The organism is Enterobacter sp. A8 (assembly GCF_004296595.1).
GTDB classification, from domain to species: domain Bacteria; phylum Pseudomonadota; class Gammaproteobacteria; order Enterobacterales; family Enterobacteriaceae; genus Enterobacter; species Enterobacter cloacae.
This window is the reverse complement of sequence record NZ_SCMF01000003.1, coordinates 630,902-745,370: the sequence shown is the minus strand read 5'-3', so window position 1 is coordinate 745,370 and position 114,469 is coordinate 630,902. Positions and strand designations below refer to the sequence as shown.

The following is a 114,469-nucleotide window of genomic DNA, read 5'->3' as shown; positions in this document are numbered from 1 at the left end:
TTTTCGCTGGAGTAGGACTCCCGCATCACACGACGCAAGACATCTTCAATCAAATCCGGCGAGACGCCCAGCGCCTGGGCCTCTTTACGACGGGAAGCCAGCATGGAGGCCTCGCGCTCCGGAACGTAAATCGGCAGGCCATATTTGCTTTTGACCTCACCCACCTCGGCAACCAGCGCCATACGGCGTGCTAACAGATCCAGCAGCGCCTTATCCACTTCATCAATTTGATCGCGTAATGCGGTCAATTCAGCAACCATACCTAACCTCTTAAGCCAGACGCGTCGCCAGCTGGCCGTTTATATCTTTGTGGATCTCACGCAGCAGCGCATCGGTGGTTTCCCAGCTGATGCAGGCATCCGTCACGGACACACCGTACTTCATTGCGCTGCGCGGTTGTTCAGATGATTGATTGCCTTCATGAATATTGCTCTCAATCATCAGACCGATAATAGAACGGTTGCCGTCTTTGATTTGTGCGACCACCGATTCCGCCACCGCAGGCTGACGACGGTAATCTTTGTTCGAATTACCATGACTGCAATCTACCATCAGTGCCGGGCGCAGTCCCGCCTGCTCCATCTCTTTTTCACACTGTGCCACATCTGCCGGGCTGTAGTTTGGCGCTTTACCGCCACGCAGGATCACATGACCGTCCGGATTACCCTGCGTCTGCAGGAGACAAACCTGGCCCGCCTGGTTAATACCCACAAAGCGATGCGGCATGGCCGCGGCGCGCATGGCGTTGATCGCCGTGGCAAGGCTACCGTCGGTCCCGTTTTTAAAACCAACCGGCATCGACAGACCAGACGCCATTTCACGGTGGGTTTGTGATTCCGTGGTACGCGCACCAATCGCAGACCAGCTAAACAGATCGCCCAGGTACTGCGGGCTGTTCGGATCCAGCGCTTCGGTTGCCAGTGGCAGCCCCATGCTGACCAGCTCAACCAGCAGGCGACGCGCAATCTTCAGACCGGCTTCCACATCAAACGAGCCATCCATGTGCGGATCGTTAATCAACCCTTTCCAGCCAACGGTGGTACGTGGCTTCTCAAAATAGACGCGCATCACCAGGTAGAGGCTATCGCTGACCTCCTCCGCTAATGCTTTAAATCGACGAGCGTACTCAATGGCGGTTTCAGGATCGTGAATGGAACAAGGACCACATACCACCAGCAGACGCGGATCGCGGCCAGCGATAATGTCAGAAATGGTCTGGCGCGAGTGCTCAATTTGAGCCTCCTGCGCGGCGCTCAGCGGGAACTCCGCTTTCAGTTGATCCGGTGTAATCAAAACCTGTTCGTCAGTGATATGTACGTTGTTCAGCGCGTCTTTTTGCATGATGGCGATCCTGTAAAGCTCGTTTGCGATAGGTGTTTTCCTCGAAGAGGTGAAACAACGATACCACAACAAGTAAAGATTTCAATCCAAAATACGTACACTTTACTTTACAAAGTCCATTTTACTGCAAAAATCAGCCGACAAAATCGTAAACATAAAATTACACCACCATTTTCTTTTGCCAGGCTATGCTGAAGAAAAAAGGAGAATGGCTATGCGTTCAATCGCTCTGATGCTGTTGTCGCTGTTTTTATCGGGCTGTCAGATCAATCCTTATACCTTCCAGCCCGACTGGACTAGTCCCAGCTGGTTTGATGCGGGTAAAGAAGACGCCATGAATGGTCTGCCGGTTAAAGATAATCAGACGCTGGCCGATAGTTTTAACGACCCGCAGGTTGATCGTAGTGAATATCTTCGTGGCTACGCCGACGGACAGAAAAAAGTGTGTGAGGAAGGTTTTATTCACGTCTGGGGAGTAGCAGGCAAATCTTTCCCGGCCAGTTGTGATACTGTTGAAAACGCAGCAAAACTGCATGAATCATGGCAACAAGGAATGGATGAAAGTATGCGTTCCAGCAGACTTAATTAAGCCGTTTTTTATACGCCGGAATATATACAACTGTAGGATTTAGCTTAGGTCGTACTCAGTACATTTCTGACATAATGACGGCTTTGATAAACAATGGTATTCTGCCGACAACTCGTAAGGACATCTATTTTCCAGAGCGGTATGGCGGATTCTGGTGAGAAATTCATTCTTGATCTCTTTGTTCCGACTCACTCTGGTGCTAATGCTGTTCTTTATGGTGGGCCCAGCACCGGCAGCCACGTTCACAGAAACCGATAAATCGGTACGTTCGATTGTATCGGGTATTGTGAGCTATACCCGATGGCCGTCACTTTCCGGGCAACCTAAACTCTGCGTTTATGCCTCGTCTCACTACACGCAAGCACTGAGCAGCGAAGAGGGGCAAAGCGAGTTACCTTATACTCCCGTCATTGTACGTAACGATCAGGAAGCCCTGTCCGCGACGTGTGATGCTATTTATTTCGGGGCTGAATCGCCTGCAAAACAACTTGAATTAATAAGTCAATATCAGGGCAGAGCATTGCTATTAATCTCAGAGCAGAATCCGGAATGTGTTATTGGCAGTGCATTCTGCCTGATAATCGATCATAACCAGGTCAGATTTTCCGTTAATCTGGATGCATTGACGCGCAGTGGCGTACGCGTCAATCCGGATGTATTAATGCTGGCACGGAATAAGCAGCATGGATAAAGAAATCACTTCAACGCCACGTCCAACGTTTAAAAGCACGTTGAGACGAATCAGCATGATAAGCGTCATCATCACCATGACGTTAATTTGGCTCCTGCTCTGTTTTGCTTCTGTGGTGACATTAAAGCAATACGCCCAAAAAAATCTCGAATTAACCGGCGCAACAATGAGCCACAGCCTTGAAGCCTCACTGGTCTTTAATGATTCGCTGGCGGCTAACGAAACGCTCGCCACCCTGGGTAAACAGGGCCAGTTTGCCGTGGCTGAGGTTCTTAACGCGCATAAAAAGCGGTTTGCTTACTGGTCCTGGAACCCGGAAGAGAATAACGACACGCTGGGTGCATTGGTTAGCCGCTGGCTGTTCCCCGACCCGGTCGCGCAGCCCATCATGCATAACGGTAATGCGATCGGCGAAATTCGCCTGACCGCACGCGATAATCTCATCAGCCATTTCATCTGGCTGTCGTTTGCCGTTCTTACCGGCTGTATTCTTTTTGCCACCGCCGTCGCGCTTACGATTACACAATCTCTGCATCATGGCATGGTCACGGCGCTGCAAAACATCACCGACGTCGTGCATGACGTACGCACCAACCGCAACTTTTCCCGGCGGGTGAAGGATGGCCGCATCGAAGAATTCCACCAGTTTGGCGAAGATTTCAACAGTCTGCTGGATGAAATGGAAGAGTGGCAGCTTAAGCTGCAGGCGAAAAACGCTCAGCTACTGCGTACCGCTATGCACGATCCTCTCACCGGCCTCGCCAATCGGGCGGCGTTTCGTAGCAGCATCGCGGCATTAATGCACGACGCCTCCGCAAAAACCAACACTGCCCTGCTCTTCCTCGACGGTGATAATTTCAAGTTTATTAACGATACCTGGGGACATGCTGCGGGCGATTGCGTCCTGATTGAAGTCGCCCGCCGGATGGTTGAGTTTGGCGATAAGCGTCATCAGTCATACCGCCTTGGCGGTGACGAGTTTGCGATGGTGCTGTACGGCGTGCAGTCTGCCGCAGAGGTTCAACAGAGTTGTGCTGCGCTGTCGCAGCAGTTTATGCGCCCGTTCGATCTGCATAACGGGCAGACAGCAACGATGTCACTTAGCATTGGCTTTGCTCTGGCGTGGGAAAGTGCCTCTGTGGAAGCATTACTGGAGCAAGCCGACCGCAACATGTACCAGGATAAAAACCAGCGTACAAAAGCAATAACTTAGAAAGGATACGATATGTTAAAGCGATACTTTGCGCCGTTATTTCTCGCTTCAATGGTACTGGCGGGTTGTCAGTCACCGCCTGAAGGTAAATTCACCCCTGAGCAAATTGCGGCGATGAAGTCATACGGTTTTAACGAACTGAATGGCGACTGGTCTTTGGGCCTGTCAGATACGATCCTGTTTGATAAAAATGACGCCAGACTGCGCCCGGAAAGTGAAGCGCAGATCCGCTCCATGGCCTCTCGCCTGGCGGCTACCGGCCTGAAACACGCGCGTATGGATGGCCACACCGATAATTACGGTGAAGAGAGCTACAATGAAGCGCTGTCGTTAAAACGTGCCAATGCGGTGGCTGACGTCTGGGCCAAAGGCGCCAATATCCCGCGCAGCAACCTCACCACGCAGGGATTAGGAAAAAAATATCCGGTTTCCAGCAACAGTACGGCGCAAGGGCGTGCTGAAAACCGTCGGGTCGCGGTGGTCATCAGCACGCCATAGCCTTATTTAACGGATGATTGTGCGAGCGACACGCCAGTTGCCGCTCGCCAGCGTAGCCAGTCAATCAGCATAAACAGCGCCAGGCTCACGCCTATCACCGGCAATGCCAGCCCCAGCAATACGCTGACCACCACCGTGACGGCTTTTCCCCATCCCGGGAGCGCCAGCCAGCACTGACAAAGCGTCTGAAGCGGATCCGCCGTCGATTGCGCCGGACGACGCATCCACCACATCCGATATCCCCAGACAATCAGCACACACAGCGCCAGGCCAAATGCGACGAGCAGTAACTGGTTAACCAGCCCGAATAAGATCCCCATATGGAAATCCACACCCCAGCGGGTCAGCTTTGCCATTAACGGGAAATCCTCAAAGCGGGTTCTGTCCAGAATTTGCATGGAATTTGGATCCACCGCAACGGCATCCACCTGGGTCGGCCAGCTGCGGTCAATTTCCGTCACGGTCCACGCCTGGTCAGCGCTTTTCGCCGGGCGGATTTCGAGTTTATTCGCATCAATCCCGGCCTGGCGGGCAGCGTGCAATACGCCATCGAACTGGGTCAGATCCATCGTCATGTCGGGCATCATCATACCAGCATGATGCCCATGGTGTTCAGCGTGCTCATCCATCGTGACGGGCGCACCCGAAAGCGTGGTGTTCACCTGCGGCGTGAGCCAGTTCATCTGCGCGCGCAGTTTATCCACGTTGCCGCCCGCCCATTGGGACCACGTCAGGCCGGTCGCAGAAAACAGCAACATTCCCCCCAGCAGCACCCAGCCCAGCGTGACATGCAGGCGACGCCGGTTCTGAAAACGATTGTTGAGCCGACGTTTTGGCCGGGTATAAAACCACAGCGCAATCCCGCCCAGCGCGGCGACCCACATCCACGAGGCGGCCAGCTCGCTGTAGAGCCGACCAACGTTACCCAGCATCAGGGACGTATGCAGATAATCAATGGTCTGGCGTAGCGGTAAAATCCCGCTGGTGCCATACACGGTCATATCGCCACGCACCGCAAGAGTAACGGGATCGATAAAAATAGCGCGGGTCTCCGATGGGCCAAGCGACGGGTCGGCAAACATCACCCGGGTGGTTTCACCCGCAGCGAGGCCAGGACGAACGGCGTATAAACGCAGATCGGTGCCGATGTTTTTTTCCGCCACGGCGATCTGTTCCGCCAGCGGTTGGAGTTCCCCCACGGAATCCGTATGGAGTGCGTGCCGGTACAGAATATTTTCCAGCTGCGGTGTCGCCACGTACAGCGTACCGGTCAGCGCGGCGAAGAAGATAAACGGGCCGACAAACAGCCCGACATAGAAATGGAGTCGACGCAGCAGGTTTCCCCATGCCGCGCGCGGAGTGCAGGTAGTCATACTTTTCCTTTTTAAGGCAAAAAGTTATCGATATTTTTTAAAGGGAAAAAGCAGACTGCCGCGGCGGCGCGCGGGTATCAGGATAAAGCCAGGGGAAAAAGTGCCAGTGGCTGACCGCCTGACGCGGCGTCCTAACACGCAGCATTTGCAGCACGATACTGAGCAGCACAATCAGCGCGAGTATCATGCCCGGCACGTGGGCTAATAGCACGCAGTAGCCACAGGCTTCCGCATGGTCAACCGGCATGCTGTGCTGCATATCGCCGTGGTGCTCATCCATCGACATCATGCTCATGTCATGGTGCATCCCCGGCATGGCACTCATGGGATCTTTTTGCAGCGAGACGGAGATCAGCGGTGCGATCACGATCAGCAGGATCGCAAACAGCGCGGTCAATGCCGCTGCGCGTTTCCAGTTATGCTGATGCAGTACGTTAATCACTTACCCTCCACGGAAGAGGCCAGCATTGTAAATGATTTATGACGAAAGGGTTAATACGAGAGATGCGATGGGATAAAAAAAGGGCCAGCCTTTCGGCCAGCCCTTTCTAACAGGATGTCGCTTAAGCGAATCTTAGTTCAGACGCTCTTTAATACGAGCAGACTTACCAGTACGCTCACGCAGGTAGTACAGTTTAGCTTTACGTACAGCACCACGACGTTTAACAGCAATGCTGTCAACTACCGGAGAGTGAGTCTGGAAGACACGCTCAACGCCTTCGCCGTTGGAAATTTTACGAACAGTGAATGCAGAGTGCAGACCGCGGTTACGAATAGCGATAACCACGCCCTCGAATGCCTGCAGACGTTTTTTGGAACCTTCAACAACCCATACTTTCACTTCCACGGTGTCACCTGGACGGAAGGAAGGTACGTCCTGCTTCATCTGCTCTTGTTCAAGTTGCTTAATAATGTTGCTCATAATTTAATCTCTTATCCTGGGTAAACTGATATTCGGGAGCGTATTACGCATTCCCATCATGTTCATGCTGCTGTTGCGCGTGTTCAGTTTTGAACTCGGCCAGCAACTTTGCTTGCTCTTCAGTCAGAGCCAGGTTTTCCAGAAGTTCAGGTCTTCTAAGCCAGGTTCGGCCCAGCGACTGCTTCAAACGCCAGCGACGTATCTCAGCATGGTTTCCTGACAGTAACACTGCCGGGACTTCCATCCTTTCTAACACTTCAGGACGGGTATAGTGTGGACAGTCCAGCAACCCATCGGCAAAGGAATCTTCCGTTGCCGAAGCTTCATGGCCCAGTACTCCCGGAATGAACCGGGCGACGGAGTCAATCAGCGTCATTGCGGGTAACTCACCACCGCTGAGAACGTAATCGCCGATAGACCATTCTTCGTCAATCTCGGTTTGAATTACGCGCTCATCTATCCCTTCGTAGCGACCACAGACCAGAATCAGTTTTTGATTCGTCGCCAGTTCGCTGACGCCCGCTTGATCAAGCTTGCGTCCCTGAGGTGACAGATAAATCACCTTTGCGCCTTCACCTGCCGCGGCTTTTGCTGTGTGAATGGCGTCCCGTAAGGGTTGCACCATCATTAACATCCCCGGTCCGCCGCCGTAAGGACGATCGTCCACGGTACGGTGCCGGTCATGCGTGAAGTCACGAGGACTCCAGCTCTGGATGCTCAGCAGGCCATTCTTTACTGCCCGGCCAGTTACCCCGTAATCGGTAATCGCGCGGAACATTTCAGGAAACAGGCTAATTATGCCAATCCACATAGCGCCGTCTTTTACCGTTTATCCGGAGAATTTAAAAACCAGGATCCCAATCTACTTCAATCGTTTGAGTAGCGAGATCGACTTTCTTGATAACCTGTCCATCGAGGAACGGAACCAACCGCTCCTTGATGCCAAATGCATCTTTCAGGTTTGCCTTAATGACGAGAACGTCATTAGACCCGGTTTCCATCATGTCGATGACTTTCCCCAGGCTGTAGCCTTCAGTAGTGACTACCTGGCAACCCATAAGGTCTTTCCAGTAATAGTCGCCTTCTTCGAGCTCCGGCAACTGCGACGAATCCACGACAATTTCACAATTAGTCAGTGCATTCGCGGCATCACGATCGTCAACGCCTTTCAGCTTGATGATGATGTCCTGATTGTGGTGACGCCAGCTTTCCAGCTCGACCTCTTCCCACTTACCGCCTTTCTGGATAAACCAGGGCTGGTAATTAAAAATGCTATCAGCGTCTTCAGTGGAGGAAAACACTCTGAGCCAACCACGGATACCGTAGCAAGAACCCATTTTGCCCAATACAATCGGTTCAACAGGTGCTTTATTGCTCATCATGACCACCGTGACAGATTAAGCTGCTTTGTTTGCTGCTTTGATCAGCGTAGCAACGCGATCGGAAACAGTCGCGCCCTGGCCAACCCAGTGAGCGATACGATCCAGATCCAGACGAGTTTCTTCTTCTGCGCCAGCGGCCAGTGGGTTGAAGAAACCAACGCGCTCAATGAAGCGACCGTTGCGTGCATTACGGCTGTCAGTCACAACAACCTGGTAGAACGGACGCTTTTTAGCGCCGTGACGTGCTAAACGAATAGTTACCATAACATCCTCTTGTGTGAATAAAACAACCGGGCCCCATCGAGGAACGGAGCCCGGGTGTCATATTAAAAGCCCGAAAATTTTACTCATTTTCGGGCAAAAAGCAATCTCAAAAGCGATTATCGCCCAGGAAAACCGGGTGGCATCATGCCTTTCATGCCACGCATCATTTTCGCCATGCCGCCTTTCTTCATTTTCTTCATCATGCGCTGCATGTCGTCGAACTGTTTCAGAAGGCGGTTAACGTCCTGCACCTGCATGCCGCAACCGGCTGCGATACGGCGCTTACGGGAACCTTTGATGATATCCGGGTTAGCGCGCTCTTTGAGGGTCATTGAGTTGATGATCGCCTCCATACGCACCAGCACCTTGTCATCCATCTGCGCTTTTACGTTGTCTGGGATCTGGCCCATGCCCGGCAGTTTGCCCATCAGGCTTGCCATGCCGCCCATGTTTTTCATCTGACGCAACTGCTCAAGGAAGTCGGTCAGATCGAAACCGTCGCCTTTTTTCAGCTTGCTGGCCAGCTTCTCGGCCTGCGCACGGTCAACTTTGCTCTCAATATCTTCAATCAGCGACAGCACGTCGCCCATGCCGAGGATACGGGAGGCAATACGGTCCGGGTGGAACGGCTCCAGCGCTTCGGTTTTTTCGCCCACGCCGAGGAATTTGATCGGCTTACCGGTGATATGACGAATAGAAAGCGCCGCACCACCGCGGGCGTCACCGTCCACTTTGGTCAGCACCACGCCGGTTAACGGCAGCGCTTCGTTGAACGCTTTCGCGGTGTTTGCCGCATCCTGACCGGTCATGGCGTCAACCACAAACAGGGTCTCTACCGGGTTGATAGAAGCATGCACCTGTTTGATTTCGTCCATCATCGCTTCATCAACGTGCAGACGACCGGCGGTATCCACCAGCAGCACGTCGTAGAACTTCAGCTTCGCCTCTTTCAGCGCCGCGTTCACGATGTCGACTGGCTTCTGGGCCACGTCAGACGGGAAGAAATCGACCCCAACCTGCTGCGCCAGGGTCTCCAGCTGTTTGATCGCCGCCGGGCGATAAACGTCCGCAGAAACCACCAGCACCTTTTTCTTGTGCTTCTCGCGCAGGAATTTACCCAGCTTACCGACGCTGGTGGTTTTACCCGCACCCTGCAGACCCGCCATCAACACGACGGCCGGAGGCTGAGCCGCCAGGTTTAGAACCTGGTTCTCTTCGCCCATCGCCGAAACCAGTTCGTTACGAACGATTTTGACGAACTCCTGACCCGGGGTCAGGCTCTTGTTAACTTCATGACCAACCGCCTTCTCTTTAACGCGGTTGATAAAATCACGAACAACCGGCAACGCGACGTCTGCTTCCAGCAGCGCCATGCGCACTTCGCGCAGCGTTTCCTTGATGTTGTCTTCGGTAAGGCGTCCGCGGCCGCTGATGTTGCGCAGCGTGCGCGACAAACGATCGGTTAAATTATCAAACATTGTCTCTCGCCTGAGTAGAAACGTTGGGCCGCCATGAGCGACACATACACAGAATTTTGCCGGAGTATAACATGAAGGCGCCTTTGTTGTTATGCAACGGTTGGAGCAGGCGTCACGTAACGTTATACTGCTTCTCTTTCTTATTAAGACAACTGTCGATGCCTATATGCCTGTTTTCGCACTGATCGCCCTTGTTGCCTACTCTGTCAGCCTTGCGCTGATCATTCCCGGACTGCTGCAAAAAAACAGCGGCTGGCGGCGCATGGCTATTCTGTCGGCGGTGATCGCACTGATTAGTCACGCTTTTGCGCTGGAATCGCGCATCATTCCCGGTGACGGCAGCGTGCAAAACCTGAGCGTGCTGAACGTCGGTTCGCTGGTCAGCCTGATGATCTGTACGGTGATGACCATTGTCGCCTCTAAGAATCGTGGCTGGCTGTTGCTGCCCATTGTTTATGCCTTCGCGCTGATCAATCTGGCCTTAGCTACCTTTATGCCCAATGAGTTCATTACGCATCTGGAAGCCACGCCGGGCATGCTGGTGCACATCGGCCTGTCGCTGTTCTCTTACGCAACGCTGATCATTGCCGCGCTCTATGCCATGCAGCTCGCCTGGATTGACTACCAGTTGAAAAACAAAAAGCTGGCGTTTAACCATGAGATGCCGCCGCTGATGGTCATTGAGCGTAAGATGTTCCACATCACCCAGGTCGGCGTAGTATTATTGACCTTAACGCTCTGCACTGGCCTGTTTTATATGAAAAACCTGTTCAGCGTGGAGAATATCGACAAAGCGGTGCTCTCCATCATCGCGTGGTTTGTCTATATTGTGCTGTTATGGGGCCATTATCATGAGGGCTGGCGCGGTCGTCGCGTGGTCTGGTTCAATGTCGCGGGTGCGGGCATACTCACCCTTGCCTATTTCGGAAGTCGCTTCATACAGCAATTTGCTGGCTAAGTAACAAAGGAGTTCCCCCTGGAACACATCTCTACCACCACGCTGATCGTTACGCTGATCGTCATGGTGGTCATCTCCGCCTATTTCTCTGGCTCGGAAACCGGCATGATGACCTTAAACCGCTACCGGTTACGTCATCGTGCTAAACAGGGTAACCGTGCCGCACGTCGCGTTGAAAAACTGCTCCGTAAACCGGATCGCCTGATAAGCCTGGTGCTTATCGGTAATAACCTCGTCAATATCCTCGCCTCTGCGCTGGGCACCATTGTCGGGATGCGCCTGTACGGCAACGCCGGGGTCGCGATTGCTACCGGCGTACTGACGTTTGTAGTGCTGGTGTTTGCGGAAGTGCTGCCCAAAACCATCGCTGCGCTTTACCCGGAAAAAGTGGCTTACCCGAGCAGCTTCCTGCTGGCACCGCTGCTGATCCTGATGATGCCGCTGGTCTGGCTGTTGAATATGGTCACCCGTATCCTGATGCGCATGGTCGGTATCAAAGCCGACGTCGCCATCAGCAGTGCACTCAGCAAAGACGAGCTGCGCACCATCGTGAACGAATCCCGCTCGCAGATTTCACGCCGCAATCAGGACATGCTACTGTCGGTGCTGGATCTGGAAAAGGTCAGCGTTAACGACATTATGGTGCCGCGTAACGAAATCGTCGGGATTGATATTAACGACGACTGGAAGGCCATCGTCCGCCAGCTGACCCACTCCCCGCACGGACGCATTGTGCTGTATCGCGACTCCCTGGACGATGCCATCAGTATGCTACGCGTGCGGGAAGCCTATCGCCTGATGACCGAGAAAAAAGAGTTCACTAAAGAGGTGATGCTGCGCGCCGCCGACGAGATTTACTACGTGCCGGAAGGAACGCCGCTCAGCACGCAGCTGGTGAAATTCCAGCGTAACAAAAAGAAAGTCGGTCTGGTGGTCGATGAGTATGGCGATATTCAGGGGCTGGTGACGGTCGAAGATATTCTGGAAGAGATTGTTGGAGACTTTACCACCTCCATGTCCCCTTCTCTTGCGGAAGAGGTCACGCCGCAAAACGACGGTTCGGTGCTGATTGACGGCAGCGCGAACATCCGCGAACTCAATAAAGCCTTTAACTGGCATCTGCCGGAAGATGAGGCTCGCACCATGAACGGGATGATTCTGGAAGCACTGGAAGAGATCCCGGCGGCGGGCACACGGGTGCGCATTGAACAGTATGATATTGATATCCTGGACGTGCAGGACAATATGATTAAGCAGGTGAAGGTCCTGCCTGTTAAACCACTGCGCGAAAGTATCGCGGAATAAAGTTGTAGGCCGGGCAAGGCGAAGCCGCCGCCCGGCACTACGGAGCGGCAAATTACGCTTTCGCTTTCGCCACGGTTACCATCGCAGCACGGATGGTACGGCCGTTCAGGGTATACCCTTTCTGCATCACGCCCAGCACTTTACCGGCTTCAACGTCTTCTGATTCCACCATCGCAATCGCCTGGTGCACGTTAGGATCCAGCGGGACGTCGGTATCGGCAATCACTTCCACGCCAAACTTACGCACCACGTCCAGCATGGATTTCAGCGTCAGTTCGATACCTTCGATCATTGCCGCGTTGTCCGGATTCGCTTTATCAGCCACTTCCAGCGCGCGATCGAGGCTGTCGATTACCGGCAGCAGTTCGTTGACGAATTTCTCCAGCGCAAACTTATGCGCCTTCTCAACGTCCTGTTCGGTACGACGACGCAGGTTTTCCATTTCCGCCTTGATGCGCAGAACACTGTCGCGTTCGCGATTCTGTGCTTCTACCAGTTGGGCTTCCAGATTCGCAATTTTTTCATCGCGCGGGTCCACCTGCTCAGCAGATGCGTCTGGCTCTACAGCCTCAACTTCATCGTGCTGTTCCGTGATAATTTCTTCAGGGGCTTGCCCCTCAGGCGTTTTCTGTTCTTTACTACTCATGAATTTCTCCGCGTTTTTCTGCATTCATCTCGCTAACTTCGCTTATTATGGGGATCAGTTTCCTGGATTCAAGGGAACAAGAGAGATTGTCATCATTCATCAGGCACAAGGACCTCCAGAAAATGAATAATCATTTCAGGTGTATTGGGATCGTCGGGCACCCGCGTCACCCTACGGCATTGACGACACATGAAATGTTGTATCGCTGGCTGTGTAGCAAAGGCTATGAAGTGATGGTTGAGCAGCAGATCGCTCAGGAGCTGCAGCTTAAGAGCGTCAAAACCGGCACGCTGGCAGAGATTGGACAGCAGGCGGATCTTGCCGTGGTGGTCGGCGGCGACGGCAACATGCTCGGCGCGGCTCGCACGCTGGCCCGCTACGACATAAAAGTCATCGGCATCAACCGTGGCAATCTCGGTTTTCTGACCGACCTCGACCCGGACAACGCGCAGCAGCAGCTGGCCGATGTGCTGGAAGGACATTACATCAGCGAAAAACGTTTTTTACTGGAAGCGCAGGTGTGTCAGCAGGACTGCCAGAAACGCATCAGCACCGCCATTAACGAGGTAGTACTTCACCCCGGAAAAGTGGCGCATATGATTGAGTTCGAAGTGTATATCGATGAAATCTTCGCGTTCTCCCAGCGCTCTGACGGGCTGATTATCTCCACGCCGACGGGCTCGACCGCCTATTCGCTTTCCGCGGGAGGACCAATCCTGACGCCTTCGCTGGATGCCATTACGCTGGTGCCGATGTTCCCGCACACCCTCTCTGCCCGCCCGCTGGTGATTAACGGCAGCAGCACCATCCGGCTACGTTTCTCGCACCGCCGTAATGACCTGGAGATTAGCTGCGACAGCCAGATCGCACTGCCTATTCAGGAAGGTGAAGATGTACTGATTCGTCGGTGTGATTATCACCTGAACCTTATTCATCCGAAAGATTACAGTTATTTCAACACATTAAGCTCGAAGCTTGGCTGGTCAAAAAAATTGTTCTGATTTTGCATCCAGTACTTTACTGTATAAAAAACCAGTTTATACTGTATGAAAACACAGTTATGGTTTTTCATACAGGAAAACAATTATGCTGGCACAATTGACCATCAGCAACTTTGCCATTGTTCGTGAGCTTGAGATCGATTTCCACAGCGGCATGACGGCGATCACCGGGGAAACCGGTGCGGGTAAATCCATTGCCATTGATGCCCTCGGCTTGTGCCTTGGCGGGCGTGCTGAGGGTGACATGGTGCGCATGGGCGCCAACCGTGCTGACCTCTGCGCTCGCTTCTCCCTGAAAGACACCCCTGCGGCTCTGCGCTGGCTCGAAGAAAACCAGCTTGAAGATGGACGTGAGTGTTTACTTCGCCGCGTTATCAGCAGCGACGGTCGTTCACGCGGTTTTATCAACGGCACGGCGGTACCGCTTTCTCAGCTTCGCGAGCTGGGTCAGTTGCTTATTCAGATCCATGGTCAGCACGCGCATCAGCAGCTGGTTAAGCCGGAGCAGCAAAAATCGCTGCTCGATGGCTATGCAGGTGAGTATGCACTTACTCAGTTGATGGCAGAACACTATCGCCAGTGGCACCAGAGCTGTCGCGAGCTGGCTCAGCACCAGCAGCAAAGCCAGGAGCGTGCCGCACGCGCCGAGCTGCTGGAGTATCAGCTCAAAGAGCTGAACGAGTTTAATCCGCAGGCGGGTGAGTTCGAACTCATTGACGAAGAGTACAAGCGTCTGGCCAACAGTGGCCACCTGCTCTCTACCAGCCAGAACGCCCTCACCTTACTGGCAGATGGCGAAGACGTTAATCTGCAAAGCCAGCTGTATAACGTGCGTCAGCTTGTTACCGAGCTGGCGGGCATGGACAGCAAACTGTCCGGCGTGCTGGATATGCTGGAAGAGGCGGCGATTCAAATCTCTGAAGCCGGTGATGAACTGCGCCACTACTGTGAACGTCTGGATCTCGACCCCAATCGCCTGTTTGAGCTGGAACAGCGCATTTCCCGTCAGATTTCGCTGGCGCGCAAGCACCACGTCACGCCGGAAGAGTTGCCTGCGTTCTATCAGTCTCTCCTTGATGAACAGCAGCAACTTGACGATCAGGCTGATTCACTGGAAACGCTGACTCTGGCGGTAAACCAGCACCATCAGCAGGCGCTGACCACGGCGAAAAAGCTGCATGAAGTTCGTCAGCATTATGCTCAGGAACTCAGCCAGCACATCACCGACAGCATGCATACGCTGGCGATGCCACACGGCATATTCACGATTGATGTCCGCTTCGAAGAGAACTCCCTGACGGCGGAAGGCGCGGATCGCATCGAATTCCGTGTCACCACCAACCCAGGCCAGCCGTTACAGCCTATTTCCAAAGTGGCATCCGGCGGTGAGCTCTCCCGTATTGCTCTGGCGATCCAGGTTATCACCGCCCGTAAAATGGAAACCCCGGCCCTGATTTTCGATGAAGTGGATGTGGGGATCAGCGGCCCGACGGCGGCGGTAGTGGGTAAACTGCTGCGCCAGCTCGGTGAATCGACTCAGGTGATGTGCGTCACCCATCTGCCGCAGGTGGCGGGCTGTGGTCATCATCACTTTATCGTCAGCAAAGAAACGGACGGTGAAATGACCGAAACGCACATGAAACCGCTGGATAAACGCTCACGCCTGCAGGAGCTGGCTCGTCTGCTGGGAGGCAGCGAAGTCACCCGCAATACGCTCGCGAATGCGAAAGAACTGCTGGCGGCATAAACTTTTTCGGGATCTCAGGGTCATACAGAACAACAAAAACGCCGCCAGACCGGTTTCAAAGTGGGGCAAGGTCTATTATCATCGGCATATTACATATGAGCCGCGTACTGCTCGGGCCCGAAAAGGAATCAAATCACTATGCGCTGTAAAACGCTGACCGCTGCCGCTGCGGTTCTTCTGATGTTGACCGCAGGCTGTTCCACTCTGGAGAAAGTGGTTTACCGTCCTGACATCAACCAGGGGAACTACCTTACCCCTAACGATGTGTCTAAAATCCGTGTAGGGATGACACAACAGCAGGTCGCTTATGCACTGGGAACCCCGATGATGTCCGATCCGTTCGGCACCAACACCTGGTTCTATGTATTCCGTCAGCAGCCAGGCCACGAAGATGTGACCCAGCAGACCCTGACGCTGACCTTCAGCAGCGCCGGTGTGTTGACCAACATCGACAACAAACCTGCCCTGACCAAATAATCCGGCGTCAGAAATGCAAAAAGGTGCTCAATGAGCACCTTTTTTGTATCGACATTTCGCACTGGATCGTAGCCCCGGTAAGCACAGCGCCACCGGGAGAAGAAAGCACTACTTAGCTGATTTCTCCGCACGCTGGCGACGCAGCTCTTTCGGGTCGGCAATCAACGGGCGATAAATCTCCACCCGGTCGCCCTCTTTCAGCACATCACCCAGCTTCACCGGACGGCTGTAAATGCCGACTTTATTTTTTGCCAGATCGATATCGCGACGAAGCTCCAGAATGCCAGAAGCTCGGATAGCCGCCTCAACGGTTGCGCCCTCTTCCAGCGTCACGCGCTGCAGATACTGCTTCTCCGGCAACGCGTAGACCACTTCCACAGCTATCTTATGCGACACTGTAGACCTCTTTGGCGCGGGTCGTGAACGCCTGAACCATATTGGACGCCAGCTCTTTGAAGATGCGGCCAAACGCCAGCTCAATCAGCTTATTGGTAAACTCAAAGTCCAGATGGAACTCGATGCGGCAGGCATCAGCGCTCAGCGGCGTAAACTTCCAGCCTCCCATCAGGGTCTTGAATGGACCATCCACCAGATGCATCAAAATACTCTGATTGTTCGTCAGCGTATTGCGGGTGGTGAACGTCTTGCTGATCCCCGCTTTGGAGACATCCACCGCCGCCGTCATCTGCGTCGGGCCAGACTCCAGAACGCGGCTCCCGGTACACCCAGGGATAAATTCTGGATAAGACTGAACATCGTTCACTAACTGATACATTTGTTCCGCGCTGTAAGGTACAAGCGCAGTACGGCTAATCTGAGGCATAGCATTTCCCATGGTCACACAACGGACAAATAATAACATTTATCACCTGTTAAAAAAACGCTAAGCCTCATCTCGTGCTAAGATAGCGCGTTAGACCTCACAGGACGCAATGAGGTGACTTTTTGAAATCAGATTACCGACGGCTTTACGACACTTATGACGAAGAAAAAAGCACATAAACCAGGCTCGGCGACCATTGCGCTCAACAAGCGTGCTCGCCATGAGTATTTCATTGAAGAAGAATTTGAAGCTGGCCTTGCCCTGCAGGGCTGGGAAGTAAAATCGCTGCGCGCCGGGAAAGCCAACATCGGCGATAGCTACGTCATCCTGAAAGATGGCGAAGCCTTCCTGTTCGGTGCCAACTTTACGCCGCTGACTGTCGCCTCTTCGCACTACGTGTGTGACCCAACGCGTACCCGTAAGCTACTGCTGAACAAGCGTGAACTGGAATCCCTCTACGGGCGCATTAACCGAGAGGGCTTTACCGTGGTCGCGCTGTCGCTGTACTGGAAAAACGCCTGGTGCAAAGTAAAAGTTGGCGTTGCCAAAGGTAAAAAACAGCACGACAAACGTACTGACCTGAAAGAGCGCGAATGGCAGCTCGACAAAGCGCGCATTATGAAAAACGCAGGACGTTGATTCTGCATACTTATTGTACTATTCAATAAGTTAGCGTTCCGGGCTGGTATCCAGGAAGTGAAATCTGGTATACTGAGTTCAACACTATTGGGGCTGATTCTGGATTCGACGGGATTTGCGAAACCCAAGGTGCATGCCGAGGGGCGGTTTGCCTCGTTAAAAGCCGCAAAAAAATAGTCGCAAACGACGAAAACTACGCTTTAGCAGCTTAATAACCTGCTCTGAGCCCTCTCTCCCTAGCTTCCGCTCTTAAGACGGGGATCAAAGAGAGGTCAAACCCAAAAGAGATCGCGTGGAAGCCCTGCCTGGGGTTGAAGCGTTAAAACTAATCAGGCTAGTTCGTTAGTGGCGTGTCTGTCCGCAGCTGGCGTGCGAATGTAAAGACAAACTAAGCATGTAGTACCGAGGATGTAGAAATTTCGGACGCGGGTTCAACTCCCGCCAGCTCCACCAATTTTTGATATATTGAAGTTCAGTGAAGTCTATCAAGCCCGCATGGAACCAGCCTTGCGGGCTTTTTTACGTCTATAGTAGTCTACCGAGAATTGCTAGAATCTACTCGTTATGGCACCCTTTTTGGGACCCAACACAAAGGGTCCAAAACATGAGGGTCCCAAACATGGCAAAAATCGCTAAGAAGCTCACTGACACTGAAATCAAAAGCACCAAACCTGCCGAGAAAGAGGTTAACCTTTTTGACGGCGATGGTTTGCTCCTGCGAATCGCCCCCTTAGCGAAGGGAGGAAAGAAAAATTGGTATTTCAGATATGCAGTGCCTGTGACCAAAAAGCGAACTAAGGTGAGCTTAGGAACCTATCCTCACCTTACACTTGCGAAGGCACGAGCTTTACGTGATGAGTACTTGTCGTTGCTTTCAAATGGTATAGACCCACAAGTTCATAACACCCACAAAGCCAATGCCCTTAAGGATGCAACGGAACATACATTTCAAGCAGTAGCCAAGAAGTGGCTTGATGAGAAAGTCAAAACGTCAGGCATCTCCCAGGATCATGCTAACGACATCTGGCGAAGCCTAGAGAGAAATATCTTTCCAACGTTGGGTGATACCCCCATTAAGGAGATTCGCCCTAAAATGCTTAAACAGCATTTAGACCCCATAGAAAAACGAGGTGTCCTTGAAATACTTCGCCGCATCATATCCCGCCTGAATGAAATTTTCCGCTATGCAGCAACAGAAGAACTCATAGAATTCAATCCGGCTGACAACCTGGGGCAACGGTTCAGCAAGCCAAAAAAACAGAATATGCCAGCATTACCCCCTTCCGAACTCCCCCGCTTCCTGGTTGCTCTAAACAATGCTTCTATCCGTTTAGAAACAAGGCTACTGATTGAGTGGCAACTTCTCACATGGGTTCGCCCTGGTGAAGCTGTTCGCACAAGATGGTCAGATATTGATATAGAAACCGGCATGTGGAACATCCCGGCGGAGTTTATGAAAATGAAGAAGCCTCACAAAGTCCCACTGAGCAAAGAAGCTTTGCGAGTCTTGGATTCAATGAAAGCCATCAGCGGGCATAGAGAGTGGGTTTTTCCCAGTATCAAAGCTCCACTCAATCACATGCATGAACAAACAGCTAATGCGGCTATAATCCGTATGGGCTTCGGAGGTGAGCTTGTAGCTCATGGTATGCGATCAATCGCTAGAACGGCTGCTGAGGAGTGTGGCAAGTTTAGAACTGATGTCTTAGAAGCCGCCCTTGCCCATTCGAAAAAAGATGAAATAATTGCAGCCTACAATCGTGCAGAGTATCTCACAGAACGTGTGGTTCTCATGCAATGGTGGAGTGACTATGTTTCGTCTCAAAAATACAAAGTTATTGCCGCATAACTCTTCCATGATGGGTTAACTATCTTGATTTATTTGAAGAATTAAGGATCACACCATTAACCTATGTGGACTAAGCATAGCCATTTACAAATGGGTACCTTGAGGCCACATAACGAAAGCTGTCGGTCATATCAGCTAAATAATTCACATCTCTTCTCGATTATCATACACCTCGAAGATCTACCAAATTCGCTCTAATCAATGATAAAACAGTTGAATTCGGTTAAAATTTGATCAATTTTATCCTCTACATTGTATTGAATCATCCATGAGGTTTTGTGCATGGCTAGCGGAAATGAAAAAAATCATAGAGTTAGGGTCGCACAGTACTTGAGAATGTCTACCGACCATCAGCAATATTCTTTACATAATCAGTCCGAATATATAAAAGATTATGCTGAAAAGAACAATATGGAAATCGCTTATACCTACAATGATGCAGGTAAGAGCGGAGTCAGTATCGTAGGCAGGCATTCATTGCAGCAGTTACTTAGCGATGTAGAACAAAAGAAAATAGATATACAGGCTGTATTATTTTATGATGTGAGCCGTTTTGGTCGTTTTCAAAATAGTGATGAAGCTGCATATTATTCCTTTCTATTTGAAAGAAATGGTGTAAATCTTATATATTGTTCCGAACCTATACCCACTAAAGATTTCCCTTTAGAGTCCTCTGTTATACTGAATATAAAAAGATCAAGTGCTGCATATCACAGCAGGAATTTATCTGAAAAGGTATTTATAGGGCAAGTAAATTTAATAAAGCTTGGTTATCATCAAGGCGGTATGGCTGGTTATGGGCTGAGACGTCTTTTAGTAGACGAAAATGGCATAGCTAAAGAAATATTGAATTTCCGCAAAAGAAAGAGTATTCAAACAGATAGGGTAATATTAATTCCGGGACCAAAAAATGAAATAAAAATTGTAAATAGAATCTATGATCTCTTTATAGATAGTAACGTCCCAGAATTCATTATTGCTGAGAGATTAAATGAACAGAGCATACCTGCAGAAAATGGAACATCATGGACTCGTGCAAAAATACATCAAATTTTGACAAATGAAAAATATATTGGAAACAACATATATAACAAAACCTCATCTAAACTAAAAAGTAGGCTTGTAAAAAACCCCAAACATGAATGGATTAGATGTGACAAGGCATATAAACCTATTATTTCAAAGAAAAAATATAATAAAGCTCAAGAAATAATTCAGCTCCGATCCATTCATTTGACTAATGAAGATCTATTAGAAAAGCTAAAAGAAAAATTAGAATCTAATGGAAAACTATCAGGCTTTATCATTGATGAAGATGATACAGGCCCTTCATCTTCTGTTTATAGAACCCGATTTGGTGGTCTTTTAAGAGCATATACTTTGATTGGTTATAAGCCAGAACATGATTACAGCTATCTCCAAATAAATGAAGCACTAAGATCATTTTACTCAGAAATAATTGAGGATTTTAAGGGCGAAATATTAAAAAGTAACTGTCATATAGACGAGTATAAATATTCCACAATGCTTTACATCAATGATGAGTTTTTAATTTCCGTCCTTGTTACTAAATGCATACATATGAAATCAGGTAAACTTAGATGGAAAGTCCGGTTTGATAACTCACAGAAAGCAGACATAACAATTGTTATACGAATGAATTCACAAAACATTTCACCTCTTGATTTTTATATCATACCAAAGTTTGAAAACGAATATAGTAAAATGTGTATGATGGAAACAAACAACATTCGGTTAGATCTCTATAGATTTGATAATCTTGATAAATTTCTACAAATTATTACTCGCATGAAAGTGAGGGAACTATATGCTGCCTGAAAAAAATGAATTCCCAATAATTCAAATTGAGATTGCAAAAATAAAATTTCTTAACCCACGAACAAGAAATAAGGTAGTGCATGAAGAAATAAAGGAAAGCATAAAAAAAAGAGGATTAAGCAAGCCTATAAGCGTAAGAGCTATTGATGAAGACGATTTCAAATATGCTTTAATTTGTGGTCAAGGGAGAATAGAGGCTCTTGTTGCATTAGGTGAAACTATTATTCCAGCAATTATAAGAGATGTATCAGAAGAAGATGCTTACGTTATGAGTTTAGTTGAAAACATTGCAAGGAGAAGACCACGTTCTAATGAGTTATTACAGGTGATTAAAGACATGAAAATCAGAGGACTTTCCGACTCCGAAATAAGTGAGATTACTGGATATTCATCGAACTGGGTGAGCAGTATTAATATGCTTCTTGATAAGGGAGAGCATAAACTTCTCTCAGCAGTCGAACGGGGTAATTTGCCTCTGTATCTCGCAGTGCAATTTGCAAGATGTGAAACTGAGGAAGCACAAGATATTCTTACCGAAGCATATGATAAAAAATTAATAAAAAGTCGGGACATTATAAAGATAAAATACATTCTAAATCAAAGAACAGTTGGGAATAAAGGTGCAAAAGCAGCCGGATTTTATTATCACAAACCATCAAAAAGGATGACTGCAGAGGAGTTGATTGAGCTTTATGAAAATAGTATCGCTGAACATAAATCTGTTTATAACAACTCGAAATTTATAAAAACCAATCTACTAATAGTAAATGAGATTTTTAACATCATAATGATGAATAAAAGCTTTCAAAATATACTTGAACAAGAGAATCTTTCAGAACTACCATCTCAGATATTAAACCCAGTAAACAAAGAGGTATCAAAATGATTCAGATACGTTTTGGCGAAAATTTTATTTACCTGGAAACTAATAAGTTAATTCCATCTAAGGAATTATTAGAAAACGTAAAGCGAAGCCATAAATATCATCAAATAGTTACCTCTATCGAAAGCTTGGGTATTATTGAACCAATAATAGTATTCTATGACAAAGATAAAGATGTCACTAAGATACTTGATGGCCATTTAAGGGTTGAGGCTTTAAAAGACTTAGGTATAGAAAAAGCTCCATGTATACTTTCGAGCATAGATGATGCTTTCACTCCTAACAAACAAGTGAATCATATAAATGTAGTTGAAGAACATAGAATGATAATTAAGTCTCTGGCAAAAGTATCAATTGAAAAACTTAGTGCTGCTTTGGGCATATCTGTTGATGCCATAAAAGATAAAGCTAATGTGATGAACGGCATAGATCCAAGTGTAATTGCGAAACTTTCTGATAAACCTATACCTAAGGCTACATTTGACGTTTTGAGGAAAATGAAGCCAATTCGTCAAATTGAAGCAGTCGGTACAATGATTAATTTTGATAATTATAGTAAAAAATTTGCAATGAGCATCTTGGATGCAACACCGTCATCGATGATAGTAAATAAAGGGAAAAACACTCCCTATAAAAAGGACATAAAAAAACCATACTTCGTCTGGAACAAGAAATGGCAACAACTTCGGAAGAAACAAAAAAACTTCAAACCGAGTATGGTTCAGATATGTTGAAATTCGTTATAATCCAGTCATATATTAATAAATTACTTGGCAACTCTAAAGTTCTTCATTGGTTCTTAGAAAACGAGGTTGATTATCTTAATGAGTTAAAAAGAATTTCTAGAATAAATTCTTTGGATGATAAGACTCTTACTGAAAACAGCCAGTCATAGTCATGGTTTTATATAGCCTAAATAAACCAAGAAGTATACTTACACAACGACCTTCACGCCGAAGAAGCTGTCAGATACGCCAGCAACCAAAGCATTACGTTTAAGAGTCAGTCATTGATGCGAAGGGATAACTGCGTATCAGCAGCCGGATATTGAGTCGAATAAAGGCTGGTAGAGAGGGACAGTTCTGTGTCACCGGGAGATTAGTCAGAAACATCAGCGGCAGAACAGATGAACCAGCAATTAGTAGTGTACAGAAAACTCTCCAGTATTTAATTATTCAACTTAACACTAAAAAAAATCACATAGTTAATATCATAATTTTTCTTTGGTCTACTTATGCGAGAGATATTGTGGCTTTAACCTGGTATTAGGAGTCGTTTCAGATAAAAGATGTTCTTCGATTCGACTGGACTTGGTAATAGCAATAAGTAATCGTGAATATTGAAGGACGAAAGGCTACTTCAAAACAAAGTAACCTTTCCAATATTCCCATATATGGGACAAGTGGCACATTAACTGCACATAGTGCAGGATACCTATGACATAAAACTTTTTATTTATGGCATACATTAAAAATAACTTTTATTTTACGAATGTCAATAGGTTCTTGTTTAATACTTTTAAAATAATTAATTGATTTTTTATTATAGCTTCGCTTGTACAAGCGAAGATCCTATTGTTCTTGAATGAATAATGCCAATTATAAAAGAAGCAAGGGCTAACCCTGCGAAGCCGCTGCGCTTGCTTCTCCGGATTGCCCTTGCTTTTCTTCCCTTCGGTCAGAAAAGAAAAGCAGGCCCCGGTGCCTCATGCCTGTAATGCTGTTCATTCTGCTGATACGTTAATACTGTGCACGTTCCTCTGCAGACTATATGGGATCAGCATCTAAGCTGATCCCACATTATTACATATTTCAAACCACCGTCTGAGACGCATGCCAAATCATAATCGATTCGAATACCAAACAGCTATCGATTCAGACGTTATTTTTCAATTATCACTCTCTTATCTTTATGTCAGAAAGTTATCTCTCATATTAATATGCAATAGAATTTCATCATTCGCATTTAAAATAATTAAAAATAAATTTGAAAAACAAAAATTCATTGATTATTGTTATTTGACATTATAACAAAGGAGATAAAACATGAACCAGAAATCACAAAATAAAAACACGCTGAACCTCTTCAAAATAAAATCGCCCGCAGAACTCAAAAAACTATTAAAGGTAGGGGTGGATATAAATATGCTCAGTTCATCGAACCAGAATGCATTGTTTCATTGCAAATACCCTGAGCTTATGAAAGCAATGATTAGTGCCGGAATAAACATTAACCATACTGACACGTTCAACAGGAATGCACTTTTTTATGCACCCTGCCCAGAAACTATGAAGGTACTGACTGAGAACGGGATTGATATCAGCCATACAGACACGCTGGGCAGAAATGCGCTCTTTTACACCAATGACGCTGAATCTGCCCGGTTACTGGTAAAACATGGAATCAACATAAACCATACTGAACTTGAAGATAAAAATGCGCTTTTCTTTGCAACCAACGAAAGCTCAGCCAGAGAACTCATCGACAGTGGTATTGATATTAACCACACTGACAGCTATGGAAGAAATGCCCTTTTCTACGTCTGTGAGGCTGACGTTAAGCGTCTGCTGATTAAGAAAGGTATTAATGTTAACCAAAGGGATATATGGTCATAATTCCATTAACATTATCGGCATAGATGCTGACTTACTGGATGTTTATTTCGCTGCGGGCCTTGATCCTGACATACAGGATCGAAATGGGAACAGCTTAATTTTTCACCCTTATAAAAAACCAATTACAGACATTTTAATCAAAAATGGCTGTGATATAAATCAAGTTAATAACAATGGGGAAACCGTCTTTGAATACATACAGACCATGATATTCAGCAACTCTCAACTTGATCAGTGTCTCAGCGTGCTTACGCCTTTCATTAACCTTATTAAATCCAGACCATTAACTTTTAATCGCCTTACTTTTGGCTGCCTTGAGCTTATTAAAATATTGCAAAGTCAGAATATTGATTACAAAATTAATGAGCGGTGCGTAGTAAAATACCCCAACAAAGACATTAAAAAATTCATTACTGAAGCACAAAAAGTCATTGATTTCCGCCATGTCAATCTATGTTCATGGTATGACACCCCGCTTGTCAGTTTAAAAAACAAGGAAATTATTAAATGGTTTATAAGAAACAATGTTAAGGTAAACATTAATGATATTGAAGAACAGGACATACGTACTGAAATCCTTGCCTACCTTGCACAGAGGGAAAATAAAGAACTCAAAACCGTTATTAATCCGAATATAAAACATGCTGCCAGTAAAAAAAGACTGTGATAATTACTTTCTCATAAACAGGTTTGATCCACTCGCGCTACTTACACAACGATATTACCTGTCCGGCAATCAGTAGGAGCGCTGTACAGCGTGATAAAGTTGTCAGCGTCCCACTACACGACTACCTCATAATAAAGGTTGTGTGAATGACAAGCCTTGAGCGCTGACAGAAATAAGCAATACTGTAGTTGATTGGGTTAAAGACAAACGTCCGCTCGGACTAAATGAACTTTAGTTATGATTTAACAAGCCACTTGAGTCATGAGGAGCATGTCACTGCTCGCCAAGTGCTTCAACTGAAGCACGAGGATGAACATCTAATGAGGTGGAAGGCCCAATTTCTCTGTTGAAATAGAAAACTGGTTGAACTCATCTTCCTGGTCATCTTTGGTTATCGGGTAACCAGGCAAGCCCGCCTGGCGTACATACACCATGCGGGATTTATATATATTACCTCAGATTAACGTGTGCCAATGAAGTTGCAGATATTCAGCATCGTACTAAGCAAGATAGTTCGTTTTTTGTAATAGAATAGGAAGCAGTAAATGCCGGTATAAATACCGACTGACCTGCGAACAACGTCATTTCATCACCGCTCGTATCACGTAACGTTGTGATGCCGCTGAGTACAAGCAGAATTTGTGCGCTGTCGACTTCAACATGTTTTTGCTGGCAATTTCCAATAACTGAAAAACAAAAATCATCTACCGGTACAGAATAATGCTGTTCAATTCCGGTATCATTTGACGACAGTCTCAGTTCCTGTTCCTGTGTTTCCCTAAAGACTGTACATTTCACCAGTTCAGGAAGATTAATTTTCTTAGGTGTTAACCCCGCACGTAGTACATTATCGGAGCAGGCCATCACTTCGACAGCAGTTCCATGCACGTATGCATGTAACGTTCCGGCACGTAAAAACATGGCTTCGCCTGGCTCAAGCGTAATGCAGTGTAGGAACAGGGGAGCGAGAATGCCGATATCACCAGGGTAGTCACGCATCAGACGAGTGATAAAACTCTGCAAATGCGTAAAACCGCCGCTGTCGAGGCTCACCTGTAACTGTTTCAGGACGCTATCTTTTTCAAGCTGAGCAAGCTGCATCAGGCTTACAAAGAAGTGTTTAAATCCTTCGCCTGTCAGGTTTCCACGGAATTCAGCCAGTGCAGGCATCAGTTCAGGCGCATTAAGACGAAGAAAATGATTCACGGTTTCCTGAAAAGGGCGAAAACCATTCATTGCCATAAAAGGCGTGATGGCATAAACCAGCTCAGGTTTGTGATTCGCATCGTTATAATCTTCTCCGGTCCGATTCCCTTGCTGTGCATATCCTTCTTCCGCCAGACGTTTATCAGGATGAACCTGAATGGAAAGCGCTGTTTCTGCTGAAAGTATTTTCAGTAAAAACGGTAGCTGGCCAAATTTCTCCACCGTTCGGGCACCCAAAACAGTCCCAGGAGATTGTGCAATCGCTTCAAGCAGCGAAACAGAATCTGACCCGGTTTCTATTTCTGAACACCCTGCCGGATGCGCGCCCATCCACATCTCAGCCTGCGGTTGTTCATCAGGATTAGGTACCCCAAACAACGTGTTTAGAGCCGTCCGACTACCCCAGGCATAATTTTTAATGCCGTTTCTCAGACGATAAAAAGAAGGTTTCATTTAACGCCCCTTCCAAATGTACCGGGGGTAAATCCGTTGCTTGCAGCCAGTTCAGCAAACCAGATGGCATTGCGTTTTATTTGCCGTTCTCCGGTTTCCAAATCCAGGCGCCAGAACCCGTATCGACGTTTAAAGCTATTTATCCATGACCAGTTATCGATAAACGTCCACTGATGTACACCAAAACAATTTGCACCGTCGCTAATGGCGTGATGGAGTTGTTCAAGGTGTTCTTCCATCAACTCGATGCGGAACATATCATCAATAACGCCATCGGCCTGAACCGGGCCTTCCGACTGCACATCCATGGCGATGCCTATTTCAGCCAGATACCACTTAATATTGCCGTAATTATCGCGAATGTTGCTGGCAATATCATAAATCGCCTGTGGATAGATTTCGTTATTATCGCGATAAGGATTGAAGCGACCCTCAGGGTCAATATAGTTCTCGAAATAATATTCTGGCGTAAAGTAATCGAGCTCATACGGACATTCCCGTGCTTTAACCCGTCGCGGAACGTAATAATTAACGCCGAGGAAATCAACCTGCGAATCGGTAATCAAGTCTACATCTGCTTTTTTTATTTCAGGCAGACAATCGTGCATAGCCAGAATTTCACACAACTCCTTTGGGAACTCATGCTTAACCAGCGGATCAAGGAAACTGCGATTAAAAAGCAGATCAGCGTACCACGCAGCTTTTTTATCCTCCTCGCTGTCATTTCGGGTATACGAGGGTGTCAGGTTCAGGACGACGCCAATTTCCCCCGGCAGTTCCAGTTCACGATACACCTGCACCGCTTTCGCGTGGGCCAGCATAATATTGAACGCAACCTGTGCCGCAAGCTTACCGTCTTTTTTGCACGGGTAATGGAAGTCATAGAGATAACCGCCTTCAACCGGCACAATCGGCTCATTAAAGGTTATCCAGTATTTCACTTTATGGCCAAACAGTTCAAACGCTGTTCGAGCAAAGCGGGAGAAGAGTTCTGTTACGTATGACGACTCAAAACCCCCGTACTGTTTTTGTAACGCCTCCGGCATATCGAAATGATAAAGATTAATCATCGGCTCGATACCGTTGGCGATCATCTCATCGAAGTAGCTATGATAAAACTGGACTGCCTCTGCGTTCGGTGCACCCGTTTCAAAATCATCAATCAACCGCGACCACTGAATGGAGGTACGAAACGAGTTGAACCCTGTTTGCTTCATCCGTTTCACGTCATCTTTGAATTTACTGTAGGTCTCGCAAACGCTCTGCGGACCAATTTGCTGATAGAACCGCTCCGGCTGCTCAGCAAACCAGCTGTCCCAGATGGAACGGTGTGCCTTACATGCTGCTCCTTCCGTTTGCGGTCCAGATGCCGCAGCCCCCCAGAAAAACCCTTCGGGAAATTGATACCGGGTCATAACGCCTCCTTTGAGAAAAAAAGGGCTGCACCCAAAGGGCGCAGCCAAAACAACTACTCTGCAGTCACTTCAATGGATTTAATAAACATATAGCCCCAGTCACCGGACAACTTCCCGAACGTGATGGTGTTCTCCCCAGCGTTGAGAACGACCGGCACAATCATGTCTTGTCCTTTCTCATCGGTTTGCGGGAATTCAATGCCAATCGGCGTGCCTTTGTTCACCATGAATGAGTTTTTCTTACCGCCCCATTTGGCGTTGAACTTCACATGCAGGGCAAATTTCCCGGCCCACGGTGCATTCACTTGCCAGCTCACACTGTCGCCTTCATTCGCGAATGGGCCAAGGAAACCGTCATCACCGATAGCAAGCTGATTTTCATTGCTTTTCACGATGTTCAGTTTTCCCTGTTTTACATCCATCGCCCCGCCGCCAAAGTTGCAGTAATCCGCAGGGATTTTGCCCGCCGCTTCTTTAACAGAAACGTTCAGCTTTTTACTGCTTTCCAGCAATCCATCATCGGCGGTAAAGGTCAGTACATAATCTCCAGGTGCCGAGAACCAGGCACGAGTATCGTCTTTGCCCGCGTCGCAGAAATGAACGTTCTTGTTTCCCCCGTTACTCCAGCCAGTTTTCACCTGCCGGTCCGGCAGATTGTCATCCGTCCAGGCTCCGTGAAGCTGTACACCTTTATCCACTGTGGTGGTCAGCGCCTCACTCAGTGTGATTTGCGGTGCGAGATTTTTCTGCGAATGCTTAATGCTAATGACGTTTGACGGAGAAGAGTCTCCACTTTCGTTCTTCGCGATCACGCGGTAGTAATAGGTTTTGCCGAGTTGCAGACTGCGGTAGTCGTCGCGGAAGAGATCCATTTTGGCCGGATCCCATTCATTCACCCCGTCAGAAATGTCGTGGCCGACAACGGCCCACGGTCCTTTCGCACTGGATGCCCGCTCAATATCGTAAGTACGGCCTACCGGCGCCCCCATCCAGTTGATGGCAAACGGAGAATCAGATGCCCGCAGCTTCGGGGCTTCCGGCACAGGCAGTGCAGGCGCTTTTTCAAGGCCCGCCATTTGCGCAGACGCATTACGTACCAGACCCACAACTTCCATTTCCTGATTTGCTTTCCCTTCGACAGGGAAGCCCGGCAGGTGATAGCTGTAATGACCGGTATACTCTTTGTGCCAGTAGAATCCGCCGTCATGACGATGGCCGCGGAAGCCCCAGATAAAACCGCCTGCCGCCTTCGCACCGTTCACCTCGGTATGCACGATGGACTGCATAATGCTGCTAAGATCTTTATGGTCCAGCAGGCCAAACTCACCGACCAGATACACTTTTTTACCGCCAATCGCTTCCAGATCTTTACGCACCTGTTCGGGATGGTTGTTGTCAGCATTGGTGTAATAGTGGTTGCTGATGATATCGACGTTCGGATCGCTCAACGAGAAGTCGTTAATCTTCTTGTACGTCCCGTCAACAATAAGCTGATGCGGTGCCCATTTGCGGATCCATGCCGCCGTTTCTGTCAGAAATGCCGCGTTGGTATCTTCCAGTTCGTTACCGGTTTCCCAAGCCATAATGGCTTTTTCATCATAGTAATGACGCCCGGTTACGGAGTTGGTGCGTGTAATAACCTGACGAATCACATCCTGGTAAGCTTTGTAGGTTTTACTGTCGGTACGATAAAAATCTTCCGGCTTTTCACCATAAAATGCGGCGAGCTGTTCACGGCCCCCCCACCACCACCAGTGGTCAATAAATGGCAGGATCAAGCGCAGTCCCTGCTTGTCTGCTTCGGCAATCATGTTGTCGTAGACTTTCATCGCCGTTTCATTCAGCCGTGGCATACCGTCTGGCGTGGCGGGTGCAAGAATATGCGTTGCACGGGCGCAGTCAGCATCATTCTCCTGCTGAACGGAAAGTACATATACGCGCTGGGCTTTCGCACCAGTTTTCACCATCGCCTTGATCCAGTTCTCCTGCTCTTCAGCGGTTGGCCATTTAAAATATTGCCCCCAACCGCGAGGATCGGCTTTACAGGTTCCGCGCGCGTCATCTTCAATTCGGTGCAATTCTGGCGCGTGGATCCCGGCAAAGCGGAAAACCTGATCGCCATCTTTTAGTTGAGCGCCGTCGCGGGTAATAAAATGTTCAAAATGGGATTGCTCCGCCGCCATTGCTCCAGCGCTGCCCAGCGCCGACAGCAGAGAAATCAGAAGAATTTTTTTCATCGGGATATGCATTGTTCTTCTCCTTAGAACCAGACTTCAGCCTGTACACCAAAATTGAGAGTGTCGGTTTCACCACTACGGGAATAGCCACCCGCACTGATTGTGCCGGTGCCCCAGTCGTAGCTACCATCGAGTGCATCAGAAACGCCTTTATCCCATTTCGCATAGGTCGCGAAGAAACGCAGTTGAGGGCGGCTCCAGAAACCCGAATCAAACGTCAGCGTTGGCGCTACGGTAATTTTCGTCAAACCGCCTTTTCCTTTACCGTTCGCTCCCATGTAGTTTTTATCATCGAGATATTCGTAACCCAGCTCATACTGCATGGCGAAGTTTTTGGTGATCTGATGGTAAGGGCGGATCCCGGCAACCCACATTGAGCGTCCCCAGCCGTCGTCATCGCTGGTCCACCAGCGGTAGTTTTTGTCTTTCTGGTAGAACGCGAAAGTCGACACTTCCAGATCGCCCATGCTGGCTAAGTTGTCCAGCACGATACGCCAGGACTGCGTATCCTCCAGATTCGCCCATCCCCAGCCGTTTTTACCCAGTGAATCAGCGGCTGCCAGCCCTTTGCCATATTGCAGGGCAATACGCGAATAACCGCCGGTCAGGCCGTAAAAACCGTCGAAGTTATAAACCGCCGTGGCGCCGTAACCTTTCTGCGCCGCCGTAGGATGGTTTTCATTGCGGTTCATGCGATGGCCAATCAACTCCAGATCCAGCCCGGTTCCACCGATTTTCTTGAACCACAGGTTAAGAGAATAGTCATCTGGATAACCCTGATCGCCTCGATCAACCGGATAGGCTTTGGTTTCATCAGTTGGAGAGAAGGCATAAATCCCGGCATCGAATTGTGCAAAGCCAAGATCCATCTTGTCGAAACCACCGCCAGTCCCGTTGTACTGAATGTACTCCCAGTCAAACTGGTGGCTTGAGGTGTTAGAACTGCTGTAGCGTTTGCCAGCCCAGAAAGTCATGCCAGGGGCAAAATCAAGGTTGCTTAGTTCGGCGAAACCCTCGCGGAACTGCGTTTCTTTACCGTCATCGTCAGTACAGTTCCAGTCGGCCGTACACTTAGTTTGATGCGTCAGGTTGGCCTGAATCCGCGCCACAGCACCCGAATCCGACTTCAGCGTTACCGTCGGGATCAGTTCAATTTTCGTATCTTCCTCGTTACCCAGTCGCCATTTGCCATCTGGCATCAGGCCTACGGAGTTCACGCGGTTGCCATCACTGTTCGCAAGGATCCCGGAACGCATATAACCGTGCAGGGCAAAGTCATATTTCTCGTCTGCGCTGGCATAGTCACTGAGTACCGCAAGGGCGATTAAGGACAGAGGTATTGATTTAATTAACTTTCTCATAGGTTCCCTTAGATTTTTTATTTTCACTGCTTTACGTCGCAGAGGAAATGTAAGGATCCCTGACGGAAAAGTACATCCACAAACGGAAAGCGCTTTCCGCTTTTGCCGGATCAAATCACACTTCTGAGTTCAGATGGAATAAATTTGTGAAATGAATCACAAAAAAACGGCTTATCCATATTTCAAAGATAAGCCGCTCGAAGGAGGGTTATTTTTCCAGGGTCATAAGCTGGCGTTCGTGAACTTTAAAGAAGGGGCGGTAGAGCATCCAGGCGTTGAAAATGGCAAACAGACACATGCACATATTTTTCCAGCTACCGTTTGCCGACCACGCGGCCCCCAGTGGAGAAGGCATTGACCACGGGAGCATAGCCACCGCTCGATCAAGTACACCAAGTTGCGTGAGATACCAGGCAATACAGGCATTTATCAAGGGAACAAAAATAAATGGCAGCAAAAATACTGGGTTCATAATGATGGGAAAGCCGAACAATATCGGCTCGTTGATATTAAAAAGCGACGGCAACAGCCCTATTTTCCCGACACTTTTAAGCTGCCGCGACCGGCTGCGCATCGCCATAAATACCAGAGGCAGCGTGGAACCAATTCCGCCAATCAGGAGATAAAAATCCCAGAAGCCTTGCAGATAAATATGTGGCAGTACAGCTTCGCCCATGGCAAGTGCCCGCTGGTTTTCAAACAGATAGGTTAACCAGAACGGGTTCATAATACCGGTGACAATCAATGCACCGTGGATGCCAACGAACCACAAAAGGTTACAGATAAACAATGAGATAAGTACCGCGGTCAGAGTATCCGAGGCAACAATCAATGGCTGGAGGGCTTCGCTTATCAGCTGTGGGAGGATCCGCCCTGTAGCCTGTAGCATTAGCGCGTTCATCACGCTGATGGATAACATGATCACCAGTAGCGGAATTAATATCTGGAAGCCGTTTCGCGTCATCACAGGCACTTCTTCCGGCAGGCGGATACACCAGCCTCTATTATAGAAAAAACGAATAATTTCAATGGAATAAACACTTGATATCAGTGCGGTAAACAGCCCCATTCCTCCCAGAAAAATGTTGGTAGCCCCATTATCGCGAAAACCAATAAACAACAAAAACGAGAGGCATCCGGTCAATCCGCAGAGCCTTTCCGGGAGTTGATACTGTTTGGCGAGACTGGCGCTGGCACCAAAGGCCACAATCAGAGCCACCAGTCCGAGCGTCAGTTCGAAAGTTGGCAACAACATTGGACGCAGTTGCTGGTAGAGTTGTCCAAAGAACGATGAACTAGAAATGGTTACCGGCGGAAACAGGAGCGGCACCATCAGACTGCCCACTATCACAAAAGGCATTGCCAGGGCAAAGCCATCGCGCATCGCCGTAATATGCTGATTTCGCGTAATTATATTCGCGATAGGTGTTAAACGTTGCTCTATTAAATCCACAACAACATTCATTAAATGAATGTTCATAATTCAACCTTAGTCATTCCTGAATAGCCGCGATGATCGCGCACATCACGATAAAGTGAAAGCCTCCCTCTGGTGATCATGGTCACAATTAGATAATCCATTCATGGAAAGCGCTTTCCGTTTTGTTCCGTGATAGCTATATTCCAGCCATCAGTTAACAGGAGTCGTTATGAAAAAAATCATGTTGTGTTGCTCTGCCGGGATGTCCACCAGTCTGCTGGTAAAAAAAATGGTTGAGGAAGCCCAAAAGCGTGGAATGGAAGCGGAAATCAAGGCCTTTGGCGTGGCCGAATTTGCCGAACAGGTTGGCCACTACCAGGTGGTGTTACTGGGCCCACAGGTCAAATACATGCAGAGTGATCTGCAAAAACAAGCCGACAAATATGGGATCCGAGTCGAGCCGATCAACATGATGGACTACGGCATGCAAAAAGGGGGCGCCGTGCTCGATTTCGCACTCACCCTGATAGATAACAAATAATTAAGGGAAATCCCATGAGCTCTCTGTACTCTAAACTCATCAGCGTCATTGAACAAAAAATCACACCGATGGCAGGTGCTGTCGGTCAACAAAAGTATGTGACCTCAATCCGTGATGGTTTCATTACTGCTCTGCCCTTTATGATCGTGGGCTCGTTCATGCTGGTGTTTATTTTCCCACCGTTTTCGCCTGATACCACCTGGGGGTTTGCACAGGCGTGGCTGAAATTCTCGCTGGATCACCGCGATGCGCTGATGCTACCGTTTAACTTCAGTATGGGCATTATGACGCTCTTTATTTCGGTTGGGATCGCCGCAAGTCTGGCAAAACACCATGAACTGGATCCGCTGACCGCCGGAATGCTGTCACTGATGGCCTTTTTACTGGTCGCCGCACCACTAAAAGACGGGCAGATCTCCACAGCCTATTTTTCCGGTCAGGGGATCTTCACCGCCATTCTGGTCGCCATCTACTCCACTGAACTGTATGCCTTCCTGAAACGGAACAATATTACGATCCGCCTCCCGCCGGAAGTACCAACAGGCGTGGCACGCTCGTTTGAGATTCTGGTACCGGTTCTGGCCGTCGTCGTTACCCTGCACCCACTCAATCTTTTTATCGAATCACAACTGGGTATGATTATCCCGGAAGCGATCATGTCGCTGGTGAAACCACTGGTTGCCGCCTCTGATACTCTGCCTGCAGTACTGCTCTCTGTGTTGGTGTGCCAGGTTCTCTGGTTCGCCGGGATCCACGGTGCACTAATCGTCACGGGCATCATGAACCCCTTCTGGATGGCAAACCTGTCAGTTAACCAGGCAGCAATGGCGGCGGGCTCAGCGATCCCTCACATCTACGTTCAGGGGTTCTGGGACCATTATCTGTTGATCGGCGGCGTCGGCTCCACACTGCCGCTCGCCTTCCTTTTACTGCGCAGCAAAGCCATCCATTTACGCACCATTGGCCGCATGGGCGTGGTACCGGGACTCTTTAACATAAATGAACCCATTTTGTTCGGCGCACCGATCATCATGAACCCGCTGTTTTTCCTGCCATTCGTATTAGTGCCGATGGTTAATGCCACGCTTGCCTGGTTTGCGCTGGATCTCGATTTAGTCAGCCGCGTGGTCTCAATGACACCGTGGACTACACCGGCTCCTATTGGCGCGTCATGGGCCGCCAACTGGAGTTTCAGTCCGGTCATTTTGTGTCTTATGTGCATGGTGACATCCGCTGCGATGTACCTTCCGTTCCTGAAAGCCTACGAAAAACAGCTTATTGAGCAAGAGAATGAAAACGCGGTTGAACACGCGCAAGATGCGGCGCAGTCCGCCTGACAGATGTAATCAGAGGTAATACATGGAATTAGAAGAACAAGTTATGGGCATCATCATCAATGCGGGCCAGTCGCGCAGCCTGTGTTATGAGGCGCTAGGTTGCGCCAAACGTGGTGACTTTGAAGCCGCAGATGAACGAATGAAAGAGGCAACGCACTATGCTCGCGAGGCGCATCTGGTGCAAACGCAGCTCATTGAAGCCGATGAAGGCGAAGGAAAAACCAAAATGACGCTGGTAATGGTTCACGCCCAGGATCACCTGATGACGTCCATTCTGGCCAAAGAGTTGGTGACTGAACTCATCGACATCTACCGCACCCGCCCGCAACAGGCATAACGATAACCAGGAGAGGCTTTGGCCTCTCTTTTTTTACAGAGGGTTGTATGCACCATCTCGGACTGGATATTGGCGGCACAAAAATGGAAGCTGTGCTGCTCTCGCCGCAAGGGGAATGTCTCTGGCGTCAACGGCGCCCTACACAGAAGGAGAGCTATGATACGTTTATGCTGCATCTTGTTAGCCTGATTGAGGAATCACGCTCAATCAGCCCAGTGCCATTCAGCGTAGGGATCGGGTTGCCGGGTGCCATTGACCCGCAAAGCGGGCTAATCAAAAACTGTAATTGTCTGGTGCTCAACGGCCACGATCTCAAAACCGATGTAGCTGCTCGTATCCAGCAACCAGTGTGGATTGCCAATGATGCCGATTGTTTCACCCTCTCAGAAGCAGTGGACGGTGCGGGTGCAAAAGCGGATACCGTTTTTGGTGTGATTATAGGAACCGGCTGCGGCGGTGGGGTTGCCGTACACAAGCGCTTATTACAAGGCCCGAATGCCATTGCCGGTGAATGGGGGCACAACCCACTTCCAGGATATACACCAGCGTATGACGGTCCTGAGCAGCCTTGTTATTGCGGTAATATTAACTGTATTGAAACCTTTATTTCCGGCACTGGGTTTGCCCGTCGTTTCCCGGCTGAATTGACATCACAGAAGATTATCGAAGCCGCCGAACAAGGAAACCCGCAGGCTCGTGCACACTGGCAGCATTTCATTGACGCGTTCGCCCGGAGCCTCGCGTCAGTCATCAATATTCTGGATCCTCAAGTAATTGTGCTGGGAGGCGGACTATCAAACATCAGCAGAATTTATCATGAGCTTCCGGACGCAATAGTACCGTATATCTTTTCCAATTCCTGCCACACGCGCGTTGTTCCGGCCCGATTTGGCGATGCCAGTGGCGTACGCGGCGCGGCCTGGCTTCCTGGTCTTAATGCGCGGGAAACATGACGTTGACGACAGGTGATGTGGCGATTCTTCGGGAGGGTTATGTTAAGATGATGAAAACTCACCACGCAGAAAACACTATGCCAACGATGGATGATGTATCACGATTAGCCAATGTTTCCAGAGCAACGGTTTCCCGCGTGCTGACAGGCACGCGAGGCGTACGCGAAGAAAGCCGTGAAGCGGTTTTACGGGCGGTAGAAGAGCTGAATTACCGTCCAAGCTTTGCCGCGCAAAACCTGGCGAGTCAGTCATCAAGCTATATCGGCGTGGTGCTTTCCTCACGTGATGAGAACAGTGGTGCACGTTTACTTCCCGCACTGGCACGCGCCATGAAATTGCTCAACAAAACACTGATCGTCCAGTATGTCGATAACGCCATCGAACATGCTTCTTCGGTGGATGAACTACAGCGACAATGCGCTGCCGTTGTGGTGTTTGGCCCTATTCCGCCGGGAAGTGCCGATAACGTTATCTCGTTTGATCGGCCAGTCGTAGACGCGAAAAGTCAGGGCTACGATTTCGCTTTTGCTGCTGAGAGCGCCTGCCGCTATATGATCGGTAAAGGCCACCGCAATATCGCGCTGGTTATCGATAATGATACGGACGACACCAGCAAGCGGATGGTGGAAGGTTATCGAAACGTACTGCAAAATTACTCATTTCCGTTTAATCGCCAACTGGTGTTAACAGCCAATGAGGACGTTGAACGCGCACTGCTGACGCTGATAAACAGTCTGAGTAAGTTCACCGCAATCGTAGTAAAACGCGATGCTTACGCAGCAGAAGCAATGCGATTGTTCCGTGAATTCAATATATCCGTGCCGCAGGAAGTGTCACTGCTCAGCCTTGAAGACTCTCCGCTGGCCACACAGTTATACCCACAACTGACATGTATTTCCTGGCCGATGGAGCCCCTGCTGAACCAATGTGTACAACGCATTAAGAGTCTGGTTGAAGGCCGTCCACTTCGCGAAACGGAACTACCACCGATCATTGGTAAGCTCACTCCCCGCCAGTCGGTGATGGAAGTGAGTTAACCATATTCTACATGGGAGTAATGTCATGAATGCAGTCCGACCGTTAAGTATCCTTACGCTGTTCTTCATTGTTTCCAACCCCGTTGTGGCCCAAGAGGCGAGCCTGCCTTTGAAAGAACAAGTCCATACAGATGAAGGTACGATTTGTGTTTATGAACTTGCGGAGCATCGCGAAAAGATTGTGCTTCCTAATGGGCAAGACTGTCCTCGAACTATACAAAATACCCACTGATTGCGGACAACAGTTTGTTCATTATGAATCGCCACGGGTTTAACAGACATCTCAGAGCCATTTTAGCTCGCTTAAAGAACAGATGATTAATCCTGTGAGATATATGCGCTCTACAAATATAGATGAAGTTTTAAGCAGTCTATAAAATGGGAAAGGGGCGCAAGGCCCTTTCCCATTAAAATTACAATCTAAAACCTGATAGTTACCGGTTGTTTTTGTCATAAAACAAACTATTTCGATAGCGCCCCCTAATAACCCCCCCCTTAAATACCCCCATCCTCAATAATCGTAAAAACAATAATTCATTTAAACCATAAATAGCACTTTTTGCTAAATGTTATTTTTATTATACAAAACATCAAATTAATTTAATTAAATAAAAAGAAAACGCTTGCGTAATTTTTTAACATTAAAAATAAATTTGATTTATATTTATTTAGTAATATATATTCATTTCACCAAAACAATAAAGGAGAATAAAAATGAAAAAACACAATTACCCAACACTGACAAACTATCTTGCCAAAACCAAAAAGAATGTAGATCTCTATAGATTATATAACCCACAATTTTCTGTATTCGGAAAACCAGTAAGTGAAGAGCAGGATTTTTATTTTTGTTACTTCTCCAGACATATGATTACTCAGAGAAATATCTTAACCCTCTTTTCTATTCATACTTTTCTCTCTTACAACATAAGCAAGAAAGAGACAATTAAATCATTTGTTCATTTTCTCAGAAACGCAAACCATGACGCCTTCAACAATGCACTCCAGTTTCGCGGGTGCAATATCATTTATCAAAACAAAAAAAGAGAAGTTAAAGAGATCTCATGGTTTTCATTCTCACGGATCTATGACGATATCGTCAAAATCAAAGAGTATAGTGCTAACAATGAAATTTATAACAAATTCGCAGCTTAATAAAGGAGAATAGCCATGACAATGTATACAATAGATAATTTGTTTTGCAGTTGGACCAGAGAGAACGTCCATGATTGTATCAAAGCAGGAATCGACATTAATTCATTAAATGAAGATGGTCGTAATGCTCTTTTCTTTTGTAATCATGTGGACGCTGTAAAAGCAATGATTGAAGCAGGCATAGAAATAAACCTCACAGACCGTTATGGTAATAACGCATTGTTCTGTAACACTAACCCAAAAATTCTGGAATTGTTAATCCATTCAGGCATTAATATTCAGCATAAGAATAATAAAGGTCAATCCTGCCTTCACCCGAAGAGCAATGATATAAAGTGCGCGGAGATCCTTTTTAACTCAGGAGTAGATATTCACAGTATCGATAATAAAGGCCAGACCGTTCTGTATAATCTCTACTCCGAGGATACTTTTGATTACTGGATAGAAAAAGGCTGTAATATTAATCACACTGACCATAATGGTAAATCAGTACTCGATTTGTCTGTAGACAATGGAAAGTGGCATTACAAATCAAACGTCAGTGCTCTTATCCGTCATATAGAAAAAATCGATAGCATACCTGTTTTAATCAGACATATCACCTATAACTCTTTAGAGCTTATTAAATCCCTCAAACAAAATGGTGTTAATTTCATGCTTGCAGAGCATAGTACAGTTGAATTACATGTTAAAGACATGAGATCAATCTTTAATGAAATAAAACAACATATCGAAATCAAGCACATACAGTTTTATAATCGTCGCAATGAGCATATTGGTATCTACACCGGCATAGAGAGAGTGAAATGGTTTATTCGAAATGGTATCCGAATGGACGACGATATACTCAGACAGCGTTTTGACTCCGATAAGATTTTTTCTTATATCGCAGGAAGAGAGAAAAAAGATCTGTTAAAAGAAATGAAGCCAGAGATCCCTCGTGCGCCTGTGCGAAAAGACTTTAAAATTCTGAAGTGAACACCCCTCTTCTAAGTCTGAAAGGTTTTATTTCATGATAACTCAGCTAATAAGTCCTCTTGGGTATACTATTTGTTAAATGGTATACCTTTTTTAACCCAGCTAATTAAAATATTTACCCTACAACAACTTGACTTATTCACCTCATCGGTTATCTGTAGTAATAAACATGCAATAAAAGGATAACTATGAACAGTGACATGAGTAATGATGATGATATAACCAGAGTATCAAAACGCGGTAAATTCCATACTGACAAACTTCCTGATAATGAAATACGAAGTCACTGCATCAGTGTCAGATTAAATGAGGAAGAGTTAATTATTCTCGACAGTAAGAGAGGCCAGTATAAAAAAGGAGAATGGCTTAGAATAGCATCTCTGAATAAACTCCCACCGGTTCTGCCTGAAATTAATCGTGAAGCATGGGTTAAACTCGGCAACCTTTCGCAGGATTTAAACCACCTGCTGAACCATCTCGACAGCAAAAGCCCTGACAGCGAACTGACCCGTACAGAACTCTTTGCCCTGCGCAGACAAATAAAAACTCTTCGCGATCACCTTATTCCTACAACCTTTCTGGAGTCAGAACGATGAAAGGCATGCAGAAAATAAAAAGGGGTAAACAATTCGCTGGTGTGATTCTCTACAGCCTGAAATCAGGTTCTCACCACAAAATCTCGCCTTATGTTATCGGTGGCAACATGACGGGCAGCACTGCTGCAGAGCTTATAAATGAATTTGAAGGTATCCGACTGCTGCGTCCCGATGTCGCCAAACCTGTCTGGCATAATTCGCTTCGCCTGCCAAAAGGTGAGAGTCTGTCAACCAAACAGTGGGCAGCATTCGCTGACGATTATATGGCCCGAATGGGGTTCACTGACACTCATCTTCGCTGCTATATCATGCACGATGATTCGGATGGGCAGCATATCCATATAATAGCTAACAGAATTAATATGGTTGGTGGGAAGCTGTACCTGGGAAAAAATGAAAATCTTGTCAGTACACGGATTATCAGTGAGCTGGAGAGAGTACACGGTCTCACCGAAACTACGGGTGTAACCGGTAGTCGCCGCCAGGATAAAAGAAAGCCTTCCCGTAATGAACTGATGATGGCAGAACGCACAGCAGCTCCCTGCCCTAAGTCACAGTTGCAGGCCCTTATCGACAATGCATTAACCCCCCGTCCCGATTTACTAACCTTTGTTCGCTTACTGGAACAGGAAGGAGTGAGCTGCAAACCCAATATCGCCACAACGGGTAAAATGAATGGATTTTCATTTCAGTACCAGGGTATTGCCTTTAAAGCCTCTCAATTGGGTAAAAAATATGGCTGGTCTTCCCTGCAAGCACTGATTGATTTTACGCCGGAGCATCTGACTTTACTAAAAGATGCGCAGAAGCCCACAGAACCTACAACTGCGCCAGTGCCAGTGCCAGTGCCAGTGCCAGTGCCAGTGCCAGTGCCAGTGCCATCATGCGAGCCTGAAGAACAGGTTGCAAACCGGGAAACGATTCTGGAGAAAATCCTTCAGCTTGAAGAAAAAATTCGCCTGGAAAGACAACAGGAAATAGTGAGAGTCATTCAACTCAGGAGCAAACTGCACAATACAGCTCGTCAGATACCCCACCAGCGTCGGCTGTATTCGTGGCTTGCATTGCTTGGCCATATTGCGGCACTTCTCAGGCGCAGGGGTATGTCTCTGTTACATGCCACTGCACATCCTTTCCACCAAATCCTGCACCTGCATCTTCTGACACCGTGTCATTCCATGACAACAAATCCCATTAAAGAACAATTAGTTAAAAATAACTCCCATCCTGCACTATAAGTTACTTAGTCCATACTTTAGTGATAGTCAACAAAATATTGATCGTTTATATAGATCGATAATTTGGTTATGATAGTCATCACCTATTAACAGAGATCCATCGATCGGTACAAGCAATTTTACTAAATCGGAGCATTCATCGAAAATGTTCAAAAATACATCACCTTAAATCAGGCCACGGAGTCATGATGGAAAATAAAACGATTAGCTGCCCCTTCTGCTTTACACAAAGCCCGCACGGCGTGCGGATTTGCAAAGGCTGCCATGCAAAAGTGGCCTATGGTGAAAGTCCTCTCAGTGTTGCATTCCTTTTTCAATTCGTGGCATTAGCTCTCGCCTGGTTAGTATTTTCATTGACCGGCAGCACTCCTGTCTCAGTCATCACGTTTTTTGCCAGTGTTATTATTCTTATCTGCATAATTAAAAAGACCTATGCAGACAGAGTTATCTTTATACGGTGATATTAATTTCACACCATAGCAAACATAAAAAATTAATATGAGTGACCTATGAACAAATTCATTACTTCTGCTTTTTTTATTTCCGCTTTATTTATTTCTGGCTGTTCGACATCAGGCAATCAACATCTCAAAAACGAAACATCACAAAGTCTGCAGTCAAAAATCATCAAAAATAAAACAACGAAATCAGAAATAATTACCGCATTAGGTGAGCCCGAAACCAGAACCACACTTGATAGTGGCAATGAGGAATGGATTTATTCGATGGATAACAATCAGTTTGATGCCACCACATTTATTCCCCTTGTTGGGCTGCTGACGGGGGGCTCACAGACGCAGGCCAAAACGCTTGAAATCGAATTTAAAGGAGAAACTGTCAACAAATGGTCGTTCTCTGAAAATAAAAGCAGAATGAATACCGGTCTGATTCAATAACTCATCTTACAGCCAAGGAATTATTTATGAAAACTTATGCCGTTATCACACTCGTTACCGCTGTCTTTTTGCTGAGCGGCTGTAACAGCGAACCCTCCGAACAGGATATTTACACGGCCATGAATAAGGTCGTGGAACAGACGAATGCTTTCGTGAAATCTATAGCAGGCAAGGATGTCCCTAAAGACGCACTGCGCGAATTAAAATCAGTCAAAAAGCATGACTGCGTAGAAATATCTGATAAAAGCTATAAATGCAATGTGACGGCTATTGTCGATAACGAAAAGCGTACTGCTGCTGTAACCCTTGTCAAAACGGAAGATGGCTGGCAGGTCGTTGATAAGTAGAGCCACTATAAAGCCATCGCGACAGGTGGGACACCGAATGGGTGGCCCTCCTTTTCTATTGCATCTGGTGTCCTGCCGGATACGTCTGCTCCATTTATCTCCAGTATCCCATGTCCTATCCACGCCGCTGTCGCTGTCACAGTCTTTTCCTGACCACTGAGCTTGGTGGAGTATAAGCCAGAGAGCCTGTAATGCGTTTCTTTTCATATTGGGCCAGTAAATCAGCATAAATATGCTCTGCTTCGTCCAGATTGCCTGAAATATAATTCACAAGTGAATTCAGGCAATGCAGCAATGTGTCGCTATTTGCAAGCTTCCTGAGCAGCGTTGTGTTCAGGGTCGAAACGACTCCTGTAAACATCTGCATAATATTATCGACGTGATAACATGAATTGCGGTACTGCGCCCGTGAATAAAAATACTTCAGATGATACCCTGCGAAGAGGACATAAAGTTTTTTATAAAAGGCATTGTTATTAACGCTGCTGTGATTATGGGTTATAAATTTATCAACAACATGTATAAATTTTTCCTCCTGAGATAATACATTAATAGCACTCATAATTTCCTCCATTTTTTGTTTTCATAATTAAGTACTATCATCTTAAAAATTAAAATCAATAGTAAAATACAAATATTTCACCGTTAATATATATTTTCCTTCTTTCATAAATAACAATAGCTTTTACTATGATAATTTTGTGTCTTCCTGATTGTATTGCTATTTCATATTTCAACTATCTGAATTATTTCCCTATTGCAGATAAGAAACCCACAGGAATTTTTTTTGAGAGCGTGCTACGCACTGGCTTACGCCCCTACTACCGATAAATGTCAGTTATTTTTACCGAACAATTGAAAAACCGTAATTTTGTTTCCTTGGCAGCGCCGTTGAGTGCCCGCAGCACTCATTCGCTGAAGTAGAAAGGATTTTTCCGAAGGGTCCCGGCGTGAGCCGTAGTCAGCAAACGGGTAAATCATGTATTTGTGTTCGCTTTCCCGATCAACTCAGCCTCCTGATTTTTTTGCGCGAAGCGTATTTGTGCTGACAGCTAAGCCCAATTGTATGAACTTCTGCGCGAAGCGTATTTGTAATGACAGTTAATCTCAGCTCTATGAACTCGTGCGCGAAGCGTACTTATACTTACAGAAAACACTTAGTAATGTTCTGAAGCCCAATGGCGCAACACACAGTTGCGCAGGCTTCACTTAAGAAATGATATTATTTAAGAAAAGCAATGATAAAAGTGTTTTCATCAGGTACACCAAGACCTTGAGTATCGATCTAATGCAAAACTGTGGTTTCTTATTTCTTTATCACTCTTTTATCTTGCAGATTAAAATCAAAAATTACCTAATAAAATTATATAGTTATACAAAATCTGCCGTTATTATTTTCAGCACCAAAAATTATCAATCACATAACAGGTGATAGTTAAATTTAGCACCCCTTGTTTTAAATTCTACAACCTATTACCACCACCAAATAACGGATGAAAAATTCAAATAAAATATAATTAAAATAAAATTACCAAAGCCGTTGACAAATAAAATAAATATGCCATATCTGTAATCATAACAATAAAAAAGGAGCCATTATGTCAATCACAAGTGTCGTATTAACTAAAGAACAAAAATCCATTATTGCAGAAGCATTAGAGGTTATGCCCGAAGATCTGGAAGAAATAAAAATTAAAGCAACCAGCTATAAAAAGACGTCTTTCAGGGACGATTTCTCAATGATCTTTAAAGGTAATATGGCGACACTCGCCAGAATGGATTTGACGCCCACAGCATTCAGAATTGTGCTTTATCTCTTCTCAGCCATTGATTATGGCAATATTATTCCTGACTTTTCACAGTCTCGTACTGCCAGAGAGCTTGGACTAAATAAATCTAACGTCTCACGTGCATTCAGAGAATTATTTGAGAGAAAAATACTGATCCGTGACACCATAGACAATCAGGTTTACCTGAATTCTAATTTGTGCGTAAAAGGTATTCCCCGTCGTTTCAATGAAGATCTGATGGATAAATTCAGGAAATCCAGACTGGAAACCGAAGACTTTGCAAATTCATTTAACTTTTATCGTGCAGGGAGTAAAACAAAATCAGTTAAAAACTCCAGAAGACGATATCCTGCAGACGGCATTCCATTTTAAAAACATTACAGCGTGGTAATTTTCTCCACGCGAGTGATAACATTAACAAAAAAACGATACCTTTATGCAAAAAAGACTCTCCACTTACTTTCAAAATAATCAATCATCAGTTGAAAGTCATAATCTTAACACTACTATTCACAATGTATTCTGGTTGCTTAGATTAATCGCGTCGTATAAGCCAGATAAGAGCATTGTTTACCTAATTATCATCGTGTTACGCCCATAGCACAGCAAGAAGGGATACATATTACACCCACTCGATTTTATCAGGCTATCACAGAACTGATTGATGCGAGTGTTACTATACCTACTCAGTTTAAATACCAACACCGTTTAAATCCTGTATTTTTCAGCTTTCTTAAATAAAAAAGAGCATAATATGAAAATTCAGGATATCCTATATCCTATATCCTATATCCTATATCCTATAATGTTTACTATAGAAAAACCAGATGACCACTATCAAAAGCACATAATTTTCATGTATCATTATCTGTTGAATTAAAATAAGAAGGTACAGACTTGTGCTGTCTGTACCCATGATAATTTATTACAGCCTTTACATCTTTTTATCTGCATTATTCTTTCTGATACTATTTTTTTCATAGACAAGCTGCTCAATACACATTCGTACTTCATCATTAATCGTAACATCTGTACTACCATTGACCACTATAGAAAACAATAAATAAAGAAAGACATGCTCGAACTCTATCTCTTGGACTAGATCTACATAATTACGATAGGATTCAATAGCCTCATAAAAGCTATCCGGTGAAGTCGCAAACGCACATACAAAATCTTTATCTTCTGGTACTATGATTGAATTATTCATTTTAACTTTCCTGTACTTATTAATATGAAATGTCATGGTAAAAATCCCGTCATAATTTTCACCAATGACTATTATTATTACTTCTTAATACTAAACCGTCCTAACACTATTAATATTATGCACACCCAACCCACCTAAAACCATCTCACCGCCTTGCAAAAGAACGGTCATAAAAATAATGCAAGTTATTCTTTAACGTTTCAATCTAAAATATGCAGCAAAACTTTACATTCCCATATGAATTTCTTAATCCAATAAATATTCAATTATCCGCTTCGCCAAGAGTTTCATTTCATCAGGGCATTTAATTAGCGAAAACCAAGTATCGTAAACATATATCTGTTTGGAAGCATTAAGCTCTGAGATCGCGTCTAAAGGTTGTATCAAATTTCCGACAAGATACTGACTGAGCCAATATATTATTTCTTTATTAAACTCGTTATTGGGTAAATTATAAATCGATTCAGGCTCGAAAATTTTAAAGAAAAGTTCCTGGCCAGATTACACATATGGTTTTCTTCATTCACAAATTCTTCGATAGTCATAAAATCTCTCCTAAATTCAATTAAGCAACATTATTTCGACTTGTTTCGATAACAGACTGAATCCAGGTATCAATCTCACTTTCAACGAAAGCTATTGCACGACTTCCAATTTTGACAGGAGCAGGAAACTTGCCATCGTTGATCAGACGATAGATCCAGGCTTTTCCGTAGCCAGTTCGTTCTAGAACTTCTGGTAAGCGTATGAGGCGGGTTGCTTGATTTTTCATTTCGTTATCCCTTGTCGTTGCGGTGAAGTCACTATACGAGCAGTTGGGAAAAGAAAGGAGCGAAGCTCCTGAAGCGGAGGTTCTTCGCTGCTGTGCAGGATGGTTTTCTCGAAGTTGGTGCAGTACAGAACAAGGGAACTTGAGAGTAGCTGAAATTCCCCTGTTTTATAGCAAGTGTAAAAATGGCCGGTTTAAAGTAAAAATCGCAAAAAAAAAGCACCATTTACACTAGTGCTTTTAGTTTATTTTTTATAATAAAAAACAGACAGTTATCAATTAAATCTTAATCCGATAGTTTCATTACATCAGAGACTTTCATTTGCTTTAAATGGCTGTTTTTGTTCATGAAGTAATGGAATTGTCGGATAAAGTCAGTTGTGCAGGATTTAAGAGCCAAAGGCCTGTCGGTATCTTTGATTTGGCTGGACTGTCTCATTTCGCTTTCTTCGTCATCGTCTGTATATAGTAGTCTGGATAACCTGTCGTCAGAGACACGGATTTTTTTAACGGCTGCCCACACCAGGATATCAAGCATAGGTATTACACGATAACTGATGAGTTTCTTGATAGTTCCGTATCCAAAACGAACAGATTCCAATGGGTTTTCATCAATACCCTTAACTTTACGCCACTGCGGTAATGCAGCTTTAAGCGACTCTGCAATCTCTTCGTCTGTGCCACTTGCCAAATCAATCTCGAACATGACCGTTCGTGTAAACTGATCTGGCATAATGTCTGAAAGTGATTCTTCTCGAAGCTCTGCGTTTATAGAATAATTGTCACCTTCATGCCAAAGAAAACCTCCACGTTGCATTGCAATAATGCTCGTTTCAGCAAGGCGATCAAGAGTTGTGAGAAAGAAATGGGGAGGTTGAAAAAGTTTGTTGGCAGGAGTCATGTATCCCAGTTGTCCTTCTTCAATTAAAAAAGGATTGCCACTAAAAATTTTTGAGAAGTAACCCGCAAGTGCTCTGCTCTCAAACTCTTCCCGATACTCCTTAAAGAACAATTTACGGGCCCATATCTCATGGTAGAACTGAATCAATGAGAGGTCTTCAAATTTGCGATATGTATCAATCTTAAACCAGCTCTTGATGACTTTTGTATGCTCTGGTGACCAATTGTTCAAAATCCATTCTCCACCTATGCTGGTACTGCGGATAGAATCGTGCTATTGAGAAAAGTTACCGTATTCGTCAACCTATGAAAAGCATAACGGACCTTATCTATGAGTTCAGTTACCCATAGGGAGTTGAACTGAGAAATTTGTTGTCTTTTGATACAATTTGCCAATCGGCTATTCGTGAGAACTCATACCGTTAAGATTTATGGTTCCTTTTTAGGACCATATATATAATTAAATTTTAAAATAACCATAAAAATCAATGTCATGAATAGTTATTTACAGGGACGCCAGCCCAAACATTCATTCATGTTGTATCATGAACTTTAAAAAATCCTGCAACTTTAACGAGTTGCAGGATTTTTTTTGTTGCGTGTATGGTCATGATATCTGTATGGATCTTGAGCATTCTGTATCTTGTTTTGCACCGCGTTGCCAGAACGCTAAAAAATTAAAATTCCCAACAAACTCAACCAATTCATCCAGCAATCATACCGTCTTCAACTATTAAGATCATGTCTGGGCTCGTTAGTACCAGCCCTTTTCCTCTCGAACAAAGTACACCCACCCGCCTTAATCTCGCCATGACGTTTGTTTAGCCATGATTCATATGCAGGTACCTACAAGCGAGCGAACAATGGTTCAATCGCCTGAGGCAAGAAATTAAAACGAACACCACCTTTGCATAATCGCGAGATAGCTACAGGATTAATATTTATTTATTCATATTTTACAATGAGTTATTTAAAAATTAAAATTAACAATAAAAAAACATTTGTTCACTTCTTTAGCTTAATGTACTTTTATTCCGAACAGGAGGGTATTGTATGAGAATCATTGATTCACAGGCACATGATGCGCTAACTCAGATTGAGCTTTTTTGGGCAGTATCCTGGAAATTCCCACAAAGGGTTGCGGTTAAAGATCTCGATCATGAGATCAGCTATGGCGAGCTCAGAGACTGGATGCTCAGGATTATTCAGACACTGAAGGATGAAGGTGTTCACGCAGGTGACAAGGTTGCAATAGAGCTGCCACCAGGTGCTGAGTTAATCGCCTCTATTCTGGCGATTCAGTTCATTGGTGCTGCTTATGTACCAATAGACCGTAATGCGCCAGTAGCGCGTAATATTCTGATATTGAATGATTCTCAGCCTCGCATGATTATCAATGAGAGCGGTCATTCAAACTTTGCCGGCTTTCAGGCAAAAAGCATATACCAGATGTTGTCTGTCTCTGTTATGGCGGATTCATTACTGAATATGGCCGTTCCGGAAGGATTGGCATATATTATTTATACTTCGGGCACGACAGGTAACCCAAAAGGTGTTCCGATCACCCATGCTAATTTGCGTGCTCTCTTTCGTGCAACGGAACCTGTGTTTAAGTTTAACGAAGATGATTCCACTGTGCTTTTTCATTCCTATGCTTTTGATTTTTCAGTATGGGAAATGTGGTCAGTTTTAGCTTATGGTGGGAAGCTTGTTATTCCAGATAATGAAACACGTTTAACCCCTAGTAAACTTGCACAACTCGTTCACGATCAAAAAATTACTTTACTTAATCAAACTCCTGGTGCTTTTTCCGTTAATGCCTCTTGGCTCTGTCAATTCCCGAAGGGATCATTGGCTTTACGGTTTATTATTTTTGGTGGCGAAAGGCTTAATTTTCAGATGCTCAAACAATGGCAGCAGCATTTTGGGCTGATGTCTCCTTTACTGGTTAATATGTACGGCATTACCGAAACGACTGTTCATTCAAGTTGGCATATTATCAGTAATGATGATCTGGAGCACACAGAGTCTATAATAGGTGAATTATTGCCTGGATTCGATTACATCATTCGGCCCCTTGATGAAAGTGATCTGCGTTCAGGCTATGGCGAATTGCTTCTCTGTGGTTCGCAAGTCACGCCGGGTTATCTGAACCAGAATAATGAGACCAATGGTAAATTTATTTTGGCTGAAAAAAACAATATTACCAAGCGGTATTATTGCACAGGAGATCTTGTTCAATATAATTCCGCAGGGAAGTTGGTTTATATGGGGCGTTGCGATCAACAGGTAAAAATAAATGGTTATCGAATCGAAATTGGCGAGATTGAATCTGTGCTTGCAAGGCTTGAATCTATTATCGACATTTCCGTCATAACGTCTCATTCAGAAACACTTGGTCATCATCTGGTTTGTTGTTTTGCATCAAATGACAATAAAGCAGATGTTATTGAACAGTTACATAAATTGGCAAAGGAGTTATTGCCATTTTATATGCGCCCTATTCGCTATCGTGGTTTTGATGCTATACCAAAAACCATTAATGGAAAAATCGATAAACAACACCTGAAAATTTCTGTGGAGTAAATTATGAACGCAGTTGATTTAGATGATGTCAATAAAGAACAGGTAAAAGTACTTGCATTACAACAGTATATAGTTTGGCTGCAAGATGTTTTAGAAAAATCAGTCAGCGCGGAAGATAACTTCCTTGATATTGGTGGGCATTCAATGATTGCCATTGCACTGAATGAACGAGTACGAAATGAATTCAATCTAACGCTATCTATGGAACGTCTATATAACAGCACGCTTAGCGAAACATTTTACAGTATTAAATAAAACCAATCATTCACTGGAGATTACCATGTCAAATAATATTCATTTGTCTGAAGAAGAACTTGCCAACTTCCATAAAAATGGTTATATCGGCCCAATTACCATTTATTCTCCGGAAGAAATGGCGGAAATTTGGAGTACCGTTCGTCGGCAATCACCAGATCGTTCGAATGCTGCTTACCCTTCAGACTCGTACGGTGCGGCAACGAATATATCGAATTACGATCGCCATCTTGATATCAATAAACTTAGCCAACATGTCACTAATCCCAAAATTGTGGCACCGGTATCTGATATCCTTGGCGATGATGTTTTATGCTGGCGTACGGAGTTCTTTCCTAAATACCCCGGTGATGAAGGTACTGACTGGCATCAGGCTGATACATTTGCTAACGCCAGTGGAAAACCGCAAATTCTTTGGCCTGGAGAAACTGAAGATCAGTTTGGAAAAGGGACTTTAACGGTCTGGACAGCCTTTACTGATTCAACCATTGAGAATGGTTGTCTGGAAATTATGCCAGGCACCCATCATAAAATGAATTATGATGAAAATAAATCAATGCAATATCAAAGCGACATTATTAATAACATTGAAAAGGAGGGTAAGAGTCGTGGATTCTTTGGATATGATTACCGCGACCTGCAAATAGATCCTGACTGGCATCCGGATGAAAAACAGGCCGTCCCGTTGGAGATGAAAGCCGGTCAATGTGTCATCTTTTGGTCAACGTTAATGCATGCTTCCTATCCTAATATATCTGATAAGATATATCGCATGGGCTTTGCTACCCGCTACGCCCCCAGCTTTGTTGATATTTATCCCAATACCGATCATGTGCATGAGTATGGTGGCAATATCCCATTGGATAAATTTGGCTGCGTGATTGTTGCTGGCCAAAGTCGTAATACTAATAATCGTATAGCAACCCATAATCTGCTCGGAAATCCATTTACTCCCCTTTCCATATAAAATAAGGATTATCGCTATGCAACAAAATCAGTGTTATCTGGAGGATACTTATCGCTTTAATATATTAAGCGATGTCATTGCTACCGGTGCTGATGAAGGAGGGCAATGGATTGCCCTGCAGGATAATATTTTTCATCCGCAGGGAGGCGGGCAACCTGCAGATCTCGGGTGGGTAAATGACATACCGGTGGTGGTAAAAAAACAGGAATCAGGATTAGTGGTTCTTTATCCGCAGTCTCCTTTTTCGCCGCCGGTTGAAACAAAAGTATCATCAGTTGTATCAGCAGATGCCCGCGCTTACCATGCAGCACTGCATACTGCCGGACATTTACTGAACTGGGAAATGCGCCAGTTCGGGTGGATGGCTGTCCGGGGGCATCATTTCCCCGGTGAGTCGCGTGTGGAATTTAGCGCCATTGATGCTTCAGCTATTCCAGCTGATCGCCTGGAGGCGGCTGAAATTGAACGAATTATTTGCCAGCGTCTGCAGAAGGGAGCGGAAATCCGCAGTTGGTTCGAGGGCACCACCCGGCTATGCCAGATTAACCAATCAGAGGCTATGCCTTGTGCCGGGACACACACTGATGATTTGGCAAAAATTAGCTCATTTAACATTAAGGCGATAAAGTTTAAAAAGGGCACTCTACGGATCAGCTATGATGCCGGGCATGTCCCGCTAAAGGAATGTCATGTCTAATTATTCTATTCTGGCTCCACGCAGCCGACTTTGGATAATTGATCTGGGATTATTGACCGTTGCCCTCTCATGGGGGGCAAGTTATTCCTTGATGCAGCTTATTATCCAGGCAGGGGTCACTGTTCCCCTGTTTTTAATGCTGAGATTCGCACTGGCTGTTCCCTTCATGTTTGTTGGCACTCGTGTCAGATTAAACAGCTTCACTCGTGGTGAAGTGATTAATGGGATCGTATTTGGTGTGCTTCTTTATGCGATCCTAACATTCGAAACGTTTGGTGTTAAACACACCTCAGCTGCAAATGCAGGTTTCTTGATTGCATTATCGGTGGTATTAGTTCCCTTTTTTGAACGTTTTATCGGCAAGAGAAAACAAAGCAAATTCATTTATTTCACCTGTTTTATGTCCCTTGCAGGTGGCGGCATGTTGAGCTTTACGGCCAATGGAAATATTGAGTTCAATCAAGGCGATATTCTTATCTTATCGGCTGCATTGATTCGCGGTTTTCAGATATTTATGTTTGGTCGGCAGACTGCTGGTAAGGATTACTCGCTAATCAATATCACATTGATTGAATTACTAGTTGTCGCGGCCCTCGGCTTGGTTACTATTGTGCTGACCGAACCCACTGCGTTGCACTATATACCTGAAATATCTATTTCGACATGGGGCTTGATTCTCTTTCTGAGTCTGCTGGCAACGGCATTTGCATTCCTGATGCAATTATATGCCGCTAAAATAACCAGTCCGACGCGCGTCGGGTTGATCTTGTCTCTCGAACCGGCCTTTGCAGCTATGTTTGCCATCACCATTATGGGCGAAACCCTTGGTGTGCTGCAAGCAATAGGGGGCGGGATCATTATATGTGCAGCCCTGTTGGGGCGTATTGCTGAAGGGAAGCGTTATGAATGAGCAGCCACATATTGCTATGTTTCATCATGCCGGAGGGAACGCTGCCGCTCTTGATGTACTGGAAAAGCACTTTTCAAACTTCAATGTGAGTAAGTTTGAAATGCCTGGCCGCGGACGCCGCCGTCAGGAAGCGTTACTAACAGATATCAATAAGGTGATTATGGATTTTTTTCCACAATTGCCACGCCATTGTCCGATAATTTTTATGGGGCATAGTCTCGGCGCCTATGTCGCATATGTAATGGCAAAAAAATACCGTTTCAATGATGCTCGACAAAAAAGTATGCTCGTGGTGATTGGTAATGAACCAATCCATTGCCGTCAGTTTTTTGATTTAACTGAATCCAGTGAAATTGCAAAACATTCATTACTTAATTTTGCGAATCATTTCAGGCAATTACCTGACTGGCTGCAGAAAGAACCCGTTTTGCTGAAGCAATTTTTGCAGGTGCTATCTGCTGATTTGCAGGTTGCTAATTCTATCAGTGAAGAAGATAGCGCTGCGCTTGACGATATTCCAGTATTAGCATTTTACGGAAAAGAGGACCCCTTATTTCTTTTTCCCCCGGAACGATGGCAAGAATGTACCCTCCAGCCATTCAGGCTGGAGGGGATCTCAGGGGGGCATTTTATTTCAGATACACAAGCTCGTGAGATTAGTGAACTAACAATGGATTTTATACAGAACAACAAGGTCTTTAATATATAAATAGCGCGGGCAGGTGAGGGGTAACACAGTAATGCCGCAAACCTGCTGAATTAACCTTGTGTACTGTAAGACATTATAACCGTCGCACTTACCGCATCATCTGCACAAATATAGGCATGTTTAACATCACCTGAGAAGGCATAAAAATCTCCAGGTTGAAGAATAATACTTTCACTGTCAGATATTTTCAGAAGTAATGTGCCAAGGTGAACGATGATATGTTCATGCGTCCCTGAAACATGAGCCGGACTGTTTATTACCACACCCGGTTTCATTTGTAAATGCCATATTTCTGTGATATTGCCCTGGCCGATGCGGAACTTCATTACCTGGGAATAATCACCTTTGTAGTCAGAATTTTTTTCGATATAGGGATAGCGTTCATTATTATTACCGAGCAAATCGCCTAACGTAAGTCTTAGTGCGCTGGCGATGGAATCCAGTGTATCAACGCGAGGATTAGAACCGCCCGATTCGAGCGTGGACAGCGTAGCTTTGGAGACGCCGGAAAGTTTTGCCAGTTCATTAAGTGAAAGATTTCGAGCTATTCGTAACTTTTTTACGTTATTACCAATGTTGGTGTACGTTCTTTTTAAGCGATCGCTCTGTTGTGCATTACTCATCTTTTAATCTTCACTGTCAGGATAAAATTTGTAGCATATTAACATTTTAGGAAGAAAATAGCTTCAAAAGTGACACATGAATTCAAACGCGGGCTATCAGTCTGATTTTTCTCATTTGTTAATGTATCAGAGGTTGAAATGTTACTGAATGACTGCATTAAAATTATGGGTTCTGGCATGTTGTTGCTTGTAATGCCTGGCCCAACCAATACTCTTCTCCTTTTCTCAGGGTACGCCAGTGGTATCAGGCCAAGTATAAAAATGATTATTGCCGAATGGGGGGGATACTTTTGTGCAATCACCTTTTGGGGAGTTATTGTGAGTGTCTTAGCTCAACATGGCACGTTTTTACTCGGTATTATTAAATTATTATCAGCATTCTATGTCGCCTGGCTGGCTGTTAAAGTCTGGGGGTTTTCATTACAGTCTCGACCGACAAAAATTGGAATGAAAACCATATTTATTACCACTTTGTTTAACCCTAAATCATTCGTATTTGCGACATATATAATTCCTTCAATTGCTTTCAGAGAGCTTCAGTCTTTCACTGCCGCCATGCTGAGTGTTTTTGTCGCGCTATTGCCTCTTTCTTTTATATGGGTTGCCTGTGGGAAGGGGATAGCCAGGCAAGGCAAGCTGCAATCACGATTATGGCCAATGTTTTTTTATCGCGGTCTGTCGCTGGCGATGGCGAGTTTCGCTGCTTCTATGGTTTACCATTCCGTCGCTGTTTGATGCGAAAACCTAAGGATAACCATGAAAATTTGCTGGTATCAAACACAACGACTAATGAAAGTCTTACCCGATTACATCCATTTCACCGTATTGCGTTTCTCCCTGGATGGTGTGCTGGAGGATGCTTTCCGAGTTTATGATATACCGCTCCCGCGCCGGTTGGCGAACGCATCAGATCAACGCCGGGCTGAATATCTTGCTGGACGGATTGGCGCTCAAAAGTTACTACAACATTTCGATTCCTCGCTATGTGCGCCGCTGATGGCTGATGATCGCGCACCCTCATGGCCTTCTTCCTTTTGTGGGGCAATTTCTCACGATCGCGATTTTGCTTCTGCCGCCGTTATCAAAATGCACCATGGCCGGGTCGGAATAGATATTGAATCGCTCTCACCGAAAATAGCTCTCGATACGATAAGCCAGCGCATAGCTTCTGCCAGGGAAATTGACACATTGGCCAACTCCCGCGATTTGCTTTCGGACCACGTCCTGCCATTGCTTTTTTCTGCTAAAGAGAGTGCCTATAAGGCTTTCCCACGTGATCTTCAACAGCATCTGGACTTTCACAGTATTGAATTGCGCGAGATTGATCCCCACTTGCAGCAGTTTACTTTTAGCCTGACACTTACGCTTAATCATGAATATGAGGCGGGGTTTCGCTTTAACGGCTGGTATACTTTTCTGGGAAATCGGGTTCTGACCTTGGTTCATTTGCATTGACGGATATCGGTGACTCCAGACAATCTCCGCGCTCTTTGCGCCTTCCCTTCCCTTCCCTTCCCTTCCCTTCGAAAAAAAGAAAAAATCTCAAACAAAATCAACCATCTCCCCCATCAATTACAAAGACTTCAACCCATTTCCGATCACCAGAGTCGACTGATGAAGTCCTTAAAGCCCTGCAGGCTTTTCTGAGCTTGTAATTTATCCCGCAGAGCCCGTAAAATTTTCCGGCTACAAGTGAGCATCACGCCATTAAACGTTATTTCTCTCATGCTCAATGAGCCATTCTTTTCGAGAAATCCCCCCTCCATAACCCGTCATCGCTCCATCTTTACCAATTATCCTGTGGCAAGGGATCACAATCGCAATTCGGTTTGCACCATTAGCAGCAGCGACGGCGCGCACAGCATTTGGCTTATTCATCCGTAGTGAGATGGCCTGATAGTGTGAGGTCTGTCCATAGGGAACTGACCGCAGCTCGCGCCAGACGGATTGTTGAAAATCACTCCCCGGGGCATCTACAGAGAGATCAAACTGTCGGCGCGTTCCGGCAAAATACTCGCTGACCTCTTTTACTGTCTGCCGGGTGTGGCTGTTTTCTCCGGTGACGATTCTGGCGTTAAATAAACGCTGAATATCGCGAAATTCTGTTTCTAACATCCGGCGATCGGTAAACTCCAGTAGACAAACTCCCCGCTCTGTCGCACAGACAAACATCGGCCCAAGCGTCGTGGTAAAACGGTGAATGACAATCGCCTGGGTTGCCTGAGTCGGCGCTGCACCAGTAAGTCGCTTATAGGTATAACCAAACCCGCTCAGGGATTCATAGCCGTTGTCCAGCGCAACGTCAGTCGCCGTTCGTCCGCTTTTGAGCTCCTGCATGGCAACGTTCACCCGCTGCATTCGCTGGAAAGCCTGAAAAGTGATGCCGTGATGTTGCAGAAACCAGCGCCTTACCCGCTCCGGACTGATTCCATGCTGGCGAAGCTCCGCGTCTGCAACACGGGATTTAATATCGCGCCTGACAAGCGCAAGCGCCTGTTCAACAAATAATGGCGCGCTGTGCGCATTCTCAGCGGGTCTGCAGACCTTACAGGGCCGAAAGCCGGCTGCAAGGGCAGATTTGGCATCTTTATAAAATTCGACATTTTCACGTTTGGGCTTTCGCGCCCGACATACCGAAATGCAGAATACGCCAGTGGTTTTGACGCCGACAAAAAACACGCCAGTATATTCTGAAGCACGTTCAAGTAATGCCTGATACCAGATATCACATAAATTCTTATCGGTTATTTTCATCACCAAAAAGTCCTTCAAACGTCTGACGAGATCGGATCGCATGCATGACATCAGTCAGCGTTGACTGCATAGCTGAATGCACAAAATTGCCCATGGAAATGCGGCTTACTCCGGCCAGCTTCAGCCTGTCGAACGACGGAAGGTCGGGCATACACATGACATTAAGAGGCAAAGCCGTTGCCTCTGCAATGAGGCTGATGTCTTTCTCTGACGTCAGACAGGGAACAAAAAGGCCGTCAGCACCTGCAGCTTTATAACTTTGACCCCGTAATATCGTCTCCTGCAACGCATCTACATGCCCGAGCAGGTAAGTGTCAGTCCGGATGTTCAGAAACAGGCTATGATTTTCGCTTCTCAGCGCATCGCTTACTGTCCTCAGGGTACAGGAAAAAGCAGAGGCATCGTCAAGCTGACGCACCCCGTTTATGACTCTGCTGTCTTCAAGGTTAACGCCTGCGACACCTGTCTGAGCAAGGCGCCTGAGATTGGCTGTTATCTCTTCGGCTGAATCACCATACCCTGCTTCCATGTCAACGCTCAATGGCAGCTTGCTGACAGCCTGGATACGGGTGACCATATAAAATAACGCATCAAATGGCATTCCCTGCCCGTCTTCATATCCCAGTGTGGACGCGATTGCTGCGCTGGACGTTCCCAATGCCTGATAACCTGCTTCTTGCGCTGCTACAGCACTGGCGGCATCCCAGACATTAGCGATAAGAAGTGGCTCATGCTGGTTGTGGAGTTCTGCAAAGTTCATATCCATATCCTCTCGATAGATTGAAAATGAATCTAAGCAGTCAGCAAGAACGTCACAACCGAAATTCAGACGACCATTTTTTTAGCAAACGTCGTCTGAACCCGGGGTGAACCAGACCGAAACCTTTCAAGGCCGGGTTCAGGCTTTCAGCATGGCAAGAACCGCCCATCGTGCCGCATCGTCTGCGATATTTTTCGGCAGCGCATCAGCCCGCAGAGTGATATAAGCGTCAATAGCCTTTCTGATGGCAATGCTGACGGAGTCACGATCGTGCGTTGCCAGCGTGGATGCAAGCAGGCCATCAGGATCAATGCCATGGAATTCAATGCGGCGAACCCCACGTTGCGGTAGATTTGCCCGACGGCACAGCATAGGTCCCAGCACTTGCTCGCGAAAGAATGACAGCATGCCAATCGCTTCAAAGAGTTCGCCCCTTCCCAGTTTCACCGCCGCATAATGAAGCCAGATCCATGCTCGGGACTCAAACCACTCCGACGTCATGTCAGGCCATTGAGCACTATATTTTGCCAGTTGTTGTTCCAGAGCCAGGTGATCGCGGGTAAATAACACTGCAGGCTCCTCAACGCGTTGAGTGAGCATCTCCAGTGTGACAAATTTCAGATCGACATGGAGGAGTTCAGGACCATAAAGGCATATAAGCAGACGAGGCTCTCCGACATGTTCGCCGGTGAAGGCATGCAGCAGATGCCCCAGTGTTCCGGCGAACTCAATACGCTGCGCCATGATCTCGTCATAGCAGAGAGGGTCTACCACAACGACAAAATCGAGATCGGAGTAAATATCGAACCCGCCATGAATAAGCGAGCCGCCAGCGAGAAGAGAGTGAATTCGCGAATCAGCCTGAAATTTAAGCTTGAGTTGCTCTGCAAAACTTCTGTGTAAATCGGGTAATGTACTTAGCATACTTTTTCCTGTTCACAAAAAAGACAAAGCATTACAGAGTATCGAGCTCTTTATATTAGGGCCAGATATTTTTTGCAGGAACAGTTTTGTCCCTGAGGAGTTTACTCGCTTAGCCATAAAGCAATCTCTTAGATATGAAGGGCATAGTTATGTTCTGACTGCCGGGCACGCAATGAGCTTTGTCTGACTGCAGGCACGATATCGTGATTCATCACTCCAGCGAGTGTTGAATCTGTTTTTGCTCAGACATAACTGTTATTGTTTAATATAATTTAAGCAGGAGCATTCAACGTTCAGGAGTGAAGGGTGATAGACGCGCAACAGGAAGCGAAACTTCGTTCATACGGGTTTACTGATAAAAACATTACGGCTTTGCGTGCCGTACTTGAAGATCCGAAACGTAAAGATCGGACTCTGCATTCACTTTTAGTTGAGCTAAAACGACGCTTCTACACGTCCTGGATCATTGTCATTGGTTTACTGTTTTTTGCTACCTATGCAACTATAACTAATGATTATGGTAATGGTTGGATTTATTTCGCAATAATTATCGTTTTATCCCTTTTTATATTGGGAATGGCACCGCTGTCTGTCTCATGGAAGGCGGTGAAATTTTTACGCAAGGAGGGGTAATCCTCCTTTCTGCCTAACGAACAAACTCTTGTTCATCGGTATTATACGTTTTTCCCATCGTATAAATTTTATGGGCTGATTTTCCAACTTCAATAGCCAGCGCTGGCCGTGTCATTGTTGAAACTTTGCGGTAAAAGTCCGTCGATAACCAGTCGTACAGCCGCCAACTTTCAGGCTTGAGCATGGGGCGAAATATTCCATACATTGATGTCACCATGTTCATCCCTTGCCAGGCTAACATGCCTGTCTTACGCTCAAACCCGAGAAACTCTGCAGCGCCCATATACGCATCCTGAGCAATATTCCCTGGATTTGGTACTCCCGTTAGCTTATCAATATTTTCCATTAGATTACTGGTTCCATGAAAGATCAGCGTTGCTCCTGCAATTACACCGAGGATATTCCCGGTGCTGGCTGAACCAACCGCCATCATTGCACCGCCCACAATCTGAATGCCGCCCAGAACAATTCCAACGCCGCTAATCACGTACCCGACGATTTTCCCATTATCTTCATAAAGATTTACGGCAGCGGCAAGATAAGCCTCCCCCGTGCGTAACATTCTGTCCTGAACTTTAAGGTTGTCGCGTTCGGCTTTTAAATTCGCGATACACTCTTTGCATACATCATCATTCCTGGCCTGGCGGATACCGTTACGCTGAACATTAATAAATGCCTTGATTTCATCAAGAAACCGGATACGGGTCATCCCATCTTTAAAATGTGCGCTGGCAACCTGCGTTGCTATGTTCCACAGAGAGTTTGCTTCTATCTGCGCCATGGCAGCATAGTAATTAATAGACCGGTTCGGGTTCAGATATATATCCATTTTTTCTTATCCATTTTGGTTTCAGCCTGACGTAACGCTGCTATTCACTTAACCATATTTTTATTACATTGTGAACTTTTACCGTAATCTGAGCGTATTTGTTTAGTCTAAATTTTAGTTCAGTCTCATCATACAGAGGCGGGTAATACGCCAACAGCTAACTGCATTGAAGTGCCTATATAGCCAATCAGGCCAATGGATGTAACTATCACATTCAGTGATAAGAGCGCGGAATGCATAAACCCTGAGAAATTAGTTGCACCTATAAATTGCCCCATGAAAAAAGGAAGATAAAAGATTAATGCTACGTCTTTAAACGCCAGGCTTTATAAGCTAATTTCAGTGGAGTCATCCAACAAAAGATACCAATAATAAACACTACAGCAACGCCTAATGAGATGATATTTTCCGGGGAAGCGAAGCACACCGCCTGGATGAACATAACGATAAGCATAACTGAAAGAATGAGAATTCCTTTGAAACGATTTGAAAGCGCAGGGAGCAAAAGTTCCAATGTTATATGTTGAGTAGCTGCATGGCATTTAAGCTGTTGCAACTCCTGTTTTGTGAAGCCCGATCTAAGCAATACATCTTCAGTTATCGTCACGCTAATCCCCCTCTTTATAATCAAAGCCAGTATACCGTGACCTGAGTAAAAAAAACGGCCAACTTGCCGGTAGTTTATGGTGTCCTCCTGCCTGTTTATTCCTGAATTACCCGGGCAGTTCACCCAGTTAAAGCAACAGATACCCCGCGTCAACAGGTGGCTAGCCCCACAACCCCCTGACCTGCTGCCCGGTAATTAATTCAGGAGGCTCTACAGCCAGGCAAATTTGTTTGCCAGTAAACCATCAAAAGCTTATGTTTTCTTCTTAGCAAATCCACAGTCACAGAACGCTTCCAGTCCAGACATGGAAACATACCCGAAATTAATGATGCAGCAGGTTCAATCACTCTCTCTGATATTAACCCGCGAAGCGAACGAGTTAACCCAGGCTCAGTGTGACGTCATGCTCAATGGCGAAAGCACGGGTATTCTCGTTCCCGGGCACATACTGGAAGCCGCGGTTCAGGTTAATGACCAGCGTTATATCCTGTTTCTGACAGACGACGTCATTTTCGAGGAATCGTTGACCATTGCCCTTATCGACGTGCATGACGGGCTTAAAGAAATTGTTCGTTTAGGTAATGAATACTCGACAGGAAGTTTTGCTGACCTCCAGATCACTGACGATAGCGTGAATTTCAGGTTTATTGGGGATTATATCTGGACAGTGGAAGTATCAGATTCACCTCGCTTGCGCCTCCCTTTTATTTCCGATCCGAAAGGTGTTAAACGGGAGTCAGACCTGAAAAAATACATAGCGATTTCTGCCACTCCCACGCCGGAAAACATAAGTTGAAGCCACTATTTAACAGAATACTCACCTTAACTGACGCAGAACTGCTCGCCCGCGTCCCCGTCTGGCACGCCTTATCAGAACTTTTTACCGGGCGCGAACTCCAGGAGTATGACTATCAATGGATGGCAGAGGTGCTGAAAAAATCCGGATTAAACCGGGAAGAGATCTTCAGAATTGTGGATGAGGAAGTCGCCCCTGCTCTACAGGCTAATCTGCTTTACAACCCGACGCCGGTGATGGACGGTTGGTCAGAGGAAGACATCAAACGGCTTGTGACAGCGTATTTGAACAGAAAGCCGACAATTATCGAGCGCATCATTCCGGCCCGGGTACTGTTAAAACAACGGCGCAAACACATCAGCAAGGAACTTAACAGGCTATCCGCTGAGCTTGATAACGGCTTGTCATAAGTTATAAAGCGAGATGATAACCAAAGAACGTTAATAGCACAGGCCTTCCCGCAAAAACAAAAGCCCGCACACCTCAGGCATGCGGGCTTTTTTATACCAGCAAGGTCACTCTTACTCGGCGACCACAAACCCCGGCAGATCGGCATCGAAGTAGTTGTGATACATATTCATCACTTCGGGATTACGGAAGCTGTAGGTTTTCAGCAGCCAGCGTTTTTCCGCTGAGTAGGGATCTCTCACCTGGATGATTTCCCGGTTGTGTAAAGAGTCCTGATTGGCGAAGGAGAACAGGTCGCCTTTGTTAATTGCAACGCGGCCTTTTGCCGCTTTGGTGATGGCCACCTTAAGGTCAATTAATGCTTTGATCGCCTCTGCTGGCGCATCCGGAGAATACGTTGTGCGTGTGTCGTAGTAACGGAAAGTATGAATATTCTCCAGGATCGGATGCAGCTCAGAATCAATCTGGCTGGCGTTCGAGTCGCGAGAGTATTCATCAAAAGGGGTAATAAAAAGTGGCTTGCGTAACCACTCCTGGGATTCAGCTTTCAAATTATCCAGAATCGCTTTACCGTCCAGGTAGCCGGTAAAAATCAGGTTTTCTTCGCTGCAACGCATGCCTAATAAGCTGAGAAAATCAGCGCGTACCGGGTGAGCGGTGCGATCGTTGTGGTAATAAAGTTCGCCGTCCGTTTTTTGCGTTTGAGTGTTGCTGTATTTTTTGTCGGCATAAACATCATGGAAAAAATCACCGTTGTTGCGCGTACGGTAGGCCAGTAACGGGGAGTCGGTGAGCTGAGCGAACAGCTCCAGCAGAGCCTCTCCTACAAAGGTGAGCTTTTTGGCGTACTTATCGTTAACGGGATTGGACTGATCAAATTCAGGGATGATGGTGTCGAGTGGTACGTTTTTTAATAAATGCGCGTTAATGCCTTGATCCTTGCGCTCTTGCCTGACGCGCTCGCAGGCCTGAACAAAAAAAGTGGGCACCAGACCATTTTCGATGAGTTCGGTGATGGACTGCTTGAAGAGTTTGTAGTCTGTATAAGGGCTGATGGTGACACGGCTGATAAGTTTTGATAGCTCATCTTTTTGAAGATCGTTAAACTCTAGCTGGGTGATCATAGTTTGATTGCCTTATGTACGCTCAAAACAGACGCTGCACCCTGAGAAAGTAAGGCGTCTTGTTTTGAGTCTTATGGTTGTATTGGATTAAATCTTTCCTGTTTGCCTTGCGTAAGCGAACAAGCCACCGGCGGCGACAATGTTCGCAAGTTCCCCTACCGGAGCGGTTTTCAGAATCCCATCAGCAGTACCAATCTGATGAGCGTCTAAATCGATTTCAATAGTATCCCCCGTTTTCAGCGCACGGATATCACAGCCTTCATTCAGCGTGACGGGCATGATTTGCCCCGTGGATACACAGTTACGGAAAAATATGCGGGCGAACGACTGGGCGACGACGGCCTTCACGCCGGATGCCCCCAGAGCCACCACCGCATGCTCGCGCGATGAGCCACAGCCGAAATTTTTCCCGGCCACAATAAAGTCATAACCGGCTCGCTGCGTCTGCGGGTTAATAAACGGCAGCGCCCCTTCCGGCAGTCCGCACATGGCGAGCGTTGCCAGCTCTTCACGCCCCTCGGCAGAGGCCGGGTTAATTTTCAAATATTCAGCCGTTAATATCTGGTCGGTATCGATATTGTCGCCTAACACATAAACTGTACCGCGCATTACGTTATTAATAGTCATTAGTTAAGTACCGTTCTGGATTAGTAATAAAACCGGTCACTGCCGCAGCAGCCACTGCATAAGGAGAGGCCAGATAAATCATCGCGCCTTTATTTCCCATCCGCCCCACAAAGTTACGGTTGGTGGTGGAGATCACGCTTATCGGATCCCTGACTCTCCCAAAGGTGTCCGCTGGCCCGCCACAGCAAGCCGCGCAGCCGGGTTCAGAAGATAATTGAACGCCAGCCCGGGTCAGGATTTCATACACGGATCGGCCCTTCACCTGGGTGGTGATCAGATTATGAAAAACCTCTTTGGTCGCGGGAACGGCGTAGGTTGGGATGGCCACCTTGCGCTGCCACAGTATTTCCGCGGCAGCGATAAAATCATCCGTTTTACCGCCCGTGCAGGAGCCAATATAGGCTTGCGAAATGGCAATATTTTCCAGGTTTGTCACTGCCACCACATTATCCGGGGAGTGTGGCCGCGCAATCACGCTGGTTAATGCCGAGACGTCAATATTAATCGTGCGGACGTAATGCGCGTTTTCATCAGGCACCACCACGGAATACGGGACGGTGGTTCTGGTCGCCAGGTAATCCAGCGTGGCCTGGTTTGGCACCATAATGCCGTTTTTAGCCCCGCACTCCACAACCATATTGCACATCGTCATTCGCTCTTCGACCGATAATTCATCGATGACGTTGCCGGTAAATTCGATGGCATTATAGGTCGCCCCTTCCACGCCCAGCTCTTTCATTAACACCAGAATTAAATCTTTCGCCTGAACGCTTTTCGCTTTTTTACCGTAGTAATTCACTTTTATGGTGGCGGGAACCATCAACGGGATCTCCCCCGTACCCAGCGCATACGCCCCGTCGGTGATCCCCACGCCAATGGCGAAGGTGCCAAAGGCCCCGGCGGTCACAGTGTGAGAATCGGTCCCCAACAACACCTCTCCCGGGCGGGTGTGTCCCCCTTCCGCCAGGCCTATATGACACACGCCTTTATAGTCCGGGGTGCCCACATCATAAAAATGGGTAATATTTTGCGCTTTTGCGAATTCCCGCATTACCCGAATATTTTGATTCGCCTGTGGGTCGGCGGAATAAACAAAGTGGTCAGGGATCATAATAAAGCGATCCGGATTCCAGACTTTTGCCTCTTCACCAAATTCTTTTTTAAATACGCTGGCGACGCCAGGCGTGCAGGGATCGTGGGACATTAATACATCAACATTCACGAAAAGAACTTCACCCGGTGAAACATGCGATCTCTTGCTGGCTCTGGCGATTATTTTTTCGGTTAACGTCATCCCCGGCTTTATATTTACCGACGCATAGTCATCAGTTTCGTGAATATTCATTTTTCTCTCCTCTTTATCTGATGGGGAAATTACACCGTACAGAGGAGGGGCTTTCAACGGGAATCCGTTATTCGTCAGATTAGTTTCATTTTGCGTATGAATTGTTCCTCAGGTGGAACTGTGCTCCCCGCTGCGCAAATTCTTTAAGTAAAGCAGTGCAGATATGCATACCACCAGAATATAGATCAGGCAGAAGATCAGCATCAGCGTGGAAAAGTCCCGGCTCACCAGCAGCCACGCCCCAACGGCCAGTAAAAAAGCATTGGCCAGCCCGAAATCACGCTCCATGCGCCCGAATACGCGCATACGTTCATCCGGGGTATTGGCAGAGAGATCGAGATTAGCAAGCGTGACGGGCCGGATAGTCCCGGAGCCAAACCCCAGCAGCACCAACGCCAGCAGCCCGGAGACAAAATAGTCCATGCCTCTCGCTGCAAGCCATTCATTGCTGGCAAAAAGCCCCAGCGCCGCCGTCATAAAAAGGCTTGTCGTCGCCAGTAACGCCGTTACCCCAAACCGTGCGATAAACGGCCCGGCTATTTTGATCGCCCCCCAGGACGAGAGCGTAAAGCAGCTCAGCACGGCACCGAAAAGCAGCGGGTCGACATTCACCATAATAAAGTAGAACGGGATGAAGCCGATGAACGGCGCCAGCGTAAAAGCGCGTGAAATGGAATAGAACAGCATCCAGAAGAGCTGGTCCCCTCTGGGCGAAAAAGAGACCCGCTCAACAGGCCGGGCAGGTTCGGGCTCTGCCTCCTGCACGCGAATCAACGCCACGCATCCGGCGGAGATAACGCTCACCACAATGGCGGCGATAAACGGCCACTGGGGGTTATAGTCAAACAGAATACTCCCCAGCGACCCGGCGATCAGGGTGGCAATAAACATCCCGCTTTGCGACGTGGTCTGGATCTGCATAAACCGGTGCTGGTCGCCTGCGGTGAGCTGGCGCAGCAGGGCCGCATCCGTGGTCAGCGCAATGGTAAATCCCGCGCCGCCAAGCAGCTGCGACACCACCAGCAGAGGGAGGCTGACCTCACTTTGCCGGGTGCTCCAGAGCATCAGCGCCATTCCCAGCGCCTTCATCAGTTCGCCTGCAATCACCGTCTGTCTGGGTGACAAGAAGCGCAGCAGCCAGCCGGGTATGCCGCTGCTGAAGGTGCTGGTCAATCCATACAGCGCCAGCAGGAAAATAATCCGGTACATCCCCATGTCTATTATCCAGAAATAGAGCAGCAAGACGGGAAGATGGAAATAGCAACGGGAAATAATACGGTAGGCCAGGAACAGGCCATGGTTGCCAGACCCGGGATGTAACCGGCGCGTCGTCATGACGCCAGCATCGCCATAATATCCATATCTCCCGCACGAAGGATTTTAATCTCCTTCTCCAGTAACGAGACGATGGTGCTGGAGACCGTTGTCACCGGACGCTGGGCTGCGGGCAGAATATAGCCCACACGGTCGCCAAACGTCTGGCGGGCGGCATCAATGTCGATCAGGCAGTCAGACTCCACGCCGGAAAGATTGGCAGAACTCATCCCCAGCGGGCGGCCAAACAGCGCAATCACCTCTCGCAACACGCTCTGATGATTGCACACCAGAGAGATGGAGTCCGGCTTCAGATAGGGGTTCTGCGGCACATTGTCCGATGCCGGAACCACCACATTCAGCGCGCCGGGCATGGCACCAATCAGTTTGTCGAGCGCAGCGCGGTGCTGGACCTTATCGACGGCGATGTAATCCCATGCCTGCGCCGGTTCCGCGACGAAAAGCGTCAGCGGTTTCTGTCGTTCGCGTTTTTTGAGATCGTAAATTTTCTGGCAGGCGTCAATGTTCCACGGGTCTGCCGCCAGGGCGTAATTCGTGTCCGTGGGGACCAGAACCACCTCGCCGCGCTTCAGGGCGGCGACCGTATTGTGTATATGCTGCATCTCTTTTCCTGTTTAAATGTTGACGGTTACGCTACGGCCCGCGAGGCAGAAACTGGCGGGATCCGGCACGTCTTTCCAGTCGATATCGATATGTGCAGTCAGCACTTTCACGGGCAACTGCCGGCGCGCGATTTCAGGCGGGGGCTGTACGTCCCTCTCCCCGACCGCCACGCGTCCACTCCCTGCGCGGAGGGTTCTTATCGTTCCTTTCCAGCGCGTGGTGGATGCGGTGGTCAGACGCACCGTTACCGCCATCCCCGGGCGCAGACTGCCGGCGTCAGCCTCATCAAAAAACGCCTCAACCCAGCGAGTACGGCAATCCAGAATGCGCACAATCGGGGTGCCGTTCTGAACGCTCGCACCACTCTCCTCCGTCACGTCCCAGATCACGCCGTCCGTGCTGCTGTTGAGCGCCGCCTGCTGACGGGAGTGAAGGAGCGCAGCGACTTCCTGAATGCTTTGCGTCGTCGCCTGTTTGCGGGCAATCAGCTGTAGCTTCTCCTGCTGCATATTCTCGATTGTGAGCGACATATCGCGCTGATTCTGCTGTGGCGCATCCAGCGTTCTTGGCCCTGTCAGCTGAAGACCGGATTTGGCGGCATTCACGTCCAGTAAACGCTGACGGAGCTCGGCCGCTTTCGCCTCCTGGCTGGCCTGCAACACCCGCGTGTTGTTCTTACGCTCTTCATACTCCATGCGGCTGATGAAACGCTGCTGGTAGAGATTTTCATAGCGCTGAAGCTGCTGTCGGGAGAAGGCGGTTTGCGCCGTAATCGCGCTCAGCTCCTCCTTCAGTTGCACAAACGTGGCAGCCGATTGTTTCTCACCTAACTGCTGCTGCATCCTGCTCTCGGCGAGGTACTGCTGCCGCTGCTGCTGATAAACCTGCAGTCGTTGATCGATCCCCGAAATTTGCTTGTCGAGTTCAGCAAGCTGGATCTCCAGCGCGCTGCGCTGGGCCACCAGGCCGGGGATCTGGTCGTTCGCCTGCGTGGTGACCACATTTCCCAGCGATTGCCGGGCCCGGACCGCCTGTCCCGGCGCGATGTTCTTCGCCAGCACCAGCTGTCCCGGCAGCGGGGAGAGCACCGTGGATATTCGGCCATTGATAAAGGCCTCCTTGCTGGAAACCCCCATTCCCGCAAAAAACAGCAGAACAATGGCCACCAGCACGCCACCCGCCACGCCCCATTTGAGCAGGCTATACCGGGCGAAAACCGCTCTGATTCGGTTAATCACGCACGCCTCATTAACGCTTATACAGCGTGACGACGCTGGCTTTCTCAAGGGTATGCATGTTGATGAGGAAACGTATCACCGCGTTTGGCAGATCCGGCGTCACGCCCAGGTCATCGCAGCTCAGGGCGTGCAGGGTGAAGATATAGCGGTGCGGAATATCCCCCTCTGGCGGGCAGCAACCGCCGTAGCCAGGCGCACCAAAATCGGAGCTGGCGTGTTTGATGTCGGGTGTGTTCGCCGGATTTCCCGCGCCTGCCGCAAGCCCGGTCAGGCTGGCAGGAATGTTATACGCCACCCAGTGCCAGAAACCGCTGCCCGTTGGCGCATCAGGATCGTACGCGGTTACGGCAAAACTTTTGGTTCCCTGCGGGACATTTTCCCAGGACAAGGCGGGCGAGACATTATCGCCATTCCCCCCAAAATTATGATATTCGTTCGCTTTGGAGAGAAAAGCGTAGTCACTTAAACCTGCAATAGATATTTTCATAGCGTTAACCTCTGTTTGAAAATCGGTATTTACCGGTGGGTTGTTCTATTGGTAACCGATTGAAAGCAAAACCGGTAACAGAATTAACCAACCCGGCATATTGCCCAGGAATAACGCGATATTGTTCCAACACTGAAACAATGCGGTGAAAATTTCTCTGCTGATTGCGAAGCCTCTTATTACACGACATCCTTTCCCTAAATTTATGACACCAGTGCGGTGCAGGGAGAATTGAATGATGAATAAGAAAGTCGCGTGGAATGGTCAGGTTCAGCCGGAAGCGATTAACGTATTATCGGCTGAAGGCGGAATGATTGTTTGCCCTACGAAAGTGGGTTATATCATTATGACCTCAGATAAAGAGGGGCTGGAGAGAAAATTCGAAGCCAAACAGCGAAACCGTAATAAACCCGGCGTGGTATTGTGCGGCAGTATGGAACAGCTGAAATCGCTGGCGGAGATGAACCCGGAAATCGAGGCATTTTATCAGGCCCACTGGGATGCAGACGTATTACTGGGCTGTATTTTACCGTGGCGAGAAGATGCCATCGCCAGATTACCCGATAACGGCCTCAAAGAGCTGATGATGGACGGCAGAAAAACCAGCTGCTTCGTGATTAAATTTGGCAAACCCGGCGAAATGATTGCTAAAGAGCTGTGGGAAAATCATCAGAAATTCTCTTTTGCCAGCTCGGCGAATCCGTCAGGAAAAGGCAACCGCGGCATGGTGGAATTCATTGGGGAACGCATCGAATCGCGTGCAGACTTAATTATTTGTGCCAACGAGTACGTTAAGTCTATTCAGCCTGATGAAACCCAGGAGAGTCGCTATGAACAAGGCGTGATGGTGTCCATGGTGGACAGCGAAGGGAAACTGGTCCCTGAACAGGGTAGTGCCAGAAAAGTGACCCCTTGTCCGGTATTAATTCGCAAAGGTCTCGACGTGAATAAAATTATTAATTTCATGTCCGCCCAGTTTAATACCTGGGACTATCGCCACGGCGATTACTATTAATTTTTGGGTTTAACCGCGTCACAGGGATATCGATAATCATGTCATTTATAGACAAGGCCATTACCGTATTGCGTAATAGCGGGATCATCCTGATCCCTACCGATACCCACTTTGCCCTGGCAGCCGATTCTTACAGCCCGGATGCCGTGGAAAAACTGACGCTGTTAAAAAGATCGCCCTGTACCAGAGAGATGACGTTTTGCTTCTGCGAACTGGCGGACATATGGGAATGGGTGGATGTCAGCCCGTGGCAAAGAAGCAAAATTGAAATGCTCAGCCGGGCCTGCTGGCCCGGCACCCTTAAAATCAGCCTGCGAAAGAAACAGCGCGCCGATTTTCTTCCCGGCGCAGGCGATATTCTCCCGGTCGTCTGCGTGAAAAACAGTCAGATGCGAACCATCATCAGCCGCTTAGGCAGGCCGCTGGTGGTGATCCCGGCAGGATATCCGCAGGATGAGGGCGATCTTGTCAGTTTTACGCTCGCCCGGGAAGACATGGGAGACTGTGTCGATCTGGTTGTCCCGTCCAACTGCAAAAACCCCAGCCGTACCGCCACCACGCATATCTCTTTGCTGGATGACAAAGTCTCGATCCTGCGTCATGGCGAGCTGGATATCAGTAGCCTGCTTTGACCTCGGCCCCGGCGATCAGCTGCTGAAGTTCGTCGCTAAAGCGTTTAATGCCTGAGGTCATCGTGTTTTTATTTTTGGACAGTAGCCACACTTTATATTCATCCATCTGCCAGCCGGGTAAAAGCCGGACCAGTTTCCCGGTGGCGAGACTTTCTCGCGCAATGTAATTGGGCAAGTAAGCAATGCCGAGGCCGGAAAGCGCCATGCTGATCAGCGCCACGCTGTTGTTGCTTCTGAAGCGGCTATGAACGTCGATATTGACCTTCTGTTTCTCTTTTCTGAACGGCAGCGAAACCGTACGCGCCACACCGCGAAACAGTATGTAGTTGTGGGCCGGGAGATCGCCCGGCGTCAGGACAGGACGCATCCGGGCGATACAGTCAGGGGTGGCATAAAGCCCCCACTGGATGGAGCATAAAAATTTGGTGTGCTCATGGGTTGGCGTGTCCTGCGCCACAATGATAGAGAGATCGTACTGGCTCTCTTTGATATCCACCGCTTTATCCGATAAATCGAGATCGACATTGGCCATAATATTTCGTTCTAAGTACGCATTTAATGCTGGCACAACATACTCTTTTCCGAACGTCACCGGGGCAAGTATTTTTATTGTCCCCGCTGGTTCCTCATAATAATCCCGTATAAAGCGTTCTGCGGCGCGCAGTTCATTCAATATTTTGAAGCAGTGCTGATAGTAGCTCAGCCCCAGCTCCGTAATCTCTATTTTCCGGGTGGTGCGCTTAAGCAGCATTGCACCAATACGTTTTTCCAGCGTTGAAATATCCCGGCTAACTGATGACTTCGACATTCCCAAAGAGAGTGCGGCCTCGGTGAAGCTCAGGGTTTCGACGACACGCGCGAAAACCACCATCGGAATTAAATTCTCGATTTTTTCCATTCTACAATCTGCACCAGGTCAGCAAACATCACCCGATAATTAGTGGCAAAAGTCCTTGCTATCGTCAAGTGAAAATTTTCCAGCATTGTCGTTCTGCCCCGGTTCGATAATAACTCCGCAGCGCCGCACGGCTATTTTTCACCGCGTAACAAGAATATATTTTCTTCGAAAAATGGGTTAACTCAGAGGGTGAATATCCACGCACTAAAAGAAAAATATCTGGTTTTTTATGCTTTATTTATTGCTTCTGAATACGAATTAAAAATTTAAATCCGCTGATTTCCCTCTAGCATAACGACTCAGGGTGAATGTTACGAGAGGGTTAACCGTGAGTGAATGCATAGTTTCAGGAACACAGTGGGGGGCACAAAACCCCATCCGCGAGGACGATCTTGCGGCAAGGATCGATGCCTTACCGGCTTCCGCCGGACTTTGGCGATTCATCGCCTTGCTGTCCCTTGGCGGTTTTTTTGAGCTTTACGATCTGTTTCAGACAGGCTACATCAGCGCCGGTCTCATTGCTGATGGCATCTTCCACACCGGCCAGCAGGGCGTGTTCGGTATGGCCGACCAGGCCGCGTTTGCGTCCGCAACTTTTCTGGGGCTTTTTATCGGTGCCAGCCTGCTCAGCCCCTATGCTGATCGCATTGGCCGACGCGCGACCTTTATGTATGCCCTGCTCTGGTACGGGCTGTTCTCCCTCGTCATGGCGTTTCAGCATCAGGCGGAATGGGTGATCTTTTTTCGTTTTATGGTAGGCATCGGCCTCGGCGTTGAACTGGTTACCATTGATACCTATCTGACAGAGTGGGTACCTGCTCACCTTCGCACCCGCGCCTTTGCTTTCGCCTTTTTCATTCAGTTTCTCTCGGTTCCTGCCGTCGCGCTGATGTCATGGTGGCTGGTACCGCAGATGTGGTTTGGCCTGAGCGGATGGCGGTTCGTGGTGATCGCTGGCGCGCTGGCGTCCATCATTATCTGGCTGGTACGCAAGGGGCTGCCGGAATCTCCGCGCTGGCTGCTGCAGCAAAAGCGCTTTCATGAGGTGAGAACCGTCATGCAGGAGATGGAGAAGCGCTGCGGCAGCGGCGAACAGGCTGATTTCCCTCTCCGCGCCGGGCAGCACAACGAACAGGTTTCACTCAAGGGCAGGTTTAAAGATATCTGGTCTCCGCGCTACCGTGGCCGGGTTGCGATGCTGGTGGTGATGAATATCTTTCAGGCGATTGGCTTTTTTGGCTTCGGAAACTGGCTGCCCGCCCTGCTGTCCGGCAGCGGGACATCCGTCACGCACAGTTTGTTATACGCCTTTTTCATCACGCTGGCCTATCCTCTTGGCGCGCTTATCTGCAGCCGCTATGCCGATCGAATGGAAAATAAATGGCAAATCGTGTTGTCCTGTCTGACCACGGTCATCTTTGGTTCGCTGTTTGCGTTTCAGAGCAACCCACTGCTGCTCATTGCCTGCGGCTTTTTTATTACCTGGTCCAATGCCTGGCTGACTTACAGCTACCACTCCTATCAGTCAGAGATTTTCCCCACCCGTATCCGGGCGCGAGCGGTCGGCTTTTGTTACTCCTTTAGCCGTTTATCCACCGTCTTCAGCAGTATAATTATCGGTCTGATACTGCAATATAGCGGCTCAACGGCGGTCATTGCCTTTATTGTGATCAGTATGCTGATTGTTATGCTCACCATTGGTATTTTTGGTCCCAACACGCGCGGTATCGACCTGGAAAATATTTAATCACGGTGACGAATAAAATGCCGTCTTACAACTTGTGAGCGGCATCCATGATTATTTTCGCTGCCCTGTAGATAATAACGTTGCCCCTAATAACATCGGGCGGGAGCATACCAGGAAAACACGGATGAAATTTGCGCAAACAAGGAGAGAGCGATGTACAGACCCTTCACCATAGTATTTTTTATTCTACTGACGCTGGCAGCACTGGCTGAGATTGGATATCTCACGTTCGGTTAGCCTTTCGCATGAAATAGCGCCGTCATGGCCTCCACCCTTTTACAGTTTTTTCCTAAAGCCGCTTCGCTTTCTCTGTGACATGCTGAATCACGCTCATAACCGATAACGTAAATGAGGATATTATGAAAAAAACAATTATCGCATTGTCTGCCATTCTGCTGGCTTCTCCAGTATTTGCTGCGACCACACATGCAACTGATGATACCGTCGCCGCGGCGAACGCTAACGCCAACGAAGCGAAGCAAAAACTGCACGAAGAGCAGAACAAAGGTGAAGAGCTGAAGCTGAAACAGAAACATGCTGCAGAAGGTAAAAGCGAAAGCTTTGGCAGCAAGGTCAGCGAAGACTCACAGAAAGTCTGGCACAAAACCAAAGAAGGCACCGAGAAGGGTTGGGACGCCACCAAAGAAGGTGCTGAGAAAGGCTGGAACAAAACCAAAGAAGGTGCCAGCGAGCTGGAAAAGAAAGTCACTGAGTAACCGTCACACAGATAAAAAGGCCGCCTGCGCGGCCTTTTTTATTGCTTCAAATAAAGTCAGGCGTATTTTACCCCTCACCATTCTATTAAATATCGCCCGCTAGCAGAAAATTTAACCCTGTAAAAGAATATTTTTAAAATGCGAATAAATATAATATATCTTACATCAAAAACATTACCCTATCTTAAATCGCAATTAAGCAACCATAAACAATCAATGCCAGAATACGATTAAAGTTATCACCTACCAATTATTTTCCCGCGGCAAAAACGCACAAAAAACCGACTCATCAAAAATGAATTAATCGCAAATAATCAATGGCTTACAAACTTTAAATTATAAACAAAATCTATAAAGCAATGCCCTCTTCACATCCTTGCGCCATGTTTACTAAAGCTTAATTTGCATATCCAGACTTTTCTGACTATATCATTTTCATACCGTCCCGGATTAATTCCTCTATTAAATACAAGGTTATATAAAAGACAAAATCACATTGTTGATAGTTTTTCTCAAATAAATAGATTCGCTCTGATGTTGCCACTCTGCATTCTGGCGGGCATCGTTCGCGCTGAAAATAAATACGGTGAGCGCTGTTTTAAATAACAGTTACTCCGCCGGGGGCGCGCTTTACCCTTAACAGAGATGGCTCATCTTGCTCGCCGTTAACGATAACTCTGCTGGAGTACTCACTAAATGAGCCAAATCTCTGTTATATCGAAACTTACGGGTGTGGAAACCACCACGGAAGGCACCCAGGTTACGCTGAGCCATTCCTCTATCGTTGAGCTTAAGGTAGAGCGAGCCAATGTCGCTGACTTCGCCCGCAACGGTAACGATCTGGTGATCACGCTACACTCCGGCGAGGTGATTACCGTTAAAAATTTCTTCGTCACCGATGCGCAAGGGGCGAGCCAGCTGGTACTGCAGGACAGTGAGGGGGCGCTGTGGTGGATTCAGGACCCCGCCGGGGCGGCCACCTATGAATCTATTGCCTCCACTGACGTCCTGCTTGCCGCATCCGGAAGTGATGCAGGCGGCGCGGCCATCTGGCCCTGGGTACTGGGTGGCATTGTCGCTGCGGGTGGCATCGCGGCGGCGGCAAGCACCGGCGGTGGCGGCGGTGGGGATGACGATGATGACAACGGCAGCAACCCCGGCACGCCGACAAACCCTTCCGATCCGGATACCACTCCGCCGAATGCGCCGTCCGGCCTGCAGTTCTCGCCGGATGGTAAAACCGTCTCCGGTACCGCCGAACCGGGCAGTACCATCACGCTGAAAGACGCCGACGGCAACGTCATCGGCACCGGTAAAACCGGCAGCGACGGTAAATTCACCATCGACCTGGGGACGCCGCTGACTAACGGCGAACAAATTACCGCCACCGCGACGGATTCCTCCGGAAATACCAGCCCGGGCACGACCATAACCGCTCCGGACACCACCGCGCCGGATGCCCCGGACATCCTGCTGGTAAATGACGATGCCGGCGACAAAGCGGGCCCGCTGGAAAACGGCCAGCGCACCGATGATGCCCGCCCGACCTTCAGCGGTATCGGCGAGCCAGGCAGCACCATCACTCTCTACGATAACGGCAAGCAGATTGGCACCACCACAGTGGATGCTAAAGGTAGCTGGAGCTTTACCCCCACCACCGATCTCGCCAACGGCAGCCACACCATTACCACAACCGCGACCGATGCGGCAGGCAATACCAGCCCGGCATCCGCTGCCGTCAGTTTTGTTGTCGATACGGTTGCGCCCGGCGCGCCCACCATTAGCAGCGCAACGGACGATATTGATCCCGGCAAAGGAACGGTAAGCAGCGGAGGCAGCACTAACGATCCGCGTCCTCAGCTCTCGGGGACCGCCGAACCAGGCTCCACCGTAACCATCTATGACGGCTCTGTCGCTATTGGCACGGCGGTCACCGGCAGCAACGGCACGTGGACCTTCACGCCATCGGTCAATCTGGGTGAAAGCACCCACCAGTTCACCGTCCGGGCAACCGATGCCGCTGGCAACACCGGACCCGCCTCTCCGGTATTCACCCTCACCGTGGATCTCACCCCTCCGGCAACGCCAACGGCGATTGTACTGAGCGATGAGACCGGGGCCATTAAAGGCGCAATTACCGCAGGCCAGTTCACCGACTCCTCTGAACCACTGCTGGCGGGACGGGGAGAGCCTGGCGGCACAATCCAGGTCTATGACAACGGTGTGCTGATTGGGCAAACCACCGTGCTGCCAAACGGCACCTGGAGTCTCAGGCCAGACAATCCGCTCGCGGAAGGCCCGCACTCGATCACCATTAAACAAACCGATGCGGCGGGCAACCAGAGCGCAGAATCGCAGCCGGTAAACTTTACCGTCGATACCACGCCACCGGCGCTGCCCGTTATTGCCATTAACCCCGTGGGAACCCAGGTTACCGGCACCGCCGAGCCAGGCAGCAAAATCGTCATCACCAACAGCAACGGCGACGTGATTGGCCGCGCCACCACTGACGGCAACGGTAACTTTGTTGCGACCCTTTCGCCTGCACAAACAAACGGCGAGCAGCTTTCGGTGGTAGCCACTGACGCGGCGGGCAACCAGAGTCCGGCGGCGTCCCTCACCGCACCGGACACGACACCCGATATCCTGTCTGTGGTGGATGATCAACCCGGCGTCACAGGCCCCATCAACCAGAATGGGATCACCAATGACCGCACCCCTACCCTGAACGGCACGGCGGAGCCAGGCTCGACCATCACCATCCATAGCGGCGGCGACGTCCTCGGCACGGTTGTTGTTCCATCATCTGGCCAGTGGACCTTTACGCCATCCACCCCGCTGGCCGAAGGTGCCCATGTACTGACGGCGACATCAAGCAACGGTAACGTTTCAAACGCCTGGACCATTACCATTGACGGAACGGCGCCTGATGCGCCCGCCATCACCCAGCTTGTCGATAATGTCCCTGGGGGCACCGGCCCGGTGGGTGCCAACGACACCACCAATGACGCAACGCCGACGCTCAACGGTACCGGTGAACCCGGCTCAACGATCACCATCCGTCTGGATGGCGTCGATATTGGCACCGCGGTGGTCGGTAGCAGCGGCGCGTGGACCTTTACGCCCACCACGCCGGTTGGCGACGGCACGCATACCCTGACCGCGATCGCCACCGACGTCGCCGGTAACACCAGCCCGGTATCCGGTGGATTTACCTTTATCGTTGATACCACCCCACCGCCGGTCGCGACGCTGGCAACCGTCACCGACGATGCCGGAGACGTTAAAGGCCCGCTCAGCAGCGGCGATACCACGGATGACACCCAGCCGTTACTTCAGGGGAGCGCCCCGGATGGCACGGTCATCACCGTGTATGACGGCACCACGCTGCTCGGTACCGCAACGCTCGACGGCAGCGGCGGCTGGAGCTTTACCCCTACCACGCCGCTCACCGACGGCCCGCATTCGCTGACGATCCATGCCACAGATGCCGCCGGGAATACCTCGATTTCTGATCCGTTCGAGCTGGTGATTGATACCGTCGCACCGGCCACACCGGACACGCCAGCCATCACCGTAAACCCGGATGGCTCAGCACCCACGTCGCTGAACCCGGGGGAAACCACCCGTGATACCACGCCGACGCTGAGCGGTACCGGTAATCCGGGCGATACGGTGACGATTTACAACGGCACCGACAAAATCGGTGACGCCGTGGTGGACGGCGACGGCAACTGGAGCTGGACGCCACCCGCCGACCTGCCCAACGGCACCTATGACATTACCCTGACCGTCACCAACAAGGACGGCGCGGGCAACGAAAGCGCCCCGTCCCAGCCGGTGACTATCACCATCGACACCGACGCGCCGGCCGCGCCCGCGGTCCCGGTCATTACCGACAGCGTCAGCCAGATAACCGGCCCGGTTGCCGATGGCGAAACCATCAACGATCCGCGTCCGGTACTGAGTGGCACCGGTACGCCAAACGATGTGATTACCATTTACGACAGCGTTGATGGCGGCACGCCAGCCGCCGTGGGTACCGTCACGGTAGACGGCAACGGCAACTGGAGCTGGCGTCCTGAAAGCGCTATTGACGAGGGCAGCCACGAATTTACCGCTACCGCCACCGACGAGGCGGGTAACGTCTCTGACCCTTCTACGGGGATCACCATCACCGTCGATACCCTCGCACCGGATACCCCGGTGATTGGCGCCATCGCCGGTGAGCCGAATGGCGGTGTTACTACGGATACCACGCCAACCGTCGGCGGAACCGGTGTGACGGGTGAAACGGTAATCGTCTATAACAATGGCGTCGAGCTTGGACGCGTGGTTGTGGCTAACGGCGAATGGTCATTCACCCTGCCCACGCAGACGGATGGCCCGCTGAACATCACCGTTGCGGCAGTCGACGCTGCGGGTAACGTCAGCGCACTCAGCCCAGTCTTTACCGTCACCGTCGATACCACTGCACCTGAGATCCCGCTGATCAACAGCGTTGAAGACAGCCAGCTCACCAACGGGACGCTCTATACCCGCGACGGTACGCCAACCCTCAACGGTACCGGCGAGCCGGGCTCCACCGTGATTGTCAGTGTGGACGGTACGCCATCCACAGTCCAGGTCACCGTCCAGCCGGATGGGACCTGGAGCTGGACCGCCGACACCACACTGCCGGAAGGCCCACACAGCTTCACCGTCTCGTCGGTCGACCCGGCGGGTAACGCTTCAGGAAGCTCTGCGCCGCTTGCCGTCACGGTGGATACCGTGCTTCCGGCAGCGCCGGACAATATCAGCGTGGCTGCACAGGGGACGCCGCTGACCGGTACCGGCGAAGAGGGTGCCACCATTATCGTTACAGACGCCAGCGGTAACGTGATCGGTACCGGGGTGGTCTCCGGCGGCAACTTCTCCGTGGCGCTCAGCCCGGCCCAGCAGGACGGCGCGGCGCTGACCATCACCGCCACGGATGCTGCAGGGAATCTCAGCCCTGAAGCCTCCTATACCGTCACCGGTACGCAGCCGAACTTCCCGGACGTGCCCGTCATTACGGTCATCAACGACGATACGGCCCCGGTTACGGGCGATGTGAAAGACAAAACCACCAACGACACGACGCCGACCCTTGTCGGGACAGCAGAGCCAGGCAGCATAATCACTGTCTATCAGGATGGCGTGCAGGTTCTGCTGCCAACCGTAACCGCCGATGCAAACGGCGACTGGAGCTATACGCCAACTCTGCCGCTGGGTGAAGGAGCGCACACCTTTGAGGTCACCGCCACGCTGAATGGCGAAACCAGCGGACGTTCGCCGGTGGCGACCGTCACTGTTGATCTCACCTCCCCTGACGCGCCTGTCATTGGCGCAGTTATTGATGATGTCGGCCCGGGCACCGGTCCACTCACGGACGGGCAGACCACCAATGACAACCGCCCAACCCTGACCGGTAGCGGCACGGCGGGCGATACTATCTCCATTTACAGCAACGGCACCCTGCTGGGCACCACCGTGGTCGGCCAGACGGGTAACTGGAGCTTCACGCCGTCCGCGCTGGCGGAGGGCAATAACGTCCTGACCATCCGTGAGACCGATCCGGCGGGCAACCAGAGTGCACCATCGGCAGGCTTCACCATCGTGGTTGACACCAGCTCCACCACCCCGGTGATTGTTAACGTCACCGATGATGTCGGCAACACCGCCACGACCGTGGTCAGCGGCAATACCACCAACGACGCAACGCCTACCCTCTCCGGTACGGCGGAAGCGAACAGCGTGGTGACGATCTTTGATGGCAATACGCAGATTGGCATCGTCACGGCGGACGGTACCGGCGCGTGGAGCTTTACGCCTGAGACCGCCCTCGTCGAAGGGTCACACAGCTTCACCGTCAAGGCCACCGATCCGCAGGGTAACGTCAGCCTGTCGTCAAACGCCTGGAGCGTGGTGGTTGACCTGACGGCGCCAACGGTCCCCGTGCTGGAAACCGTCAGCGACAACGTGGCGGGCGGGATTGTCGGTAATCTCACCACCGGCCAGGTCACTAATGACACCACGCCAACGCTCAGCGGGACAGGCGCCGTCGGCAGTACCATCCACATCCTGAACAATGGCGTGGAGATCGGTACCGCACCGGTAGACAGCAACGGCAACTGGAGCTTTACCCCTAATCCGGCGCTGGGAGATGGCAGCTATAACATTCGCATCAACGCCAGCGATGCCGCCGGTAACGTCTCAGCCAACTCGCCAGTCTTCGTCTTCACGGTTGATACCGCAGGTCCTTCCGCGCCGGTGGTCACCAGCGTGATTGACGATGTCGGTCCGGTCACCGGGACGCTCACCAGCGGCAACAGCACCAACGACACAAAACCCACCTTCAACGGCACGGGCGAAGTCGGTTCCACGGTGCACATCATTGTTGATGGCAGCGAGATTGGCACCGCGGTCGTCAATGCTCAGGGGAACTGGACCTTTACTCCGGGTACCGCGCTCACCGAAGGGCCACATGCCATCACCTTCAACGCCACCGATACTGCAGGCAATACCGGCAGCACGTCGGCACCGATTAACCTGACGGTGGATACCTCCGCACCGACAGCGCCGTCCATTTTGACCGCGAGCGATAACGTGGGCAGCGTTCAGACACCGCTCTCCTCCGGGCAGAGCACGGACGATACCACCCCAACCCTTAGCGGCACAGCCGCGGCCAACGCGACCATCACTGTCTATCAGGACGGGCAGCAGGTCGGCACCGCCCAGGCTGACGGCAGCGGCGCGTGGAGCTTTACCCCGTCCACAGCGCTGGCGAATGGTAGCCACACCTGGTCCGTCACGGCCACCGATGCGGCGGGCAACGTCAGCCCCGCATCGCCTGACTTTACGCTGGTGGTGGATACCACCGCGCCGAACGCGCCGGTTATCAGCCAGGCGGTTGATGACGTGGGCACGATCACCGGCCCTGTCAGCTCCGGACAAAGCACCGACGACACCATTCCGCGTCTCGTCGGTACCAGCGAGCCGTTTGCCACGGTGAACATTTATGAAGGTACGACGCTGGTGGGCACCGGTACCGCGGATGCCAGCGGAAACTGGAGCATTCTGCTGACCACCACGCTGGCAACCGGTCCACATAGCTTTACGGCTCAGGCGACGGATGCGGCAGGTAACACCAGCGCGCCGTCAGCGACCTTCAACCTGACCATCGACACCACGCCGCCTGCGCAGCCGGTGCTGAGCAGCATTGTGGATGACGTCGGGAATGCCGCCACGCCTGTCGCCAATGGCGGATTGACCAACGACGCGCAGCCAACCCTCACCGGCACGGCGGAAGCGGGCGCGACGGTGAAAATCTTCGATAACGGCGTGCAGATTGGCAGCGTTGTCGCCACCGGCGGTAACTGGAGCTTTACGCCATCCCCGGCGCTCAGCGATGGTCAGCACAGCCTGACGTTTACCGCCACCGATGCGGCGGGCAACGCCAGCGCACCCACCAGCGGGTATGTGATCAACGTGGATGCCACCGCGCCAGCCGCTCCGGTCATCAGCGCGATTGTAGACGACGTGGGCAGCGTTACCGGGCCGGTGACGGGCAATAACCCGACCAACGACACCCGACCAGCGTTGAGCGGTACCGCCGAAGCCAATGCGACGGTGCGTATCTACGACGGTAGCACGCTGGTTGGCACGGTCACCGCCGATGCCAACGGCAACTGGACGCTGGCGCAAACCACCACCACGCTGACGGAAGGTTCGCACAGCTTCACCGCCACCGCCACCGATGCCGCGGGCAATACCAGCGCGCCATCAACCGTGACCACAATCCTGGTGGACCTGACGGCACCGGGCGCACCGACCAGCCTGCAGGTGATCGCTAACGGAACCCAGGTCACCGGTACCGCTGAAGCGGGCAGCACCGTCACCATCACCAGCGGTAACGGTACGGTGCTCGGTACCGCGACGGCAGACGGTAACGGCAACTTTAGCGCTACCCTCACCACGGCGCAGACCAACGGTGAAGCCCTGCTGGTCTACGCGACCGATAAGGCCGGTAACGCTGGCGTCAGCGCCTCGGTGGTTGCGCCATCAACCAATATTCCGAACGCACCGGTTATCGCCAACATTGACGATAACGTCGGTAGCGTTACCGGAGGGCTGACCAACGGTAAAACCACCGATGACACCACGCCAACCCTGAGCGGCACCGCACAGCCGAACGCCACCGTCACGCTGTATAACAACGGCGTGTCGATGGGTACGGTAGTGGCGGATGCCAGCGGTAACTGGAGTTTTACGACCCCGGCATTAAGCGAGGGAGCACACGCCTTTACCGCCACGGCAACCAACTCAGCCGGTACCAGCCCGATCTCGCTCTCGACAACCGTTATCGTCGACGTGACGGCGCCAACCGCGCCTGCCGGGACCTTTAACGCTGACGGCAGCGTATTGACCGGTAAGGCGGAAGCGGGCAGCACCGTCACCATCCGCCTCGCGGACGGCTCAACGGTGACCACCACCGCAGACAGTAATGGTGCCTACAGCTACACCTTCCTCAACAAGCAGACCGAAGGCCAGACGCTGCAGATCACGGCCACCGATGCGGCGGGTAACACCTCGCAGCCGGGCTCGGTCCTTGCGCCGGTGGTGCCGCTCTCTGCCAGCAATAACGTTGAAGAGCTGGATCTCAGTACCACCGCCACCGTCACCAACAGCCAGTACAGCGACTATGGCTTCCTGCTGGTGGGTGCCGTAGGCAACGTGCTGACCCTGCTGGGCAACGATACAGCCCAGGTTGAGTTCAACGTGGGCAGCGGCGGCAGTGCGGATATTGTGGTCAATGCCAACGCCACGGGGGCGGTGCTTTCGCTGCTCAACACCCTGGAGCTGGTGGTGCAGCGTTTCGATACCGTCAACAATACCTGGACCACCGTCGTGGATACCGGACAACCGCAGTTCGCCGACCTGCTGACCCTTGGGGCCACCGGCGTGTCGCTGAACCTGACCGGGCTCGCTGATGGCCAGTATCGCGTGCTGAGCTACAACACCAACCTGCTGGCAACCGGCTCGTACACCAGCCTGGATGTGGCGGTGAAAGAGACCAGCGCCGGCACCGTAACGGGCGACACCAGCCTGGACGGTAACGTGATCCTGGATACCGATCCTACCGCAGGCAGCGATAACGCTCCGGCAGGTACGACCGTCTCCGCCGTGACCAACGCGCTGGGGGTCACCACCAGCGTTAACGCCGACGGCACGGTGATTCAGGGGCAGTACGGTACGCTGACCATTAACCGCGACGGCAGCTACACCTACAACCTCACCGACACCAGTGCCGCGGTGATTGGCCGCACGGAGAGCTTCACCTACACCATTACCCATAACGGTGTCAGCGCGTCGGCGAACCTTGTGCTGTCGCTCGGTTCGGGCAGCGTGGCGAATGGCATTGTCGCCGTAGACGACGCGGCTTCCCTGACCTTCGACACTACCGTCCAGGCCATCGATAACGGCACATCGTCGCAAAGCGGCTTTACCCTGGTGGGGATCAATCTCGGCAACACGCTGGGGCTGAACCTGCTGGACGATATGACCAACCCGATCATCTACAGCGTGGAGGAAGGTACAACCCGCACCATGACGATTCAGGCCTCCGTGGGGGGCGTAGCCCTGGCATCGGTGTTCGACCTGTACGTCTATAAGTTCAACAACGCGACCCAGACCTTCGAGCAGATGCGCGTTGAGCCGGGCTGGCTGCGTGCGCCGCTGCTGGGCGGCACCTCCTCGCAGCTGACGCTGAACCTGCCTGCCGGGGAGTATCTGTTCCTGCTCAATACGGCGGCAGGGATCACCGCGCTGACGGCCTACACCCTGAGCGTGCTGCAGGATCATGTCTACAGCGTCTCCAGCATCGGGGAGAGCACCACGGGGGATGTGCTGGCGAACGATCCGGTGCCGGATGGCACGGTGGTGACGGAAGTGAACGGTGTGGCGGTTAACAGCAGTGGAACAACCGACATTCAGGGAGAATACGGCACGCTGACCATTGATTCGTCCGGCCAGTACACCTACACCCTGAGGACCGGCGTGGGGGCGGACCATATCAGCACGCCGGACACCTTCGTCTATACCATTACGGCACCAAACGGCGCGAAAGATACGGGCTCGCTCAACATTACCCCAACCGCGCGGGCAATGGATGCGGTGAACGATGTCAGCACCGAGATGAGTGTCACGTCTGTACACCATACCTCGGCCTACTCTGACACCACCGTCGGCAGCGCCAGCTGGACCACCTCGTTGCTAGGTACCACCACGGGCAGCGGAAGCGGGACCTTTGTGGTGGATCCGAACACCGCCCTGCATAGCGCGTCGCTGCACTTTGACGTCGCGTCGCTGCTGGCGCTGGGCGGGCTGACGGTGAACTGGACGATCAGTGATGCCAACGGTGTTATCCGCACCGGCTCCTTCAGCGGCGGCTCGCTGCTGGGCGGCAGTATCGACGTGCCCCTGACCGGTCTGGATCTGAACGCCGGGACCTATACGCTGAGCTATACCGGCAGCGTACCGGGGCTGAGCGTGGGCAATATCACCATCACCCCGAGCGTGAACGGTACCACCTACTCACTGACCCAGTTCGACTCCACCAGCGGCCACACCGTTGACGGCAATATCTTCGACAGTACGGATTCCGCCGGGGCGATGGATCAGCTGCAGTCGGTCGATACCCGCGTGACAATTACCGGCTTCGACGGCACCACCACCACGCTGGATCCTTACACCGGCAGTACGCTGGTCAACGTCACGGGCCATTACGGCACGCTGTCGATTGGCGCAGACGGCCACTACACCTACACCCTCAACAGCGGGGTGTCGCTCTCAACCATCACGTCGAAGGAGGTCTTCAACTACACCCTCACCGATGCCAACGGCAATACGGACACTGCCACGCTGCCCATCAATATGGCGCCGCAGTTCGTCAGTTCTGAGCATAACGATGTCATTACCGGCACCGCGTACGGCGATACGCTGATTTATCAGGTGCTGAACAGCACCGCAGGCAACGCCACCGCGGGTAACGTCAGCAGTACCGCCGGCGATCACTGGACCAACTTCTCGCTGGCCCAGGGAGACAAAATTGACATCGGCGATCTGCTGGTGGGCTGGAACGGCAGTGCGTCAACGCTCGGTAATTACCTGCATGTGACGAACAGCAATGGCAGTACCGTGATCGCCATCGACCGTGACGGTACAGGAAGCACCTATACCAATACCACGCTCGTGACGCTTGATAACGTCCAGACCACCTACGACGAGTTAGTTAACCAGCAACACATCGTGACCTGATAGCACCTGTAGTACCTGACCCGGGCGCACTGCGCCCGGGCATAAACAATAAAGCTGTACTTATTTTTTATTAGGGACATGACATGGGAAAGATGATGCCTTACTGGTGGCTCTCGTGCTGCCTGATATCTGTGCCCGCACTCTCCGCTAATCCGGCGGCGATGATTAATACCGGACAACTTCGCGAAACGCAGGAACTCCCCTCCCTGAATGGCCGCGTGGCGCCTGTGGCGGGCAACGCCGCCCCCGGCACGCTGCAGCTTGGCGACGCCGTCAACCGCGCCGTCACCTGGCACCCGGCCATCAGTGAAGCGGTAGGAAAACTCTACCAACAGAGTGAAGAGGTGGACGTCGCCAAATCGAAATACTACCCGCAAATTAACGCCGGTATGGACAATGGCTATACCCATGACGGCGACGATAATGGCTTTACGCCATCGCTGGTGCTCTCTCTTTCCCAGATGCTGTACGACTTTGGCAAGGTGGCAAGCCAGGTGCGTGCCGAAAACGCCGGGGTTGCCCAGCAGCAGGCCAATGTGCTGGTGAGCATCGACACCATCGCCCACGATACCGCCATCGCCATGGTGGAAGTGCAAACCTGGCAGCAGATGGTCGATACCGCCAAAGAACAGCTCGACGCTCTCTCCTCCATTGGCAAGCTGACCCGCCAGCGTAACGACGAAGGAGCCACCTCGCTCTCTGACGTGGTGCAGACCGATGCCCGTATCGAAGGGGCCCGCGCCCAGCTCATGCAGTACCAGGCCAGCCTCGACAGCGCCCGCGCCACGCTGATGAGTTTTCTCGGCTGGAACACCCTCAACGAGGTGGGCAACGATTTTCCGCAAAAGCTGGCCCGCAGCTGTGATATCGCCGAACCGGACGATCGTCTGGTGCCAGCGGTGTTAGCGGCCTGGGCGCAGGCGAACGTTGCGCAGGCCAACCTTGACTACGCCAATGCCCAGATGACCCCGACCGTCTCGCTGGAGCCGGAAGTACGTCACTACCTCAACGACCGCTATGCGGGTAACGAAACGCGGGATCGCACGCAATACTCCGCGTGGGTGAAAGTGCAAATGCCGCTCTATCAGGGCGGCGGCCTCACCGCCCGGCGTAACGCTGCCGGACACGCCGTGGAAGCGGCGCAATCCACCATTCAGCGCACCCGCCTTGAGGTTCGCCAGAAGCTGCTTGAGGCGCGCAGTCAGGTGATGAGCCTGCTCAGCACCCTGCAGATCCAGGGTCGTCAGGAGGCGCTCAGCGCCCGCACCCGCGAGCTGTATCAGCAGCAGTATCTTGACCTTGGCTCACGCCCGCTGCTCGATGTGCTCAACGCCGAGCAGGAGGTCTACCAGGCGCGTTTCACCCAGCAACAGACCCTTGGCCAGCTGCATCAGCTGCAGCTCAACTGCCTCTACAACACCGGGCAGCTGCGCCATGCGTTCGATCTTGATAACCGCACCATCCAGACCGTGGAGATCCAGCCATGAAAGAGCGTGATATGCCGCAAGCTGAGCCCATGACGGATGATGCCCTGGCCCAGTGGGCGCAGGCCTTTGGCTTTATTGCCACGCGCTACCGCGTCGCCTGCTCTCCCGGCGCGCTGCTGGCAGGCGCACCGTGGCTGAAAGGCAAACCGATGGTGCCCGCCCTCACCCAGCTCGCCCGCGAGGCGGGGCTGTCGTTTCAGCTGCTTACCGCCAGCCAGCAGTCGATCAACAGCTGGCGTCTGCCGGTGGTGGTGGCGCTAAACGACGGCAGGGTTGGCGTGATCGAACATTTCGACGGCGACGATACGCTGGAGGTCAGCTTCTTTGACGACCAGACCTACACCAACCGTTTGTCGATGACGGCGATGCTGCCCGCCATCCGCCACGTTATTGCCCTGCGTCCGCTGGCAGCGCTGAAGGACAGCCGCGTGGACGCCTATATCTCAAAATACCGCCCGGACTGGCTCTACCGGCTGGTGATGCGCGACCTGCGCCCCTACAGCTGGGTGATGCTCGCCGCGCTGTTTATTAACGTGCTGTCGCTCTCCGGGATTGTCTTTTCCATGCAGGTGTACGACCGGGTGATCCCCGCCCAGTCCTACCCGACGCTGTATGTATTGACCATCGGGGTGCTGATCGCCACCCTGTTTGGCTTCGTGTTGCGCGTGGCGCGCGGGCACATTATGGATCTGCTGGGTAAACGCTCGGATCTGCGCGTTTCGGATCGCGTGTTCGGTCACGCCCTGCGGCTGCGCAACAGCGCGATCCCACGCTCTACCGGCAGCTTTATCTCCCAGCTGCGCGAGCTGGAGCAGATCCGCGAGATGGTCACCTCCTCCACCATCTCGACGATTGTCGATCTGCCTTTCTTCTTACTGTTTGTGGTGGTGCTGGCGATTATCGCCCCGCAGCTGGCGTGGATCGCCCCGGTGGCGGCGGTGATCATGGTTCTGCCCGGCCTGCTGCTGCAGAAGAAACTGGCGGAGCTGGCGAAACAATCCGCCCATGAATCGACCCTGCGCAACGCGGTGCTGGTCGAGAGCGTGCAGGGGCTGGAGGACATCAAGCTGATGCAGGCGGAAAACCGCTTTTTGCAGCAGTGGAACAGCTATATACAGATCACCGCGGAATCCGGCCTGCGTACCCGCGAGCTGACGCAGAATCTGATCAGCTGGGGGATGACCATCCAGAGCCTGGTTTACGCCGCCGTGATCGTGGTTGGCGCACCGATGGTGATCGACGGTACGCTGACCACCGGTTCGGTGGTCGCCGCCTCGATGCTGGCCTCGCGCATGATCGCCCCCATGGCGACGCTGTGCGGCGTGCTGGCCCGCTGGCAGCAGGTGAAAGCGGCAAAAGAGGGGCTGGACAGCATTATGCAGTTACCTACCGAGAACCAGCGCGAGGAGACGCCGATCCGCCAGGACGTGCTGCGCGGTCACTACCTGTTCGAGCAGGCGCAGTTTCGCTATCACCCGGAGGATCCGCGCATGGCGCTGCGCATCAACCGTCTGGAGATCAAGCCCGGTGAGAAAGTGGCGATCCTCGGGCGTAACGGCGCGGGCAAATCAACCCTGCTGCAGGCGATGGCGGGCGGGATGGATCTGGCCGGCGGCGAGCTGCGGCTCGACAACCTCAGCCTGCCGCACCTCGACGTCGCCGACGTCCGGCGCAACGTCGGCTTTATGACCCAGAACGCACGGCTGTTTTACGGCACCCTGCGGGAAAACATCACCCTCGGCATGCCGCGCGCCACCGACGACGAGATTTTCGCCGCACTGGAGTTAACCGGCGCGGCGAGCTTTGTGCAGAAGCTGCCGAAGGGGCTGGACTATCCGATCATGGAGAACGGCGTGGGGCTCTCCGGCGGCCAGCGGCAGTCGATTCTGCTGGCACGCATGCTGCTGCGCGACCCGAATATCGTCCTGATGGACGAACCCACCGCCTCGCTGGATGAGCATACCGAACGGGAGTTTATCCAGCGTCTGAGCGCCTGGCTCGGCCACCGTACGCTGATCGTCGCCACCCATCGCGTGCCTGTGCTGGAACTGGTCGAGCGGGTGGTGGTGCTCAAGGAGGGCATGCTGGTGATGGATGCCCCGAAAGCGCAGGCGCTGAACAACAGCCGCATGCAACAACAGCAGGCAGCCGCCGCAAGGGAGTGGAAAAATGAAAATCAGTCAGCGTGATGCCGCGGCAATGGACGATCTGGATAATGCGCTCGGTTCTGAAAGCGGCTACACCGGCGCGCGACGAATCGTGATCCTCTCTCTGCTGCTGTTTATCGTCCTCGGGATCTGGGCCTGGTTTGGCGTGCTGGATGAGGTCTCAACCGGTACCGGCAAAGTGATCCCCAGCTCGCGCGAGCAGGTTTTACAGTCGCTGGACGGGGGGATCCTCACCGAGCTGAACGTCCACGAGGGCGATCAGGTGCAGGCCGGACAGGTGCTGGCGCGCCTTGATCCCACGCGTTCAGAATCAAACGTCGGCGAAAGCGCCGCACGCTATCGCGCCTCGCTGGCCTCCAGCGCGCGCCTGTATGCCGAGGTGAACGATCTGCCGCTAAAATTCCCCCCTTCGCTGAAGGAATGGCCGGAGTTAATTGCCGACGAAACGCGGCTCTATAACTCCCGCCGCGCGCAGCTTGAGGATACCCAGCGGGAGCTACGTGCCGCGTTAGATCTCGCCAATAAGGAGCTGGCGATCACCCAGCGGCTGGTCAAAACCGGGGCCGCCAGCCACGTAGAGGTGCTGCGCCTGCAGCGGCAGAAAAGTGACCTGGAGCTGAAGCTCACCGACGTGCGCTCGCAGTATTACGTTCAGGCGCGCGAGGCGCTCTCCAAAGCCAACGCGGAGGTGGATATGGTCTCGGCGATCCTGAAAGGCCGTCAGGATTCCGTCACGCGCCTGACGGTGAAATCGCCAGTGCGCGGGATCGTGAAAAACATCAAGGTCACCACCATCGGCGGCGTGATCCCGCCCAACGGCGAGCTGATGGAGATCGTGCCGGTGGACGATCACCTGCTGATCGAAACCCGCCTCTCGCCGCGCGATATCGCCTTTATCCATCCGAACCAGGAAGCGCTGGTCAAAATCACCGCCTACGACTACGCCATTTACGGCGGGCTGCACGGGGTGGTAGAGACGATTTCCCCGGACACCATTCAGGACGAAGCCAAGCCGGAAGTGTTCTATTACCGGGTGTTTATCCGCACCAGCCAGGATTACCTGGTGAATAAAGCAGGCAGGCACTTCTCAATTGTGCCGGGGATGATTGCGACGGTGGATATTAAAACCGGGGAGAAAACGGTGCTGGATTATATGATTAAGCCGTTTAACCGGGCGAAAGAAGCGCTGAGGGAGCGGTGATCTTTGCAGGATGAACAGGACATGCCTCCACTCTATTTATAGAGCGGAGGCAGTTTGCTGCACTTCAAACCGTAGCTCGCTCATTCCAGGCATCGGAGTATTGAATATTTCCATCAACATAACGCCATGTGATTTTCTCGTAGCGCAGTTGAATGCTTTCCATGTGCCCTGTTCCCGGACAGTTACGTGTATCGTGCATAATTGGCGTAATAGAAACAACTTTTACACTTTCCAGTAAAATATTGAAGTATTCAACTTCCTGCCCTGCATCATTAATGTGGTACCACTTTACCTCTGCAGATTTGAGAGTTTGCCCTGTTGCAACAGCCCGATAAAGATAGGGGGATGCGCTGTCAATTTCTTTTTCAAACAGGAAAGGAGCGTGCTGACGTGTTCCGGTGAGTCTTCCTGTTGTCCCATCAACCGGGATACTTAAATTATGTGTCAAACCACGTAATTCAATACTCCCTTCTCTATGTTCTACGTCAGATGACCCCTTAATCAGATTCCCTGCATCATCTTTTAGCCATAAATGGACCGGTACAGCCATCATTTTCCTCCTTATTAATCATATAACCATCTTCCCGCTTTCGCAGATTCGGCGAACATCCTCACCGTTAAAGGCTTAGAAATTTGCTTTACGGGTTTATCCGTAAACCATTTTCGAAAAAACCATGTGTGAAACCATGGGTAATAAGCATTGTAATTCATCAGCGTTATATCAATATTGAATCGTTCGCTGAATTTATCCATACAGATGGCTAAATCATCATCCTCTGCATAGTCTTGTAAAATATCATCTAACTGCAAAGGTATGAGCTTGCCGGTAAATGTACCCATAACGGGCAATTCATTCTGAAAAAAAGCCAAAACCTCTTGTTCAGTTACCATATCCGGTCTTTCTTATGAGCAATCGTGTTATACATTTTAAGTGTCTTATAGCATATTTGAGCCAAATCGCTGGCTACCAATGTCCAGCCAATCACTGGTAGGCCTCTCCCGATAAAGGCCCCCAAATTTGTCACATACTTAGGTTTTAAAGTGGCAATGCTCGCTTCAGTTAACGTCGGTAATCTTACAGGTAACTCTACATTGAGATATTGACGTAAATATTTTGATGCTATAGATGTTCCTGCTGTTGTTCCGTAGGGCTTATTTCTGGTCTTTAATATCGGCAATCCTAAAATGATACAACTCATTGTTAGTGCATCCTCTATGCCGCCAAACTGCTCTTCAATTTTATCTAACAAAATCCAGAAAAACAGTTCACCAGCCGATATGTTGCAAATTCCTTTATAGAAGTAGGTTCCATTAAGCGCCTCGACGGTATCCATACACACCTTCATAGCCATTCTTATTAAGAATAAATACCATACGCCACTTTGACCGCAATGTTGATAAAATAGACCTTTATAAATTCCTAATTTTATAAACCGGCAGTATTATGTGCGGCGGAAAATATTTGCTCATCAGGTGAAACATTTTTGGCTTGAACGCATTCCTCATTTTCCATTTTTTCTGAAGCAGCCTCGCAGAATGTAACTTATCCCTTCATCCCCACTTTTTCTAACGGCTTTTCGGGCGTATGTTCCTCCCACGCCAGCAAAATCTGGCGTCGGGATTGGCATCCCGGTTAAACTTAATGGCGGCGTAAGCTCTTGTTGCGCCGTGCGTCTGGCTACATTCCAATGGTGGGCTGGGCGGGGGCGTCGCAAGACGCGCCGGTGTCCATTAAGGCCGGTAATGCCAACTCCGTTCAGTCCTGCCACCCGGGAAATTGGCATTTCTCTGGCAGTGTCTTAATCACTTAATGGAAACTGTCATATGACCACCAGTAACGCACGTTTCACGACCCCTTTCGACTGCAACACCGACTTCATCGATCTTGCCGACAATTGCCAACGCTATTGCGAAGCGCTGGTGGAAGAGACCAATCCCGCGAGAAAAATAGCCCTCTGCGGTCGTCTTGCTTCGACTTTTGCCCTGCTCCGCCCAATGCTGCTGGAGCCTATCCCTGAGCACTTACAGGGACGGAGGCTGGAATCGCGTTGCTGGGTTGAGGTGGTTTTCTCCCTCTCCCTGTGGGAGAGGGCCGGGGTGAGGGCATCATACCGCACCTATTTTATATTTATAAACAGGACGTTAATTATGAATAACCAGGAAAAATTACGCATCTCAACGACGCCACGCGCATTACCTTCGCCCAAAAGGGGCTTCTTTAAGCGCCCACTGCCCCGGCGTTTTACCGGTCCACGCGCTGAAGACCTCAATGAATGCGCTGACGCTGCTATAACCGCAGGACAGCGCAATCCATCCCACCGGCTTCCCCGCGGCCAGCCACTCCATTGCCTGCATTACCCGCGCCAGTTGCCGCCAGTTAACGAAGTTCATTCCGGTCTGGGCACGAAACCGACGGTTGAACGTACGCACGCTCATCCCCGCCTGGCGGGCATGGCTCTCAACCGTCTGATTATCATCGACAAACTGCAGCAAATGCCTGACCACGTCCTTCAGACGCGGATCCGTCGGCACGGGCAGAGAAAAGTGCACCTGAGGTGCCACGGCAAGCTCATCCAGCAGCAGGGTGAGCTTTCGCGGATCGTACTCGCTTTCAGCAACGCTTAAGCGGGAAAACAGTGCATGGGTAAGATCGTCGGGTTCGAACAGGGCGGGCACATCGGGAAGCCTTGCGCAGCAGGCGGGGTCAAGATAGATGGCGCTGCCTTCTATCGCGCTTTCAGAAAAGGCGGTGTGCTGATTGCCAGGCGGGATCCAGCCGATGTGTTTTGCCGGTACGACCGAGCGCCCCCGCTGCGACTCAATCACCAGCAGACCCGTTGCAATGCGCCACAGCTGGCCAGCGCGATGGCTGTGCCAGGGGGTTCGGTACCCGCCAGGATGAAGGAGCGTCTCAGTACTGACCATATCATTTTGACCGAAAATCGTTATTCATCGGCGTATTACAGAAACTGCGTCTTCGGCTGTCAAGGATAATGGCGACTAAACCACATAAGGAGCCCTTAATGAGCATAATCACATCCCTGATAGCCGACACCGACAATGCCGCGCAGCGCGAAAAGATGGCGTGCCTGTTAACCCGCTTATTCAACGGCGATATCGATCCGGCAGAGGTCTTTACGCCCGATTACCAACAGGTTACGGACGGTCACACGCTTGATTACCGGGGATTTATCCAGCACCTGAGCCACGTCAGCTCGCAGACTCGCACGATCGCCTTTACCGTGGCGGAGATAGCCTGTCATGACGAACTTCTGGCTGACCGGCATATCGTGACGGTCACGTATCCTGGCGGTCGTCAGGCAGAGATCGAGGTTTACCTGTTTGCCGCGCTGCGTGAAGGGAAAATCTGGCGGATCCATGAAGTCACGCGGGCCCTCAGCGGCGATGCTTCAGATCGCACGCTGGCCCATGCGACAGAGTAACGTCACTCCGCCGGGCGAGGTACGCTACGGTTATATACCTCAACATAACGCGCAAATTTTCCGATAAACACGCCCGCAAATACCCCGCCTGAGATAATCGCCAGCGCGCTCATGGCGGGTTGCTGCATTGTATGGGGAGAGATGGCGCTCATCACGCCCAGCACATACTTCACCGCGAACGCCAGCATCATAAACGGCAGCGCGGTGTAGTCTGCCTGACGGTGGAGGCTGCGCGGTGCCTCAGCTCGGGTGATAGCCGCCTGCTTAATCAGGAAGTACCCCAGTGCCGCACCGGCAAGGATCCCCGCCGTCCACAATGCAACAGTCGCAGGAGTCAGCGTGCGATAGACCACCAGATCGTAAATATCCCAGATAAGAAAAATGCCCGGAATGATAGCAAGCCGCTCCAGCGTCACGGTGGCCGGCTTGCGGGCTTTAATGCCGCGGGATATAAGGAAGATAAACAGCACCCACACCCAGGCGGGTGTGTGCGTAACGACACCGAGCAGAAATTCAAACATGGAGATCACCATGGACGATCGCGGCTCCTGCCGCCCTGAACGCGTATTGCGCATAACGGCAGGAACGCCATTATGCGCAGGTCTTTTACAGCGATTTTTTCAGGCGACGAACCGCCTCTTTCAGCTCTTCATCCGTTGGCGTGACAAACGACATACGCAGCGTCGAATGGTCTGGCTCATTGCAGTAGAAAAATTCGCCCGGGACAAATACTACGCCGTTACTTAACGTCTTTTCCAGCCAGCGCGTGGTATTACTACCATTTTTCATATTCGCCCACAGGAACATGCCGCCCTTCGGCTTGTGGAACGACATCACATCGCCCAGCTCGGCTTCCAGTTCGTTGGCGAACGTCTGATACTTCTGACGATAGGCTTCGCGGATCATTTTGATCTGCCCGGCCAGACGCCCGGTTTTCAGGTATTCGTAAGTCATCAGCTGCGACAGCGTGCTGGTGTGCAAATCGGTGGTTTGCTTCAGGTTCACCACCGCACGCTTCAACCACTCCGGCACCAGCACCCAGCCCACACGGGTGCCCGGCGCGAGAATTTTAGAGAAGGTTGAGGTATACACCACGTTCTCTTCGTTGCCGATATCTTTGGCATGGGCAATTAACGGGCGAAAAACTTCGTCGGTGTAATTAATTTCACTGTACGGATCGTCTTCGATAATCACGAAGTCATAGCGCTTCGAGAGTTCCACCAGCTGTTTACGGCGCGCCTCAGACAGCGTAACGCCACCCGGGTTACCAAATGTCGGCACAATATAAACCGCTTTGATGGGTTTATTTGCCACCAGGGCTTCGAGTTCATCCACTTTCATGCCGTCGCCATCGGTGCCAACGGATTCGAAATTCGCCTGCGCCAGACCAAAGACCTGCAGCGCAGCAAGATAGGTTGGGCGTTCGACGACGACGGTATCGCCCGGATTAATTAACGCGCGCGCCAGCACGTCAAGGGATTGTTGTGAACCGGAGGTCACGACCACATCATCCGCTTTGCAGCGGATCCCGCGCCCTTCGCAGATGCGCTGAATCTCTTCCCGCAGTCCCGGCACACCCTCGGTCAGACCATACTGGAAGGCTTCACCAAAATGCTGCGACAGTACGGCATCAGCGGCGATTTTCAGGCCTTCGTGATCGAACAAGGCCGGGTTAGGAATACCCCCACCCAGCGAAATGACGCCTGCCATTTTGCTATGTTTTAATAATTCACGGATGGCGGAAGATTGCAGGCCCTGCGCGCTGCTGGCGAGTTTGTTTGCAGACATTCTTTGATTACCTTCTTTTTTATATTGTGCCCAATCTTAGCAGAATATGAGCAATAAATTCCGTTAGCTTCGGGAGGGGACGTAAATCCTGACGCCACAGTAAATGCACCGGCCTCGGCGCGGGTGTAAACGGCTCCAGAACCCGAACCAGCCTGCCGCTTGCCAGCTCTTCCGCCACCAGCACCTCCGGCTGCAGAAGCAGCCCCGCCCCGGCGCGCGCCGCCATGCGTAAGCCGTAGCCGTCGTTGCATCGTAAAATGGCATCGCGCTTCCAGCGCACCTCGCCCTCCACACCCGGCAACCGCCATTCGTTACGCGCGGTCCATACCGTGTGGGAAAGGCAGAGATGGTCCACCAGATCGGCAGGCGTTTGCGGCGTACCGTGGCGCGCCAGATAATCCGGCGACGCGCAGATCACCATGTTGTAAGGGCACAGGTATTTCGCCACCAGATCGTCATTGCGAATATCACCAATGCGAATGGCCAGATCGACCCCCTCTTCCACCAGATCCACCATCCGGTTAGTGAGATCCAGTTCGATACGCACTGCCGGATAGCGCTGCAGAAAGGTGGCGGTCAGCGGCGCGATAACGCAGCCGCCAAACGACGTAGGTGCCGTCACGCGCAGGGTGCCCGCCGGTGCGGCGCGCAGACGTTCCACCGCGCTTTCGGCAATGGCCACCTGCTCCAGCACCCGCTTCGCCTCGTCATAATAGACCCGCCCGGCGTCGGTCAGGCTTTGACGTCGCGTATTGCGCTCCAGCAGACGGGTGCCAAGCTCGGATTCCAGCAGCGCAATGTACTTCCCCACCATCACCGACGACATATCCAGCCGGGAGGCCGCCCCGGTAAAACTGCCGCTTTCCACTACGGCGATAAAGGTTTCCATGCTGCGAAGCTTATCCATATTACAAACCTCTGGTTAGCAATCTTCTAACTTTAGCCCAGTTTATCCGACTTTTAATTTATTAAAGAATGCAGGCTCACAACATGAGGAGTCGGCTATGAAAATCATCATTATTGGTGCCAGCGGTACGGTCGGTCGTGCAGTAACGGAGGCGCTCAGTCGCCGCCACGAAGTGATCCGCGTGGGCCGCACGCAGGGCGATGAGCAGGTGGATATTACGTCACAGGCGAGCGTGCAGGCGCTGTTTGAGAAGGTCGGTCGTGTGGATGCGATTGTCTCCGCCAGCGGCGGGTTGTACTTTGGCCCCCTCGCCACCATGAAAGACAGCGATTTCAATCAGGGGTTACAGGATAAACTGCTCGGACAGGTGCGTCTGGCGCTGACCGGCCAGCACTACCTGAACGATGGCGGCTCCATTACCCTGATTAGCGGGATTGTGGCGCACGAGCCCATCGCGCAGGGCGTCAATGCCACCACGGTGAATGCCGCGCTGGAAGGGTTTGTTCGCGCTGCCGCCTGCGAGCTGCCGCGCGGGATCCGCATCAACCTGATAAGCCCGACGGTCCTCACCGAATCGGTCGAAACGTACGACGGCTTCTTCCCGGGCTTTGAAAGCGTGCCGGCCGCCGCCGTGGCGCAAGCCTATCGCCGTAGCGTGGAAGGGGTGCAGACCGGGCGGGTGTATAAGGTGGGTTACTGAAGCAGGAAAGGGGCGAGGAACGCTCGCCCCGTCACGATCAGAGCCTGCTTCGGATTTTCTCCACCATAGCGGTGGTTGAGATCCCGTAGCGGTCGTGCAGGGTTGGCAGCGCCCCCGCATCAAGGAACGCGTCCGGCAATGCGACGGTATCGAAATCCACGTTCACGCGGTTGCGCATTAACAGCGACGCGACGGCCTCACACAGCCCGCCAACGCTGCTGTGGTTTTCCGCCACAATAACCAGCCGTCCCGGTTTCGCGGCCTGCGCCAGAATGGTCTCCTCATCCAGCGGTTTAATGGTGGGCGAGTGCAGTACCGCCACGCTGACGTTATCCTTACGCAGTTGCTTTGCTGCCTCCAGCGCGCGCATGGTCATTAGCCCTGAGGCGATGATCAGAACGTCGCTCCCCTCTTCCAGCAGCGCGGCTTTGCCCAGCGTAAACTGGTAATTGTACTGGTCCAGCACCACCGGCACCTTGCCGCGCAGCAGTCGCATATACACCGGCCCATTGTGCGCCGCGATCGCCGGTACAGCCTGTTCGGTGTCTATCGCGTCGCAGGGATCGATGATGGTCATCCCCGGAATACCTCGCATAATCGCAATATCTTCCGTCGCCTGGTGGCTCGGACCGTAGCCCGTGGTTAACCCCGGTAGTGCAGCGCATATCTTCACATTGAGATGCTCTTCGGCGATAACCTGATGAATAAAATCGTAGGCACGACGGGTGGCAAAGACCGCATATGTCGTGGCGAAGGGAATAAACCCCTCTTTTGCCATTCCCCCGGCCGCGCCCATCAAGAGTTGCTCCGCCATCCCCATCTGGAAGAAACGTTCCGGATACGCCTGGGCAAAGATATGCAGATCGGTATATTTCGACAAATCCGCCGTCATACCGACAACTTCCGGGCGCTGTTCCGCGAGCTTCACCAGCGCATGGCCGAACGGTGCAGAGCGCGTCTCCTGGCCGTCTTCCGCAATAGAGGCAATCATGGCCGACGTGGTTAAACGCGGTTTTTTCTCCGTTATCTGGCTCATTACAGCACTCCTTCAGGTTTGTTGGCATCCAGCACGGCGAGTGCCTTTTGCCACTCGTCAGCATCCACGCGAATAAAATGGTTCTTGTCACGTTGTTCGAGGAAAGGCACACCTTTGCCCATCAGCGTGTCGCACAAAATGACGCGTGGCTGGTTTTCCGGATAGCGTCTGGCGTTATCAAACGCCGCCACCAGCGCAGGGACATCGTTGCCATTTACGCGCTGCACATACCAGCCGAACGAGGTCCATTTATCCTCCAGCGGCTCAAAGCCAAGGATCTTGTGCGAATTGCCGTCTGCCTGCTGGCGGTTAATGTCCACCAGCACGATCAGGTTCGACAGGCCATGGTGCGCTGCAGACATAGCCGCTTCCCAGGTTGATCCTTCGTCAAGCTCACCGTCCGACATGGAGTTAACGACCCATGCCGCGCTCTGCTTGTGCTTCAGCCCCAGCGCCATGCCGACCCCAATACTTAACCCCTGCCCCAGCGAACCACCGGAGATCTCCATGCCCGGCGTGTAAGTTGCCATACCGGACATTGGCAGGCGGCTGTCGTCCGAGCCGTAGGTCTCCAGCTCCTCTTCAGGAATGATCCCGGCTTCAATCAGGGCGGCATAACAGGCAATGGCGTAATGACCGTGGGAAAGCAGAAAACGGTCACGACCTTCCCACTCCGGCTCGTCCGGCTTGAGGTTCATACCGTGGGTAAACGCGGTGGCCAGTACGTCGGCATAGCCCAGCGCCTGCCCGATGTAGCCCTGCCCCTGCACTTCGCCCATGCGCAGCGCATAGCGGCGAATACGCCATGCCGCCGCGGCAACCTGTTGAACTGTGGTATCCGTCATCGTCGAGTCTCCTTAATGGATCAGCATGCCGCCGTTCACGTCGAGCGTGATACCGGTGGAGTAAGACGAAAGGTCGCTGCCAAGGAACAGCGCGGCGTGGGCAATATCCTGCGCGTCGCCGAGGCGGTTAAGCGGAATGCCCGCCAGGATGGCGGTTTTCATCTCATCGCTCAGCTTGCCTGCGGTGATGTCCGTCTGGATAAGGCCGGGTGTAATGCAGTTTACGCGTACGTTATCCGGCCCCAGTTCACGGGCCATCGCTTTCGCCAGGCCCAGCACACCTGCTTTAGCCGCGCTGTAGTGGGGGCCGCCAAAAATACCGCCACCGCGCTGTGCTGATACCGATGAAATGCAGACAATGCTGCCTGACTTCTGCGCGCGCATGGTGGGGATCACCGCCTGGGACATCAGCAGCGTGCCGCGCAGGCTGACGTCCAGCACCGCGTCGTAATTCTCGCGTTTAATATCCATCAGCTTAATCGGCTGAGTAATACCGGCGTTATTCACCAGAATATCGATGCGCCCGTATTTTCCCAGCACCTGCTCAATGGCGGCGTTAACCTGTAATTCATTGCTGACGTTCGCCGCAAGGCCCAGATGCTCTTCACCCAGTTTCGCCGCCGCTGCCCGACTGGCCTCAGCATCTAAATCGATAATCACTACCTTCGCACCCTGCCCGGCATATAATTTAGCCGTGGCAAAACCCAAACCGCGTACAGAAGCCGCGCCGGTAATAACGGCGACTTTATCTTTCAGTAGCATATATTTACTCCACTATGGTAAAAGGAATTTATTTTTTATTTCGGTTCATCCAGCAACATAATCACAAACAGGCCAATCGCTGCACAAACACCGAAATAAATAAATACAGAGTTAAAACTTCCTGTTTTATCCAGCAGAAAACCCGCCAGCATCGGGGAAACAAATCCGCCGAGATTTCCGCCGCTATTGATAATTGACGCAGCTATCGGATAGGTTTTACTGTCCGCAACGGCCATACCGTAAGCCGTAAAAGCAGGCCAGCCGATATTCAGACAGAGGCCGACAAAAAACAGCCCCACGCAAACCGCAACGGTGCTTTGCGGAATATTCAGCATGATGACCATCATTAACACGGTGCTGATGGCGGTAAACATCATGGTCGGTTTACGCCGACGGCCGAGCAGTTTGTCGGATACGTAACCGCCAAAAATCGCCCCGATAAATCCGCCGATGCACGGCATACTGGCGACCAGCCCCATGCTCATAAACGTAAAGCCTTTCTCTTTCACCAGATAGAGCGGGATCCACGTCAACAGGCCATACAGCACGCTGACCATCATGAAATAGGCCAAACAGTCGCCGAGGATATTCTTCGAGGTAAACAGCCCTTTTACCGTGCTCACCGGGGCTAAGTCCCGCACGCGAATCAGGCGGTCAAGGCGCGCAAAGCCCGGTGAAATCACGATGTTTTCCCGTCTGGCGTCCGGCGTCTCCTGACCCACAGTAATGGTCTCCAGTTCGGCTTTAGAGACGAATGCGCTCTCTGATGGTCTGGTGCGCACCAGCAGATACCACAGGACGGCAATGACCAGACCGGGGATCGCGAAGGAGAAGAAGACCCAACGCCAGCCCCACGTCATGGCGATCCACACCGCCAGCGGCGGCACGAGGATCGGCGCGAACATGGTGGCCGCGATGTAGACGCCGGTGGCGGTGGCCTTCTCCCTGGGTGGAAACCAGTTATTGATGGTGGAGGCCAGCCCGACAGGACACGGCCCCTCCGTTAACCCCAGCCCCAGACGAATAAACTTCAGCCCAAGAACCGAGGTCGCCGTGCCCATCAGCCAGGTAAACGCCGAGAAGCCGAATATCGACAGCGCCACCATGCCGCGAATCCCCTTTTTGGCGATAAAAAAGCCCGCTGGAATTTGGCTCAATGCGTATCCCAAAAAGAACATACTGGCGATGGCACCGGCTTCGAAATTATTAATATGAAACTCATCAATGATAAAGGGCAGTACTGCACCAATATTTGTTCGGTCAGCATAGTTAATGGCATACACAATAAAAATTAATGCCAGCACAACGAAACGGTAATTGGTTTTTTTAGTGTTTATGTAGGGGACAGCATGTTCTATACGAGACATAACTTACCTCATTATTCGAACAACGTGAGTCGTTTTATTTTTACGTTCAAGGTCAATATATCGGCTCATGAATGAAACACCATTCAATAAACCTCATTTATTGCTGAGATAAATTTGATTCGCGATACAGCTCAAAAAAATAACATCGGGATAAAATTGCCCGCATGTCGTCTCAATGTTATGTTTTTTATCAATAAACATGACAGGAGTAGGCTATGTCCGCGCAGGATCGCCAGACGTTATCACTGCCCTCGCTCAGAAATTTGCAGGCATTCATCGCCGTCGCTAACGCATTGAGCATCCATCAGGCGGCCGAACAGCTCAACGTCACCCCCTCTGCGGTCAGCCATCAGATCGCGTCGCTGGAGTCGTGGATGGGCAAGAAATTATTCATCCGCAGCGGCAAAGGGGTTCAGCTCACCCCAACGGGAGAAAAATATCTGCGGGAGGTCTCGGCGGCGATGAGCGCCATCGGACGCGCCACCGATCAGATCGTCAAAGAGAAAGATAACGCCGTGCTTCGGGTGCACTCCTCGCCCACCTTCGGGTTGTCATGGCTGTTGCGCCGCCTGGGTAAGTTTCGCGCCGAATATCCCGATATCACCATCAATCTCACCTGCTCCTATGAGAATCTGCAATTCGCCAGAGATAATATTGATATTGATATCCGCCACGGTATCCCGGACTGGGATGCTTACCGGGTGATGACCATAAAAAACGACACGCTGGTGGTGCTGGCCTCGCCGGAGTATGCGCAAAAACACCCCATCAACACACCCACCGATCTGCTGCAACAGTCACTCATCTCGTCCACCAGCACTCTGGTGAACTGGGAAAAATGGTTCGCCTGGCACAATATCGACAGGCCCTGGCTCAACTTCAGCCTCAGCTTTGACCGCTCCTATATGAGCTTTGAAGCGGCGCGCATGGGGCTGGGATTTATCCTTGAGAGCAAAATGATGGCGACAGACCACCTGAAAGATGGCTCACTGGTGCAGGTACTGCCGGATGAGATGGGGATCGCTATTAACGCACATCATCTGGTAATGCCGCATATGCATGAACGCGCGTGGAAGATCCAGCAGTTCGTTGAGTGGATTGACCGGGAGCTGCGGCTGTCGGGTTATCATCTGTAACGTCGGGTGGCGGCTTCGCCTTACCCGACCTACAAAATCTGCGGCCTGTTGCCCTCACCCCAACCCTCTCCCACCGGGAGAGGGAGAAATGCACATTAACCCACCGTGCCCCAGACAAGGTTCCCCTTATGGAAGGTCGCGGTGCGCGGTGAAATGCGCGCCACCGCCTCGGCGGAACAGGAGGCGTCCACCAGCACAAAGCTGGCGTCGTCCTGCGCTTTCGGCCAGACGCGTTCACCTTTGTCGTTCAGCGGCAGTACGTCACCGGTCGCAATACCTAAAGCGCGGGACAGCGTCTGCTCATTAGGGCGGATATAGAGCTGGGCGTAGAGATTCGCTTTTTCCAGCATGTCCCCCAGGCCGTACGGCGACCAGTGGTCGATCACGCTGTCGGTGCCCGTCATGACAAACACGCCTTTATCGCGCAGCTGCTTCAGCGGCATATGCAGGGTGCCAATCGGCACGGTGGAGGCGATAGTCACCTGCTGCGCCGCCATGCGGGTGGCAATCTCGTCCACCTGCTGCTCGTTGAGCGTGGCCAGCGCAAAGGCGTGGCTGATGGTCAGTTTGCCCTTCAGTTGCGGGGTTTTCTCCACGGTTTCGACCATGTAGTTCACCGCCGCCACGCCCGCCGGGCTGGTTTCGTGCAGGTGAATATCCACCCCTTTGTCGTAATCCAGCGCAATCTGGAACATGGTGTCGAGAGATTTCTCCATCGCCCCGTCAACGTTGGTTGGGTCCAGCCCGCCCACGTAGTGCGCCCCGGCCTGCATCGCCTCGCGCATCAGCTTTTCGGAATTCGACAGCAGCAGGCCATGCTGTGGAAACGCCACGATCTCGCAGTCAAATCCGGGCTTGCGACGCGCCAGCACCGCCTGCAGGTTCTCGAGATTCTTCAGGCCCGAGACTGGCTCAATATTGCAGTGGCTGCGGGCGAGGGTGGAGCCTTTCGACTGGATCAAATCGATCAGCTTTTCGGCGCGCTCCTGGGTATAAGGCTGGAGTTCGGGGAGCAGCTTCTGCTCAAGGCGGATCATATCCTGAATGGTTGTACCCGCCGGGCGGTTGAGCGAACGCCACGGGCCGCCGTAGAAGGTTTTATCCAGGTGAATGTGCATATCGCGCATCGCCGGGAGCATCAGCTTGCCGCCTGCGTCATAGTGCGGCAGGGTGGCGTCCGCGTGACTTTTGTTATCGCGCAGGGCGACAATTTTCCCGTCTTTGATCTCCAGCGTTTTCAGCTCGGTGCGGGTGCTCGTCGCCACGCCGCCGTCGACGTTAAATCCGGCCTCCAGCAGCACGTTGTCCAGGTAGTAGTGTTTAGCGGTGATGTTCATCGGTTTGCCCGTCTCGCAGGTTGGTTTTGCGGAATCGGCAGCATACGCGACGGAGCCGGTCGCGCCAAACAGCGCGCAGGCGGTGACCATTTTGCCGCTCTGGCTGATGAATTCACGGCGGCTTTTATTTTCACTCATCTTATCTTCCTTCATTAACAATATGGGTACCGGTTTCCCCGCGTAGCGCGGCGGGCAGGCAATCTGGCGAGGTGATGATCACGCGCTTGCCGCCATGGCGTAAAAATTCCAGCGAGGCGACGATTTTGGGCAGCATGCTGCCCGCCGGGAAATGGCCCTCGTCTTTGTAACGGGTCATCTGCGCCACGCTCACCGTGTCCAGCGCCTGCTGGTTCGGCTTGCCAAAGTGGATGCACACTTTTTCGACCCCGGTGGTGATCACCAGCACGTCGGCGCGGATCTCGCGCGCCAGCAGCGCGGTGGAGAGATCTTTATCAATCACCGCGTCAACGCTCTGGTAATCGCCCTGCTCCGTGCGCACCACCGGAATACCGCCGCCGCCCGCGCCAATCACCACAAAGCCTTTTTGCGTCAGGGTCTTGATGGCATCGGCTTCAACAATGCGTAACGGCTGCGGCGACGCCACCACGCGACGATAGCCCCGGCCAGAATCCTCAACAAAGTGCCAGTCCGGATGCGCCTGCTGCAGTTCATCGCGCTGCGCTTCGCTGAAGAACGCGCCGATGGGCTTGGTCGGGTGGCTAAAGCCCGGATCGTTTTTATCCACCTCCACCTGAGTGACGACGGTGACCGCTTTTTGCTCACCGCGCGCAGACAGGCGGTTGTTAATCGCCTGCTGGATCAGGTAGCCGATCCCGCCCTGGGTGTCCGCCACGCAGTTTGCCAGCGGCGTGAGCGGCAGACCCTCCCGCTCGTGAGCAATTTCGGCGCGGCGGAGATCCAGCCCCACCTGGGGGCCGTTGCCGTGGGTAAGCACGATGTCATAGTCCGAGGCCAGCATCTCCAGCACCGACTCTGCCACCGCCTTTACCGCCTGCGCCTGATGTTCAACCGACTGGCTGGCGTTATCTTTGATAATGCTGTTGCCGCCGATGGCGACGACCATAAGCTCTTTCATTTTGTTTCCTTTAGAAGGTGCGTTCTGGTGCCCTCACCCCGGCCCTCTCCCACAGGGAGAGGGGGATTAACAGAGATATCCAGCACATGCTTCACCACAAACATGCCGCCCATCATCAGATACGCGATCACAAACATCAGCGAACTGCCTTCGGCAAAGCCCACCACCGGGGCGTGGATCACGCCAAACAGCGCCAACAGCGCGCCACCGCCGGCGGCAACGGCCCCGCGCAGCGGTTTGTTGATAATGGCGAAGATGGCGATGCAGCCCCACAGCATGCTGGCGAGCGGTGCGCCACTGCCCAGATGCACCAGCCCCTCGTAGTAGATCCCTTTACTGTGCAGCACGTCGGTGCCGATTTTCGCCGCGCTGGTGCCCGCCGCGCCCATCACGCTGTTCATCATGGTCAACGCCCAGTTGGCGATCCACGGGAACAGGCAGATGAAAATCACGGGCACCTCCACTTTGGGCGTTTCCCTCACCACCTGGTTGGCGGTGACAACGCCGATAAACACCAGGATCGGCACGATGGCGGTCATCGGGATGATGGCGAGCATAAACGCCCCCAGCCCGAACAGCGGCACGATAAACATGGTCACGCCGGAGGCCAACGTGTAGCCGATGCTGGCGCCCATCGCTTTCCAGCCCGCATGACCCACATAGACCGTCACCGGGAACGGATTGCCCATCAGGCAGCCGAGCATGGAGGCCAGGCCGTTCGCCAGCATTACCTTGCGGGTCGGGTACTCGTCTCCCGCCGCGTGGGCGCTTTCAATGTTTTCCAGGTCGAAGATGTAGTTCGCCAGCCCCAGCGGCACGGCAGACGCCAGGTACGGCAGCGCGTGCGGCAAGCCCTGCAGGAAACCTTCTACATGGACTTCGGGCGGGTTAAAGCCGAAAGAGGACATCGAGGCTTTGATTGCCTCCGGGCTTTGCAGGCCGGAGATCCACGCTAACACCGTGCCAGCAATCAACAACAGCAGACCGGTCGGGATCCTGGCGAAGATCGGTTTTTTGCCGAACCAGTTAATGAAGATCAGCAGCAGCACAATGAACGACACGGTGGGCGCTTCAAACGCCTGCAGCATCGGGTTCATCGCCAGCAACAGCAGGCCCAGGCCCGACAGACACGAGAGCAGCACGGTACGCGGGATCATCTTGCGGATGGTCTCCCCCAGGAAAGAGCCGCCCGCCAGAATCATCGCCTCGACAAAGCACCACACCAGACCGATCTGAATGGCAAAATCCGCGTCACCGGTTTGCTGGTAGACCGGCATCAGGACCAGAAAGGTGACGGTAAAAATCGACGGCGCGCTCGGGCCAGACGGCAGCGCGGTGACGTCCGTTCGTCCGGTGGCGCGCGCCATCTGCAGGCCAAACCACGCGTAGCAGACGCTCGCCACCAGCACCGCCAGCCCGAAGGCCGGCGCGATGCGTCCATAAACAATCTCCTTCGGGATGCCGACGACAAAAATGAGCAACCCCATCATGGTTAGCAAATTGGTCAGGTTGTTGGTCATCAACCCGAAATATGCCGCCCAGTCACCTCTTTTCCACTCCAGTTTCATGTTTTTCATGGATGCTTGCCTTATAAAAAGTAGCGATCGCGGAAGGTCAACAGCGCCTTTTCAAAACAGCTAAACGGCGGGTGCACAATGCCCGCGCCAATCATGCCAATACCGGCGTCTTTGTGGGCAATGGCGGTATTGATAACCGGCAGAATGCCGCTGCCTGCGACTCGGGTGATGTCGATGGCGGTTGGAATGCCCATAAACGACAGCAGCGGAATGGTGACGTTCGGGTTTTCACCGAGGGTGATTTCGCGCATCTGGCGGGAGAAGTCGATGGCTTCTTCCACCGTGCCGCCCACCAGCGCGACAATCGCCGGGGCCGTCGCCATCGCAAAGCCACCGATACCGTAGGTTTCCGTGATGGCGCTGTCGCCGATATCCAGCCCGGAGTCTTCCGGCTTGTAACCTGCGAACATCGGTCCAATCACCTGCTGCGCCGGGCCGGTGAACCACTGCCCCGGCAGGCCGGAAATGCGCAGACCAAACTCGTAACCGTTACGCGCCATGGTGGTGACCACGGTGCTGTACTCAATGCCGTGGGCGGCGTCCAGCGCGGCCTTACACATCGCCATCCACGTCGGGCCGGAGAAGTAGTCGCTGCTGGCGACAAACTCAAATACCTCGCGCTGCTGCGCCACCGGATAGCCCGCCTGGATCACCCCCGGCGTCAGCGCCTGGATCAGCAGTGTGGTGCCCGCGTTGTTGCGGTTGTGGCATTCGTCACCCATGTGCAGCGCCTGAGCCAGCATCAGGCGCAGATCGATTTCGCCGATAATCTTCATGGCGTCGCGCAGCATCGGGCCAAGCACGTCGCGCATCCAGTTCAGACGGTCAATGACGCTCTGGTCGTTGGCGCCCATGCGCAGGATCTTCGCCATCTGCTCGCTGAGGTTGGTGTAGGCGCGGTTGCCGTAGGTTTTGTTCTCAACGATATGCATAAACATCGACGCGGAGGTGACGCCAGCCATCGAGCCCACGCAGTCGTGCTCGTGGCACGGCGAGAAGGTGATGTCGCCTGAAGCCGCCAGCCTTGCCGCCTCCTCCAGATCGTTCGCCAGCCCTTCAAACACCAGCGCGCCGGTGACCGCGCCTTTCATCGCGCCACACATATTTTCCCAGCTCACCGGAGGACCGGCATGCAGAATGGTGGTACGGGTCATCCCCGGCACAACGTTAATCGCCTGGTCGTACCCCACCAGCACCGGGTGGGACTGAATGATGCGCTCCAGCGCAATCTTGTTGGCGGCAGCGATCTTCTCTGCCAGCGGCTCCGCGGCCAGCTGGTCGAGCGCTTCGACGATCTGCATATTGCCCTGCCCCGGCGGTGCCCAGTCGAGTTGGGTGACGGGGACGTGCTGTTTTTTAAGATCGTCACTGAACAGCGCAATACCGACGTTAATGACGTTCAGCGGTTGGTTGAATAAGGTGGTCATCAGGCGTTCTCCCCTTTGCAGACAAATTCGCGTGCCAGTAATCCGGTGTTAGTACTGCTGCTGGCCCAGATCACGCCGGCATCGGTCAAAAGCTGACACTGCTGCGCCAGCGACTGAGGATCCTGGTCGGTGCCCAACACGTAGCCGAGGATCTCCAGCGGACGGTTATCGGCTTTCGCAATCGCCTGCGCCTCTTTAATGGCATCGAGCATCACGCCGACCGGATCCTCATGCGCGCCAAAGCCCAGCACGAAGTCCATCACAATTACGCCCACTTCCGGATCGCGCGCCTCCTGCAGCAGGCGGCTGATGCGGTTGGTCGGGTCGATCATCGGGTGCGGTTTGCCGTTGGTGAAATCGTCATCCCCAAAATCGAGGAAGGTGTGAGCCTGGCTGACGTTAATGTCGCGCAGGCGTTTCGCCGGATCGGGCTGAATGTTGCTGTAGACGTCGTCGTACTTCTCAAGCGCGGCGAACATCGCTTCATCACACAGGGTGCCGCCACAGAACAGACCGCGAATGTATTTCTGCTGCGGAGTGAGACGGGCGCGCACCTCTTCAATCAGGGGCCAGTTGAGCGGATGCAGGTTAAGGGACGCTTTGTTGATACCGGTGAGCAGCACGGCCTTCAGGGCCGCCTCTTTGGTGCCGCGGGCGAACTGCAGACCGTCTTCATCGGCGGGCGGTTCGTTGCGTCCAAGGAAGCAGGCGATGACCGGTTTGCGACAGGCCCGGGCACGCGCCAGCACCTTTTCTGCCACCGCTGGCGCTGGCGGTTTGGAGATCAGCGCGATGACCTGGGTGGCATCGTCGGCCTCCAGCATGTCGATGGCGTCGAGCATCATCAGACCACCGATTTTTTCACTGAGATCGCGCCCGCCGGTGCCAATCAGCTGCGATACCCCGCCGCCAAATTCATGAATACGCACACTCAGCTCCTGGCTACCGGTGCCGGACGCCCCGACAATGCCTATCGACCCGCGGCGTACGGCGTTGGCGAAGCACAGTCCTGCGCCGTTGATGATGGCAGTGCCGCAGTCTGGCCCCATCATCAGCAGCCCTTTCTGATGCGCCAGCTGCTTGAGTGCCAGCTCATCGTCGAGGGATACGTTATCGGAAAAGAGCATCACGTTGAGATCGTTTTCAAGCGCCTTGCGCGCTTCGCGTGCCGCAAACATGCCGTTTACTGAAATCACCGCCAGGTTACTGTCGGGACGGTGGGCTTTCGCACTGGCCAGAGTCGCGTAGCGTGCTTCATGGGTGCTCGCGCTCTCTATTCGGGTGAATAACGCTTCTATCGCCGCCAGGGTTTCATCATTGGCCGCGTCGCCTTTAATGACGATCATCAGATCGCCGTTTTTCGCATCCTCTAATTCCGGCGTTAACAGCCCGAGATTTTTTAATACGCCTTTGTTCATTTCCGTCGCCATCGCTACAAAGGCCTGCTCAACGCCCGGCAATTTATTGGCTTTGGTGGAAACGGACATTAATGAGACGGAGTCAAAATACGTGTTCTTTTTAATCACGATTTTTGTGGGCATTATTTTCTCCTGAATGCGGATAAAAGGGGGCCGCCGTCGTGCAAAATGCACGTCGGAAAAATACGTTTGAAATGGGGGCCAGCCGGAAACAGGCTGGCCGAATAAATTACGCGCCCGCCACCAGCAGCAGATCAGCTATCGCGTGGTAGCCTTTTTCCCGCGCCAGTTCGAGCGGGGTTTTACCGTATTTATCGGTCATGTGCGGATTCGCACCGTGGTCCAGCAGCAGCTTCACGATCGCCTGCTGTTTCGGGCCGCCGTCATTCAGGACAATGGCTTCCAGCAGCGGCGTCCAGCCGACGAAGTTGGTGTGATTAACGTTGATATCGGTCTTTTCCAGCAGCTCGCGGACAATCTCCACATGTCCTTTCTCACTGGCGGGCGTAATCCCCACTCCGCCGAAGCGCGTCAGGCGGTCCAGATCCGGGTTGGCGGGCAGAACAAGCCGCAGCAGGGTTAAATCATTGGTCAGGCAGCTGATCAGGAAGGGGTTAAAACAGGTCTGGTCCTGTTTATCTATATCCGCACCGGCGTCAATTAATAACGCGACACAGGGGTAATGTTTTTTCAGGCTGGCAATAACAATGGCGGTTCTTTTCTGACGGTTGGTGGCGTTAATATCGACACCTTTCTCAAGGCAGGCTTTTAGCGCGTCGACATTACCCTGCTCTGCCGCCAGTAAAAATTCCGTCACAAGTTCGTTCGCAGACATACAGACTCCCGATGGTGTGTTGCTGATGACCTGAGAATAGCAACAGCCCTTTCAGAAAAGAATCCGCTTAAAAATCATTCATCGACAGTCAATTCATTGTTGAGTTAAATTCAACGGTTCAGCCAAAACGTGCGTCTGTGCAACCTTTTTCTTATGGGTGAGCGTTTTTTCAGGCCATTCACGGCATTTTGCTTATGACCAAAGAAGCCTTGCATAACAAGGCCTGTAGCTAAACATCAGAACTGTGACCGCCGTCAAATGCGTTGTTGCGCCGCTGTTAAAATATGTTCAAAACTGATGGTAACCCGGAGCCGTAATATGAATTCCATCTTTACTGAAGAGAATCTGCTGGCCTTCACCACGGCGGCGCGTTTTGGCAGTTTCAGCAAAGCCGCCGCCGAGCTGGGTGTGACCACGTCGGCCATCAGTTACACCATCAAACGTATGGAGACCGGGCTGGACGTGGTGCTGTTTGTGCGTAACACCCGCAGCATCGAGCTGACCGAGTCCGGCTTTTACTTTTACCGCAAGGCTACCGATCTGCTGAACGATTTCTATGCTATCAGGCGTGGGATAGACACCATCTCTCAGGGCATCGAGGCGCGGGTACGCATCTGCATCAATCAGCTTTTGTATACCCCACGTCATACCGCGCGGCTGCTGCAGGTGCTGAAAAAGCAGTTTCCCACCTGCCAGATCACCGTCACCACGGAGGTCTATAACGGCGTCTGGGACTCAATCATCAATAACCAGGCCAATATCGCGATTGGCGCGCCGGATACGCTTCTTGACGGCGGCGGCATTGATTACACGGAGATTGGCGCTATTCGCTGGGTATTCGCCATCGCGCCGGAACACCCGCTGGCGTTTGTCCCGGAACCGATCGCGGAAAGCCAGCTGCGCCTCTACCCGAACATCATGGTGGAGGACACCGCGCACACCATTAATAAGAAGGTCGGCTGGCTGCTGCACGGGCAGGAGGCGATTCTGGTGCCGGATTTTAACACCAAATGCCAGTGTCAGATTCTGGGGGAAGGGATCGGTTTTTTACCGGAATACATGGCCCGGGAGGCCGTAGCGGACGGGCTGCTGGTGACACGACGCATCAATAACCCGCGTCAGGATTCGCGCATGCTGCTTGCCACGCAGCATGCGGCGACCGGCCAGGTCACGCGCTGGATCAAACAGCAGTTCGGCCCGCAGGGCGTACTGACCGGGATCTACAGCGACTTACTGTGGCGCACCTAGTTTCTTGTCTGAACCCAAAACGCGTGGATAAGTCCAGGGAAGTAGCCCAGTATGGTCAGAAGGATATTCAGGATAAACGCCCAGCCCAGTCCCTTGCCAAGCAGTACGCCCAGCGGCGGGAGAATAATCGTAAAAACAACACGCCAAAAACCCATAAAGACTCCGTGCAAGCTAACCAATTGAAAATTATAAAAGAGACATCTCTAAGCGTAGCCAGTTTACGGGTAACTGCCATTCGGCTGGCACGCTTTTACCAGCCTTTACCCTCTTTACACTGGCTTAAATCCTTCTTTAAATGCTCTACTACATAAAACACGACCGTAAGGAAACACCATGTCTCTTCCTCTGATTACGCCACAGCAGGCAAACGCGCTTATTGATGACGGCGCAAAGCTGATTGATATTCGCGATCCTGACGAATATGCCCGCGAGCATATTCCCGCCGCACAGTCCGTGCCGCTGGACACCTTACCCGGCGCACTGAACGCCGGGGCAGGTGAAACGGTGATTTTTCACTGCCAGTCCGGGGCCAGAACATCAAACAATGCCGCACGTCTTGCCCTGGCGGCGTCGCCTGCTCAGGCCTTCGTGGTCGAGGGCGGTATTCAGGGCTGGAAACAGGCCGGACTACCGACCGTAGAAGATAAATCCCAGCCGCTACCGCTGATGCGTCAGGTGCAAATTGCTGCCGGGCTGCTGATTCTGTGCGGCGTGGTGCTGGGCTATACGCTCTCCAGCGGCTTCTTCCTGCTGAGCGGTTTTGTCGGGGCCGGGCTTCTGTTTGCTGGCCTGACCGGATTTTGCGGCATGGCAAGACTGCTCAGGGTGATGCCGTGGAACAGACATACCTCATAAGCAGTAATCGATGAACCCTGCTGTACCCGGCGTGTGACGTGGGCTACAGTGAAGATCGCTAAAACGATGAGGAGGTTCTATGTTTTCTGTCGGTGATTATGTGCAACCGCGTCAGGGCGGCCCGAAACTGAAAGTGCTCGAAGTGAATGGGGATAGCATTGTGGCCGTTCAGGCCAGCAATGAGCAGGGCGAGAAATATACCCTGAAAGCAGCGGATGTTGCGCTGTACACCGAAGACGGTGATTTTGGCGTCTGCTAAACAGACAACCGGGCGGAGTCTTCCGCCCGGCTCACGCATTAGATCAGAAAATCATCCAGTGATTTGCCGTTTTCCAGCGCATTGGCAATAGGCTTCGGCGTGCGGCCCTGACCGGTCCACGTTTTCTCTTCACCGTTCTGGTCAATAAAGCGATATTTTGCTTCACGCGGCTTACGTTTTTTCGCCGATTTACCCGCATGCGCCAGCTCTACACCCAGCAGATCGGACGGTGAAATACCATCGGCTTTCATCCGTTCCAGCAGAGCATTAATTTTTTCCTGCTGCTCAGCGCGCTGTTGCTCTAATTCCGCCTGCTCACTACGTTTCTCTTCAGCAACGACCCTGACTTTTTCCAGCATTTCCTCAAGAACGTCCAGGGATAATTCACGCGCCATGGCGCGCAGAGTTCGGATATTATTAAGATTCTGTAACGTCAAAGACATATTATTTGAAAACCTTTTTTGTGGTGAGTCGTAAAATCAAAGCGAAGAATAATTCATTTCAAACATAATATCCACCCATCGACGCTTTTTGTCATTATTGTAAATATTTTTAAAGACGCCGCTTATATTATCCGTATATCGCGTTGTCGCGCTGCTTTTAATAAACATTCATAACAACATAAACGGTCGGTTTTAAGGCAAATCACAGGAGGGTACGCTGCGCGCTGCGTGTCGCACGGTCGCCGCCCACGCATTGCAAGCAACTTGTTGATTTTGCGCATCAAAAAACAGGACGAGAAAGAAAATAACGAAGCGAGCAAAAAACCATCATCTTTAGAGGATTTTGTGGAAAAAACGCGAATAAATAAAAATTTAACACTAGTTGTTAGTTTAAAGCCAGAAGGATACGCTATACACGTCAACCAAACCAACCCAAATCACTAAGATCATTACTTTTGTGCGTCTCAAGGAGCTCAGCCATGTTCTCACCGCAATCTCGCCTGCGCCACGCGGTAGCGGATACTTTCGCGATGGTTGTCTACTGTTCCGTCGTGAACATGCTGATTGAAATATTCCTCTCCGGAATGACCTTCGAGCAGTCACTTTCTTCGCGTCTGGTAGCGATCCCGGTGAACATTATTATCGCCTGGCCTTACGGCTTATACCGTGATGCCGTAATGCGCTTCGCCCGCCGCATCAGCCCGTCTGGCTGGATGAAAAACCTGGCAGATGTGCTGGCCTATGTGACGTTTCAGTCGCCGGTGTATGTGGCGATCCTGTTGACGGTGGGGGCAGACTGGCATCAGATTGCCGCAGCGGTGAGCTCAAATATCGTGATTTCGATGTTGATGGGCGCGGTGTATGGCTATTTCCTCGACTACTGTCGTCGCCTGTTCAGGGTCAGCCAGTACAGCCAGGCAAAAGCCTGATATGAAGCGACTGGCGTATGCCAGTCGCAGTATTATTGTGCGTCGCCAAACAGTCCCTTCAGAAACCGCTCCAGCGCCATACGCGAGCTAAAACCATGCGGAATACCATAATGCTCGTGCGTCTCGCCGCCTAAATAGAGCGGAAATTGCTGGTAGTGATCGCAGGTTTTAATATCCGAGGCAGGCTCAGCAAATGACAGACTTCTGTCTTTCAGCGTCGGGTGAATAATAAGAGCGGTACGCCCCATTCTGGCTTCACGATTCACGTAAACATAATTCTCGCCACGGCGATAGCCATACGCTTTTGGCGTCACTTCATCCATGGTGAATCCCGCTTTTTCAAGAACGCGCGCCACCTCATCCGGTCGTAAATACATATCTTTTCCTCGTTATCTTTTCCTGCCCGGCAACCTTACAGTATTCAGCATTAGCAGGGCTTTCAGAATATTCCATAAACGGCCTGATGAGTCGTGACTCGCTTCAGATATTAAATTTCTGAACTAAACTAAACCGGAAGACAAAATTATGGAGGATCGTATGTTTAACAGACCGAACCAAAACGATATTAACGACGACGCTCAGGATATTCGTAATGATGTCAGCAGATTAGCGGACACGCTGGAGGAGGTGCTGAAATCCTGGGGCTCCGATGCGAAGGACGATGCGGAGGCCGCAAAACGTAAGGCTCAGTCTCTGCTGCGTGAAACACGCGCCCGAATGCATGGCCGCTCTCGTGCCACCCAGGCTGCCTGCGACATGGCAAGTTGCGCCACCACCTTTGTTCGTGAAAAACCGCTATGTACCCTGGGTACGGTCGCGGCGGTGGGTATTTTTGTTGGCGCCCTGCTTAGCCTGCGTAAGTAAGCGCGCGTTATCAGCCCCGGTTGCCTCTGGCGCCGGGGCTTTTCTTTGCCTGAAAGCCTGAAAAACCCGTGCAGCCTGCCCTGCCCCGCTGTGCTCATCATTGGGGCGCCATCAATCTGAATTTCCCATATCTTGTATGGTTGAAACTTAGCACAACTACATCTAGTATTCCCTTTAGCAAGACACACACAACCTGACGCGATGCTTCGCGCCGTTCTCTCATTTTAAATGGAAATACGAATCATGAGCATTATTATTTACACTCGTAACGATTGTGTTCAGTGCCACGCGACCAAACGCGCTATGGAAAGCCGCGGGGTGGACTTTGAGATGGTGAATATCGATCTGGTGCCCGAGGCTGCCGATACCCTGCGTGCCCAAGGATTTCGCCAGCTGCCAGTGG

111 protein-coding genes, 1 other RNA gene and 3 pseudogenes (2 of these 115 cut by a window edge) are annotated in these 114,469 nt (G+C 50.9%); 58 read left to right on the top strand and 57 right to left on the bottom strand.

From position 1 onward, the window contains the following. Both tyrA and aroF read right to left on the bottom strand, forming a co-directional pair. Positions 1 to 260 carry the 5' portion of a bifunctional chorismate mutase/prephenate dehydrogenase gene (gene tyrA / locus EQV24_RS15585; RefSeq protein ID WP_013098342.1) on the bottom strand. Its footprint begins 862 nt before the window's first position, so only the first 260 of its 1,122 coding nucleotides appear in the window; its start codon is at positions 258 to 260; the stop codon falls past the left edge of the window. A gap of 10 nt (positions 261 to 270) precedes the next feature. Next, a complete protein-coding gene (aroF, locus tag EQV24_RS15580) occupies positions 271 to 1,341 on the bottom strand; it encodes a 3-deoxy-7-phosphoheptulonate synthase AroF (protein WP_013098343.1) in 1,071 nt (356 codons plus the stop codon). Positions 1,342 to 1,555: 214 nt separating this feature from the next. Here aroF and EQV24_RS15575 point away from each other — a divergent pair, with 214 nt between their 5' ends. From EQV24_RS15575 to EQV24_RS15560, 4 genes are all read left to right on the top strand, one after another. Then, positions 1,556 to 1,930 carry a DUF2799 domain-containing protein gene (locus EQV24_RS15575; RefSeq protein WP_130626772.1) on the top strand — a complete coding sequence of 125 codons (375 nt, stop codon included), beginning with the start codon at positions 1,556 to 1,558 and terminating at the stop codon, positions 1,928 to 1,930. Between the two features lie 202 nt (positions 1,931 to 2,132). Next, positions 2,133 to 2,621 (top strand): YfiR family protein, encoded by a 489-nt coding sequence (locus EQV24_RS15570; RefSeq protein ID WP_013098345.1) that lies wholly within the window; start codon positions 2,133 to 2,135, stop codon positions 2,619 to 2,621. After that, the gene (dgcN, locus tag EQV24_RS15565) at positions 2,614 to 3,834 is read left to right on the top strand and encodes a diguanylate cyclase DgcN (protein WP_130626771.1); all 1,221 of its coding nucleotides are present in this window, start codon (positions 2,614 to 2,616) and stop codon (positions 3,832 to 3,834) included. Before EQV24_RS15570 ends, dgcN begins: the two co-directional genes overlap by 8 nt. Before the next feature lie 12 nt (positions 3,835 to 3,846). Then, entirely contained in the window at positions 3,847 to 4,332 is a 486-nt protein-coding gene (locus EQV24_RS15560) for an OmpA family protein (protein WP_045901429.1), read from the top strand. Positions 4,333 to 4,334: 2 nt separating this feature from the next. On the opposite strand, the gene EQV24_RS15555 is transcribed toward EQV24_RS15560, so the two are convergent. The 7 genes from EQV24_RS15555 to ffh all read right to left on the bottom strand — a co-directional run bounded on the left by EQV24_RS15555 (position 4,335) and on the right by ffh (position 9,751). Beyond that, positions 4,335 to 5,705, bottom strand: a complete 1,371-nt coding sequence (locus EQV24_RS15555; RefSeq protein ID WP_130626770.1) for a PepSY-associated TM helix domain-containing protein — start codon at positions 5,703 to 5,705, stop codon at positions 4,335 to 4,337. A gap of 37 nt (positions 5,706 to 5,742) precedes the next feature. Beyond that, complete coding sequence (locus EQV24_RS15550) at positions 5,743 to 6,147, bottom strand: DUF2946 domain-containing protein (RefSeq protein ID WP_130626769.1); 405 nt, start codon at positions 6,145 to 6,147, stop codon at positions 5,743 to 5,745. Between the two features lie 132 nt (positions 6,148 to 6,279). Further along, positions 6,280 to 6,627, bottom strand: a complete 348-nt coding sequence (gene rplS, locus EQV24_RS15545; RefSeq protein ID WP_002914145.1) for a 50S ribosomal protein L19 — start codon at positions 6,625 to 6,627, stop codon at positions 6,280 to 6,282. A gap of 43 nt (positions 6,628 to 6,670) precedes the next feature. Beyond that, a complete protein-coding gene (gene trmD / locus EQV24_RS15540) occupies positions 6,671 to 7,438 on the bottom strand; it encodes a tRNA (guanosine(37)-N1)-methyltransferase TrmD (protein WP_130626768.1) in 768 nt (255 codons plus the stop codon). Positions 7,439 to 7,469: 31 nt separating this feature from the next. Continuing rightward, positions 7,470 to 8,009: a ribosome maturation factor RimM gene (gene rimM, locus EQV24_RS15535; protein ID WP_013098350.1), complete on the bottom strand. Its 540-nt coding sequence runs from the start codon at positions 8,007 to 8,009 to the stop codon at positions 7,470 to 7,472. A 15-nt stretch (positions 8,010 to 8,024) separates the two neighbouring features. After that, entirely contained in the window at positions 8,025 to 8,273 is a 249-nt protein-coding gene (gene rpsP / locus EQV24_RS15530; RefSeq protein ID WP_003863133.1) for a 30S ribosomal protein S16, read from the bottom strand. 116 nt (positions 8,274 to 8,389) lie between these two features. Next, positions 8,390 to 9,751 (bottom strand): signal recognition particle protein, encoded by a 1,362-nt coding sequence (ffh, locus tag EQV24_RS15525; protein ID WP_013098351.1) that lies wholly within the window; start codon positions 9,749 to 9,751, stop codon positions 8,390 to 8,392. A gap of 166 nt (positions 9,752 to 9,917) precedes the next feature. On the opposite strand from ffh, the gene EQV24_RS15520 reads away from it, so the two are divergent. Then, the gene (locus tag EQV24_RS15520) at positions 9,918 to 10,709 is read left to right on the top strand and encodes an inner membrane protein YpjD (protein ID WP_014832951.1); all 792 of its coding nucleotides are present in this window, start codon (positions 9,918 to 9,920) and stop codon (positions 10,707 to 10,709) included. Positions 10,710 to 10,727: 18 nt separating this feature from the next. Further along, positions 10,728 to 12,014 (top strand): HlyC/CorC family transporter, encoded by a 1,287-nt coding sequence (locus tag EQV24_RS15515; protein ID WP_028028086.1) that lies wholly within the window; start codon positions 10,728 to 10,730, stop codon positions 12,012 to 12,014. A 52-nt stretch (positions 12,015 to 12,066) separates the two neighbouring features. Here EQV24_RS15515 and grpE read toward each other — a convergent pair whose 3' ends face one another. Beyond that, a complete protein-coding gene (gene grpE / locus EQV24_RS15510) occupies positions 12,067 to 12,660 on the bottom strand; it encodes a nucleotide exchange factor GrpE (RefSeq protein WP_013098354.1) in 594 nt (197 codons plus the stop codon). 122 nt (positions 12,661 to 12,782) lie between these two features. Here grpE and nadK point away from each other — a divergent pair, with 122 nt between their 5' ends. From nadK to bamE, 3 genes are all read left to right on the top strand, one after another. Then, complete coding sequence (nadK, locus tag EQV24_RS15505; protein ID WP_013098356.1) at positions 12,783 to 13,661, top strand: NAD(+) kinase; 879 nt, start codon at positions 12,783 to 12,785, stop codon at positions 13,659 to 13,661. Between the two features lie 85 nt (positions 13,662 to 13,746). Further along, positions 13,747 to 15,408, top strand: coding sequence for a DNA repair protein RecN (gene recN, locus EQV24_RS15500; RefSeq protein WP_023622551.1), 1,662 nt, complete (start codon positions 13,747 to 13,749; stop codon positions 15,406 to 15,408). 138 nt (positions 15,409 to 15,546) lie between these two features. Beyond that, complete coding sequence (gene bamE, locus EQV24_RS15490; protein WP_003863121.1) at positions 15,547 to 15,885, top strand: outer membrane protein assembly factor BamE; 339 nt, start codon at positions 15,547 to 15,549, stop codon at positions 15,883 to 15,885. 108 nt (positions 15,886 to 15,993) lie between these two features. On the opposite strand, the gene EQV24_RS15485 is transcribed toward bamE, so the two are convergent. Next, entirely contained in the window at positions 15,994 to 16,281 is a 288-nt protein-coding gene (locus EQV24_RS15485; RefSeq protein WP_028028154.1) for an RnfH family protein, read from the bottom strand. Further along, on the bottom strand, positions 16,271 to 16,708 hold the full coding sequence (locus tag EQV24_RS15480; protein ID WP_008502504.1) for a type II toxin-antitoxin system RatA family toxin: 438 nt from the start codon (positions 16,706 to 16,708) through the stop codon (positions 16,271 to 16,273). Before EQV24_RS15480 ends, EQV24_RS15485 begins: the two co-directional genes overlap by 11 nt. Before the next feature lie 156 nt (positions 16,709 to 16,864). On the opposite strand from EQV24_RS15480, the gene smpB reads away from it, so the two are divergent. From smpB to EQV24_RS15450, 6 genes and pseudogenes are all read left to right on the top strand, one after another. Continuing rightward, the gene (gene smpB, locus EQV24_RS15475) at positions 16,865 to 17,347 is read left to right on the top strand and encodes an SsrA-binding protein SmpB (protein ID WP_008502505.1); all 483 of its coding nucleotides are present in this window, start codon (positions 16,865 to 16,867) and stop codon (positions 17,345 to 17,347) included. A gap of 89 nt (positions 17,348 to 17,436) precedes the next feature. After that, positions 17,437 to 17,800, top strand: a transfer-messenger RNA (tmRNA) gene (gene ssrA / locus EQV24_RS15470). Between the two features lie 166 nt (positions 17,801 to 17,966). After that, positions 17,967 to 19,196, top strand: coding sequence for an integrase domain-containing protein (locus EQV24_RS15465; protein WP_130626767.1), 1,230 nt, complete (start codon positions 17,967 to 17,969; stop codon positions 19,194 to 19,196). A 282-nt stretch (positions 19,197 to 19,478) separates the two neighbouring features. Further along, positions 19,479 to 21,035 carry a recombinase family protein gene (locus EQV24_RS15460; RefSeq protein WP_130626766.1) on the top strand — a complete coding sequence of 519 codons (1,557 nt, stop codon included), beginning with the start codon at positions 19,479 to 19,481 and terminating at the stop codon, positions 21,033 to 21,035. Next, complete coding sequence (locus EQV24_RS15455; RefSeq protein WP_008502508.1) at positions 21,025 to 21,921, top strand: ParB/RepB/Spo0J family partition protein; 897 nt, start codon at positions 21,025 to 21,027, stop codon at positions 21,919 to 21,921. Before EQV24_RS15460 ends, EQV24_RS15455 begins: the two co-directional genes overlap by 11 nt. Continuing rightward, a pseudogene (locus tag EQV24_RS15450) lies at positions 21,918 to 22,813 on the top strand (plasmid partitioning protein RepB C-terminal domain-containing protein). The gene EQV24_RS15455 and the pseudogene EQV24_RS15450 overlap by 4 nt, the downstream one beginning before the upstream one ends. A 73-nt stretch (positions 22,814 to 22,886) precedes the next feature. Here EQV24_RS15450 and EQV24_RS23850 read toward each other — a convergent pair. Continuing rightward, positions 22,887 to 22,998 (bottom strand): annotated as a pseudogene (locus tag EQV24_RS23850) (IS3 family transposase); the annotation flags it as partial. Between the two features lie 965 nt (positions 22,999 to 23,963). Between EQV24_RS23850 and EQV24_RS15445 the strand changes: the two are divergent. Further along, a complete protein-coding gene (locus EQV24_RS15445) occupies positions 23,964 to 24,533 on the top strand; it encodes an ankyrin repeat domain-containing protein (RefSeq protein WP_130626765.1) in 570 nt (189 codons plus the stop codon). Then, on the top strand, positions 24,505 to 25,200 hold the full coding sequence (locus tag EQV24_RS15440; protein ID WP_130626764.1) for a hypothetical protein: 696 nt from the start codon (positions 24,505 to 24,507) through the stop codon (positions 25,198 to 25,200). Before EQV24_RS15445 ends, EQV24_RS15440 begins: the two co-directional genes overlap by 29 nt. Before the next feature lie 489 nt (positions 25,201 to 25,689). Here EQV24_RS15440 and manA read toward each other — a convergent pair whose 3' ends face one another. The 5 genes from manA to EQV24_RS15415 all read right to left on the bottom strand — a co-directional run bounded on the left by manA (position 25,690) and on the right by EQV24_RS15415 (position 33,352). Then, the gene (gene manA, locus EQV24_RS15435) at positions 25,690 to 26,859 is read right to left on the bottom strand and encodes a mannose-6-phosphate isomerase, class I (RefSeq protein ID WP_008502511.1); all 1,170 of its coding nucleotides are present in this window, start codon (positions 26,857 to 26,859) and stop codon (positions 25,690 to 25,692) included. Then, a complete protein-coding gene (locus tag EQV24_RS15430; protein WP_032987785.1) occupies positions 26,856 to 28,274 on the bottom strand; it encodes a glycoside hydrolase family 1 protein in 1,419 nt (472 codons plus the stop codon). The genes manA and EQV24_RS15430 overlap by 4 nt, the downstream gene beginning before the upstream one ends. Positions 28,275 to 28,327: 53 nt before the next feature. Continuing rightward, on the bottom strand, positions 28,328 to 30,523 hold the full coding sequence (locus EQV24_RS15425) for a CBM35 domain-containing protein (RefSeq protein ID WP_130626763.1): 2,196 nt from the start codon (positions 30,521 to 30,523) through the stop codon (positions 28,328 to 28,330). 11 nt (positions 30,524 to 30,534) lie between these two features. After that, positions 30,535 to 31,872, bottom strand: a complete 1,338-nt coding sequence (locus EQV24_RS15420) for a carbohydrate porin (RefSeq protein ID WP_032987788.1) — start codon at positions 31,870 to 31,872, stop codon at positions 30,535 to 30,537. 208 nt (positions 31,873 to 32,080) lie between these two features. Next, a complete protein-coding gene (locus EQV24_RS15415) occupies positions 32,081 to 33,352 on the bottom strand; it encodes a PTS cellobiose transporter subunit IIC (RefSeq protein WP_008502516.1) in 1,272 nt (423 codons plus the stop codon). A gap of 169 nt (positions 33,353 to 33,521) precedes the next feature. Here EQV24_RS15415 and EQV24_RS15410 point away from each other — a divergent pair, with 169 nt between their 5' ends. From EQV24_RS15410 to EQV24_RS15350, 12 genes are all read left to right on the top strand, one after another. Then, positions 33,522 to 33,833: a PTS sugar transporter subunit IIB gene (locus EQV24_RS15410; protein WP_008502517.1), complete on the top strand. Its 312-nt coding sequence runs from the start codon at positions 33,522 to 33,524 to the stop codon at positions 33,831 to 33,833. A gap of 14 nt (positions 33,834 to 33,847) precedes the next feature. Then, complete coding sequence (locus EQV24_RS15405) at positions 33,848 to 35,170, top strand: PTS cellobiose transporter subunit IIC (RefSeq protein WP_008502518.1); 1,323 nt, start codon at positions 33,848 to 33,850, stop codon at positions 35,168 to 35,170. A gap of 22 nt (positions 35,171 to 35,192) precedes the next feature. Further along, positions 35,193 to 35,507: a PTS lactose/cellobiose transporter subunit IIA gene (locus EQV24_RS15400; RefSeq protein WP_008502519.1), complete on the top strand. Its 315-nt coding sequence runs from the start codon at positions 35,193 to 35,195 to the stop codon at positions 35,505 to 35,507. Positions 35,508 to 35,554: 47 nt separating this feature from the next. Further along, a complete protein-coding gene (locus EQV24_RS15395) occupies positions 35,555 to 36,460 on the top strand; it encodes an ROK family protein (protein ID WP_008502520.1) in 906 nt (301 codons plus the stop codon). Between the two features lie 77 nt (positions 36,461 to 36,537). Continuing rightward, on the top strand, positions 36,538 to 37,497 hold the full coding sequence (locus EQV24_RS15390) for a LacI family DNA-binding transcriptional regulator (RefSeq protein WP_032623027.1): 960 nt from the start codon (positions 36,538 to 36,540) through the stop codon (positions 37,495 to 37,497). A 714-nt stretch (positions 37,498 to 38,211) separates the two neighbouring features. Then, positions 38,212 to 38,652, top strand: a complete 441-nt coding sequence (locus tag EQV24_RS15380) for a hypothetical protein (protein WP_130626762.1) — start codon at positions 38,212 to 38,214, stop codon at positions 38,650 to 38,652. 15 nt (positions 38,653 to 38,667) lie between these two features. Beyond that, the gene (locus tag EQV24_RS15375) at positions 38,668 to 39,630 is read left to right on the top strand and encodes an ankyrin repeat domain-containing protein (RefSeq protein WP_130626761.1); all 963 of its coding nucleotides are present in this window, start codon (positions 38,668 to 38,670) and stop codon (positions 39,628 to 39,630) included. 188 nt (positions 39,631 to 39,818) lie between these two features. Beyond that, a complete protein-coding gene (locus EQV24_RS15370; protein WP_008502525.1) occupies positions 39,819 to 40,226 on the top strand; it encodes a hypothetical protein in 408 nt (135 codons plus the stop codon). Further along, positions 40,223 to 41,464 (top strand): relaxase/mobilization nuclease domain-containing protein, encoded by a 1,242-nt coding sequence (locus EQV24_RS15365; protein WP_130626760.1) that lies wholly within the window; start codon positions 40,223 to 40,225, stop codon positions 41,462 to 41,464. Before EQV24_RS15370 ends, EQV24_RS15365 begins: the two co-directional genes overlap by 4 nt. A 188-nt stretch (positions 41,465 to 41,652) precedes the next feature. Then, positions 41,653 to 41,925 carry a hypothetical protein gene (locus EQV24_RS23725; RefSeq protein ID WP_008502527.1) on the top strand — a complete coding sequence of 91 codons (273 nt, stop codon included), beginning with the start codon at positions 41,653 to 41,655 and terminating at the stop codon, positions 41,923 to 41,925. Positions 41,926 to 41,973: 48 nt separating this feature from the next. Further along, positions 41,974 to 42,360, top strand: coding sequence for a hypothetical protein (locus tag EQV24_RS15355; RefSeq protein ID WP_032987795.1), 387 nt, complete (start codon positions 41,974 to 41,976; stop codon positions 42,358 to 42,360). Between the two features lie 26 nt (positions 42,361 to 42,386). Further along, positions 42,387 to 42,707, top strand: coding sequence for a cell wall-binding protein (locus tag EQV24_RS15350; protein WP_130626759.1), 321 nt, complete (start codon positions 42,387 to 42,389; stop codon positions 42,705 to 42,707). 136 nt (positions 42,708 to 42,843) lie between these two features. Here EQV24_RS15350 and EQV24_RS15345 read toward each other — a convergent pair whose 3' ends face one another. Then, positions 42,844 to 43,269 carry a hypothetical protein gene (locus EQV24_RS15345; protein WP_032988107.1) on the bottom strand — a complete coding sequence of 142 codons (426 nt, stop codon included), beginning with the start codon at positions 43,267 to 43,269 and terminating at the stop codon, positions 42,844 to 42,846. A gap of 1,036 nt (positions 43,270 to 44,305) precedes the next feature. Here EQV24_RS15345 and EQV24_RS15340 point away from each other — a divergent pair. Continuing rightward, positions 44,306 to 44,869: a helix-turn-helix domain-containing protein gene (locus EQV24_RS15340; protein WP_130626758.1), complete on the top strand. Its 564-nt coding sequence runs from the start codon at positions 44,306 to 44,308 to the stop codon at positions 44,867 to 44,869. 562 nt (positions 44,870 to 45,431) lie between these two features. Here EQV24_RS15340 and EQV24_RS15335 read toward each other — a convergent pair. The 4 genes and pseudogenes from EQV24_RS15335 to EQV24_RS15320 form a co-directional block, all read right to left on the bottom strand. Beyond that, positions 45,432 to 45,707 (bottom strand): hypothetical protein, encoded by a 276-nt coding sequence (locus EQV24_RS15335; RefSeq protein WP_032987804.1) that lies wholly within the window; start codon positions 45,705 to 45,707, stop codon positions 45,432 to 45,434. A gap of 246 nt (positions 45,708 to 45,953) precedes the next feature. Further along, positions 45,954 to 46,252 (bottom strand): annotated as a pseudogene (locus EQV24_RS23845) (hypothetical protein). 20 nt (positions 46,253 to 46,272) lie between these two features. Continuing rightward, on the bottom strand, positions 46,273 to 46,479 hold the full coding sequence (locus EQV24_RS15325) for an AlpA family transcriptional regulator (RefSeq protein WP_053286659.1): 207 nt from the start codon (positions 46,477 to 46,479) through the stop codon (positions 46,273 to 46,275). A gap of 283 nt (positions 46,480 to 46,762) precedes the next feature. Next, the gene (locus EQV24_RS15320; RefSeq protein ID WP_032987806.1) at positions 46,763 to 47,608 is read right to left on the bottom strand and encodes a DUF6387 family protein; all 846 of its coding nucleotides are present in this window, start codon (positions 47,606 to 47,608) and stop codon (positions 46,763 to 46,765) included. Between the two features lie 821 nt (positions 47,609 to 48,429). Between EQV24_RS15320 and EQV24_RS15315 the strand changes: the two genes are divergently transcribed. Genes EQV24_RS15315 through EQV24_RS15290 form a run of 6 tightly spaced genes read left to right on the top strand, consistent with a single transcriptional unit; the run spans position 48,430 to position 53,500 of the window. Beyond that, entirely contained in the window at positions 48,430 to 49,962 is a 1,533-nt protein-coding gene (locus EQV24_RS15315; RefSeq protein WP_130626757.1) for an amino acid adenylation domain-containing protein, read from the top strand. Between the two features lie 3 nt (positions 49,963 to 49,965). After that, positions 49,966 to 50,217: a phosphopantetheine-binding protein gene (locus EQV24_RS15310; RefSeq protein WP_052123646.1), complete on the top strand. Its 252-nt coding sequence runs from the start codon at positions 49,966 to 49,968 to the stop codon at positions 50,215 to 50,217. A 25-nt stretch (positions 50,218 to 50,242) separates the two neighbouring features. Beyond that, entirely contained in the window at positions 50,243 to 51,184 is a 942-nt protein-coding gene (locus tag EQV24_RS15305) for a chlorinating enzyme (protein ID WP_130626756.1), read from the top strand. Positions 51,185 to 51,200: 16 nt separating this feature from the next. Next, complete coding sequence (locus tag EQV24_RS15300; protein ID WP_013098363.1) at positions 51,201 to 51,881, top strand: alanyl-tRNA synthetase; 681 nt, start codon at positions 51,201 to 51,203, stop codon at positions 51,879 to 51,881. Further along, complete coding sequence (locus EQV24_RS15295) at positions 51,874 to 52,791, top strand: DMT family transporter (protein ID WP_130626755.1); 918 nt, start codon at positions 51,874 to 51,876, stop codon at positions 52,789 to 52,791. The genes EQV24_RS15300 and EQV24_RS15295 overlap by 8 nt, the downstream gene beginning before the upstream one ends. Further along, positions 52,784 to 53,500: an alpha/beta fold hydrolase gene (locus tag EQV24_RS15290; protein ID WP_130626754.1), complete on the top strand. Its 717-nt coding sequence runs from the start codon at positions 52,784 to 52,786 to the stop codon at positions 53,498 to 53,500. The genes EQV24_RS15295 and EQV24_RS15290 overlap by 8 nt, the downstream gene beginning before the upstream one ends. Before the next feature lie 50 nt (positions 53,501 to 53,550). On the opposite strand, the gene EQV24_RS15285 is transcribed toward EQV24_RS15290, so the two are convergent. Continuing rightward, positions 53,551 to 54,123 (bottom strand): XRE family transcriptional regulator, encoded by a 573-nt coding sequence (locus EQV24_RS15285; RefSeq protein ID WP_013098365.1) that lies wholly within the window; start codon positions 54,121 to 54,123, stop codon positions 53,551 to 53,553. A 138-nt stretch (positions 54,124 to 54,261) separates the two neighbouring features. Between EQV24_RS15285 and EQV24_RS15280 the strand changes: the two genes are divergently transcribed. After that, positions 54,262 to 54,858 carry a hypothetical protein gene (locus tag EQV24_RS15280; protein ID WP_038420437.1) on the top strand — a complete coding sequence of 199 codons (597 nt, stop codon included), beginning with the start codon at positions 54,262 to 54,264 and terminating at the stop codon, positions 54,856 to 54,858. A 21-nt stretch (positions 54,859 to 54,879) separates the two neighbouring features. Beyond that, positions 54,880 to 55,578: a 4'-phosphopantetheinyl transferase superfamily protein gene (locus EQV24_RS15275; protein WP_071843279.1), complete on the top strand. Its 699-nt coding sequence runs from the start codon at positions 54,880 to 54,882 to the stop codon at positions 55,576 to 55,578. A 252-nt stretch (positions 55,579 to 55,830) separates the two neighbouring features. On the opposite strand, the gene EQV24_RS15270 is transcribed toward EQV24_RS15275, so the two are convergent. The 3 genes from EQV24_RS15270 to EQV24_RS15260 all read right to left on the bottom strand — a co-directional run bounded on the left by EQV24_RS15270 (position 55,831) and on the right by EQV24_RS15260 (position 58,561). Then, positions 55,831 to 56,877 (bottom strand): methylated-DNA--[protein]-cysteine S-methyltransferase, encoded by a 1,047-nt coding sequence (locus EQV24_RS15270; RefSeq protein WP_130626785.1) that lies wholly within the window; start codon positions 56,875 to 56,877, stop codon positions 55,831 to 55,833. Next, positions 56,861 to 57,637 carry an isocitrate lyase/phosphoenolpyruvate mutase family protein gene (locus tag EQV24_RS15265; protein WP_130626753.1) on the bottom strand — a complete coding sequence of 259 codons (777 nt, stop codon included), beginning with the start codon at positions 57,635 to 57,637 and terminating at the stop codon, positions 56,861 to 56,863. The genes EQV24_RS15270 and EQV24_RS15265 overlap by 17 nt, the downstream gene beginning before the upstream one ends. 138 nt (positions 57,638 to 57,775) lie before the next feature. After that, the gene (locus tag EQV24_RS15260) at positions 57,776 to 58,561 is read right to left on the bottom strand and encodes a nucleotidyltransferase domain-containing protein (RefSeq protein ID WP_130626752.1); all 786 of its coding nucleotides are present in this window, start codon (positions 58,559 to 58,561) and stop codon (positions 57,776 to 57,778) included. A gap of 306 nt (positions 58,562 to 58,867) precedes the next feature. On the opposite strand from EQV24_RS15260, the gene EQV24_RS15255 reads away from it, so the two are divergent. Next, entirely contained in the window at positions 58,868 to 59,194 is a 327-nt protein-coding gene (locus tag EQV24_RS15255) for a hypothetical protein (RefSeq protein WP_130626751.1), read from the top strand. 13 nt (positions 59,195 to 59,207) lie between these two features. Here the strand turns inward: EQV24_RS15255 and EQV24_RS15250 are convergent, their stop codons facing one another. Both EQV24_RS15250 and EQV24_RS15245 read right to left on the bottom strand, forming a co-directional pair. Beyond that, positions 59,208 to 60,023 (bottom strand): DUF4225 domain-containing protein, encoded by an 816-nt coding sequence (locus EQV24_RS15250; RefSeq protein WP_130626750.1) that lies wholly within the window; start codon positions 60,021 to 60,023, stop codon positions 59,208 to 59,210. A 304-nt stretch (positions 60,024 to 60,327) separates the two neighbouring features. Beyond that, positions 60,328 to 60,630 carry a hypothetical protein gene (locus tag EQV24_RS15245; protein ID WP_130626749.1) on the bottom strand — a complete coding sequence of 101 codons (303 nt, stop codon included), beginning with the start codon at positions 60,628 to 60,630 and terminating at the stop codon, positions 60,328 to 60,330. A gap of 226 nt (positions 60,631 to 60,856) precedes the next feature. Between EQV24_RS15245 and EQV24_RS15240 the strand changes: the two genes are divergently transcribed. Beyond that, positions 60,857 to 61,426 (top strand): hypothetical protein, encoded by a 570-nt coding sequence (locus EQV24_RS15240; RefSeq protein ID WP_243649054.1) that lies wholly within the window; start codon positions 60,857 to 60,859, stop codon positions 61,424 to 61,426. Then, positions 61,423 to 61,836 carry a hypothetical protein gene (locus EQV24_RS15235; RefSeq protein WP_243649053.1) on the top strand — a complete coding sequence of 138 codons (414 nt, stop codon included), beginning with the start codon at positions 61,423 to 61,425 and terminating at the stop codon, positions 61,834 to 61,836. Before EQV24_RS15240 ends, EQV24_RS15235 begins: the two co-directional genes overlap by 4 nt. Before the next feature lie 111 nt (positions 61,837 to 61,947). On the opposite strand, the gene EQV24_RS15230 is transcribed toward EQV24_RS15235, so the two are convergent. From EQV24_RS15230 to EQV24_RS15200, 7 genes are all read right to left on the bottom strand, one after another. Further along, the gene (locus EQV24_RS15230) at positions 61,948 to 62,958 is read right to left on the bottom strand and encodes a TauD/TfdA family dioxygenase (RefSeq protein ID WP_013098374.1); all 1,011 of its coding nucleotides are present in this window, start codon (positions 62,956 to 62,958) and stop codon (positions 61,948 to 61,950) included. A gap of 87 nt (positions 62,959 to 63,045) precedes the next feature. Next, on the bottom strand, positions 63,046 to 63,585 hold the full coding sequence (locus EQV24_RS15225; protein ID WP_013098375.1) for a 3-isopropylmalate dehydratase small subunit: 540 nt from the start codon (positions 63,583 to 63,585) through the stop codon (positions 63,046 to 63,048). Next, positions 63,575 to 64,930, bottom strand: a complete 1,356-nt coding sequence (locus tag EQV24_RS15220) for an aconitase/3-isopropylmalate dehydratase large subunit family protein (RefSeq protein WP_130626748.1) — start codon at positions 64,928 to 64,930, stop codon at positions 63,575 to 63,577. Before EQV24_RS15220 ends, EQV24_RS15225 begins: the two co-directional genes overlap by 11 nt. 108 nt (positions 64,931 to 65,038) lie before the next feature. After that, the gene (locus EQV24_RS15215) at positions 65,039 to 66,265 is read right to left on the bottom strand and encodes an MFS transporter (protein WP_130626747.1); all 1,227 of its coding nucleotides are present in this window, start codon (positions 66,263 to 66,265) and stop codon (positions 65,039 to 65,041) included. After that, a complete protein-coding gene (locus tag EQV24_RS15210; RefSeq protein ID WP_020690754.1) occupies positions 66,262 to 66,867 on the bottom strand; it encodes an L-threonylcarbamoyladenylate synthase in 606 nt (201 codons plus the stop codon). The genes EQV24_RS15215 and EQV24_RS15210 overlap by 4 nt, the downstream gene beginning before the upstream one ends. Before the next feature lie 12 nt (positions 66,868 to 66,879). Further along, complete coding sequence (locus EQV24_RS15205) at positions 66,880 to 68,106, bottom strand: HlyD family secretion protein (RefSeq protein ID WP_130626746.1); 1,227 nt, start codon at positions 68,104 to 68,106, stop codon at positions 66,880 to 66,882. Positions 68,107 to 68,116: 10 nt separating this feature from the next. Next, entirely contained in the window at positions 68,117 to 68,593 is a 477-nt protein-coding gene (locus EQV24_RS15200; RefSeq protein WP_130626745.1) for a YbhB/YbcL family Raf kinase inhibitor-like protein, read from the bottom strand. 235 nt (positions 68,594 to 68,828) lie between these two features. Here EQV24_RS15200 and EQV24_RS15195 point away from each other — a divergent pair, with 235 nt between their 5' ends. Then, the gene (locus EQV24_RS15195) at positions 68,829 to 69,608 is read left to right on the top strand and encodes a Sua5/YciO/YrdC/YwlC family protein (protein ID WP_023620864.1); all 780 of its coding nucleotides are present in this window, start codon (positions 68,829 to 68,831) and stop codon (positions 69,606 to 69,608) included. Positions 69,609 to 69,646: 38 nt separating this feature from the next. Continuing rightward, positions 69,647 to 70,240 carry a Sua5/YciO/YrdC/YwlC family protein gene (locus tag EQV24_RS15190; RefSeq protein WP_130626744.1) on the top strand — a complete coding sequence of 198 codons (594 nt, stop codon included), beginning with the start codon at positions 69,647 to 69,649 and terminating at the stop codon, positions 70,238 to 70,240. On the opposite strand, the gene EQV24_RS15185 is transcribed toward EQV24_RS15190, so the two are convergent. Then, the gene (locus tag EQV24_RS15185; RefSeq protein ID WP_013098383.1) at positions 70,224 to 71,138 is read right to left on the bottom strand and encodes a LysR family transcriptional regulator; all 915 of its coding nucleotides are present in this window, start codon (positions 71,136 to 71,138) and stop codon (positions 70,224 to 70,226) included. The two genes, EQV24_RS15190 and EQV24_RS15185, sit on opposite strands and share 17 nt — an antisense overlap. Before the next feature lie 340 nt (positions 71,139 to 71,478). On the opposite strand from EQV24_RS15185, the gene EQV24_RS15180 reads away from it, so the two are divergent. From EQV24_RS15180 to EQV24_RS15155, 6 genes are all read left to right on the top strand, one after another. Further along, on the top strand, positions 71,479 to 72,885 hold the full coding sequence (locus tag EQV24_RS15180; protein WP_077681899.1) for an MFS transporter: 1,407 nt from the start codon (positions 71,479 to 71,481) through the stop codon (positions 72,883 to 72,885). 359 nt (positions 72,886 to 73,244) lie between these two features. Then, positions 73,245 to 73,601, top strand: coding sequence for a hypothetical protein (locus tag EQV24_RS15175; RefSeq protein ID WP_013098385.1), 357 nt, complete (start codon positions 73,245 to 73,247; stop codon positions 73,599 to 73,601). A gap of 696 nt (positions 73,602 to 74,297) precedes the next feature. Continuing rightward, positions 74,298 to 84,938, top strand: coding sequence for a BapA/Bap/LapF family large adhesin (locus EQV24_RS15170; protein WP_130626743.1), 10,641 nt, complete (start codon positions 74,298 to 74,300; stop codon positions 84,936 to 84,938). A gap of 83 nt (positions 84,939 to 85,021) precedes the next feature. Next, positions 85,022 to 86,425 carry a TolC family outer membrane protein gene (locus EQV24_RS15165; protein WP_013098387.1) on the top strand — a complete coding sequence of 468 codons (1,404 nt, stop codon included), beginning with the start codon at positions 85,022 to 85,024 and terminating at the stop codon, positions 86,423 to 86,425. Continuing rightward, on the top strand, positions 86,422 to 88,614 hold the full coding sequence (locus EQV24_RS15160) for a type I secretion system permease/ATPase (protein WP_014832976.1): 2,193 nt from the start codon (positions 86,422 to 86,424) through the stop codon (positions 88,612 to 88,614). Before EQV24_RS15165 ends, EQV24_RS15160 begins: the two co-directional genes overlap by 4 nt. 10 nt (positions 88,615 to 88,624) lie before the next feature. After that, a complete protein-coding gene (locus tag EQV24_RS15155) occupies positions 88,625 to 89,794 on the top strand; it encodes an HlyD family efflux transporter periplasmic adaptor subunit (RefSeq protein WP_086528237.1) in 1,170 nt (389 codons plus the stop codon). A gap of 64 nt (positions 89,795 to 89,858) precedes the next feature. On the opposite strand, the gene tssD is transcribed toward EQV24_RS15155, so the two are convergent. From tssD to EQV24_RS15130, 4 genes are all read right to left on the bottom strand, one after another. Beyond that, positions 89,859 to 90,344: a type VI secretion system tube protein TssD gene (tssD, locus tag EQV24_RS15150; protein ID WP_029882108.1), complete on the bottom strand. Its 486-nt coding sequence runs from the start codon at positions 90,342 to 90,344 to the stop codon at positions 89,859 to 89,861. Positions 90,345 to 90,358: 14 nt separating this feature from the next. Further along, entirely contained in the window at positions 90,359 to 90,685 is a 327-nt protein-coding gene (locus tag EQV24_RS15145; RefSeq protein WP_040023494.1) for a DUF1493 family protein, read from the bottom strand. Continuing rightward, a complete protein-coding gene (locus EQV24_RS15140; RefSeq protein ID WP_040023496.1) occupies positions 90,679 to 91,128 on the bottom strand; it encodes an STM2901 family protein in 450 nt (149 codons plus the stop codon). Before EQV24_RS15140 ends, EQV24_RS15145 begins: the two co-directional genes overlap by 7 nt. Before the next feature lie 859 nt (positions 91,129 to 91,987). Next, a complete protein-coding gene (locus EQV24_RS15130; RefSeq protein WP_130626742.1) occupies positions 91,988 to 92,719 on the bottom strand; it encodes a helix-turn-helix transcriptional regulator in 732 nt (243 codons plus the stop codon). 98 nt (positions 92,720 to 92,817) lie between these two features. On the opposite strand from EQV24_RS15130, the gene EQV24_RS15125 reads away from it, so the two are divergent. After that, positions 92,818 to 93,237, top strand: a complete 420-nt coding sequence (locus EQV24_RS15125; protein ID WP_020690742.1) for a nuclear transport factor 2 family protein — start codon at positions 92,818 to 92,820, stop codon at positions 93,235 to 93,237. A 2-nt stretch (positions 93,238 to 93,239) separates the two neighbouring features. Here EQV24_RS15125 and EQV24_RS15120 read toward each other — a convergent pair whose 3' ends face one another. The 3 genes from EQV24_RS15120 to EQV24_RS15110 all read right to left on the bottom strand — a co-directional run bounded on the left by EQV24_RS15120 (position 93,240) and on the right by EQV24_RS15110 (position 95,932). Further along, positions 93,240 to 93,758 (bottom strand): DUF6622 family protein, encoded by a 519-nt coding sequence (locus tag EQV24_RS15120; RefSeq protein WP_029883923.1) that lies wholly within the window; start codon positions 93,756 to 93,758, stop codon positions 93,240 to 93,242. Positions 93,759 to 93,843: 85 nt separating this feature from the next. Beyond that, positions 93,844 to 95,025 carry a PLP-dependent aminotransferase family protein gene (locus EQV24_RS15115; RefSeq protein WP_038420464.1) on the bottom strand — a complete coding sequence of 394 codons (1,182 nt, stop codon included), beginning with the start codon at positions 95,023 to 95,025 and terminating at the stop codon, positions 93,844 to 93,846. 19 nt (positions 95,026 to 95,044) lie between these two features. Then, positions 95,045 to 95,932: a LysR family transcriptional regulator gene (locus EQV24_RS15110; RefSeq protein ID WP_045294753.1), complete on the bottom strand. Its 888-nt coding sequence runs from the start codon at positions 95,930 to 95,932 to the stop codon at positions 95,045 to 95,047. 97 nt (positions 95,933 to 96,029) lie between these two features. Between EQV24_RS15110 and EQV24_RS15105 the strand changes: the two genes are divergently transcribed. Continuing rightward, a complete protein-coding gene (locus tag EQV24_RS15105) occupies positions 96,030 to 96,632 on the top strand; it encodes a short chain dehydrogenase (protein ID WP_094916252.1) in 603 nt (200 codons plus the stop codon). 37 nt (positions 96,633 to 96,669) lie between these two features. Here EQV24_RS15105 and EQV24_RS15100 read toward each other — a convergent pair whose 3' ends face one another. From EQV24_RS15100 to EQV24_RS15085, 4 genes are read right to left on the bottom strand one after another with little or no spacing between them, the layout of a single operon-like run. Then, positions 96,670 to 97,659: a transketolase family protein gene (locus tag EQV24_RS15100; protein WP_038980959.1), complete on the bottom strand. Its 990-nt coding sequence runs from the start codon at positions 97,657 to 97,659 to the stop codon at positions 96,670 to 96,672. A gap of 8 nt (positions 97,660 to 97,667) precedes the next feature. Next, positions 97,668 to 98,513, bottom strand: coding sequence for a transketolase (locus EQV24_RS15095; RefSeq protein ID WP_013098399.1), 846 nt, complete (start codon positions 98,511 to 98,513; stop codon positions 97,668 to 97,670). Between the two features lie 12 nt (positions 98,514 to 98,525). After that, entirely contained in the window at positions 98,526 to 99,275 is a 750-nt protein-coding gene (locus EQV24_RS15090) for a glucose 1-dehydrogenase (protein ID WP_129253227.1), read from the bottom strand. A gap of 35 nt (positions 99,276 to 99,310) precedes the next feature. Next, the gene (locus EQV24_RS15085; RefSeq protein WP_038980953.1) at positions 99,311 to 100,642 is read right to left on the bottom strand and encodes an MFS transporter; all 1,332 of its coding nucleotides are present in this window, start codon (positions 100,640 to 100,642) and stop codon (positions 99,311 to 99,313) included. A 215-nt stretch (positions 100,643 to 100,857) separates the two neighbouring features. On the opposite strand from EQV24_RS15085, the gene EQV24_RS15080 reads away from it, so the two are divergent. Further along, positions 100,858 to 101,778 carry a LysR substrate-binding domain-containing protein gene (locus tag EQV24_RS15080; RefSeq protein ID WP_040023521.1) on the top strand — a complete coding sequence of 307 codons (921 nt, stop codon included), beginning with the start codon at positions 100,858 to 100,860 and terminating at the stop codon, positions 101,776 to 101,778. 95 nt (positions 101,779 to 101,873) lie between these two features. On the opposite strand, the gene EQV24_RS15075 is transcribed toward EQV24_RS15080, so the two are convergent. From EQV24_RS15075 to EQV24_RS15050, 6 genes are all read right to left on the bottom strand, one after another. After that, on the bottom strand, positions 101,874 to 103,253 hold the full coding sequence (locus EQV24_RS15075; protein WP_013098403.1) for an amidohydrolase family protein: 1,380 nt from the start codon (positions 103,251 to 103,253) through the stop codon (positions 101,874 to 101,876). A 1-nt stretch (position 103,254) separates the two neighbouring features. Then, the gene (locus EQV24_RS15070) at positions 103,255 to 104,211 is read right to left on the bottom strand and encodes a carbamate kinase family protein (RefSeq protein ID WP_130626741.1); all 957 of its coding nucleotides are present in this window, start codon (positions 104,209 to 104,211) and stop codon (positions 103,255 to 103,257) included. Beyond that, complete coding sequence (locus EQV24_RS15065; protein WP_038986131.1) at positions 104,208 to 105,788, bottom strand: hypothetical protein; 1,581 nt, start codon at positions 105,786 to 105,788, stop codon at positions 104,208 to 104,210. The genes EQV24_RS15070 and EQV24_RS15065 overlap by 4 nt, the downstream gene beginning before the upstream one ends. Positions 105,789 to 105,799: 11 nt before the next feature. Then, positions 105,800 to 107,215 carry a DUF1116 domain-containing protein gene (locus tag EQV24_RS15060; protein ID WP_207905509.1) on the bottom strand — a complete coding sequence of 472 codons (1,416 nt, stop codon included), beginning with the start codon at positions 107,213 to 107,215 and terminating at the stop codon, positions 105,800 to 105,802. Continuing rightward, positions 107,215 to 108,756, bottom strand: coding sequence for an acyl-CoA synthetase FdrA (fdrA, locus tag EQV24_RS15055; RefSeq protein WP_130626739.1), 1,542 nt, complete (start codon positions 108,754 to 108,756; stop codon positions 107,215 to 107,217). The genes EQV24_RS15060 and fdrA overlap by 1 nt, the downstream gene beginning before the upstream one ends. A 106-nt stretch (positions 108,757 to 108,862) precedes the next feature. Beyond that, positions 108,863 to 109,468 carry an ankyrin repeat domain-containing protein gene (locus EQV24_RS15050; protein WP_130626738.1) on the bottom strand — a complete coding sequence of 202 codons (606 nt, stop codon included), beginning with the start codon at positions 109,466 to 109,468 and terminating at the stop codon, positions 108,863 to 108,865. A gap of 318 nt (positions 109,469 to 109,786) precedes the next feature. Between EQV24_RS15050 and EQV24_RS15045 the strand changes: the two genes are divergently transcribed. Beyond that, complete coding sequence (locus EQV24_RS15045; protein WP_020684930.1) at positions 109,787 to 110,716, top strand: LysR substrate-binding domain-containing protein; 930 nt, start codon at positions 109,787 to 109,789, stop codon at positions 110,714 to 110,716. On the opposite strand, the gene EQV24_RS15040 is transcribed toward EQV24_RS15045, so the two are convergent. Beyond that, positions 110,713 to 110,871, bottom strand: coding sequence for a YqaE/Pmp3 family membrane protein (locus EQV24_RS15040; RefSeq protein ID WP_013098410.1), 159 nt, complete (start codon positions 110,869 to 110,871; stop codon positions 110,713 to 110,715). The genes EQV24_RS15045 and EQV24_RS15040 overlap by 4 nt on opposite strands. Before the next feature lie 178 nt (positions 110,872 to 111,049). Here EQV24_RS15040 and EQV24_RS15035 point away from each other — a divergent pair, with 178 nt between their 5' ends. Further along, positions 111,050 to 111,571, top strand: a complete 522-nt coding sequence (locus EQV24_RS15035; RefSeq protein ID WP_130626737.1) for a rhodanese family protein — start codon at positions 111,050 to 111,052, stop codon at positions 111,569 to 111,571. A gap of 79 nt (positions 111,572 to 111,650) precedes the next feature. Continuing rightward, positions 111,651 to 111,830 (top strand): hypothetical protein, encoded by a 180-nt coding sequence (locus tag EQV24_RS15030; RefSeq protein WP_023621597.1) that lies wholly within the window; start codon positions 111,651 to 111,653, stop codon positions 111,828 to 111,830. A 38-nt stretch (positions 111,831 to 111,868) separates the two neighbouring features. On the opposite strand, the gene stpA is transcribed toward EQV24_RS15030, so the two are convergent. After that, the gene (stpA, locus tag EQV24_RS15025; protein WP_013098413.1) at positions 111,869 to 112,273 is read right to left on the bottom strand and encodes a DNA-binding protein StpA; all 405 of its coding nucleotides are present in this window, start codon (positions 112,271 to 112,273) and stop codon (positions 111,869 to 111,871) included. A gap of 479 nt (positions 112,274 to 112,752) precedes the next feature. Here stpA and alaE point away from each other — a divergent pair, with 479 nt between their 5' ends. Then, positions 112,753 to 113,202: an L-alanine exporter AlaE gene (gene alaE, locus EQV24_RS15020; protein WP_013098416.1), complete on the top strand. Its 450-nt coding sequence runs from the start codon at positions 112,753 to 112,755 to the stop codon at positions 113,200 to 113,202. A gap of 32 nt (positions 113,203 to 113,234) precedes the next feature. On the opposite strand, the gene EQV24_RS15015 is transcribed toward alaE, so the two are convergent. Next, positions 113,235 to 113,579: a DUF2002 family protein gene (locus tag EQV24_RS15015; protein WP_013098417.1), complete on the bottom strand. Its 345-nt coding sequence runs from the start codon at positions 113,577 to 113,579 to the stop codon at positions 113,235 to 113,237. 160 nt (positions 113,580 to 113,739) lie between these two features. Here EQV24_RS15015 and EQV24_RS15010 point away from each other — a divergent pair, with 160 nt between their 5' ends. Together EQV24_RS15010 and nrdH are read left to right on the top strand one after the other, a co-directional pair. Beyond that, a complete protein-coding gene (locus EQV24_RS15010) occupies positions 113,740 to 114,066 on the top strand; it encodes a DUF883 domain-containing protein (protein ID WP_029883716.1) in 327 nt (108 codons plus the stop codon). Between the two features lie 243 nt (positions 114,067 to 114,309). Further along, a protein-coding gene (nrdH, locus tag EQV24_RS15005) for a glutaredoxin-like protein NrdH (RefSeq protein ID WP_013098419.1) crosses the window boundary here: on the top strand, positions 114,310 to 114,469 show its 5' portion. It continues 80 nt past the right edge of the window; 160 of the gene's 240 nt are visible here — the first part of the coding sequence; the start codon lies at positions 114,310 to 114,312; its stop codon lies off the right edge, out of view.

What these genes read in the sequence shown, in the direction of transcription:
- aroF (WP_013098343.1), bottom strand. Translation starts at nt 1,341, where the DNA reads ATGCAAAAAGACGCGCTGAACAACGTACATATCACTGACGAACAGGTT.
- EQV24_RS15575 (WP_130626772.1), top strand. Translation starts at nt 1,556, where the DNA reads ATGCGTTCAATCGCTCTGATGCTGTTGTCGCTGTTTTTATCGGGCTGT.
- EQV24_RS15570 (WP_013098345.1), top strand. Translation starts at nt 2,133, where the DNA reads ATGCTGTTCTTTATGGTGGGCCCAGCACCGGCAGCCACGTTCACAGAA.
- dgcN (WP_130626771.1), top strand. Translation starts at nt 2,614, where the DNA reads ATGGATAAAGAAATCACTTCAACGCCACGTCCAACGTTTAAAAGCACG.
- EQV24_RS15560 (WP_045901429.1), top strand. Translation starts at nt 3,847, where the DNA reads ATGTTAAAGCGATACTTTGCGCCGTTATTTCTCGCTTCAATGGTACTG.
- EQV24_RS15555 (WP_130626770.1), bottom strand. Translation starts at nt 5,705, where the DNA reads ATGACTACCTGCACTCCGCGCGCGGCATGGGGAAACCTGCTGCGTCGA.
- rplS (WP_002914145.1), bottom strand. Translation starts at nt 6,627, where the DNA reads ATGAGCAACATTATTAAGCAACTTGAACAAGAGCAGATGAAGCAGGAC.
- trmD (WP_130626768.1), bottom strand. Translation starts at nt 7,438, where the DNA reads ATGTGGATTGGCATAATTAGCCTGTTTCCTGAAATGTTCCGCGCGATT.
- rimM (WP_013098350.1), bottom strand. Translation starts at nt 8,009, where the DNA reads ATGATGAGCAATAAAGCACCTGTTGAACCGATTGTATTGGGCAAAATG.
- rpsP (WP_003863133.1), bottom strand. Translation starts at nt 8,273, where the DNA reads ATGGTAACTATTCGTTTAGCACGTCACGGCGCTAAAAAGCGTCCGTTC.
- ffh (WP_013098351.1), bottom strand. Translation starts at nt 9,751, where the DNA reads ATGTTTGATAATTTAACCGATCGTTTGTCGCGCACGCTGCGCAACATC.
- EQV24_RS15520 (WP_014832951.1), top strand. Translation starts at nt 9,918, where the DNA reads ATGCCTGTTTTCGCACTGATCGCCCTTGTTGCCTACTCTGTCAGCCTT.
- grpE (WP_013098354.1), bottom strand. Translation starts at nt 12,660, where the DNA reads ATGAGTAGTAAAGAACAGAAAACGCCTGAGGGGCAAGCCCCTGAAGAA.
- nadK (WP_013098356.1), top strand. Translation starts at nt 12,783, where the DNA reads ATGAATAATCATTTCAGGTGTATTGGGATCGTCGGGCACCCGCGTCAC.
- recN (WP_023622551.1), top strand. Translation starts at nt 13,747, where the DNA reads ATGCTGGCACAATTGACCATCAGCAACTTTGCCATTGTTCGTGAGCTT.
- bamE (WP_003863121.1), top strand. Translation starts at nt 15,547, where the DNA reads ATGCGCTGTAAAACGCTGACCGCTGCCGCTGCGGTTCTTCTGATGTTG.
- EQV24_RS15480 (WP_008502504.1), bottom strand. Translation starts at nt 16,708, where the DNA reads ATGCCTCAGATTAGCCGTACTGCGCTTGTACCTTACAGCGCGGAACAA.
- smpB (WP_008502505.1), top strand. Translation starts at nt 16,865, where the DNA reads ATGACGAAGAAAAAAGCACATAAACCAGGCTCGGCGACCATTGCGCTC.
- EQV24_RS15465 (WP_130626767.1), top strand. Translation starts at nt 17,967, where the DNA reads ATGGCAAAAATCGCTAAGAAGCTCACTGACACTGAAATCAAAAGCACC.
- EQV24_RS15460 (WP_130626766.1), top strand. Translation starts at nt 19,479, where the DNA reads ATGGCTAGCGGAAATGAAAAAAATCATAGAGTTAGGGTCGCACAGTAC.
- EQV24_RS15455 (WP_008502508.1), top strand. Translation starts at nt 21,025, where the DNA reads ATGCTGCCTGAAAAAAATGAATTCCCAATAATTCAAATTGAGATTGCA.
- EQV24_RS15445 (WP_130626765.1), top strand. Translation starts at nt 23,964, where the DNA reads ATGAACCAGAAATCACAAAATAAAAACACGCTGAACCTCTTCAAAATA.
- EQV24_RS15440 (WP_130626764.1), top strand. Translation starts at nt 24,505, where the DNA reads ATGTTAACCAAAGGGATATATGGTCATAATTCCATTAACATTATCGGC.
- manA (WP_008502511.1), bottom strand. Translation starts at nt 26,859, where the DNA reads ATGAAACCTTCTTTTTATCGTCTGAGAAACGGCATTAAAAATTATGCC.
- EQV24_RS15430 (WP_032987785.1), bottom strand. Translation starts at nt 28,274, where the DNA reads ATGACCCGGTATCAATTTCCCGAAGGGTTTTTCTGGGGGGCTGCGGCA.
- EQV24_RS15425 (WP_130626763.1), bottom strand. Translation starts at nt 30,523, where the DNA reads ATGCATATCCCGATGAAAAAAATTCTTCTGATTTCTCTGCTGTCGGCG.
- EQV24_RS15420 (WP_032987788.1), bottom strand. Translation starts at nt 31,872, where the DNA reads ATGAGAAAGTTAATTAAATCAATACCTCTGTCCTTAATCGCCCTTGCG.
- EQV24_RS15415 (WP_008502516.1), bottom strand. Translation starts at nt 33,352, where the DNA reads ATGAACATTCATTTAATGAATGTTGTTGTGGATTTAATAGAGCAACGT.
- EQV24_RS15410 (WP_008502517.1), top strand. Translation starts at nt 33,522, where the DNA reads ATGAAAAAAATCATGTTGTGTTGCTCTGCCGGGATGTCCACCAGTCTG.
- EQV24_RS15405 (WP_008502518.1), top strand. Translation starts at nt 33,848, where the DNA reads ATGAGCTCTCTGTACTCTAAACTCATCAGCGTCATTGAACAAAAAATC.
- EQV24_RS15400 (WP_008502519.1), top strand. Translation starts at nt 35,193, where the DNA reads ATGGAATTAGAAGAACAAGTTATGGGCATCATCATCAATGCGGGCCAG.
- EQV24_RS15395 (WP_008502520.1), top strand. Translation starts at nt 35,555, where the DNA reads ATGCACCATCTCGGACTGGATATTGGCGGCACAAAAATGGAAGCTGTG.
- EQV24_RS15390 (WP_032623027.1), top strand. Translation starts at nt 36,538, where the DNA reads ATGCCAACGATGGATGATGTATCACGATTAGCCAATGTTTCCAGAGCA.
- EQV24_RS15380 (WP_130626762.1), top strand. Translation starts at nt 38,212, where the DNA reads ATGAAAAAACACAATTACCCAACACTGACAAACTATCTTGCCAAAACC.
- EQV24_RS15375 (WP_130626761.1), top strand. Translation starts at nt 38,668, where the DNA reads ATGACAATGTATACAATAGATAATTTGTTTTGCAGTTGGACCAGAGAG.
- EQV24_RS15370 (WP_008502525.1), top strand. Translation starts at nt 39,819, where the DNA reads ATGAACAGTGACATGAGTAATGATGATGATATAACCAGAGTATCAAAA.
- EQV24_RS15365 (WP_130626760.1), top strand. Translation starts at nt 40,223, where the DNA reads ATGAAAGGCATGCAGAAAATAAAAAGGGGTAAACAATTCGCTGGTGTG.
- EQV24_RS23725 (WP_008502527.1), top strand. Translation starts at nt 41,653, where the DNA reads ATGGAAAATAAAACGATTAGCTGCCCCTTCTGCTTTACACAAAGCCCG.
- EQV24_RS15355 (WP_032987795.1), top strand. Translation starts at nt 41,974, where the DNA reads ATGAACAAATTCATTACTTCTGCTTTTTTTATTTCCGCTTTATTTATT.
- EQV24_RS15350 (WP_130626759.1), top strand. Translation starts at nt 42,387, where the DNA reads ATGAAAACTTATGCCGTTATCACACTCGTTACCGCTGTCTTTTTGCTG.
- EQV24_RS15345 (WP_032988107.1), bottom strand. Translation starts at nt 43,269, where the DNA reads ATGAGTGCTATTAATGTATTATCTCAGGAGGAAAAATTTATACATGTT.
- EQV24_RS15340 (WP_130626758.1), top strand. Translation starts at nt 44,306, where the DNA reads ATGTCAATCACAAGTGTCGTATTAACTAAAGAACAAAAATCCATTATT.
- EQV24_RS15335 (WP_032987804.1), bottom strand. Translation starts at nt 45,707, where the DNA reads ATGAATAATTCAATCATAGTACCAGAAGATAAAGATTTTGTATGTGCG.
- EQV24_RS15325 (WP_053286659.1), bottom strand. Translation starts at nt 46,479, where the DNA reads ATGAAAAATCAAGCAACCCGCCTCATACGCTTACCAGAAGTTCTAGAA.
- EQV24_RS15315 (WP_130626757.1), top strand. Translation starts at nt 48,430, where the DNA reads ATGAGAATCATTGATTCACAGGCACATGATGCGCTAACTCAGATTGAG.
- EQV24_RS15310 (WP_052123646.1), top strand. Translation starts at nt 49,966, where the DNA reads ATGAACGCAGTTGATTTAGATGATGTCAATAAAGAACAGGTAAAAGTA.
- EQV24_RS15305 (WP_130626756.1), top strand. Translation starts at nt 50,243, where the DNA reads ATGTCAAATAATATTCATTTGTCTGAAGAAGAACTTGCCAACTTCCAT.
- EQV24_RS15300 (WP_013098363.1), top strand. Translation starts at nt 51,201, where the DNA reads ATGCAACAAAATCAGTGTTATCTGGAGGATACTTATCGCTTTAATATA.
- EQV24_RS15295 (WP_130626755.1), top strand. Translation starts at nt 51,874, where the DNA reads ATGTCTAATTATTCTATTCTGGCTCCACGCAGCCGACTTTGGATAATT.
- EQV24_RS15290 (WP_130626754.1), top strand. Translation starts at nt 52,784, where the DNA reads ATGAATGAGCAGCCACATATTGCTATGTTTCATCATGCCGGAGGGAAC.
- EQV24_RS15285 (WP_013098365.1), bottom strand. Translation starts at nt 54,123, where the DNA reads ATGAGTAATGCACAACAGAGCGATCGCTTAAAAAGAACGTACACCAAC.
- EQV24_RS15280 (WP_038420437.1), top strand. Translation starts at nt 54,262, where the DNA reads ATGTTACTGAATGACTGCATTAAAATTATGGGTTCTGGCATGTTGTTG.
- EQV24_RS15275 (WP_071843279.1), top strand. Translation starts at nt 54,880, where the DNA reads ATGAAAATTTGCTGGTATCAAACACAACGACTAATGAAAGTCTTACCC.
- EQV24_RS15270 (WP_130626785.1), bottom strand. Translation starts at nt 56,877, where the DNA reads ATGAAAATAACCGATAAGAATTTATGTGATATCTGGTATCAGGCATTA.
- EQV24_RS15265 (WP_130626753.1), bottom strand. Translation starts at nt 57,637, where the DNA reads ATGAACTTTGCAGAACTCCACAACCAGCATGAGCCACTTCTTATCGCT.
- EQV24_RS15260 (WP_130626752.1), bottom strand. Translation starts at nt 58,561, where the DNA reads ATGCTAAGTACATTACCCGATTTACACAGAAGTTTTGCAGAGCAACTC.
- EQV24_RS15250 (WP_130626750.1), bottom strand. Translation starts at nt 60,023, where the DNA reads ATGGATATATATCTGAACCCGAACCGGTCTATTAATTACTATGCTGCC.
- EQV24_RS15230 (WP_013098374.1), bottom strand. Translation starts at nt 62,958, where the DNA reads ATGATCACCCAGCTAGAGTTTAACGATCTTCAAAAAGATGAGCTATCA.
- EQV24_RS15225 (WP_013098375.1), bottom strand. Translation starts at nt 63,585, where the DNA reads ATGACTATTAATAACGTAATGCGCGGTACAGTTTATGTGTTAGGCGAC.
- EQV24_RS15220 (WP_130626748.1), bottom strand. Translation starts at nt 64,930, where the DNA reads ATGAATATTCACGAAACTGATGACTATGCGTCGGTAAATATAAAGCCG.
- EQV24_RS15215 (WP_130626747.1), bottom strand. Translation starts at nt 66,265, where the DNA reads ATGACGACGCGCCGGTTACATCCCGGGTCTGGCAACCATGGCCTGTTC.
- EQV24_RS15210 (WP_020690754.1), bottom strand. Translation starts at nt 66,867, where the DNA reads ATGCAGCATATACACAATACGGTCGCCGCCCTGAAGCGCGGCGAGGTG.
- EQV24_RS15200 (WP_130626745.1), bottom strand. Translation starts at nt 68,593, where the DNA reads ATGAAAATATCTATTGCAGGTTTAAGTGACTACGCTTTTCTCTCCAAA.
- EQV24_RS15195 (WP_023620864.1), top strand. Translation starts at nt 68,829, where the DNA reads ATGATGAATAAGAAAGTCGCGTGGAATGGTCAGGTTCAGCCGGAAGCG.
- EQV24_RS15190 (WP_130626744.1), top strand. Translation starts at nt 69,647, where the DNA reads ATGTCATTTATAGACAAGGCCATTACCGTATTGCGTAATAGCGGGATC.
- EQV24_RS15185 (WP_013098383.1), bottom strand. Translation starts at nt 71,138, where the DNA reads ATGGAAAAAATCGAGAATTTAATTCCGATGGTGGTTTTCGCGCGTGTC.
- EQV24_RS15175 (WP_013098385.1), top strand. Translation starts at nt 73,245, where the DNA reads ATGAAAAAAACAATTATCGCATTGTCTGCCATTCTGCTGGCTTCTCCA.
- EQV24_RS15170 (WP_130626743.1), top strand. Translation starts at nt 74,298, where the DNA reads ATGAGCCAAATCTCTGTTATATCGAAACTTACGGGTGTGGAAACCACC.
- EQV24_RS15165 (WP_013098387.1), top strand. Translation starts at nt 85,022, where the DNA reads ATGGGAAAGATGATGCCTTACTGGTGGCTCTCGTGCTGCCTGATATCT.
- EQV24_RS15160 (WP_014832976.1), top strand. Translation starts at nt 86,422, where the DNA reads ATGAAAGAGCGTGATATGCCGCAAGCTGAGCCCATGACGGATGATGCC.
- EQV24_RS15155 (WP_086528237.1), top strand. Translation starts at nt 88,625, where the DNA reads ATGGACGATCTGGATAATGCGCTCGGTTCTGAAAGCGGCTACACCGGC.
- tssD (WP_029882108.1), bottom strand. Translation starts at nt 90,344, where the DNA reads ATGGCTGTACCGGTCCATTTATGGCTAAAAGATGATGCAGGGAATCTG.
- EQV24_RS15145 (WP_040023494.1), bottom strand. Translation starts at nt 90,685, where the DNA reads ATGGTAACTGAACAAGAGGTTTTGGCTTTTTTTCAGAATGAATTGCCC.
- EQV24_RS15140 (WP_040023496.1), bottom strand. Translation starts at nt 91,128, where the DNA reads ATGGATACCGTCGAGGCGCTTAATGGAACCTACTTCTATAAAGGAATT.
- EQV24_RS15130 (WP_130626742.1), bottom strand. Translation starts at nt 92,719, where the DNA reads ATGGTCAGTACTGAGACGCTCCTTCATCCTGGCGGGTACCGAACCCCC.
- EQV24_RS15125 (WP_020690742.1), top strand. Translation starts at nt 92,818, where the DNA reads ATGAGCATAATCACATCCCTGATAGCCGACACCGACAATGCCGCGCAG.
- EQV24_RS15120 (WP_029883923.1), bottom strand. Translation starts at nt 93,758, where the DNA reads ATGTTTGAATTTCTGCTCGGTGTCGTTACGCACACACCCGCCTGGGTG.
- EQV24_RS15115 (WP_038420464.1), bottom strand. Translation starts at nt 95,025, where the DNA reads ATGTCTGCAAACAAACTCGCCAGCAGCGCGCAGGGCCTGCAATCTTCC.
- EQV24_RS15110 (WP_045294753.1), bottom strand. Translation starts at nt 95,932, where the DNA reads ATGGATAAGCTTCGCAGCATGGAAACCTTTATCGCCGTAGTGGAAAGC.
- EQV24_RS15105 (WP_094916252.1), top strand. Translation starts at nt 96,030, where the DNA reads ATGAAAATCATCATTATTGGTGCCAGCGGTACGGTCGGTCGTGCAGTA.
- EQV24_RS15095 (WP_013098399.1), bottom strand. Translation starts at nt 98,513, where the DNA reads ATGACGGATACCACAGTTCAACAGGTTGCCGCGGCGGCATGGCGTATT.
- EQV24_RS15090 (WP_129253227.1), bottom strand. Translation starts at nt 99,275, where the DNA reads ATGCTACTGAAAGATAAAGTCGCCGTTATTACCGGCGCGGCTTCTGTA.
- EQV24_RS15085 (WP_038980953.1), bottom strand. Translation starts at nt 100,642, where the DNA reads ATGTCTCGTATAGAACATGCTGTCCCCTACATAAACACTAAAAAAACC.
- EQV24_RS15080 (WP_040023521.1), top strand. Translation starts at nt 100,858, where the DNA reads ATGTCCGCGCAGGATCGCCAGACGTTATCACTGCCCTCGCTCAGAAAT.
- EQV24_RS15075 (WP_013098403.1), bottom strand. Translation starts at nt 103,253, where the DNA reads ATGAGTGAAAATAAAAGCCGCCGTGAATTCATCAGCCAGAGCGGCAAA.
- EQV24_RS15070 (WP_130626741.1), bottom strand. Translation starts at nt 104,211, where the DNA reads ATGAAAGAGCTTATGGTCGTCGCCATCGGCGGCAACAGCATTATCAAA.
- EQV24_RS15065 (WP_038986131.1), bottom strand. Translation starts at nt 105,788, where the DNA reads ATGAAAAACATGAAACTGGAGTGGAAAAGAGGTGACTGGGCGGCATAT.
- EQV24_RS15060 (WP_207905509.1), bottom strand. Translation starts at nt 107,215, where the DNA reads ATGACCACCTTATTCAACCAACCGCTGAACGTCATTAACGTCGGTATT.
- fdrA (WP_130626739.1), bottom strand. Translation starts at nt 108,756, where the DNA reads ATGCCCACAAAAATCGTGATTAAAAAGAACACGTATTTTGACTCCGTC.
- EQV24_RS15050 (WP_130626738.1), bottom strand. Translation starts at nt 109,468, where the DNA reads ATGTCTGCGAACGAACTTGTGACGGAATTTTTACTGGCGGCAGAGCAG.
- EQV24_RS15045 (WP_020684930.1), top strand. Translation starts at nt 109,787, where the DNA reads ATGAATTCCATCTTTACTGAAGAGAATCTGCTGGCCTTCACCACGGCG.
- EQV24_RS15040 (WP_013098410.1), bottom strand. Translation starts at nt 110,871, where the DNA reads ATGGGTTTTTGGCGTGTTGTTTTTACGATTATTCTCCCGCCGCTGGGC.
- EQV24_RS15035 (WP_130626737.1), top strand. Translation starts at nt 111,050, where the DNA reads ATGTCTCTTCCTCTGATTACGCCACAGCAGGCAAACGCGCTTATTGAT.
- EQV24_RS15030 (WP_023621597.1), top strand. Translation starts at nt 111,651, where the DNA reads ATGTTTTCTGTCGGTGATTATGTGCAACCGCGTCAGGGCGGCCCGAAA.
- stpA (WP_013098413.1), bottom strand. Translation starts at nt 112,273, where the DNA reads ATGTCTTTGACGTTACAGAATCTTAATAATATCCGAACTCTGCGCGCC.
- alaE (WP_013098416.1), top strand. Translation starts at nt 112,753, where the DNA reads ATGTTCTCACCGCAATCTCGCCTGCGCCACGCGGTAGCGGATACTTTC.
- EQV24_RS15015 (WP_013098417.1), bottom strand. Translation starts at nt 113,579, where the DNA reads ATGTATTTACGACCGGATGAGGTGGCGCGCGTTCTTGAAAAAGCGGGA.
- EQV24_RS15010 (WP_029883716.1), top strand. Translation starts at nt 113,740, where the DNA reads ATGTTTAACAGACCGAACCAAAACGATATTAACGACGACGCTCAGGAT.